The 115,343-nt window shown below is 41.1% G+C and carries 109 protein-coding genes, 1 tRNA gene, 4 pseudogenes and 2 other annotated features (2 of these 116 running past the window's edge); of the genes and pseudogenes, 85 read left to right on the top strand and 29 right to left on the bottom strand.

Features of this window, described 5'->3' with window-relative positions; translation table 11 throughout:
• From PGP85_RS01180 to PGP85_RS01190, 3 genes are all read left to right on the top strand, one after another.
• Nucleotides 1-135 carry the end of a phosphatase PAP2/LCP family protein gene (locus PGP85_RS01180; protein WP_270325594.1) on the top strand. The gene continues 1,440 nt to the left of window position 1, outside the view, so the window shows 135 of its 1,575 coding nt (coding positions 1,441-1,575); its start codon lies off the left edge, out of view; its stop codon occupies nt 133-135.
• A 137-nt stretch (nt 136-272) separates the two neighbouring features.
• Nucleotides 273-1,121 carry a sulfite exporter TauE/SafE family protein gene (locus tag PGP85_RS01185; RefSeq protein ID WP_270325595.1) on the top strand — a complete coding sequence of 283 codons (849 nt, stop codon included), beginning with the start codon at nt 273-275 and terminating at the stop codon, nt 1,119-1,121.
• Nucleotides 1,121-1,480 (top strand): DUF1634 domain-containing protein, encoded by a 360-nt coding sequence (locus PGP85_RS01190; protein WP_010741987.1) that lies wholly within the window; start codon nt 1,121-1,123, stop codon nt 1,478-1,480. Before PGP85_RS01185 ends, PGP85_RS01190 begins: the two co-directional genes overlap by 1 nt.
• A 51-nt stretch (nt 1,481-1,531) precedes the next feature.
• On the opposite strand, the gene PGP85_RS01195 is transcribed toward PGP85_RS01190, so the two are convergent.
• The 4 genes from PGP85_RS01195 to PGP85_RS01210 form a co-directional block, all read right to left on the bottom strand.
• Complete coding sequence (locus PGP85_RS01195) at nt 1,532-2,518, bottom strand: polyprenyl synthetase family protein (RefSeq protein ID WP_270325596.1); 987 nt, start codon at nt 2,516-2,518, stop codon at nt 1,532-1,534.
• Between the two features lie 20 nt (nt 2,519-2,538).
• On the bottom strand, nt 2,539-3,081 hold the full coding sequence (locus tag PGP85_RS01200; RefSeq protein ID WP_270325597.1) for a Gx transporter family protein: 543 nt from the start codon (nt 3,079-3,081) through the stop codon (nt 2,539-2,541).
• A gap of 11 nt (nt 3,082-3,092) precedes the next feature.
• Entirely contained in the window at nt 3,093-3,506 is a 414-nt protein-coding gene (locus tag PGP85_RS01205; RefSeq protein WP_270325598.1) for a NusG domain II-containing protein, read from the bottom strand.
• A 130-nt stretch (nt 3,507-3,636) separates the two neighbouring features.
• Nucleotides 3,637-5,601, bottom strand: coding sequence for an FAD-dependent oxidoreductase (locus PGP85_RS01210; RefSeq protein WP_270325599.1), 1,965 nt, complete (start codon nt 5,599-5,601; stop codon nt 3,637-3,639).
• 60 nt (nt 5,602-5,661) lie between these two features.
• On the opposite strand from PGP85_RS01210, the gene pplA reads away from it, so the two are divergent.
• The 4 genes from pplA to menA (PGP85_RS01230) all read left to right on the top strand — a co-directional run bounded on the left by pplA (nt 5,662) and on the right by menA (PGP85_RS01230) (nt 9,846).
• Nucleotides 5,662-6,561 carry an extracellular electron transfer flavoprotein PplA gene (pplA, locus tag PGP85_RS01215; RefSeq protein ID WP_270325600.1) on the top strand — a complete coding sequence of 300 codons (900 nt, stop codon included), beginning with the start codon at nt 5,662-5,664 and terminating at the stop codon, nt 6,559-6,561.
• A 186-nt stretch (nt 6,562-6,747) separates the two neighbouring features.
• A complete protein-coding gene (locus tag PGP85_RS01220; RefSeq protein ID WP_270325601.1) occupies nt 6,748-7,812 on the top strand; it encodes an FAD:protein FMN transferase in 1,065 nt (354 codons plus the stop codon).
• Between the two features lie 10 nt (nt 7,813-7,822).
• The gene (gene menA, locus PGP85_RS01225; RefSeq protein ID WP_270325602.1) at nt 7,823-8,773 is read left to right on the top strand and encodes a 1,4-dihydroxy-2-naphthoate polyprenyltransferase; all 951 of its coding nucleotides are present in this window, start codon (nt 7,823-7,825) and stop codon (nt 8,771-8,773) included.
• Nucleotides 8,774-8,859: 86 nt separating this feature from the next.
• Complete coding sequence (gene menA, locus PGP85_RS01230; protein WP_010741995.1) at nt 8,860-9,846, top strand: 1,4-dihydroxy-2-naphthoate polyprenyltransferase; 987 nt, start codon at nt 8,860-8,862, stop codon at nt 9,844-9,846.
• Nucleotides 9,847-9,888: 42 nt separating this feature from the next.
• Here the strand turns inward: menA (PGP85_RS01230) and PGP85_RS01235 are convergent, their stop codons facing one another.
• Nucleotides 9,889-11,319: a basic amino acid/polyamine antiporter gene (locus PGP85_RS01235; protein ID WP_010741996.1), complete on the bottom strand. Its 1,431-nt coding sequence runs from the start codon at nt 11,317-11,319 to the stop codon at nt 9,889-9,891.
• A gap of 378 nt (nt 11,320-11,697) precedes the next feature.
• On the opposite strand from PGP85_RS01235, the gene PGP85_RS01240 reads away from it, so the two are divergent.
• Together PGP85_RS01240 and PGP85_RS01245 are read left to right on the top strand one after the other, a co-directional pair.
• The gene (locus PGP85_RS01240; protein WP_010741997.1) at nt 11,698-12,234 is read left to right on the top strand and encodes a GNAT family N-acetyltransferase; all 537 of its coding nucleotides are present in this window, start codon (nt 11,698-11,700) and stop codon (nt 12,232-12,234) included.
• Nucleotides 12,231-14,036, top strand: coding sequence for a hypothetical protein (locus PGP85_RS01245; RefSeq protein ID WP_270325603.1), 1,806 nt, complete (start codon nt 12,231-12,233; stop codon nt 14,034-14,036). The genes PGP85_RS01240 and PGP85_RS01245 overlap by 4 nt, the downstream gene beginning before the upstream one ends.
• A 381-nt stretch (nt 14,037-14,417) precedes the next feature.
• Here the strand turns inward: PGP85_RS01245 and PGP85_RS01250 are convergent.
• Both PGP85_RS01250 and PGP85_RS01255 read right to left on the bottom strand, forming a co-directional pair.
• A pseudogene (locus tag PGP85_RS01250) lies at nt 14,418-14,612 on the bottom strand (hypothetical protein); the annotation flags it as partial.
• Between the two features lie 1,047 nt (nt 14,613-15,659).
• On the bottom strand, nt 15,660-16,739 hold the full coding sequence (locus PGP85_RS01255) for an iron-containing alcohol dehydrogenase family protein (RefSeq protein WP_270325604.1): 1,080 nt from the start codon (nt 16,737-16,739) through the stop codon (nt 15,660-15,662).
• A gap of 261 nt (nt 16,740-17,000) precedes the next feature.
• On the opposite strand from PGP85_RS01255, the gene PGP85_RS01260 reads away from it, so the two are divergent.
• From PGP85_RS01260 to PGP85_RS01275, 4 genes are all read left to right on the top strand, one after another.
• On the top strand, nt 17,001-18,452 hold the full coding sequence (locus tag PGP85_RS01260) for an ABC transporter substrate-binding protein/permease (protein WP_010742001.1): 1,452 nt from the start codon (nt 17,001-17,003) through the stop codon (nt 18,450-18,452).
• Nucleotides 18,445-19,167, top strand: coding sequence for an amino acid ABC transporter ATP-binding protein (locus PGP85_RS01265; protein WP_010742002.1), 723 nt, complete (start codon nt 18,445-18,447; stop codon nt 19,165-19,167). Before PGP85_RS01260 ends, PGP85_RS01265 begins: the two co-directional genes overlap by 8 nt.
• A 19-nt stretch (nt 19,168-19,186) precedes the next feature.
• A complete protein-coding gene (locus tag PGP85_RS01270) occupies nt 19,187-20,338 on the top strand; it encodes a pyridoxal phosphate-dependent aminotransferase (protein ID WP_010742003.1) in 1,152 nt (383 codons plus the stop codon).
• A 73-nt stretch (nt 20,339-20,411) separates the two neighbouring features.
• Complete coding sequence (locus tag PGP85_RS01275) at nt 20,412-21,263, top strand: AraC family transcriptional regulator (RefSeq protein ID WP_010742004.1); 852 nt, start codon at nt 20,412-20,414, stop codon at nt 21,261-21,263.
• 45 nt (nt 21,264-21,308) lie between these two features.
• On the opposite strand, the gene PGP85_RS01280 is transcribed toward PGP85_RS01275, so the two are convergent.
• Nucleotides 21,309-23,615, bottom strand: coding sequence for an HAD-IC family P-type ATPase (locus tag PGP85_RS01280; protein ID WP_270325605.1), 2,307 nt, complete (start codon nt 23,613-23,615; stop codon nt 21,309-21,311).
• Nucleotides 23,616-23,770: 155 nt separating this feature from the next.
• Here PGP85_RS01280 and PGP85_RS01285 point away from each other — a divergent pair, with 155 nt between their 5' ends.
• From PGP85_RS01285 to yjeM, 12 genes are all read left to right on the top strand, one after another.
• Nucleotides 23,771-25,279, top strand: a complete 1,509-nt coding sequence (locus PGP85_RS01285; protein ID WP_270325606.1) for a sensor histidine kinase — start codon at nt 23,771-23,773, stop codon at nt 25,277-25,279.
• 37 nt (nt 25,280-25,316) lie between these two features.
• Nucleotides 25,317-26,012 (top strand): response regulator transcription factor, encoded by a 696-nt coding sequence (locus tag PGP85_RS01290; RefSeq protein ID WP_010742007.1) that lies wholly within the window; start codon nt 25,317-25,319, stop codon nt 26,010-26,012.
• A 143-nt stretch (nt 26,013-26,155) separates the two neighbouring features.
• Nucleotides 26,156-26,722 (top strand): NUDIX hydrolase, encoded by a 567-nt coding sequence (locus tag PGP85_RS01295; protein ID WP_010742008.1) that lies wholly within the window; start codon nt 26,156-26,158, stop codon nt 26,720-26,722.
• 72 nt (nt 26,723-26,794) lie between these two features.
• Nucleotides 26,795-27,676, top strand: coding sequence for a LysR family transcriptional regulator (locus tag PGP85_RS01300; protein WP_010742009.1), 882 nt, complete (start codon nt 26,795-26,797; stop codon nt 27,674-27,676).
• Nucleotides 27,677-27,763: 87 nt separating this feature from the next.
• The gene (locus tag PGP85_RS01305) at nt 27,764-29,236 is read left to right on the top strand and encodes a UbiD family decarboxylase (RefSeq protein WP_010742010.1); all 1,473 of its coding nucleotides are present in this window, start codon (nt 27,764-27,766) and stop codon (nt 29,234-29,236) included.
• Between the two features lie 9 nt (nt 29,237-29,245).
• Nucleotides 29,246-29,815 carry a UbiX family flavin prenyltransferase gene (locus PGP85_RS01310; protein WP_010742011.1) on the top strand — a complete coding sequence of 190 codons (570 nt, stop codon included), beginning with the start codon at nt 29,246-29,248 and terminating at the stop codon, nt 29,813-29,815.
• A complete protein-coding gene (gene lpdD / locus PGP85_RS01315; protein ID WP_034709146.1) occupies nt 29,808-30,191 on the top strand; it encodes a prenylated flavin chaperone LpdD in 384 nt (127 codons plus the stop codon). Before PGP85_RS01310 ends, lpdD begins: the two co-directional genes overlap by 8 nt.
• Before the next feature lie 120 nt (nt 30,192-30,311).
• Nucleotides 30,312-30,515 (top strand): hypothetical protein, encoded by a 204-nt coding sequence (locus PGP85_RS01320; RefSeq protein WP_010742013.1) that lies wholly within the window; start codon nt 30,312-30,314, stop codon nt 30,513-30,515.
• Nucleotides 30,516-30,637: 122 nt separating this feature from the next.
• A complete protein-coding gene (locus PGP85_RS01325; RefSeq protein ID WP_270325607.1) occupies nt 30,638-31,111 on the top strand; it encodes a GyrI-like domain-containing protein in 474 nt (157 codons plus the stop codon).
• A gap of 258 nt (nt 31,112-31,369) precedes the next feature.
• Nucleotides 31,370-32,128 (top strand): ABC transporter ATP-binding protein, encoded by a 759-nt coding sequence (locus tag PGP85_RS01330; protein ID WP_010742015.1) that lies wholly within the window; start codon nt 31,370-31,372, stop codon nt 32,126-32,128.
• Nucleotides 32,121-33,716 carry an ABC transporter gene (locus PGP85_RS01335; protein ID WP_270325608.1) on the top strand — a complete coding sequence of 532 codons (1,596 nt, stop codon included), beginning with the start codon at nt 32,121-32,123 and terminating at the stop codon, nt 33,714-33,716. Before PGP85_RS01330 ends, PGP85_RS01335 begins: the two co-directional genes overlap by 8 nt.
• A gap of 637 nt (nt 33,717-34,353) precedes the next feature.
• The gene (gene yjeM, locus PGP85_RS01340; protein WP_010742017.1) at nt 34,354-35,844 is read left to right on the top strand and encodes a glutamate/gamma-aminobutyrate family transporter YjeM; all 1,491 of its coding nucleotides are present in this window, start codon (nt 34,354-34,356) and stop codon (nt 35,842-35,844) included.
• A 34-nt stretch (nt 35,845-35,878) separates the two neighbouring features.
• On the opposite strand, the gene PGP85_RS01345 is transcribed toward yjeM, so the two are convergent.
• Both PGP85_RS01345 and PGP85_RS01350 read right to left on the bottom strand, forming a co-directional pair.
• Nucleotides 35,879-38,131, bottom strand: coding sequence for an ABC transporter permease (locus tag PGP85_RS01345; protein WP_270325609.1), 2,253 nt, complete (start codon nt 38,129-38,131; stop codon nt 35,879-35,881).
• Nucleotides 38,131-38,832: an ABC transporter ATP-binding protein gene (locus tag PGP85_RS01350; protein ID WP_270325610.1), complete on the bottom strand. Its 702-nt coding sequence runs from the start codon at nt 38,830-38,832 to the stop codon at nt 38,131-38,133. The genes PGP85_RS01345 and PGP85_RS01350 overlap by 1 nt, the downstream gene beginning before the upstream one ends.
• A gap of 167 nt (nt 38,833-38,999) precedes the next feature.
• On the opposite strand from PGP85_RS01350, the gene PGP85_RS01355 reads away from it, so the two are divergent.
• The 4 genes from PGP85_RS01355 to PGP85_RS01370 all read left to right on the top strand — a co-directional run bounded on the left by PGP85_RS01355 (nt 39,000) and on the right by PGP85_RS01370 (nt 42,092).
• On the top strand, nt 39,000-39,626 hold the full coding sequence (locus PGP85_RS01355; RefSeq protein WP_270325611.1) for a TetR/AcrR family transcriptional regulator: 627 nt from the start codon (nt 39,000-39,002) through the stop codon (nt 39,624-39,626).
• A 239-nt stretch (nt 39,627-39,865) separates the two neighbouring features.
• On the top strand, nt 39,866-40,051 hold the full coding sequence (locus PGP85_RS01360; RefSeq protein ID WP_270326115.1) for a CPBP family intramembrane glutamic endopeptidase: 186 nt from the start codon (nt 39,866-39,868) through the stop codon (nt 40,049-40,051).
• A gap of 141 nt (nt 40,052-40,192) precedes the next feature.
• Nucleotides 40,193-40,765, top strand: a complete 573-nt coding sequence (locus PGP85_RS01365; protein ID WP_270326117.1) for a helix-turn-helix domain-containing protein — start codon at nt 40,193-40,195, stop codon at nt 40,763-40,765.
• Between the two features lie 196 nt (nt 40,766-40,961).
• Complete coding sequence (locus PGP85_RS01370) at nt 40,962-42,092, top strand: hypothetical protein (protein WP_270325612.1); 1,131 nt, start codon at nt 40,962-40,964, stop codon at nt 42,090-42,092.
• Nucleotides 42,093-42,135: 43 nt separating this feature from the next.
• Here the strand turns inward: PGP85_RS01370 and PGP85_RS01375 are convergent, their stop codons facing one another.
• Together PGP85_RS01375 and PGP85_RS01380 are read right to left on the bottom strand one after the other, a co-directional pair.
• On the bottom strand, nt 42,136-42,741 hold the full coding sequence (locus PGP85_RS01375) for a TMEM175 family protein (RefSeq protein WP_090406460.1): 606 nt from the start codon (nt 42,739-42,741) through the stop codon (nt 42,136-42,138).
• Between the two features lie 228 nt (nt 42,742-42,969).
• A complete protein-coding gene (locus PGP85_RS01380) occupies nt 42,970-43,269 on the bottom strand; it encodes a DUF2316 family protein (RefSeq protein WP_270325613.1) in 300 nt (99 codons plus the stop codon).
• 545 nt (nt 43,270-43,814) lie between these two features.
• Between PGP85_RS01380 and PGP85_RS01385 the strand changes: the two genes are divergently transcribed.
• From PGP85_RS01385 to PGP85_RS01430, 10 genes are all read left to right on the top strand, one after another.
• On the top strand, nt 43,815-46,262 hold the full coding sequence (locus tag PGP85_RS01385) for a coiled-coil domain-containing protein (RefSeq protein WP_270325614.1): 2,448 nt from the start codon (nt 43,815-43,817) through the stop codon (nt 46,260-46,262).
• Between the two features lie 412 nt (nt 46,263-46,674).
• On the top strand, nt 46,675-47,757 hold the full coding sequence (gene serC, locus PGP85_RS01390; RefSeq protein ID WP_270325615.1) for a 3-phosphoserine/phosphohydroxythreonine transaminase: 1,083 nt from the start codon (nt 46,675-46,677) through the stop codon (nt 47,755-47,757).
• Nucleotides 47,758-48,945 (top strand): 3-phosphoglycerate dehydrogenase family protein, encoded by a 1,188-nt coding sequence (locus PGP85_RS01395; RefSeq protein ID WP_270325616.1) that lies wholly within the window; start codon nt 47,758-47,760, stop codon nt 48,943-48,945.
• Nucleotides 48,945-50,171, top strand: coding sequence for a DUF1015 domain-containing protein (locus PGP85_RS01400; protein WP_270325617.1), 1,227 nt, complete (start codon nt 48,945-48,947; stop codon nt 50,169-50,171). The genes PGP85_RS01395 and PGP85_RS01400 overlap by 1 nt, the downstream gene beginning before the upstream one ends.
• 104 nt (nt 50,172-50,275) lie before the next feature.
• Nucleotides 50,276-50,611, top strand: coding sequence for a PadR family transcriptional regulator (locus PGP85_RS01405; RefSeq protein ID WP_010742029.1), 336 nt, complete (start codon nt 50,276-50,278; stop codon nt 50,609-50,611).
• Between the two features lie 3 nt (nt 50,612-50,614).
• Entirely contained in the window at nt 50,615-51,658 is a 1,044-nt protein-coding gene (locus tag PGP85_RS01410) for an HAAS signaling domain-containing protein (RefSeq protein WP_270325618.1), read from the top strand.
• A 111-nt stretch (nt 51,659-51,769) separates the two neighbouring features.
• Nucleotides 51,770-52,870: an SLC13 family permease gene (locus PGP85_RS01415; protein ID WP_270325619.1), complete on the top strand. Its 1,101-nt coding sequence runs from the start codon at nt 51,770-51,772 to the stop codon at nt 52,868-52,870.
• A 190-nt stretch (nt 52,871-53,060) separates the two neighbouring features.
• On the top strand, nt 53,061-54,215 hold the full coding sequence (locus PGP85_RS01420) for a trans-sulfuration enzyme family protein (RefSeq protein ID WP_270325620.1): 1,155 nt from the start codon (nt 53,061-53,063) through the stop codon (nt 54,213-54,215).
• A gap of 582 nt (nt 54,216-54,797) precedes the next feature.
• Nucleotides 54,798-55,256: a hypothetical protein gene (locus PGP85_RS01425; RefSeq protein WP_270325621.1), complete on the top strand. Its 459-nt coding sequence runs from the start codon at nt 54,798-54,800 to the stop codon at nt 55,254-55,256.
• Nucleotides 55,257-55,261: 5 nt separating this feature from the next.
• The gene (locus PGP85_RS01430) at nt 55,262-55,768 is read left to right on the top strand and encodes a prolyl-tRNA synthetase associated domain-containing protein (protein WP_270325622.1); all 507 of its coding nucleotides are present in this window, start codon (nt 55,262-55,264) and stop codon (nt 55,766-55,768) included.
• A 63-nt stretch (nt 55,769-55,831) separates the two neighbouring features.
• Here the strand turns inward: PGP85_RS01430 and PGP85_RS01435 are convergent, their stop codons facing one another.
• Together PGP85_RS01435 and PGP85_RS01440 are read right to left on the bottom strand one after the other, a co-directional pair.
• Complete coding sequence (locus PGP85_RS01435; protein ID WP_270325623.1) at nt 55,832-57,604, bottom strand: putative polysaccharide biosynthesis protein; 1,773 nt, start codon at nt 57,602-57,604, stop codon at nt 55,832-55,834.
• Between the two features lie 77 nt (nt 57,605-57,681).
• Nucleotides 57,682-58,377, bottom strand: a complete 696-nt coding sequence (locus tag PGP85_RS01440) for a TIGR00266 family protein (protein ID WP_270325624.1) — start codon at nt 58,375-58,377, stop codon at nt 57,682-57,684.
• A gap of 105 nt (nt 58,378-58,482) precedes the next feature.
• Here PGP85_RS01440 and PGP85_RS01445 point away from each other — a divergent pair, with 105 nt between their 5' ends.
• From PGP85_RS01445 to PGP85_RS01455, 3 genes are all read left to right on the top strand, one after another.
• On the top strand, nt 58,483-59,262 hold the full coding sequence (locus tag PGP85_RS01445; RefSeq protein WP_270325625.1) for an ABC transporter ATP-binding protein: 780 nt from the start codon (nt 58,483-58,485) through the stop codon (nt 59,260-59,262).
• 399 nt (nt 59,263-59,661) lie between these two features.
• Nucleotides 59,662-61,071 (top strand): LPXTG cell wall anchor domain-containing protein, encoded by a 1,410-nt coding sequence (locus PGP85_RS01450; RefSeq protein WP_270325626.1) that lies wholly within the window; start codon nt 59,662-59,664, stop codon nt 61,069-61,071.
• A 179-nt stretch (nt 61,072-61,250) separates the two neighbouring features.
• Nucleotides 61,251-62,714, top strand: a complete 1,464-nt coding sequence (locus tag PGP85_RS01455) for an LPXTG cell wall anchor domain-containing protein (RefSeq protein ID WP_270325627.1) — start codon at nt 61,251-61,253, stop codon at nt 62,712-62,714.
• A gap of 42 nt (nt 62,715-62,756) precedes the next feature.
• Here PGP85_RS01455 and PGP85_RS01460 read toward each other — a convergent pair whose 3' ends face one another.
• Both PGP85_RS01460 and ald read right to left on the bottom strand, forming a co-directional pair.
• Nucleotides 62,757-64,457 (bottom strand): M3 family oligoendopeptidase, encoded by a 1,701-nt coding sequence (locus tag PGP85_RS01460; protein WP_270325628.1) that lies wholly within the window; start codon nt 64,455-64,457, stop codon nt 62,757-62,759.
• Between the two features lie 91 nt (nt 64,458-64,548).
• Nucleotides 64,549-65,685: an alanine dehydrogenase gene (gene ald, locus PGP85_RS01465; RefSeq protein WP_251864993.1), complete on the bottom strand. Its 1,137-nt coding sequence runs from the start codon at nt 65,683-65,685 to the stop codon at nt 64,549-64,551.
• Nucleotides 65,686-65,981: 296 nt separating this feature from the next.
• Here ald and PGP85_RS01470 point away from each other — a divergent pair, with 296 nt between their 5' ends.
• Entirely contained in the window at nt 65,982-66,374 is a 393-nt protein-coding gene (locus PGP85_RS01470; RefSeq protein WP_270325629.1) for a hypothetical protein, read from the top strand.
• Between the two features lie 16 nt (nt 66,375-66,390).
• Here the strand turns inward: PGP85_RS01470 and PGP85_RS01475 are convergent, their stop codons facing one another.
• From PGP85_RS01475 to PGP85_RS01485, 3 genes are read right to left on the bottom strand one after another with little or no spacing between them, the layout of a single operon-like run.
• On the bottom strand, nt 66,391-66,717 hold the full coding sequence (locus PGP85_RS01475) for a hypothetical protein (RefSeq protein ID WP_270325631.1): 327 nt from the start codon (nt 66,715-66,717) through the stop codon (nt 66,391-66,393).
• 5 nt (nt 66,718-66,722) lie between these two features.
• Nucleotides 66,723-67,904, bottom strand: a complete 1,182-nt coding sequence (locus tag PGP85_RS01480; RefSeq protein ID WP_270325633.1) for a helix-turn-helix domain-containing protein — start codon at nt 67,902-67,904, stop codon at nt 66,723-66,725.
• Nucleotides 67,873-69,405 carry a helix-turn-helix domain containing protein gene (locus tag PGP85_RS01485; protein ID WP_270325635.1) on the bottom strand — a complete coding sequence of 511 codons (1,533 nt, stop codon included), beginning with the start codon at nt 69,403-69,405 and terminating at the stop codon, nt 67,873-67,875. Before PGP85_RS01485 ends, PGP85_RS01480 begins: the two co-directional genes overlap by 32 nt.
• Before the next feature lie 323 nt (nt 69,406-69,728).
• On the opposite strand from PGP85_RS01485, the gene PGP85_RS01490 reads away from it, so the two are divergent.
• Nucleotides 69,729-70,004, top strand: coding sequence for an HU family DNA-binding protein (locus PGP85_RS01490; RefSeq protein ID WP_010742045.1), 276 nt, complete (start codon nt 69,729-69,731; stop codon nt 70,002-70,004).
• Nucleotides 70,005-70,103: 99 nt separating this feature from the next.
• On the opposite strand, the gene PGP85_RS01495 is transcribed toward PGP85_RS01490, so the two are convergent.
• The 4 genes from PGP85_RS01495 to PGP85_RS01510 all read right to left on the bottom strand — a co-directional run bounded on the left by PGP85_RS01495 (nt 70,104) and on the right by PGP85_RS01510 (nt 72,908).
• On the bottom strand, nt 70,104-71,246 hold the full coding sequence (locus PGP85_RS01495) for a tyrosine-type recombinase/integrase (protein ID WP_028020498.1): 1,143 nt from the start codon (nt 71,244-71,246) through the stop codon (nt 70,104-70,106).
• Between the two features lie 110 nt (nt 71,247-71,356).
• Nucleotides 71,357-72,082, bottom strand: coding sequence for a potassium channel family protein (locus PGP85_RS01500; protein ID WP_028020497.1), 726 nt, complete (start codon nt 72,080-72,082; stop codon nt 71,357-71,359).
• A gap of 89 nt (nt 72,083-72,171) precedes the next feature.
• Nucleotides 72,172-72,576 (bottom strand): ImmA/IrrE family metallo-endopeptidase, encoded by a 405-nt coding sequence (locus PGP85_RS01505; protein ID WP_010743619.1) that lies wholly within the window; start codon nt 72,574-72,576, stop codon nt 72,172-72,174.
• A gap of 20 nt (nt 72,577-72,596) precedes the next feature.
• Nucleotides 72,597-72,908 (bottom strand): helix-turn-helix domain-containing protein, encoded by a 312-nt coding sequence (locus PGP85_RS01510; RefSeq protein WP_010743618.1) that lies wholly within the window; start codon nt 72,906-72,908, stop codon nt 72,597-72,599.
• 297 nt (nt 72,909-73,205) lie between these two features.
• Between PGP85_RS01510 and PGP85_RS01515 the strand changes: the two genes are divergently transcribed.
• The 4 genes and pseudogenes from PGP85_RS01515 (at nt 73,206) to PGP85_RS01530 (ending at nt 74,722) form a co-directional block, all read left to right on the top strand.
• A complete protein-coding gene (locus PGP85_RS01515; protein ID WP_010743617.1) occupies nt 73,206-73,388 on the top strand; it encodes a helix-turn-helix domain-containing protein in 183 nt (60 codons plus the stop codon).
• Nucleotides 73,389-73,400: 12 nt separating this feature from the next.
• A pseudogene (locus PGP85_RS01520) lies at nt 73,401-73,601 on the top strand (hypothetical protein); the annotation flags it as partial.
• Between the two features lie 184 nt (nt 73,602-73,785).
• Nucleotides 73,786-74,157: a DNA cytosine methyltransferase gene (locus PGP85_RS01525; protein WP_270325642.1), complete on the top strand. Its 372-nt coding sequence runs from the start codon at nt 73,786-73,788 to the stop codon at nt 74,155-74,157.
• A 25-nt stretch (nt 74,158-74,182) separates the two neighbouring features.
• Nucleotides 74,183-74,722 carry a hypothetical protein gene (locus tag PGP85_RS01530; protein WP_016180048.1) on the top strand — a complete coding sequence of 180 codons (540 nt, stop codon included), beginning with the start codon at nt 74,183-74,185 and terminating at the stop codon, nt 74,720-74,722.
• A 45-nt stretch (nt 74,723-74,767) separates the two neighbouring features.
• On the opposite strand, the gene PGP85_RS01535 is transcribed toward PGP85_RS01530, so the two are convergent.
• Nucleotides 74,768-75,286, bottom strand: coding sequence for an HdeD family acid-resistance protein (locus PGP85_RS01535; RefSeq protein WP_016178316.1), 519 nt, complete (start codon nt 75,284-75,286; stop codon nt 74,768-74,770).
• A 153-nt stretch (nt 75,287-75,439) separates the two neighbouring features.
• On the opposite strand from PGP85_RS01535, the gene PGP85_RS01540 reads away from it, so the two are divergent.
• The 11 genes from PGP85_RS01540 (at nt 75,440) to PGP85_RS01590 (ending at nt 83,212) form a co-directional block, all read left to right on the top strand.
• A complete protein-coding gene (locus tag PGP85_RS01540; RefSeq protein WP_270325644.1) occupies nt 75,440-75,949 on the top strand; it encodes a hypothetical protein in 510 nt (169 codons plus the stop codon).
• 8 nt (nt 75,950-75,957) lie between these two features.
• Nucleotides 75,958-76,344, top strand: a complete 387-nt coding sequence (locus PGP85_RS01545; protein ID WP_161349249.1) for a hypothetical protein — start codon at nt 75,958-75,960, stop codon at nt 76,342-76,344.
• A 1,075-nt stretch (nt 76,345-77,419) separates the two neighbouring features.
• Entirely contained in the window at nt 77,420-77,899 is a 480-nt protein-coding gene (locus PGP85_RS01550) for an RNA polymerase sigma factor sigma-70 region 4 domain-containing protein (protein ID WP_270325647.1), read from the top strand.
• 580 nt (nt 77,900-78,479) lie between these two features.
• Complete coding sequence (locus PGP85_RS01555) at nt 78,480-78,563, top strand: putative holin-like toxin (protein ID WP_219924597.1); 84 nt, start codon at nt 78,480-78,482, stop codon at nt 78,561-78,563.
• A gap of 189 nt (nt 78,564-78,752) precedes the next feature.
• A complete protein-coding gene (locus tag PGP85_RS01560) occupies nt 78,753-78,935 on the top strand; it encodes a hypothetical protein (protein WP_010743597.1) in 183 nt (60 codons plus the stop codon).
• 330 nt (nt 78,936-79,265) lie between these two features.
• A complete protein-coding gene (locus PGP85_RS01565; RefSeq protein WP_270325649.1) occupies nt 79,266-79,490 on the top strand; it encodes a hypothetical protein in 225 nt (74 codons plus the stop codon).
• A gap of 25 nt (nt 79,491-79,515) precedes the next feature.
• Nucleotides 79,516-79,692 carry a phBC6A51 family helix-turn-helix protein gene (locus tag PGP85_RS01570; protein ID WP_270325650.1) on the top strand — a complete coding sequence of 59 codons (177 nt, stop codon included), beginning with the start codon at nt 79,516-79,518 and terminating at the stop codon, nt 79,690-79,692.
• Between the two features lie 41 nt (nt 79,693-79,733).
• Nucleotides 79,734-80,393, top strand: a complete 660-nt coding sequence (locus PGP85_RS01575) for a hypothetical protein (RefSeq protein ID WP_270325652.1) — start codon at nt 79,734-79,736, stop codon at nt 80,391-80,393.
• A gap of 271 nt (nt 80,394-80,664) precedes the next feature.
• A tRNA-Ile gene (locus tag PGP85_RS01580) sits at nt 80,665-80,738 on the top strand.
• 123 nt (nt 80,739-80,861) lie between these two features.
• A complete protein-coding gene (gene bsh, locus PGP85_RS01585) occupies nt 80,862-81,836 on the top strand; it encodes a choloylglycine hydrolase (RefSeq protein ID WP_270325653.1) in 975 nt (324 codons plus the stop codon).
• Between the two features lie 800 nt (nt 81,837-82,636).
• Nucleotides 82,637-83,212, top strand: a complete 576-nt coding sequence (locus PGP85_RS01590; protein ID WP_333490232.1) for a GumC domain-containing protein — start codon at nt 82,637-82,639, stop codon at nt 83,210-83,212.
• A 289-nt stretch (nt 83,213-83,501) separates the two neighbouring features.
• Here the strand turns inward: PGP85_RS01590 and PGP85_RS01595 are convergent, their stop codons facing one another.
• Nucleotides 83,502-83,756, bottom strand: coding sequence for a hypothetical protein (locus tag PGP85_RS01595; RefSeq protein ID WP_010743567.1), 255 nt, complete (start codon nt 83,754-83,756; stop codon nt 83,502-83,504).
• A 388-nt stretch (nt 83,757-84,144) separates the two neighbouring features.
• Here PGP85_RS01595 and PGP85_RS01600 point away from each other — a divergent pair, with 388 nt between their 5' ends.
• From PGP85_RS01600 to PGP85_RS01625, 6 genes are all read left to right on the top strand, one after another.
• Nucleotides 84,145-85,056: a permease gene (locus tag PGP85_RS01600; RefSeq protein WP_270325656.1), complete on the top strand. Its 912-nt coding sequence runs from the start codon at nt 84,145-84,147 to the stop codon at nt 85,054-85,056.
• 131 nt (nt 85,057-85,187) lie between these two features.
• On the top strand, nt 85,188-86,024 hold the full coding sequence (locus tag PGP85_RS01605) for a TIGR03943 family putative permease subunit (protein ID WP_090408551.1): 837 nt from the start codon (nt 85,188-85,190) through the stop codon (nt 86,022-86,024).
• A gap of 176 nt (nt 86,025-86,200) precedes the next feature.
• Nucleotides 86,201-86,881 carry a response regulator transcription factor gene (locus PGP85_RS01610; protein ID WP_270325661.1) on the top strand — a complete coding sequence of 227 codons (681 nt, stop codon included), beginning with the start codon at nt 86,201-86,203 and terminating at the stop codon, nt 86,879-86,881.
• Nucleotides 86,878-87,867 carry a sensor histidine kinase gene (locus PGP85_RS01615; RefSeq protein WP_251864978.1) on the top strand — a complete coding sequence of 330 codons (990 nt, stop codon included), beginning with the start codon at nt 86,878-86,880 and terminating at the stop codon, nt 87,865-87,867. The genes PGP85_RS01610 and PGP85_RS01615 overlap by 4 nt, the downstream gene beginning before the upstream one ends.
• Nucleotides 87,868-88,011: 144 nt before the next feature.
• On the top strand, nt 88,012-88,773 hold the full coding sequence (locus tag PGP85_RS01620) for an ABC transporter ATP-binding protein (RefSeq protein ID WP_270325663.1): 762 nt from the start codon (nt 88,012-88,014) through the stop codon (nt 88,771-88,773).
• Between the two features lie 3 nt (nt 88,774-88,776).
• Nucleotides 88,777-90,765 carry an ABC transporter permease gene (locus PGP85_RS01625; protein WP_010742142.1) on the top strand — a complete coding sequence of 663 codons (1,989 nt, stop codon included), beginning with the start codon at nt 88,777-88,779 and terminating at the stop codon, nt 90,763-90,765.
• 32 nt (nt 90,766-90,797) lie between these two features.
• On the opposite strand, the gene PGP85_RS01630 is transcribed toward PGP85_RS01625, so the two are convergent.
• Nucleotides 90,798-91,958 (bottom strand): cation diffusion facilitator family transporter, encoded by a 1,161-nt coding sequence (locus tag PGP85_RS01630; RefSeq protein ID WP_010742141.1) that lies wholly within the window; start codon nt 91,956-91,958, stop codon nt 90,798-90,800.
• A gap of 234 nt (nt 91,959-92,192) precedes the next feature.
• On the opposite strand from PGP85_RS01630, the gene PGP85_RS01635 reads away from it, so the two are divergent.
• The 9 genes from PGP85_RS01635 (at nt 92,193) to PGP85_RS01675 (ending at nt 102,211) form a co-directional block, all read left to right on the top strand.
• Entirely contained in the window at nt 92,193-92,534 is a 342-nt protein-coding gene (locus tag PGP85_RS01635; protein WP_010742140.1) for a hypothetical protein, read from the top strand.
• 538 nt (nt 92,535-93,072) lie between these two features.
• Nucleotides 93,073-95,013, top strand: coding sequence for a glucosaminidase domain-containing protein (locus tag PGP85_RS01640; RefSeq protein WP_270325664.1), 1,941 nt, complete (start codon nt 93,073-93,075; stop codon nt 95,011-95,013).
• A gap of 242 nt (nt 95,014-95,255) precedes the next feature.
• The gene (locus PGP85_RS01645) at nt 95,256-95,834 is read left to right on the top strand and encodes a TetR/AcrR family transcriptional regulator (protein ID WP_090408542.1); all 579 of its coding nucleotides are present in this window, start codon (nt 95,256-95,258) and stop codon (nt 95,832-95,834) included.
• Between the two features lie 142 nt (nt 95,835-95,976).
• A complete protein-coding gene (locus PGP85_RS01650) occupies nt 95,977-97,317 on the top strand; it encodes an aldehyde dehydrogenase family protein (RefSeq protein ID WP_270325669.1) in 1,341 nt (446 codons plus the stop codon).
• Between the two features lie 9 nt (nt 97,318-97,326).
• A complete protein-coding gene (locus PGP85_RS01655) occupies nt 97,327-98,217 on the top strand; it encodes a phosphate acyltransferase (protein ID WP_270326118.1) in 891 nt (296 codons plus the stop codon).
• Between the two features lie 6 nt (nt 98,218-98,223).
• Complete coding sequence (gene buk / locus PGP85_RS01660) at nt 98,224-99,297, top strand: butyrate kinase (RefSeq protein ID WP_270325670.1); 1,074 nt, start codon at nt 98,224-98,226, stop codon at nt 99,295-99,297.
• A gap of 86 nt (nt 99,298-99,383) precedes the next feature.
• On the top strand, nt 99,384-100,502 hold the full coding sequence (locus PGP85_RS01665; RefSeq protein WP_010742134.1) for an NAD(P)-dependent alcohol dehydrogenase: 1,119 nt from the start codon (nt 99,384-99,386) through the stop codon (nt 100,500-100,502).
• 14 nt (nt 100,503-100,516) lie between these two features.
• Nucleotides 100,517-101,191 (top strand): hypothetical protein, encoded by a 675-nt coding sequence (locus tag PGP85_RS01670; RefSeq protein WP_270325672.1) that lies wholly within the window; start codon nt 100,517-100,519, stop codon nt 101,189-101,191.
• 183 nt (nt 101,192-101,374) lie between these two features.
• Nucleotides 101,375-102,211 carry a GNAT family N-acetyltransferase gene (locus tag PGP85_RS01675; protein WP_270325673.1) on the top strand — a complete coding sequence of 279 codons (837 nt, stop codon included), beginning with the start codon at nt 101,375-101,377 and terminating at the stop codon, nt 102,209-102,211.
• A 53-nt stretch (nt 102,212-102,264) separates the two neighbouring features.
• On the opposite strand, the gene PGP85_RS01680 is transcribed toward PGP85_RS01675, so the two are convergent.
• Nucleotides 102,265-102,699, bottom strand: a complete 435-nt coding sequence (locus PGP85_RS01680; protein WP_270325675.1) for an OsmC family protein — start codon at nt 102,697-102,699, stop codon at nt 102,265-102,267.
• A gap of 172 nt (nt 102,700-102,871) precedes the next feature.
• Here PGP85_RS01680 and PGP85_RS01685 point away from each other — a divergent pair, with 172 nt between their 5' ends.
• The gene (locus PGP85_RS01685; RefSeq protein ID WP_010742130.1) at nt 102,872-103,729 is read left to right on the top strand and encodes a formate/nitrite transporter family protein; all 858 of its coding nucleotides are present in this window, start codon (nt 102,872-102,874) and stop codon (nt 103,727-103,729) included.
• A gap of 75 nt (nt 103,730-103,804) precedes the next feature.
• Here the strand turns inward: PGP85_RS01685 and PGP85_RS01690 are convergent.
• Nucleotides 103,805-104,623 (bottom strand): annotated as a pseudogene (locus PGP85_RS01690) (SDR family NAD(P)-dependent oxidoreductase).
• 135 nt (nt 104,624-104,758) lie between these two features.
• Here PGP85_RS01690 and PGP85_RS01695 point away from each other — a divergent pair.
• The gene (locus tag PGP85_RS01695) at nt 104,759-105,274 is read left to right on the top strand and encodes a TetR/AcrR family transcriptional regulator (RefSeq protein ID WP_010742128.1); all 516 of its coding nucleotides are present in this window, start codon (nt 104,759-104,761) and stop codon (nt 105,272-105,274) included.
• 110 nt (nt 105,275-105,384) lie between these two features.
• Entirely contained in the window at nt 105,385-106,098 is a 714-nt protein-coding gene (locus PGP85_RS01700) for a nitroreductase family protein (protein WP_270325677.1), read from the top strand.
• A gap of 30 nt (nt 106,099-106,128) precedes the next feature.
• On the opposite strand, the gene PGP85_RS01705 is transcribed toward PGP85_RS01700, so the two are convergent.
• Nucleotides 106,129-107,088, bottom strand: coding sequence for a YncE family protein (locus tag PGP85_RS01705; protein WP_270325680.1), 960 nt, complete (start codon nt 107,086-107,088; stop codon nt 106,129-106,131).
• Nucleotides 107,089-107,218: 130 nt separating this feature from the next.
• Nucleotides 107,219-107,449: a binding site (T-box leader), on the top strand.
• A 434-nt stretch (nt 107,450-107,883) separates the two neighbouring features.
• Nucleotides 107,884-108,110, top strand: a binding site (T-box leader).
• Between the two features lie 266 nt (nt 108,111-108,376).
• Between PGP85_RS01705 and trpE the strand changes: the two genes are divergently transcribed.
• From trpE to PGP85_RS01745, 8 genes and pseudogenes are all read left to right on the top strand, one after another.
• Nucleotides 108,377-109,726: an anthranilate synthase component I gene (gene trpE, locus PGP85_RS01710; protein ID WP_270325681.1), complete on the top strand. Its 1,350-nt coding sequence runs from the start codon at nt 108,377-108,379 to the stop codon at nt 109,724-109,726.
• Nucleotides 109,723-110,253 carry an anthranilate synthase component II gene (locus PGP85_RS01715; protein ID WP_010742124.1) on the top strand — a complete coding sequence of 177 codons (531 nt, stop codon included), beginning with the start codon at nt 109,723-109,725 and terminating at the stop codon, nt 110,251-110,253. Before trpE ends, PGP85_RS01715 begins: the two co-directional genes overlap by 4 nt.
• Before the next feature lies 1 nt (nt 110,254).
• Nucleotides 110,255-111,267, top strand: a pseudogene (gene trpD / locus PGP85_RS01720) (anthranilate phosphoribosyltransferase).
• Nucleotides 111,268-112,026 (top strand): indole-3-glycerol phosphate synthase TrpC, encoded by a 759-nt coding sequence (gene trpC / locus PGP85_RS01725; RefSeq protein ID WP_270325683.1) that lies wholly within the window; start codon nt 111,268-111,270, stop codon nt 112,024-112,026.
• Entirely contained in the window at nt 112,023-112,625 is a 603-nt protein-coding gene (locus tag PGP85_RS01730; protein WP_270325684.1) for a phosphoribosylanthranilate isomerase, read from the top strand. Before trpC ends, PGP85_RS01730 begins: the two co-directional genes overlap by 4 nt.
• A 95-nt stretch (nt 112,626-112,720) precedes the next feature.
• On the top strand, nt 112,721-113,914 hold the full coding sequence (gene trpB, locus PGP85_RS01735; protein ID WP_270325685.1) for a tryptophan synthase subunit beta: 1,194 nt from the start codon (nt 112,721-112,723) through the stop codon (nt 113,912-113,914).
• Nucleotides 113,911-114,666 (top strand): tryptophan synthase subunit alpha, encoded by a 756-nt coding sequence (gene trpA / locus PGP85_RS01740; RefSeq protein WP_270325686.1) that lies wholly within the window; start codon nt 113,911-113,913, stop codon nt 114,664-114,666. The genes trpB and trpA overlap by 4 nt, the downstream gene beginning before the upstream one ends.
• A 70-nt stretch (nt 114,667-114,736) precedes the next feature.
• A protein-coding gene (locus PGP85_RS01745) for a C69 family dipeptidase (RefSeq protein ID WP_090403796.1) crosses the window boundary here: on the top strand, nt 114,737-115,343 show its 5' portion. 800 nt of this gene lie beyond the right edge of the window; only the first 607 of its 1,407 coding nucleotides appear in the window; its start codon is at nt 114,737-114,739; its stop codon lies beyond the right edge, outside the window.

A 115,343-nucleotide genomic window follows, 5' to 3' on the forward strand; every position in this document is an offset into this window, starting at 1 on the left:
CAGGTTCAAGGCGAAGGGTTCACTGGCGATGGAATAACCGGACAAGACGGGATATCTTATCAGCGAATTCCACAGGAAGAGGTGGATCGTGTAGAGACGATCCTGCATAAACAATTGAATGTAGCAAAAAATTAGCAGGTAATTGATGAGAACTGTTTATCAAAGCCGTCAATGTTTGATTAAATCATTCAGTGGAATAATTAATCCAACCGCTAAATAATCTGACTATTTACAAAGTTGCGCTATAATGGCAACAGAAAGGGCGGGAAGTTATGCTTAGTCAGATAGGGTTATTATTAGTGACCGGTGTATTGGCCGGTATTTTAGGATCGATCTTAGGGATCGGCGGAGGAATTATTTTGACGCCTTTTTTGACGTTGATTATGGGCCTGGATATCAAATATGCAATTGCCGCAAGTATTGTTTGCGTCATTGCGACGAGTTCAGGCGCGACGATCGCTTATTTGAAAGACGACATGCTGAATCTGCGTGTGGCGATGTTTTTGGAAATCGCGACGACAATCGGAGCGATTGTTGGGGCGCTGCTTTCAGGGGTGGTGCCGACCGGTTTTCTATTTATCTTATTCGGCGGATTTTTACTTTTTTCAGTCAGCAATATGATCCAAAAATTACGCGGGAAAGCGAATAAGCAAGTTAAAAAGGCAACAGAGGATTCGCTGGCAGATAAATTGAAACTGAATGGTTCTTACTATGATAAAGTTTTAGAGGAGCAGATCGATTATCAAGTCGAAAAAGTACCGGGTGGTTTTGCGATGATGTTTGGTGCAGGGATCGCCTCGGGGCTGCTGGGAATCGGTAGTGGGGTATTCAAAGTGACGGCAATGGACACAATCATGAAAATGCCGTTGAAGCCTTCAAGTGCCACCAGTAATTTAATGATGGGGGTCACCGCAGCGGCTTCTGCGACGGTCTACTTTTTCAGCGGAGCGATCTTACCGCAAATTGCGGCACCTCTAGCTTTAGGTGTTTTAGTCGGCGCAGCGATTGGCTCCCGGATTATGCAGCGCTTGAAACCAATTGTTATTCGACTGATTTTTATTCCGATTTTATTGTTTATGGGAATTCAAATGGTACTGCGCGGATTCGGGGTGATAATCTAATGGAAGACAAAGAAAAAGCAGAGATTCTGAAAATCGAACGGTCGATCGGCTATATTTTGCGGATTGGCGTGATTGTTTCGGCGACGATTATTCTGATTGGTATGATTTTATTGTTCTTTCAACCAAGCACAGCGCAAGCACCGAATAGTTTGCCGCTGATTTTTCAAGGCTTGATGCAATTGGACGGGCAAGCCTTCATCATGTTGGGACTTTTTTGTCTGATTCTAACGCCAGTCTTGCGAGTAGTCGTATCCATCTTCGCTTTTGCGAAAGAAAAAGACTATTTATATGTGGCGATCACGATCATCGTACTGGTTATTCTGATTATCGGTATGAGTCTGGGATTAGTCGAAAAATAATTTTATAAATAAAAAAAACGACCAAACAAATTGTTGGTCGTTTTTTTAGTATCAGCTTTTGCGTAATAAAATTTGACTCGTCAAGCGTTCAAGTTTTTCTTTTGTGTCAAAATAGTTATCCGGTAATTTGCGAATATCTTTGAGGGCCTGTTCGGTATATTCTGCCGCCAATTGCTGAGCGTAGGTCACGCCGCCTAATTGATGAACCAGTCGTTGAACTTGCCGGGTGTCTTCGTCAGTCATATTCTTTTTCTTTTCCAAGTAAGGCCGCAGCAGTTGATTGTCTTGATTAAGAGCATAAATCAAAGGGAGTGAATAGACTCCTTGCCGCACATCTTCTAAAACGGGTTTACCGAGCATCGCGGCATCGGCCTGATAATCCAGCAGATCATCCATTATTTGAAAAGCGATACCGATATTGTGTCCGATGGTCCCGGCTTTCTTTGCGAAACGTTCGCTATTGCCGCTTTCAAAAGCACCGACAAAACAACTCAAGGCGAACAGCTCCGCGGTCTTGCCTGAGATATTTTCCAAATACTCATCAATCGTTTGATCAAGTTTGTAGCGATCATCCATCTGACCGAGTTCGCCGTCTAAAATTTTCTCCATGCTGCGAGAATTCAGCTGCAGACTTTTTAATGAAGTCGCGTAATCGGATAATAACTTGAAACAGCAAATAAATAAGTAATCTCCCGCATAAACAGCGGTGTCATTGCCAAAAGCGGAACGAATCGTCGGCAGACCGCGGCGCAATTCAGATTCATCAACGATATCGTCATGAATCAAGGTAGCGGTATGCAGCATTTCGATGGAAGCCGCTAGCGAAGTGGCTCTTTTTTCGTCTTGATCGGCTCCGAATTGCGCGAATAATAGCTGATAGGCCGGGCGTAAAAGTTTTCCGCCAGCATGGATCATGTCCAAAACGGCCGACTCAACGTTTTTATTTTTTAATTTGACAACATTTTCCATTAATTGCAGTGTGGTAGTTAATTGTTTAGCAAGATCAGGATAGTCTTGCCACATAGGATGAAGTTTCATTTCGGATAGCCTCCTGATCCTTATTTAGATTTCTTTGTCAGTTCATAATCCAGCTGGAACTTTTGCAGCGCCCGTACATGAACCAGCAGGTAATTTCCTGCAATACCGATCACGATTCCCGCAAGAATGCCAAAGAAAGACATGACAGGCAAGTAGAGCATGACTGTCCAGGATTGCGCAATCCAGCTAGCGACTAAGAGTTGACCGACATTATGAAGAAAACCGCCGGCCGCGCTAATCCCTATGATGCTGACGCGCTTAGGCCCAAGGCTTTTAACTAAAAGCATTCCAAAATAGCTCAGCATTGAACCGCTCATACTATATAAAAATGTCGAGATGGTCCCGCCTAAAAGGGTCGTCAAAATCAGACGCATCCAAATTAAGCGAAAGCTGTCTCTTTTTGGCATCGTAAAGAGGGCCACGATCGTAATCAGATTGGCGAGTCCGAGTTTTGCACCTGGCGCAAAGGCGAAAGGCGATGGAAACATATTCTCGATTAAACCCAGGATAACCCCTTGGGCCACTAAGAGTGCTATGTAAATCAACTTTTGTGTTTTATTCATAATGAAAGCAGCTAATAAATGACACTGCCGGGTTCCCCTCCGTCTGAGGATTTTATTTCGATTAATAATTTATGCGGCAGACAAACAATCGTTTCGCCAGACTGATCGATCCATCCGCGTCGTACACAGATTTGATCGCCGCAATCCGCTTCCTTAATACGAATTCGTTTGCCTTTGACTTCGATTAAATTATAGTCGCCATCTACGTCTTCGTAGCGATAGGTATAGGCCTGAGAGCTGTCCGTGAGATCGAAGGTTTTGATTTTCTTCCCGTCGACTGAAAGAACCGCCTCTTGTGTAGGGCTAGTCGCACGATTGAGACTGAAGACCACAACTGGAGCAAAGGAGAGTAGAACTAGGATTAAAACGATAATGCCGTCCCATGGCCGCAGCAGGCTATTCTTTGCGAAATCCTTCAGTTTCAATACTTCCACTCCTTTTTCTTGATATCTAGCTAAGCGAACGAGTTAATGAAGCTTTCCTTATCATAACATAAAGAAAGTTCTAAAGAGGATAGGTAAGCCCCTTAGAACTTTCTTTTACTAGTGATAAAAATTAGTTCGAACTGTTTTTTCCGTAAATCGATCTTGGCGCTCCATACCACCATTTGCCAGCGGTACGCTGAATCCAAGGAATCACCCAGCGATCAAGTCCCAGAGCACGACCTGAACCGTTCATCAAAGCAAAAGCAACGGGTACGAACCAAATGTTCACCCAGTAGAACATGCCTGATAGACAGAAGGCGATAACTAAACCGATCGTAGCAGCATTGGCTAACCAAGTAAATAGGCCAAAAATCAAGGCCAACGCGATTCCGATTTCAACAAAGGTCATGAATTTTTGCATGAATAAAGCAACATCTTTATTCGGCATCATGAATTCCATGATTTTTGCGAACCAGTGAGGCATTTTTTCAAAGACCGGCATTGGATTTTCACCAAAGGTATAGTTGAAACCAAAATGTGTTGCTTGCGTAGCGGTAGCGGCTACAGCATCCGTTGCTCCGCCAGCAGCGCCAGTTGCCGCCGTCGTTGCTTCGGCTGCATGAGCCCCCGCCGCAGATGCACCCGTTGTGACTTGTTCTTGCAGCCAAGGGAAAGGGAAGACGACTTTATCAGTAAACCATGAGCCGCTGCCAAACCAAGAGCTTGGATTCAAATAACTGCCATCGCCAACCACTTTTTTCGAGGCTTCGATCAGCCACATTGAACCGTAGAAGACACGTAATGGAACGCTCCACAAAACGTTTCCGTAACGAGAAGAGTGTCCGCGTGTCACATTGCGATCGTTTTTGATATGGAAGAATTCGTGCATCATGTATTGGAACATATAATAGCCAGAACGCATATCAAAGAAGTATTTCAAATTGACGATGTGTTTCATCACGATTGCCATGAAGCCGGCCAAGTGAACTTTGTCCATTAAGTTGGCAACACCCCATTTAGAACCGATAGAAACCATAAATCCTTGGTAGTTGCTCTTGAACTCATGCTTTTGCGTATTTTTGATTTTTGCGACAATATTTGCTGCGGCAGTGTGAGCCGTTTGTTCCGCAGCTTGAACGATTTGCGGCGTTGGTTTGCCATCGCCATTTTCTTCGTAATGGACTAAATCACCAACAATGTAGATATCTTTGTCTTCGTAACCCTTAGCCTGCATGTATTCATTCGCGTACAGACGCTGACCGCGTGCAGATTCTAATCCGAAGTCGGCTGCATCAGTCGTACCCTTAACACCAGCAGTCCAAATCAACGTGTTCGTTGGAATTTGCGAACCGTCTTTTAAGACGATATGATCTGCGGTTACTTGTGTGATGGGAGATCCTTTTGTCAGCTGGATGCCTTTTTTCATCATGAAGCGTTCGGCTTTTTCGGCATCTTTGCGATCTAGCATATTCAAAATAGTCGGAAGGGCTTCCACGACCATTAAAGAAAACTCTTCAGGACGCAACTTATGTTCCTTCGCCAGAACATCTTTCCATTCCATCAATTCACCGATCATTTCGATTCCAGTGAAGCCAGAACCGCAGACGACAAAGGTCAGCATCGCACGGCGAATCGCTTCATCTGGTTCAAGCGCCGCCTTAGCTACGGTATCTTCGATATGTTTTCTGATCTTGATCGCATCTTCCATCGACCATAAGGTAAATCCGTGTTCCTTAACACCGGGAGTACCGAAATCGTTAGGTTCGCCGCCCATACCGATGATCAATTGATCAAAAGGATACTTTCCTAATTTGGTTTTGACGATTTTTTTCTCTTTATCGATGCCGATAACCGTATCCGTTACGAGTGAAACGTTTTTCTTTCGTGCAAATAGACGCTGTAGGTCATATTGCACAGCTTCGGGTTCAACCCGTCCACCAGCCACTTCGTGTAATTCGGTCATCATTGTATGGTAAGAGTGACGATCGATCAAGGTGATCTCAACGTCGTCTTTTTTTAACTTTTTGGCCATGAATTTCGTTGCTGCAACACCTGCATACCCTGCACCCACAACGACAATCTTCTGTTTCGCCATTTGATTTAGAATGATTCTTGTTTAATGAATCACAAAAAAAGAAAAAGGTGGAGTTAAATCATGAAAATGAAAAAAATAGTATCCGGGTTTGCGGTTGTGGCATTTTCAACAGTGGCTTTAGCAGCTTGTGGCGGAAATAATGACAAGGAAGCCTCATCAAGTTCTTCAGCGAGCTCTTCTGAAGCAGTCAAGCCAGCAGAAAAAGAAGCGGGCGGCGATTTAAAAGACGGCACTTATAAATTAGAAGAAAAGAATTACGATCACGGTTATCGGGTTGTTTTTGATATGACGGTTAAAGACGGAAAAATTACGAAATCAAATTATGATTACCTGAATGAAGATGGGAAATCTAAACAAAAAGATGCTGAATACGAAAAAAGCATGAAAGAAAAAACCAAAACTGGTCCAAAAGAATACATTCCAGCATTGAATAAATCATTAGAACAAACGCAAAATCCAGATGCAGTAGAAGTTGTTACGGGTGCAACGCATTCAAGTGAAAACTTCAAAAATTACTCACAACAATTAGTTCAAGCTGCTCAAGCAGGCGATACGAACACGATTGAAATCGACAACGGCGCAGCATTGAAAGACGGTACGTATAAATTAGAAGAAAAGAACTATTCTAACGGCTACCGCACAGTGTTTAGCTTGACTGTTGCTGGCGGAAAAATCACTGAATCTAACTTCGACATGATCGACAAAGATGGTAAATCTAAAAAAGATGACGCGGATTATGAAAAGAACATGAAGGCTAAAAGCGGTGTAGGTCCAAAAGAATACATTGAACAATTAAACAAAGGCTTAGTTGAAAAAGGTGCTCCTGCTGACGTTGAAGTTGTGACAGGTGCGACTCATTCTTCACACGCATTCCAAACGTATGCTGCACAATTAGTGAACGCAGCTGAAAAAGGAAACACTACTGCCATTCAAGTGGACAATATCGTAACTAAAAAATAATTCCGGTACATGACGGAATGTTTGAAGGGTTTGTGGCAGATCAGTCACAGACCCTTTTTGTCAAGGATGCGTTATTAGTCTGATCATACAGCAGGTCTACTATTTAAAAAATCGGCGTGGTAAAGTTGTCAGAAAAACGCTATGATAAGGTGAAAAAAATATTGAATAGATAAAGGAAGTAGTTACGTGAAGAAGCGCATACTAGTATTATTTTTTGGTTTAATTGCAATCATTTTAACGGCTTGCGGCAGCAGTCAACCGAAAATAAACGAAAAGCCTTATGAAGATAAACAGTTTTTAATGGGTACATATGTCCAAATTCGTATTTACGATGATGGCAAGAAGAGCGCGTTGAAGCCGGCCTTTAATCGAGTGAAGGAATTGGCTGATAAGATCACCGTTAACCAAGAGGGGTCAGAAATCGATGAAATCAATAAACAGGCAGGGATAAAACCCGTCAAAGTAACAAATGATATGTACTATTTATTGAAGGAAGCTTATAAATATAGTCAGGATTCCAAAGGCGGCTTCGATATGGCGATCGGTTCGATTACATCATTATGGCGAATTGGTTTTCCTGATGCCCGTAAACCGGCACAAAGTGAGATTGATCAGGCCTTGAAATTGGTGAATTATCATGACGTGGAATTTAATGACGCTGAAAAGACGGTCTATTTGAAACAAGCAGGGATGAAATTAGATTTGGGCGCGATTGCTAAAGGCTACATTACCGATGAAGTCGTGAAAGTCTTGAAAGAAAATGATGTAACGACCGCGATTATTGACCTTGGCGGAAATGTTTTTGTGATGGGACACAGTCCCCGCGGTGATCAAGATGAAGACTGGACTGTAGGAATTCAAGATCCAAATCAAGCACGTAACGTGGTGTTGGGAAGTGTTCCTGAGAGCAATATGTCGTTAGTAACTTCGGGGATTTATGAACGTTACTTGGAAGCAGATGGAAAGACGTATCATCATCTGTTTAATCCAAAGACCGGTTATCCCTTCGACAATGACATCGCCGGCGTAACGATCGTCTCTAAAAAATCGATCGATGGCGACGGACTGTCCACCGCAGTCTTTTCAATGGGAGTCAAAGACGGCTTGAAATATGTCGAAGAGTTGAAGGACACGGAGGCGATCTTTGTCACGCGTGACGATAAAGTGTATGTAACTTCTGGTTTGAAGGATCGTTTTGAATTGAACAAAGAAGCGGGTTACAAAATGGGCAACGATAAGGATTTGAAATAGGGAGCATGCCATGACAAGAAAAAGTTTTTTTGACTTAGTAGAGATCCGAACCAAGTTGGCGAGTCTATTTCCATTTGTGATCGCGGTATTGTTTACCAACACATATTTTCATTCCTTTCATTGGGGCAAGACCTTGTTCTTCTTTTTTGGAATGATCGCTTTTGACATGGCGACGACTGCAATCAACAATTATATGGATTTCCGCAAAGCACATTCTAAGGAATATAAGTATCAAGAAAATATCATCGGCAAAGATCAGCTGTCTGAAAAAACAGTCGTGATGATCATTTTCGGTCTGATCGGTTTCGCCGCCGTTGTTGGACTTACGTTAGCGATCCAAACGGGCTGGCTGCTGCTGGTTATGGGCTGTGCTTGTTGTTTCATCGGTGTATTCTATACATTTGGTCCAATCCCGTTATCACGTATGCCTTTAGGTGAAGTGTTCAGCGGTGTGACGATGGGCTTAGGGATATTTGCGATCACGATTTATTTGAACACGTACGATCAAAAGCTCTTTTATATGGATTTAGACTTTAATCGTTTTGCGATTACCGGCAGTACGACGGCTGCACTTGCGGTAGTTTGGGCATCGCTGCCGTTGATTGCGACGATTGCTAATATCATGCTGGCGAATAATATCTGTGATTTGGATCAGGATATCGCGAATCATCGGTATACCTTGCCTTTTTACCTAGGCAAAAAGAATGCCGTGATTTTATTCAATGGCTTGATGTACAGTTCGTATCTGGCAATTGCCATCGGTTGGATCGCTGGAATCTATCAATGGCCGATTTTATTAGTTTTCTTGAGTCTATTAAAAGTCTATCCGCAAACAAAAGCTTTTACGAAAGAGCAGATTAAGAGTAAAACGTTTGCGATGTCGATTAAGAATTTAGTCACATTCAATGGCTGTTACGCACTAGGGCTGTTGGTCACGTTGCTTTGGCAATCTTTCAGTTAATTAAAAGTCTCGCTGCCACCTAGATTTTTAGGTGGTGGTAGGATTTATGGACAGAAATAGGAAATTTTGCAGGTTGGGGGTTCAATATGGAAGACACTAAGCGGCTAAGGGCAGCGCAGAATAAAATGACCAAGGAAAATTTCTTTGAACTTGTGCAAATACGCACAAAATTTGCTGGGATATTTCCTTTTGTGATCGCCGTACTATTTACGAATACGTATTTCCACTCGTTTCATCCGGGGAAAACACTGGTCTTCTTTTTCGGAATGTTTGCCTTTGATTTAGCCATCACCGCCATCAATAATTATATGGATTTTCAAAAGGCGCACTCTGAAAAATATAAATATGAAGAGAATGTCATTGGTCGAGAAAACCTATCGGAGAAACAAATTCAGCGTCTGATTTTCGGACTGGTTGGTTTTTCAGCAATCGTGGGGATTGTCTTGGTTATTCAAACTGGCTGGCTGCTTTTGCCAATGGGGGCGGCGTGTTTCTTTGTCGGCATATTTTATACGTATGGTCCGATCCCGCTTTCTCGCATGCCGTTGGGGGAGATTTTCAGCGGAGTAACGGAAGGCTTAGGGATTTTTGCGATTACGATTTACTTGAATACCTACGACCAGCGGCTCTTTTTTATGGATTTGGATTTCAACCACTTTGCAGTGACAGGAGATACGATGGCTGTGATCGCGGTTATTTGGGCAGCATTGCCCTTGATGCTGACGATCGCGAATATCATGTTGGCAAATAATCTGTGTGACCTAGAGCAGGATGTTCAAAACCAGCGCTATACCTTGCCATTTTATATTGGGCGCGAGTGGGGTGTTCGGTTGTTTAACGGATTGATGTACAGCTGCTATGCGGCAATTATCATTGGCTGGATTGGCGGAATTTATCAATGGCCGATCTTACTAACGTTTATTAGTCTGCTAAAAGTTTTTCCGCAAACGCAGATTTTTACTAAAGAGCAGATCAAAAGCAAAACATTTCCAATGGCCGTTGAAAATCTGATCGTATTTAATAGCTGCTATGCAGTTGGACTTTTAGCTACGATGATTTTGCAACTTATATAATAGAAGAAAGGCGGCAGTGATCAAAAATCACTGCCGCCTTTCTTACCCTAATTGTATCAAAAAGACAATCAAACTAAGCAACCCAAAACTTGTAACGATCGCGAATAGAATTTTGTCTCGTTTCGTCGTGAAGACGGGGCGATGATAGGTGTGGCTGTTCCAAAACCAAAAGACAAAACCGAGCGCATAGATTCCGATACAGTAGAGCAAGTTCAGAATCCCTGATGAATACAACATATAGATCCCGTAAATAATTCCGCCAACGGCTAAAAATTGCTGACTCTTATGTTGTTTGCCTTTGGCGACCTGCCATAAGAAGGCGGCAGATAAAACATAAGGAACAAGAACCATCGTCGTTGCGGTATCAGTCACGGACTGAAAAGCGTCCATCGCCCAGCGAGATATCAAAAAGACGATCTGCATAATGACGCCATTAAGGACTAAGGCGTTTACCGGCGCATTTTGTTTGTTGGCCTTTCCTAAGAAAGCCGGAAACATCTTGTCTTGTGCAGCATCAAAAGAAATTTCCGCTGCTAAGATAGTCCAGGAAATCCAAGCACCCAAGACTGAAATGATCACACCAATATTGATCATTTGCCCGGCCCAAGCGCCAGTTGATGCTCGCAGAACCCCGCTTAATGAAGGGCTAGGCAAGTTTGCCAGCTGTTCTTGCGGCAACGAACCAAAGCTAAGCATGACGATCAATACATAGATCGCCAGTGTTACACTGTAGCCGATCAAGGTTGCCCGACCGACATCGCGGGCACGTTTTGCCCGACCAGATAGGACAACGGCACCTTCAATCCCGACGAAAACCCACATTGTTTGCAGCATTGCGTGGCGAATTTGGGTAGGAATGCTGCCTAATTTTTGCCCGTTCATCATCATATTTTTAGCGAAAACATCCATTGAAAAGGTCTGATACTTAAAATGAACAAATAAAAGAAAAATTGCTAATAAAATTGGAACCACTTTTGCACTTGTCGCAATCGTGTTTAAAATACTAGCCGTTCGAATGCCGCGAGCGACTAAGAAAATGACGCCCCAGATCATAAAGGTTCCTAAAAATAATCCGATCCGACCACCTGAACCACCAATCGCCGGAATAAACTTGCTTAATGCATCTAGAAATAAGATGACAAAAGAGACATTTCCGATAATATTACTCAGCCAATAGCCCCAAGCGGAGTTAAAGCCGATATAATCACCAAAACCATCTTTAGCATAATAATAAATTCCGCCGATGATCTCGGGCTCCTCTCTCGAAAGAGTTTGAAAAACTTTCGCGATAAAGAATACACCGATTCCGGTAATCAGCCAGGCTAATAATGAAGCGATAACACCGGCGGATTGCGAAATACTGCTGGGCAGATTAAAAACGCCGCCCCCCAGCATCGAGCCGATGACGATCATACTCAAGCCCAATAAACTCATTTCCTTTGTGTGATTATCGGGCGTTTGATTCTGTTCCATAAATACCCTCCTATAGAAACACTGTTTCTATTCAAGCATATTTCACTAAAAATAACCAGAAGGAAGAGGTGAAACTACGCGCTTTTAACTTAGAGAATCGCCACTTATTTTTAATCAAATTTTCCGTTTCCGTTATTCATTGATTGTTAGAAAAACTTGGTTAAAACAACCTGCTACCGATTGAGTTGTCTCGTTTTATCAAATTGAGTGATTCATCTGTTATTGTTGCCATCACTATGTCAACTAAGGTAGATATGAGTAGAAGCCTTGAATTAATAATAGGCGGATGATTATCTAAAGATTTGTTTGCGTCTTTTTTAGATAGGGTGTTTTTTTATTTAACAGAGTGATAGAATTGAACCAGCAAGGAGGTCCAAGATGATTGAAATTCGAGTAGCAACACGTGCAGATGCGTCTGCACTAGCAGCGATTTATGCACCATACGTTAAAGAAACCACCATTACGTTTGATTATGATGTACCTAGTGAAGCGGATTTTGTTCAGAAAATAGAGGAAACGGTTACTGCTTATCCTTATTTTGTGGCAGAGGATGATGGCGTAATTTTAGGTTACGCTTATGCCCACGCTTATAAAGAGCGGGCCGCCTATGATTGGGCAGTGGAGGTGAGCGTCTATGTTGATCGCGATAAACGCGGCAATGGCGCCGGAAAATTATTGTATCAGGCCTTAGAAGATGCCTTGAGAAAACAAAACATAGCGATTTTAACCGCATGTATTACTGGTGGAAATCAAGGAAGTATCCATTTCCACGAGAAGCTTGGCTATCAAAAAGTCGCTCAGTTTCCTAAAATCGGCTACAAATTTGAAAAATGGCTGGATGTCATTTGGCTGGAAAAATTCTTAACTGAGGTTGAAGGGGATCTGCCGCCTTTTATCCCTTTTTCTAAATTATGAAGCTAAAAGAACGGTTTCCGTTTATCGCAACGACCAAAGGAAAAGTTTTTGTCGGTTTTGTGGCCTTGGCTATAATTTTTAGACTCGTCATCGCGGCGGAAATGCCGGTCAAAATTTATATGCAGGCGGGGTATGACGATGCGCTTTCGATCAACCAAGCATTGACTATTCTTGCCGGAAAGTGGCTAGGGGCTTACAATGCCGGAACGCTGACCAAGGGATTATCCTTTACCTTCTTTTTGATTGCTAATCACTTTTCGCAGCTTTCTTATCCGTTGTTTTTGTGTCTATTCAACATTGGGGCGGCCTTTGCTATAGTCAGAGCATTGACTCCCTTGATCAGAAACAGCTATCTAAGTGGTTTGAGCTTTCTATTTCTCATTTTTTCCCCCGCGACGTTGGCTTCGGAATTTTCGCTGCGGGTTTACCGGAACAGTTTAGTTTTTGCGGCTGTACTATTTGTTTTAGCAGGAGTACTCGGCCTTTATTTACGCAGAAAAGATACGATTAAGCGGCGGCTTCCATGGTCAATTGTGCTGATGATCGCTTTTCCGTTCTTTTGGTTTTTGCGGGAGGATTCCATTTGGCTAGTGCCACTTTATCTGGTGGCGACGATTTGTACACTTTTTGGGATCATCGTACAGGATCGTCGGCTAGGGACAACTTTTAAAGAAAAATGTCGTAATTTTGGACGTTCATTGAAGGCGGCGAGTAAGAAGAAAATAGGTATGAATATTTTGCTGTTGCTCGCACCTGTGCTGTTAACGTTAGGAGAGTCATTGGTGATCTCCAAAATCAATGAGGAGCATTATGGGATCTTTACCACTAATGATCGTACGAAGACATCCTTTGCTAAGCTGACGGAAAATTTGATTCAAATCGACAACAGCAAGTATGATTCCCGATCAATTGCTGAAAACAGCGGTATCTGGGTCTCAAAGAAAACCTTAGCTCAGGCACAAAAGGTATCACCAACGCTGGCCAAATACCATGAGGGTATTAATTGGATGGTGAAGGATTCCATTTGGCCTGAATCTTGGCCAGTTGAAAATGGAGAGTTACCGGGAGATATGTTTGTCTGGGGGCTGAGAGAAATGTTCCAACGGGCAGGATTGTATAAAGACGGTCGGGAAAACGAAAAAGTTTTCAAAAAAATCAATCAGGAATTAGAAAAAGGCTTCGAGACTGGTCAATTGACTAAGAAAAAAATGCTGTTTGTTTCGAAGCAGAGTAATGGAAAAAAACTGGAAGATCTAGGGAAAGTACTCAATTATATGGGTGCCGGTGGCATCGAGACAATCCTTTATAAGAGCTATCGAACAGATTATGGCGGTTCAATCTTTGTCGCCAACCAACCTGCGCAGGTCATTCTGAATTTGATTAATGTCAAGTCAGTCTCGACTATCAAAAAAGGAATGGAAGCTGAAGCGAAGCGAACAAAACCTTTGGTGCGGATTATTAACGGCCTTATTTGGCTATATCGGATCCTATCGCCGATTCTCTTGCTTATCAGTTTAGGCGCCATATTGAAGTTTATTATGATCTATTTCAAAAAGAACGAGACGCGAACCATTTTGGCTGACTATTTGATTATTTTCCTAGGATTGTTGCTGACGTATACCGTCTATCTCTTCGGCGTTTCATGGTTTGCTACCTGGGCGCCGGGCGGAAAAGGCTTGTTCATGTTTTTCTACACAGGAGCAGGTGTTCCTTTGCTGCAAGTGGTCGAGATACTAGGCATCGCATTGGTCGTAAGAAATGTCAGAGGAAAATTATTCGAAAGCACAGCTGAAATAAATTAGATCCAGCTAACCATATTCTAATTAAATTCAATAAGAATTGTTACGTTCCTATACCAATGGTTTGCTATCCTTGCATTGTAAAAGTGAGGAGGGCCCTAATAGCACAATGAAACCAGAGAGGAACACTTCGAAAAACGAAGTAAAAACCACCGACTTTCTATTAGAAATGTTGGCGTTGTTCATTCTAATTTTCTTAACTATTTATGCCATTAGAACCGGGAAGATTTTTTAAAAAAGAAAATATGTATTAGCTGTTCGGTTATTAGAAAAAGCAAAGACCTTGATTTCAAGGGCTTTGCTTTTTTGATTTTATTCAAATCTACAATATTTCTCATAGCGGAATTTAATTACGATGTCAGGTTGTAGTGTGGAGTTAATTAATTATGGCTGAATCCCATATTTTGAGATTCCCAATTGAACTTCTCCAGAAGTCTTGTGTGTGGTGGTTCGTAAAGCTTCTTCCTCAGACATTCCATTTCGTACTTTCCAAGCGACAGGAGACATCCCATACTTATTAACAAAATCTGTTAATGATAAATTGTCAGCGTCTTGTTGAGCAGATGATTGTTGATTTTCAACAGCAGGTTCTGGCGTTTGTGGAGAGTAAGTTGGTGCGCTTCCGTTAGCAAAATCACTAGCCTCCTGTTCGGTTGCGCCTTTTTCAATCGCTTCTTGATATCTGGCATCCCTGATATTTGCATTATGGTCACCGTAGCCAGTTCCTTGTGGCATAGAAGGTTGGGTGCTGTTATTGACAGATGCATTATTACTGTCTGTTGTCGAAGAAGTGCTTGAATGCGTAGTATTAGTAAAGTTTGTATGTGTAAGAGTTAAACCAGCGGAATCAACGTACTTTTGTACAAGATCTTGCGACAAGTCACCATTAAATTGCATTAAAATTTTTTTCTTTTCATTCGTTGCAGTATATGAAAAAGCGATTGCTGACTCTTTACCTAAATCATCATAATAGGTTTTAGTTTTATTTAAATCTTTAGTATTGTCAAAAGAGAAAATTCGAGCATTCATATATTCATTTTCATCGTCCTTTTGAATACCGAAAATATAAGCCTCTTTAGCGGACATAGGAGCCATTCCAAAGTCATCTTTTGTCATAGATTTAGAGGCTTCTACAGTTAGCCCATCTATTTTGAATTTGTTAATAATTGCTTCTAAGTTTTCTGTTGCCTTTTTCTGTCTTGAACTGCTAGTTGTTAATTTTGCCCTTGTCGAATCCGTTGATTCTGCTTTTTTATTAGTTGAACAGGCGGAAAGGACAAGGACAGAGCATACCAATAATACGATGTTAAACTTTTTCATTGCTAATCTCCTTCAAAGTTTTTCAATAGCACATTTTTGTATCAATTTCCAAATAACCATTGGATCGATTCTCTATAGTGTTTATTATATCGGAAAAAAACTCCTGTCACGAAAAAAAGTTTATCTAACACATAGAGTAGAGTGATGTGTTATGAACAGAATTAGTAGACCTGCTATATGATTAGGGCAGAAAGATTATTAATAAATAAATGATATACCCTGATTGGCTTTTATCATTAGAAAAGAAAAAAATTTTTTCAAAAACAAAAAAAGAGAACTTGCGAATTCTGCAAGTTCTCTTCGTCATTAGCGGGTAAATTCTTCCAAGGTCTTCATTTTTTGAATCACTAGGTCTGGAGTGATCGTTTCTTTCATGAGATGGATCATCTCGCCGGGGGCGCACGCGCGCTCGGCGACGGCTTGGTAATCTTCTTCTGTTAAATGCATACCTAAATCAACGAGATTTGTTGGTAATTTTAATTGGTGGTAAAAAGGTAACAGATTTTTGATTTCAGTTAATTCATCTTCAATCATCAATTGAACTAGAATTCCGTAGGCGACTTTATTTCCGTGAAGTTGCTGGTGACTATCGGGTAAGACAGTCAGGGCATCGTGGATCGAATGCGCCCCAGCGGTACGTCCATATTCATCACCAAATCCGCCGACCATACCAGCCAATAAGATGTTCGTCTCAACGACATCGATAAAGGCTTGGTTCATTTCTTGCGTATCCATCGCCACTAAGGCTTCAGTACTCTTTTCTAAAAGAATCTCACGACATTTTTTTGCGGCAAATTCAGCGACTTGAACTTCGACCGGCTTTACCTCTAATTGAGAAATAATCGCGTGGGATTCGTACCATTTTGCTAAGGTATCCCCAATACCGGCGATCATCAATTCTCGTGGGGACTGCAAGATAATTGCTGGATCAATCAGCACTAGATCGCTGGCTTTTGGAAAGATATCGTAGCGAAGCATCACATCGGCTTCATCATAAATTACACTCAAAGGCGTATAAGCGGCACAAGTGGCAGCTAAAGTAGGCAAGATTAGGATTGGCAAATGTACCTTATAGGCAACGAACTTTCCTAGATCGGCGACTTTTCCGCCGCCCACAGCGATGATGCCGTCAAATTGTTCCTCCATGCATAAAGACGCAAATTTTTCAGCGGCAGAATCTGTACATTGACCGCCGTAATAATGAAAAGCTTTTGTTATTGATAACTCAGGAAAGTAAGTCTTTACAGCTGCCCAGGATTTTTCGCCGTGCAGAATGAGAACTTTTTTGATATTTCTTCTATTAAGGTGGGACTCCAATGATTTCCAAGCCTCTTTTTTTAGCTCGTATTCTTGCGGAGCGCCCCGTACAATCAATTGTTTTGTCATCGTAAAACTTCTTTCATTATTTTTTTAGATAATTCTTTTTTTATTATAACTAGTGTGGTAGTATAAGTGCAAGTTCTTTTTGAATAATTATTCTTTAATTGTTCCTGTACTTATATTATTATTCAAAAAGAAGTGTCGGTCGTGAATGTCGCCGAAAAGAGAAATTCGGTTTTAATGTCACAGCAAGACACATAAATGAGTGCCAGACTAGTTTTTCGCCAGAGAAATTAGTTCATTTAATAGTAAGAAGGAGTGGGATGGATGAAGAAAAAAATTGGAGCACTAGTAACAGTGCTGCTGATGTTGCTGAGTTTTTTACCAGCAAAAGCGCAAGGGGCAGAGAAAGATGAGATATACGAGCGCATTCAGCAGAGCGGTGAATTAGTTGTAGGGCTATCGGCAGATTATGCGCCTTATGAATTTCACGCGGATGTAGATGGAACCGATAAAATCGTTGGTTTTGATATATCGATCGCTAAAAAAATCGCTAAAGATATGGGCGTGAAGCTGAAAATCGAGGAATTAGGTTTTGATGCTTTACTAGGCGCCTTGAAGACCGGCAAGATCGACTTGGTTATTTCTGGTATGTCGATCACGGAAGAACGACTAAAGGAAGTCGATTTCTCTGATCCATATTTTGTCGTGCAGCAAAAAGTATTGGTTCGTAAAGGGGATAAAAATAAATACAAAACAACAGCAGATTTTAACGGCGTACCTGTTGGCGCCCAGAAACAAACAACACAAGAGGATCTAGTTAAAAATGAATTAACTGGTGCTGATCCGACGTCGTTGCAAAAAGTTCCAGACTTGATCAATAATTTATTGAATAAAAAAGTTGAGGCCGTGGTATTAGAGCAGCCAGTAGCTGAAGCTTATGTCCAACAAAGCGACAATGTTGAATTGGCGCCGGTGAAGTTTGAACAGGGTGAAAAGGTCACAGCTATTGCCATGTCAAAAAATACGCCGGAGTTGAAAAAGCATGTCAATGCGTCGATCAAAACGATCAATGACAAAGGTTTGTTGAAGGGCTATCAAAAGGAAGCCAATGAATTGATGTTCCAAGGCGAAAAATCCTTCTTGCAAAAATATGGCCCGTATTATTTAAACGGTGCGAAATATACAATTTTGCTGGCGTTTGTCGGGGTATTATTTGGTTTGATCTTCGGTAGTTTGCTAGCGCTGATGAAACTTAGCAAGAGCAAAATCTTGAAGGCCCTTGCCGTTATCTACATTGAATATGTTCGTGGTACGCCGCTTTTGGTACAAATTTTTATCGTTTATTTTGGGACTGGAGTTATCGGTTTAGATCTGTCGAAATTATTAGCAGGTTGTATTGCGGTCTCCTTGAATAGTGCTGCGTATGTCGCGGAAATTGTTCGGGCAGGGATCAATGCGGTGAACAAAGGTCAAATGGAAGCGGCTCGTTCGCTGGGGATGAACCAAAAAGAAGCGATGCGCTACATCGTCTTCCCACAGGCAATCAAAAATATTTTACCAGCCTTAGGGAACGAATTTGTAACGATCATCAAGGAATCATCTGTCGTTTCGGTTATCGGGGTGTCAGAATTGATTTTCCAAACAGGAGTAGTACAAGGAGCCAGCTTCAAGCCGTTCTTGCCATATGTTTTGGTATCGCTGATCTACTTCGTATTGACCTTCTGTATTTCCCGTCTATTAGGGTTAGTTGAAAGGAGAATGGGTCTGAATGATTAATGTAAAACAACTGTCAAAAAGTTTTGGCGATAATGAAGTGTTAAAATCGATTGATCTTGAGGTCAAAGATGGAGAAGTAGTTGTAATCATCGGACCTTCGGGAAGCGGGAAAAGTACGATTTTGCGCTGCTTGAATTTATTAGAGGAACCGACCTCCGGCGAGATCTTTTTCGAAGGGCAAAATATTACCGCCCCTGATAGCAATATCGATCAGATTCGTCAAAAGATGGGAATGGTATTCCAAAGCTTTAATTTGTTCCCGCATATGAGTGTTTTGGATAATTTGACCATCACACCAGTGAAAATAAAAAAAGAAGATGCGACGAAAGCCAAAGAGCAGGCCATGGCGTTGTTAGATCAAGTCGGTTTGAAGGAAAAAGCCGACAGCTTCCCGTCCAGTTTATCTGGCGGACAGCAGCAGCGGGTAGCAATCGCTCGGGCATTAGCGATGAACCCAGATGTAATGCTGTTTGATGAACCAACCTCAGCGTTGGACCCGGAAATGGTCGGTGAAGTACTGGCTGTTATGCAGGATTTGGCTAAAAAAGGGATGACGATGGTCGTTGTGACTCATGAAATGGGTTTTGCCAAAGAAGTGGCAGACCGTGTGATCTTCATGGCGGACGGAGTCATTCAAGAAGAAGGAACACCAGAGGAAATCTTTGATCATCCGCAAAATAGTCGGACGCAGGATTTCTTGAATAAGGTATTGTAAATTAACGAGGTGAGCAAGGATGGATAAAAGTAAAATAGCACGACGCTTCCAACAACCGGCAGAAAATTTGTTGATGAAGATCGCCGTTTTAGCAAAAGAAAAAGAAGATATTATTGATTTGTCGATTGGTGATCCCGATTTGATCACCAACCCGGCGATCATTGAGGCCGCTTATGAAGATGTCAGAAAGGGTGCGACGAATTATACGGCCCCTGATGGCAGCAAAGAATTTTTGACGACAATCGTTGATTTCTATCAAAAAAAATACGGTCTGAGTTTTCAAGTGAATCAAGTCCGTGGAACAGTCGGCGCTTTGCATGGGATGTATTTGGTAATGCAAGTGCTGCTTGATCCCGGGGATGAAGTGATCATTCACGAACCGTATTTTTCACCTTATCGTGAACAAGTCGTTTTATCTGGCGGCACACCTGTTTTTGTCCCGACCTATGAGGAAAACGATTTTCAATTAGCGGTTGCTGATTTAAAAGCGGCGGTTACGGATAAAACGAAAGCAATTATCATCAATTCTCCAAACAATCCAACCGGAGCGGTCTTCTCCGAGGAGACGTTGAAGCAGATTGCTGAAGTGGCGGTTGAAAATGATCTATTCATTATTTCGGATGAAATCTACGAAGATTTTGCCTTTAAAGAAAAATTTGTGCCAATGGCAAGTTTGGCTCCGGAAAATACGATCACCATCAGTGGCGTGTCAAAGGGCTTTGCGATGACGGGTTGGCGTTTAGGTTACATGATCGCACCAGCTTATATCAATCAAATTGCCGGGATGATCAACGAGAGTATTACTTACTCGGCCCCCACAGCTTCCCAACGCGGTGCAATCTATGCGTTGAATCATTATGAGGAGCTTGTTCCGCCGACAGTCGAGGTGTTCAAAGAACGTCTGGCTTATATTGAAAAAAGAGTCGCCGAAATTCCTTATTTATCCTTGCGTCCAGTAGCCGGCAGCATGTATGCTTTTATTAATATCAGTAAAAGCGGACTAGACTCAGTGACTTTCGTAGAAAAAGTGTTGGAACAGAGCGGTGTCTTGTTTGTTCCGGGCAAGGCTTTTGGCGCAACGGTAGGTGACGAGTATATTCGTTTAGCCGCGACACAGCCTATCGAGCTTTTATCAGAAGCTTTTGATCGACTGGCGAAGCTAACTTTTTAGCTCGCTAAAAGCGGCACGTTCTGCGAGGTTTTTCTTTGCTGGTCCTACTATAGTAGAAATAGGAGGAAAATGGATGGAATGGTTAGATCATTTAAATACGAGTATTGCTTATGTGGAGGAAAATTTGACGGGGAAAATCGAGCTGGAGCGCGCGGCGCAATTAGCGCAATGTTCTAGTTATCATTATCAGCGGATGTTCTCTTATATCGCTGATGTGACCTTGGGTGAATATATTCGCCGCCGCAAGATGAGTCTGGCGGGGGTGGATCTGCAACGAGGTGAAAAGGTCGTTGATGTCGCCGGCAAGTATGGGTATGATTCTCCCACTTCTTTTAATCGCGTGTTCAAAAGTATTCATGGAATGACACCGAAGGAAGCGAAGCAATCTGGTGCGAAATTGACCAGCTATCCAATGTTGACCTTCAAACTTACCGTAAAAGGAGTGCAGGCAATGGAATATCAATTAATCGATAAGGATGCTTTCCAAGTGACAGGTTTTGGTTTGAAACTTGCGCAGGATATGGAAGCAGCACAAAAAAGAATTCCAGAATTTTGGAACGAGGTCAGCTCTAGTGGGCAATTGGAACAATTGATTCCGCATATGGATCAAAACAATCCGGGCGTTATGGGGATCAGTTTGATGACCTCCGAGGTGCAGGATGCTTGGGAATATGTGATCGGGGTTGCTAGTAACGATACTACGGAAGAATTCGCGCAATACGAAATTCCGGCAGCAAAATGGGCGGTCTTCTCAGGAACTGGTCCGATGCCGGGTGCAATCCAAGAGCTGCAGCAGCAGGTCTTCACAGAATGGCTGCCGACGTCAGGCTTTGAATACGCTGAGCTGCCGGACATTGAGTTGTATTTGAACATGGAACCAGAAAATGCGCAGTTCCAAGTCTGGCTGCCAGTTCGAGCGAAATAAAGTAAAAGAAGCTGTGTCCACAGCTTCTTTTTTTGTGCCATCCGATTACAGGAAAGCTAGTTTCAAATTGTTGATTTTCCTCGCTAAAGGCGGCCACAGCAGAAGATTAACGATCATGAAGCCTATGAACCAGCCAAAGATAGGAAGGGTCAGCGAACCAATCGATAAAAAGCTATGGAATAAAACCACTGCACCAAAAGTACCGACAGTTGTTGTGACCACTAAAAAGAATCGCAGAGGATTTAAAGGCTGGCAGGATTTAAATACTGCATAGCAACTGATCCCGATCAATAAATAATACATAAGCGTTCGTGCATCCAAGGCAGATAAGAAGAATTGACCGAAAATCCAAACGAGGACCACATTCATTAGGACTAAAAGACCGCTAGGCAAGGCTCGTTTGATGGCGATAGGTAAAAAACGTCCTTGGATTTTCCGCTTGTCTGCTTCAAAGGATAGAAAGAAGGATGGGTAGCCTTCGATCGCTAAATCGATTAAAGTGATCTGTAATGGAATGAAAGGGAACGTTGATACTGTTAAGATACAGAACAATGAAACCAGCAGCGAATAGATCGTTTTGATAAAGAATACGCCGGATGAACGAGTAATATTATTCACGACTCTGCGGCCTTCAAAGATGATCGCTGGCAAGCTGCCGAAATTAGAATCGAGCAATACTACATCCGCGATTTGACGAGTGGCGTCATCTCCTTCAGCCATGGCGATGGAAATATCTGCTTCGCGTAAAGCCAAAATATCATTTACACCGTCTCCAGTCATTCCAACGGTTTGATCCTTTGATTTCAGCTCATGGATCAATAGTTTTTTCTGTTGCGGAGTGACCCGTCCGAAGATCGAATGGGTATGGGCCAGTTCCCGAATTTTGGCTTCCTCAGTATAGGCCGAAAGATCAATGGCTTTTTGATAATCAACAAACCCGGCTTTTTCAGCGATGGCTGCGACCGTTTTTGGATTGTCGCCTGAAATAATCTTCAAATCCACGCCTTGTTCGGTTAAAAAGTTCAAGGTTTCTTGCGCGTTTTCGCGGATCGGATCACTTAAGGTCAGAAAGGCGATCGGTGACAGATTCGTTGGCTGTTCCAAGTTCTCTGATGGAGAGAGAGCAATCAAAAGAATTCGCAACCCCGCCGCTTGATAATGCTGAATCAGTGATGGAATCTCCTCGGCAGGAAGTAAATTCTCCGGCGAACCTAGATAAAGGGTGGTACCATTTTCAAAGGCTACGGCGCCATATTTTCGTTCGGATGAAAAGGGCAGTACCTGTTTCGCAGATTCGTGAGCACCTGAACCAAAATAGGCGTTTAAAGCCTGCGCGGTAGGATTGCTGTCTTCCGTTGCTGCCAAATAGCTGGTCATCAGGTCGGGAAGAGTTTCTCGATAGGACTCGGCTAAAAGATATAGATTTTCCACCTGCATCTTGCCCTCTGTTAAGGTTCCCGTCTTATCTAGACAAAGGACATCCATGTGGGCCAAATTTTCAATCGCGTACATATTTTGTACAAGCACCTGTTTTTTCGCCAATTTTAACACGCCAGTAGTCAAAGCAATACTGATCAGCAGCACTAGACCTTTCGGCAGCATCCCTAAAAGCGCGGCGACAGACGCTACGACCGCTGTGTAAGTGGAGCTGTGACGTAAAAAGAAGGCTTCGATAAAAAGTAAGACACCAATGGGTAAAATGATCAGACTGGTAAATTTGGAAATTTTTTGGATGGATTGGATCAGCTCGGATTTTATCGGTTTGGCAGCTTTGGTTTCATTGATGATTTTCGCCGCATAATTATCAGCGCCTACTCGTTCCACTTGTGTAATCAGCTGTCCGCTAGTCAGGTAGCTACCTGACAAAAGCTCAGCGCCGGCTTTTTTGATAATCGTATCAGATTCGCCAGTCAGCAGTGATTCGTTGGCTTCAGCCAGACCAGCTAAAACCAACATATCGCTGGGAATCTGCTCGCCGGCTTTTAATAGAACGGTATCTCCTAAGACTAATTTATCCGGAGCAATCCGTTGTTTTTCCCCTTCTCGAATGACGGTAATGTCATTCTGGGCCAATAGAGTCAGGCGTTCGACCATCCTTTTTGCGCGAATCTCTTGGACGATGCCGATCGTGATGTTGAATAGGATGATCAAGATAAAGAACATATTGCTGTAGGCTTTGACTGCAAATAGGCAGGCCGCCAAAAGAAAGTTTAATAAGTTAAACAGTGTTAACGTGTTTTCGCGAATGATCGTGGCGGTGGACTTTGCCGGGTTCAGACGATGATCATTAGTTTGACCAGCCTCGCTCCGCTCTTGGACTTCTTTGGCGGTTAAGCCGGTAAATGAATGCATAAATCGTTTCCTCCAAAAATATAAAAGTGGTTGGGCGTTGCTTATAGTTAATTTTATGATAATCAAAGGAATCAAATAAACAGGGCGGAAGTGATAAACAATTTGTAAACTATTTATTAATACTTGCTTTATTTTTGCGAAAATGAGGCGTAGTCGTGTTAAATAAGAAGAGAGAAATGAATGAGATGAGGCGATCAGAGATGACGATTCGACAACGGCTTTATTTATCCAATTTACTAATGATCATCATGCCGATTGTTTTGACCGGGATCGTTTTAAGCGGATTGTTCTTTATTTTTTCTGATACCTTTGGCAGAAACTTTTTTCACCAATGGCAGGAAAATCGAATATACGCTAAGGAATATGATCAGATTGAAGAGTTAAAGACGAAATTTGATGCGAAGCCGCCAACTGAAAAACAGATGATCGCTGAGGTTGCTCGCATCGATCGCCAATTTCCTCGCGACTATATCAGCGTGCTGGTATACAGCAAGGAACAAAAATTGCTTCATCGCGAGAGACCCTATCAGGAAGACAAAATCGTCAAAAATATGCTGGCTGATCCGCAGCAGCACACGCTGGTAGTCAATAACGTTTTGGTAAATCGGCTTGAGGTTGGCGGCTTCCATCTGCTGCTGATCAATCAAAAATATCATATGAATCTAGAAGAAAGGCTCGTGGATAATAAGCAGAAGATTCTGTTTGTGATCGTTTTGACACTGGCTTGTGTGATCCTCTTTGTGCTGCTGACCAATTACCTATTGTCGCGCTTTATTTTCCGGCCGATCAATGACGCGTTAACGGTTCTTTTGAATGGTGCCCAGCAAATCCGGGACGGAAATTTGAGTTGGCGTACGAGCTATCATGAAGAAGACGAGTTTCTTCCGGTTGTGAACAGTTTTAATGAGATGGCTGAAAGGCTTGAGACGATGGTGACCGAACAGGAGAAAACGACCGAAAATCGCAAAGAGCTGATTGCTGGAATTTCTCATGATCTGCGCACACCGTTGACGGCGATCAAGGCCTATGTTGAAGGCTTAGATAAAGGTGTGGCTACAACGCCCGCCATGAAAGATAAATACTTGCGGACGATTGCGAGTAAAACTGACGAACTGACTCATTTAGTAGAGCAGCTGTTTCTTTTCTCCAAAATCGATTTGGGCGAGTACGCGCTGAAGATCAAAACGGTCAATATCGGAAAATATCTGGCGGATGTGATCGAGGGTGTGACAGACGAATACGCACAACGAGGATTGACGATCATTTTAGGAGCGCGTTCTTTTCAGACAAAGGCAGCGATTGATCCAGAGCAGCTGCGTAATGTGATCATGAATATTATCGAAAATACGTTGAAATATGGAAACCAAACCGAAAACCAACTAGTGATTGAGCAATATGAGGATTTGGATCAGGTGATACTGACATTCAGTGACAATGGTCCTGGGGTTCCAGCCGAGCAGTATGAAAAAATCTTCAATGTGTTTTATCGTGGGGATCAGGCGCGGACACAAACTGGGAAAGGCAGCGGATTAGGACTGGCGATTGCGCGACGCGTGGTTGAAAGTCAGAAAGGTACCATCGAAGCAGCACCTTCTCCAAGCGGCGGACTGCAAATACGCATTCAACTGCCGATTCGTTCCGCAGAAAATGAGGACAAAGAGTAAAGCTACTAAAAATATCCATGAATAATGAGGGGAAAAAATGAAGCATATTTTGATTATTGAAGATGATGAGGCGATTGCAGAGATTGAACGGGATTTTTTAACGATTCATGGCTTTGAATGTACCATCGTTCATGATGGGACAGCCGGTGTAAAAGAAGCGTTGTCGCAAGATTATGATTTGATTTTGCTGGATGTGATGCTGCCGAAAATGGATGGCATCGAAGTGCTGCGGCAGATTCGCAATGAGGTTTTGGTTCCGATTCTGTTAGTGACGGCCAAAAATGAAGAAATCGACAAATTACGGGGGCTGGGACTCGGTGCGGATGATTACATCAGCAAACCATTTTCGCCAACAGAACTCGTGGCTCGCGTTCGGGCAAATATTGCTCAATTTGAACGACTGAACAATCAGGAACCTCGCCTTTCGAAGGTTCGGCAGCTTGGAACCGGCGACATCGTGATTCAGCCGGACGCGATGAAGGTATTGGTTAAAGGAACCGAAGTGGTAATGAAGCATAAAGAGTTTGAGCTGCTGCTGTTTTTGATGCAGAATATTCAACGTGTCTTCAGTAAAGAGGAGCTCTATAAGAAGATTTGGGGGATGGAATCAGTTGGCGACATGCGGACGGTGACAGTCCATATCAATCGCCTGCGGGAAAAAATCGAAGACAATCCCTCTGAACCAGTTCATATTCAAACGGTTTGGGGTGCGGGGTATCGTTTTGTGCCTTAAAAAGTTAAGCGTATGAGAATAATCCGTGAAGGCTTGGTCAAATGAACCAAGTCTTTTTCTTTGCATAGAGGGACCGCCAGAATAATTTGGTATAATCGATGTGCATAGAAAAGTCAGAATAAGGAAAGATAAGAGGGGATAAGATGCAAGAAATCATTGAGGAAATTATGGCATACGAACCGTTTACGGAACAAGAAGCGGCGGATAAAAAACTATTTTTAGACAAGCTGCAATTTCAAGAAAATCTGCTGACGCGGGAAAATACGGACTATCATTTTTCTTCCTCCGCGTGGGTCATCAATCCCAGCTATGACAAAGTACTGATGGTCTATCATAATATTTATCAGTCCTATTCTTGGACGGGTGGCCATGCCGATGGTTGTGCTGACCTATTATTCGTAGCTAAAAAGGAATTGGAAGAAGAGACGGGAATCAAGGATTATCAATTGATCCACGAGGGCTTGTTCGCCTTTGATATTTTGCCAGTGCAGGAGCATTATAAGAAAGGGCAGCTTATTAAGGAGCACTATCATATCAATACGGCCTATCTTTTTATGGCAAAAGAGGACCAGATGCTGCATATCAAGGAGGATGAGAACAGCGACGTCAAATGGATCGATGTCGCCGAGTTGGATCAAGCGGTCACTGAAGAAGAGATGCGGCCTTATTACCATAAAATGATGGAAAAGGCACGTTTACTAAAAAAATAGAAACACACCGATCTTTGTAATATACTATTCCTGAATGGAATGGAAAAACAATGATGAACGAGGGGGGACATTATGGATCAGCAAAAATTGCAGCTTTTTCTCGATTTAACGGAAACGTTGAATTATACGGAAACGGCTGAGCGGAATTATATGACCCAAGGAAATGTTTCGAAAAAAATCAGTGCGTTGGAAAAAGAGCTGCAAGTTCCCTTATTTGATCGCAGCAATCGTCAGATTCAGCTGACCGAAGAAGGACGGCTGCTATTGCCGGATATCAAAAGAATCGTGAGGGCTTATCAGGTTTTAACGGATAGCCTGAGCGAATATCGTGAGAAAAAAGAGCGGGTGCTGACGATCCATACGATTCCCACCATGCCCAATTATCGAGGCTTCGATCTATTAACCAATTTTCTGAAGCAGCATCCTGAGATTCATCTGAATTTGAAGGAATCGGAAGCAATGGCGCTGGGAAATTTTGAGATCGAGAAAAATAGGGTCTACTTTTTTCGTTCCTTAAGGGAACAAACCGAAAAAAATTCTATTATTACTGAAAAGGATCGTTTTGTAGCGGTTTTGCCGAAGCGCCATCCGTTAGCCAAAAATGCGGTGATTGCTCTTAGTGATTTGGCAGACGAAAACTTTCTAATCTTAGGGCTGGCGGAAAGTCCTTATTATTCAGTCGAGGAGCTTTGTCGTGAAGCCGGCTTTGAACCGAAAATTACCTATCAAGGCACACGAATCGATTTGATTTTGCGTATGATTGAAGAAGGTTTAGGCGTTTCACTAATCATGGAAAAGTCGTTGGGAAACTCTTTGTCCGATCAATTAGTGACTCGAGAAATCGAACCGACCAATGAGAGTTTTCTGAATTTTTATTTATCCGAAGATGCAGACGCGCCAGCACCAAAAGAATTTTTCCAATTTCTGCAGAGCGAATATTCCAATATGGAATAGTTCCGCCTGAAAGCCGAATTGTATTGTGACATGGGTGAGCCTAAACTTAGCTTATCGAAATGATAACAATCCAAGGAGGCTTTTTTTATGTCTACACCTTATGATTTGCGAAAAGTTTTAGCTGAGCTGCAAGAAATGCCAGGAGAATACCATGAGACGAATCTGGAAGTCGATCCGCATGCGGAATTATCGGGAGTCTATCGTTATATCGGAGCGGGAGGAACCGTCAAGCGGCCAACGCAAGAAGGTCCGACGATGATGTTCAACAATGTCAAAGGCTTCCCCGATACGCGCGTATTGATTGGGATTATCGCCAGTCGTGATCGCGTCGGAAAAATTTTGCATCATGACCCAAAGCATTTGGGACGTTTATTGAAGGATTCAGTGCAAAATCCAGTCAAGCCGATCAAAGTCTCAAAAGCGGAAGCGCCTGCGCAAGAAGTCGTACATTTAGCGACCGATGAGGGCTTCGATATTCGCAAAATTTTGGCTGCGCCGACCAATACGGAATATGATGCGGGACCGTATATTACGATGGGTGTCGTTTTCGGTTCTGATCCTGATAAAACCATGAGCGATGTAACGATTCATCGCATGGTTTTAGAAGATGAAGACACAATCGGCATGTATATCATGCCAGGTGGTCGTCACATCGGCCATTTCCAAAAACAATACGAGACGTTGAACAAGCCGATGCCGATCACGATCAATATTGGGTTGGACCCAGCGATTTCTATTGGGACGACATTTGAGCCGCCGACCACACCGCTGGGCTACAACGAATTATGGGTGGCAGGTGCGTTGCGACAAGAACCGGTGCAATTAGTTGATGGCGTGGCCGTGGATGAAGTCGGCATCGCCCGGTCAGAATTTATTATTGAAGCGGAAATTTTGCCTTACGAAACGATTCAAGAGGATATCAACACCAACACAGGCAAAGCCATGCCGGAATTTCCCGGCTACAATGGCGATGCCAATCCAGCGGTTAACGTAGTAAAAGTCAAGGCCATTACTCACCGCAAGGATCGTCCGATCATGCAGACAACGATTGGTCCTTCAGAAGAGCATGTCTCGATGGCGGGGATTCCTACCGAGGCCAGTATTTTAGACTTAGTCGACAAGGCGATTCCGGGGAAAGTGACCAATGTTTACAATCCTCCTGCTGGCGGCGGAAAATTGATGTCGATCTTGCAGATTCATAAAGAAAATGAAGCAGATGAAGGGATTCAACGACAAGCAGCACTACTGGCTTTGTCAGCCTTCAAAGAATTAAAAACCGTGATTTTGGTGGATGATGATGTCGATATTTTTGATATGAACGATGTAATGTGGACGCTGAATACTCGTTTCCAGGGAGATCAGGATATTATCGTGCTGCCGGGGATGCGGAATCATCCGTTAGATCCGTCTGAACGGCCAGAATACAATCCAACCTCGATTCGCTTCCGCGGCATGAGCAGCAAAACGATTTTGGATGGGACTGTGCCCTTTGATTTGAAGGATGATTTTATTCGAGCAGAGTTTAAAGAAGTACCTGATTGGGAAAAATATTTGAAGTAGGTGAACCAGATGAAAAAGAGAATCGTCATAGGAATCAGCGGAGCCTCAGGAATCGTCTACGCGATCGATTTAATCAAACAATTGAAAGACGATCCTGCGATCGAGACTCACGGGATCATCAGCGATTGGGCAAAGCAGAACTTGAAATTAGAGTCTGATCTAACGCTAAATGAGCTGGAAGGCATGCTGGACTATCATTATAGTAATCGTGATTTGGGTGCGGCAGTCGCAAGCGGTTCGTTTTTAACAGATGGCATGGTGATCGTACCAGCCAGCATGAAAACTGTCGCCGGGATTTCAATTGGTTTTGGCGATAGCTTGATTTCGCGAGCGGCCGATGTGACCTTGAAGGAACAAAGAAAATTGATTCTAGTTCCGCGAGAGACGCCGTTAAATGCGATTCATTTAGAAAACCTGACAAAATTAGCTCGTTTAGGTGTTCAGATCGTCCCGCCGATTCCGGCCTTTTACAGCCAACCTAAAACGATCGACGATATTGTAGCCCATCAATCGATGAAGCTGATGGATGCATTAGGAATCGCAAACCATGTTTCAGGACGGTGGAAAGAAAATGACTAAAACCTTCACCAGCAAGCAGGCCGGCTATCAAATCACTTTGCGGGCTGAATGGATCGGAAATGACTTGATTCTGTGTCTCTTCGGAGGAGATACACCTCATATTGGGACGGTGACTACTTTTTCAAGTGAAAAACAGGTCCAGCGCTTTCCGAGCCATGACGGCCGCTTTCATAAAGACGATGTGCTAGCCGATCTGATTTTTGAAACGATCGCCCCAAAAATACCCGGAAATTGTGTCATTACGGCGGGAGTGCACGTGGACCATATTTCGAAGGAACAAATCGAAGCGGCTTTTTCGATGACCGATGAGCTTGCGGCAGCGCTTGCTCTTTGGCTCGATGGACATACCTTAACAAAAGCACCGCTATATAATTGATTGTAAACTGCCTAATTCTGTTAGGCAGTTTTTTTCTGAAAATTTCTTGCCAAAATGTGACATATGTCCTAATTGGTTTTGACGAGAGGTACTAGAATAAGGGTATAGGAGGTGATAAAGATGATGATCCTTATTCTATTGATCCTTAGTCTTGTCGTGTTGATGGGTGTTAGAAAACAAAGAAATGCCCAAGCAAAATTGCGCTATTGGGAGCGAATCAATGCGCTCGAAGCACAACGGAAACAGCAAATTCTAGCTAAGGCAATCAAAATGCAGCAAGCATCCAATTCTGATAATAATCAAGATTTGAAGAAGGCTAGTTAAGCTTAACTAGCCGATCTTCTGTAGTTGATCAGCAGTTAATTGCTATTATATTTTATTATACGCAATTTCATTCTTAGGCCGTTTCAGGTAAACTAATTGAAAACGCCGAAGGGTAAAAAATCATGATGAAGTACGAGCTGAGAGAACTGCCTAGTTTTTCTGTGATTGGTTTGGAGCAGGAACTGACGGAGCAAAAAAGCACAAATCTAGAACGCTGCCTGTCATTTTGGCCGACGTTTTATCGGCAGCTTAAAAGCAACGGATTGAGCCAGCAAAATGCTGCTTGGACAAAGTTTGCCTTTATGAAACGTCGGGAAGCCCGATTGATTTACTATTGTGCGGTTCCTTTCACATCGAAGGTGCCGGCAAACTTTGTTTTGGAAGAAATACCAGCCTGCAAGTATTTGGTGGTAGAACATCGAGGGGCAATGGCGCACATCTATTCTACTTATGCAGATATTTATCAAGGGCTCATACCGAAACTGGGTCTGTCATTGGAGCAGACCAATTTTTTGCATTTTGAAAAATATGACGAAAAATTTCATTGGAATCGCGAAAGCTCGGTCATCGAGATTTGGGTTCCGCTTAAAGCTTAAAACACTCAAATGAGTGTTTTTTTTTGGAGTTTATTGTCATAGCCAGTCTTTTCTCGTATAGTAATTACAAAGGTTGGCGCAATTCAGGACAAAATCATTTCCTTTTTGGAAGTGTTTACTACAATAGAAGAGAAGATGTCCGTTTTGTCTTTCACAAAGAATCAAAGTAAACCATTTTTAGTGATAATGAAAAATAATCAGTATAGCAGCAGGAAAAACTCATTTTTCAATCAAAAGATGACCTAGGGGGATGAAGCGATGATTGAGTTAACGGGAATTACGAAAGTTTATGGAGAGAAAAAGGCGTTGGATAATTTGAGCCTAACGATCAAGGAAGGCGAGATTTTTGGCTTCTTGGGACACAATGGCGCGGGAAAATCCACCACGATCAAGAGCTTAGTGAGTATCATTGAGCCTACAAGCGGCGAAATTTTATTTGATGGCAAGAATTTGAAGGCGGATCGTTTGGCGATCAAGAAAAAAATCGCGTATGTGCCGGATTCACCGGATATGTTTTTGCAATTGACGGCAAATGAATACTGGGATCTGATCTCGGCGGCCTATGAGTTAAAGGGACAAGACCATCGGCGGCAGGAGCTGATCGAATTGTTTGATCTGATTGGCCATGAGGATGAGACATTAGAAAGCTTCTCCCATGGGATGCGGCAAAAAACGATCATCATCGGGGCGCTGCTGCCTGATCCTGATATTTGGATCTTAGATGAACCCTTGCAGGGCTTGGACCCGCAAGCGGCCTTTGACTTGAAGGAAATGATCAAACGGCATGCGGAAAAAGGAAAAACAGTCATTTTTTCTACCCATGTGTTGGATACTGCGCAGCAATTATGCGATGAGTTAGCTATCTTAAAAAAGGGCGAATTGATTTACAATGGTTCGGTGGACAGCCTATTGCAGGATTATCCAAATGAATCTTTAGAAAGTGTCTACCTCAAGATGGCGGGCCGCCAAGCGGATGGCGATCTGATAACCGAGATTGAGGGGGATGCGCATGAATAGCGGGATCATCAAGCGATTGATTGCGGTAAATATGCTGTATGTCAATCCATCTTCTACGAATCAAATCCGCAAAAAAGGGCGTAAGGGGAAGCAGGTTATCCGCGGGATCATTCAGCAATACCTGTTATCCGGCGTGATTTTTCTAGCGATCTACGGAGTCACGATGGTGATGATCGACTTTGCCAAATTGCCTGGATTTTTCACCTATTATATGACCTTGTTTGCTTTGATCGGCTTTTCCCAATCCTTGTCGGCCATCTTTAATGTCTTTTTTGAAAGCAAGGATTTACAGGATTATCTGTCACTGCCGATCAAACAGAGCGAAGTGTTTATCGCGAAGTTTTTAGCGGTGGGAATGACGATCGTGCCATTTTTGCTGCCGCTATTGATTCTATTTTTCCTGACGGCCTTTAAGAGCGGCTATTCCATCGTGTTTGCGGTGATTGGCGCGATACTATTGTTCTTCATCTTCTTCATCTTGCTGTTCAGTCTTTGCAGCTTGATTGTTTTTGGGATGACGAAGACCAAGCTGTTTCGCCAACATAAAAAATTGTTTACCAGCTTGATGCTAGGATTTTCAATGGTCGTTTCTGTCGGCGGGATTTTGATGATTAATTTTTCTCAGAATACTGTCGATCACTCAGCAGGCATGGTTGATCGACAGGCATTTGCGATCTTCATGCCATTTTATCAAGTGATGCATGGATTGTTTACAGCAAGAGGACTGTTGACTTTAGTTGGCTTGCTCGTCCTAACCGGGCTGTTTTTACTAGCACTTAGATTTTTTGTTGTTCCTAGTTTATATGAACAATTCAGCGATGAAGGGTCCCATACGATTGCAACCACCCGAAAACGTAAACTCAATCAAACGCTGAAGAAGCAGTTGGAAAGCTATAATCATCAGCTGCTGAAAAATCCGAATCTGATCATGCAGGTTCTAACATCGTCATTGATCATGCCGATCGTGATGGTGGGAACTATGGTGACTACCACTCCAGTCAGTCTCAAAACATTGGAACCTAAATTTATGGGAGTCTTCTTCGTATGCGGCATCGTTTTTGCCTGTATTATGTTGAATCAAACCTCCTTTGTCAGCAACCTGATCTCATTGGATCGCGAGAATTTTTCTTTTATCCAATCGCTGCCTTTGTCCATAAGAAGATATTTGCGGCAAAAATTTTGGGTCGGATGCAAGATTCAAATGATGATCGCGGGCGGCGTCGGGCTGATCATCGGACTGGTTTTAAAGATGCCGCTATTCCTGCTTATTCCTTTTTTTGTTGGGATATTATGGGGAACATACTTGATGTCGCTGCATTTCTTCAGTCGTGATTACCGGCTGCTGAATGTGACCTGGACAAACGTCAGCCAGCTGTTCACACGCGGGGTAGGGAATTATGGCCTAATGCTGTGGATGTTCGGAACCTTATTTGTCGGGGCTATCTTGATCGCGTTATATGTTGTCGCGGTCCTGATGGACATCAATCCAATTTTATTAAACGGCGGTGTCGTGATCTGGCTGGCTATTCTGTCAGTCGCGTGGCTGCTGATTAATCGTAATAATTTTTGGCGGAAGTTAAACGACTAACTTATGAAACTAGAAAAGAGTCTCGGTCGAGATTCTTTTTTTTGCGACTAAAAACATTACAAAAATCAAAATAATAAAATTAGATTTTTCTCGTTTTACGATTGATTATTCATGTGTTTAAGATGGCAATAAGATAAAATAAATCAAATCTTATTGCCATAATAATGTGCTGTTTTCGCGGGTTTTCAAATAAGCACTCATTTAAATCGGTGATTAATCAAATATCGGTGACAATTTTTCTGTATTTTTTTAATTTTAAATAAAATTTATGAGATAAATAGGCAGCGCTTTCTAATTTTTTGAAAAGTATTTTGGGTTTGATATAACGTAGTTTTAAGCAATTGGTGAAATGAGATAAAAAAACAAGTGAAAATAGTACGTTTATTCTTTTCTTATTTTCGTTATTTTATCATTTAGTTTCGCTGGCGATAAAATGACCTTGGTCTATGATATTGTAAGACTTTTCAGAATATTCAAGGACTTTCGTGTTTCTTGCGCTCTGTGTTTTTTCATTGTACAGTACTATTTAGGGATTTCTTATATTTAAAGTGTTCTTGTTCAATTAATAACTTATTATAAGATCGAAGCACATTGAGTTAATTAATGCCCTAGATAAAATTGAATAGGAGTGGTTTCAATGTCCAAAGCAGAAAAAGGCATGACGCTTGGCGCTCTGGTCATGATGATCTTTACCTCAGTATTTGGGTTTGCCAACGGACCGGTAGCCTTTTACTTGATGGGGTATGGCTCAATCGTCTTTTATGTCGTTGCTGCAATACTATTTTTCATTCCTTTTGCCCTAATGATGGCTGAATTCGGTTCAACGATCAAAGGCGAAAACAGCGGGATGTATAAATGGTTGGAAGTCAGCGTAGGACCACGTTTCGCGTTTATCGGAACGTTCATGTGGTTTGCTTCATACGTTGTCTGGATGGTGTCAACATCATCAAAAGTTTGGATTCCTTTTACAACAGCATTTGCTGGGAGTGACCAAACACAAAAACTACATATGTTTGGTATGAACTCAACACAAATCGTTGGGATCTTAGCCTGTGTATGGATGATTATCGTGACTTTAGTCTCAATCAAAGGGGTTAAAGGAATCGTCAAAATCACTAGCTTAGGTGGTTTAGCGGTAACTAGTTTGAACGTTGTTCTTATTGTGATTTCAGGTATTATTTTGGTTGCTAACGGTGGGCATTTGGCTCAACCTTTCGACCACATTTTACATTCTCCAAATCCTAGTTACCAAAGTCCAATCGGTTTGTTAGGTTTCGCGGTATTCGCGATCTTCGCTTACGGCGGTCTTGAAGCTGTTGGTGGGATGGTTGATAAAACACGTAACCCAGAAAAAACGTTCCCTAAAGCGGTCGTACTTTCTGCCTTGATTATTTCAATCGGTTACGCATTAGGAATCTTCCTTTGGGGCGTAAGCACCAACTGGCAAGATGTTTTATCAGGCAACACAACAAACTTAGGAAATATCTCTTACGTAATGATGAACAATTTAGGGGTTGAATTTGGTAAAGGTATCGGCCTTAGCCAAGCAGCTGCTATCAGTATGGGTAACTGGTTTGCTCGTTACACTGGTTTAGGAATGTTCTTGGCGTATAGCGGCGCGTTCTTTACTTTAACGTATTCTCCATTGAAGACGTTGATCATGGGAACACCGAAAAAATTATGGCCTAAGAAATTTACTGAACTAAATGAAAACGGCATGCCAAGTACAGCAATGTGGGCACAATGTGGGATCGTTGTTGCAATCATCTTGATTGCTTCATTCGCTACACCAGACCCATCTGCGTTTTATAACATTTTGACTTTGATGGCGAACGTTTCAATGACATTACCATATTTGTTCTTGATCTATGCGTTCCCTAAATTCAAGAAAAAAGATGGCTTGGATCGTCCATTTGAAGTGTACAAATCTCATGGTATGACGATGGCTATCAGCGTTGTAGTCTTCCTATTAGTATTGGGTGCGAATGTCTTCACGATCTTCCAACCAATCATCGAAGGCGCCGGCGTTCGCGATACACTTTGGATGATCGCAGGTCCGGTCGGATTCTCAGCTGTTGGTATCATTCTTTACCAAAACTATATCCGTCGTTCAAAAGCTGAACAATAAAAAATTCTCCAGCGAATATTCGCTGGAGTTTTTTTTATTCTGCCGGCTTCAAAGCGACCGCGAAATCGATTCGATTGATTCGGACAGTTATATACCCTTGAACCAGCAGCATGCAGATAAACAGGACCAGACTGGCAATTGCCAGACTTTGGAAAGTGATATGAGGCAAGTATTGCTGCTGATCGGTCGAGACCATGGCCGTATAAGCCGTTAGAAAAAGTTTGCCAGCTGGTAGCCCCAGCAGCCAGCCAAGCGCTGTTAATAAGGCTGTTTCCAAAAAAGATAATAAAAAGATTTCCCGCTTCGTAAAGCCAAGAACTTTCAGAGTAGCGAACTCAATAAAACGTTCAGAAAAGATCAGCAAATGACAGTTCATCATAATAGTGATTCCCAAAACCAATGCCGCTAAGATCAATAAAGAAACAATCATTAAGATACCCTCGATCAACTTTTGCGAATCCTTGAACTGCTGCTGCTTTTCATTTTTGCTGGCAATCAGAGGCGAGGCGGCTAGCTGATCCTTTTCTCGTAGTAAAAGGCTCTGGGGTTCGAAGGCTTGCCCGATATCGTTCCAAGTATTTTCCGAGAAGAATAATCCTTGTGGTGCAGAAAGCGGAACAATTTTTTTAATATATACAGGAATAATCTGCTGCTGCAGTTTGATGTAAAGAGTATCCTTTGCCTTTACATTCAGGCTTTTTGCCAATGCTTCAGATAGACCGACCTGATTAGCAGTTAGATCCTCCAGATCGAGTTCGGGCAATTTCAGCTGGTCTCCATCTGAAACAATCGTGGCGATTACAGCCTGCTCTTTCGAATCCTGCAACAGTTTGACAGATTGCTGCTCCAGCCACTGATGATCAGTAGTTATGGTTTTAGCGACCGCGTTTTGCTCTTGGTGATCTAAGGACTTTTTAAAGCTGATTTTTTCTTCGTAACGATAAGTGTCATTAAAGATAGAATTTAAAGAGAAATCAATGGAATCTTTGATCCCAAGTGCGGCGATCAATAAAAGCATGCAGCCAAGCGCGCCGAAAACCCCAAGTATAGCCCGGCGAATGTTTCTTTGGATATCTCGCAGCGTCCATTGTAAAGCAAAAGGCAGGTAAGACCAGAGCTTCGTTTGTTCCAGCCAGACCCGTTTAAATCGTTGATTTGACTGCCTTTGCATGATTGTCGCCGGCAGTTGACCGATCAGCGGCAGTACAGGAATCAAAGTGATCAGCATACTGAATAAAGTGACGAGCGCGACAATGGCATAACCAAGCGTGGTCTGGACTTCCAACCATTTGGGAACCGAGAATTGATTGCCGATAGCTGATAATAAAGCAGGGGAGAGCAATTTTGGCCCTAAAACGCAGCCGCTAATCGACCCTAAAAAGGTCACGATCATGCCAAAGGATAAATAATGGAGCAAGATCGTTCGACGGCTGAACCCTTGTGCTTTCAGTGTGGCGATTTGCAGCTGCTGCTGTTTGACGAAGCGCCGCATCGTCGCTTCAAGTGTAATTAGTGTCAACAACAAGAATAGACTTGAAAAAAGAAAAGCCAATCGCTGAACCTGAGTGACTCGATCAAAGAAAATCGAGAGTCCGCTGCTATCGCTTGTATGACTCAATCGCAGATAATCAGCGTCCCAGATATCTGATAACTCTTTTTCCAGCCACGGCGTGTTGTTTTCTTTGTTTGTTTTCAATAAAAGCTGACGCGTCGGGTAGACCGGCAAGGAGTCAAATTGCGACTCTGACATGTAAGCATAGCCGGATCGTTTATGATTTGGCAGCGGCTGATCATCACTTTCTGTATGATAGATAAACTCTGGCTGACGAACGGTTCCTAAAATTTTATACTTTTGCTTCTCAATCATGAAAGACTCTCCAAGCTGATACTTATTTGCTTGAAAGAAATCTTCATCCAGCCATATCCCATCCTGATCCGACAGCTTGGCCCCGCGAATCACTTGCGGTCTGCTAAGACGAGAGTGGTTAAAGGTCAGGAAGGTCAAAGAAAGATCATCGTTTTGATAATGTCCGATCGAGCGTCGAGCGACTTTCTTAATGGGGGTCAGCTCTTTCGTTCGCTGCTCTTTTTGATCATTGAAAGTTGTGAGGGACAAGGTACTATCAGCCAAGTGACTGTTCTGTGAAAACTGTTTTCCAGTTGCGTCCATTTGCTGACTCAGATGGAAAATACCGGTAAAAATAAACAGACAGATAAAGCTCATTAGAAAAACCGAGAGGAAGCTGATCCAGTTTTTTCGCAGATCACGGAAGGTTTTACGAAACATTACCACTTCACCTCATCGATCTGTAAAGGATGCTTTTGACGAGTATCTTCAATGATTGCGCCATCCTTTAAGTAGAGTACCCGATCTCCGATTTGGGCGATCGAGGCGTTATGAGTGACCACGATGATTGTATGACCGTGGTTGACTGCCATGTCCTTCAGTAGGTGCAAGACCTGTTTTCCTGTTTCGCTGTCTAAAGCACCGGTGGGTTCATCGCACAAAATAAGCTGCGGATTTTTGCAAACGGCTCGAGCGATCGAAACACGTTGCTGCTCGCCGCCAGAAAGCTCCTGAGGAAAGTTCATTAAGCGATGAGAGAGCTGAACCTTCTCTAATACGTCCTTAGCATGAAATGGATTCTCAGCGATTTTTTGAGCAATCGCGACATTTTCTAGGGCTGTTAGGGTTGGGATCAGGTTATAAAATTGGAAAATGAAGCCGACGTTTTTACGCCGATAATCCGTTAGTTCGTTTTCTTTGTAGCTGTGAATCGGTTCCTGTTGAACAAATAATTCCCCGCTTGTTGGTTGATCCATCCCGCCTAAAAGGTTCAACAGCGTTGTTTTGCCGGAGCCGCTAGGGCCTAAAATGACGGTAAACTCGCCCTTATCCAACGAAAAGGAAACATCAGTTAACGCAGGTATTTCTGCTGTTGCTGTTCGATAACTCTTTTTTAACTTTGCTGCTTGAATGTATTTCATATGATCCCTCCAAATTGAACACTGTGTTGATTTTTTATGTTCCCTAGTTTAAGCTGAAAGCAGTAGTTGAACAACGAACAATAATCCAGCGAGTGTTCAAAAGTTAAACACTTCACGAGCAAGTGTTCAAAAATTCAACAAATCAAGTCAAATTGTTGGGAGAAAATATGTCGAATAAAACGGATCGAACAAAAATGCATATCATTCAGACCTTTTTTGAAATGATGAATGACATTGGTTTCGAAAAAATTACAGTAGCGAATCTATCGCAACGAGCAAAAATCAATCGCGGAACCTTCTATCATCATTTTCCAGATAAATACGCGGTCTTAGAAGAGGTAGAGGATGAGATCTATTCAAATTTTGAACAGGTCTTGAATGATCATGTCGGCTGGGCAGTGACGGAAAAAATCGATGTCTATGGTCGAGAACAAGTAGAAAAATTCTTCAATGAGGCTTGTTTGTTCGTAATGAAATTCCTGTATGAGCGAAAAGAGACCGCCCAAACATTGTTGGGGGAGCACGGGCGCCCGCAGTTTATTGAAAAACTGGAGCGCGCGTACATCTTTGCTGTGCAAAAAAAGATTCGCCTAAATTCCCATGAGTTTACCGAAGTAGAAAGACTGCAGCAGGAATTTATCTATTTCGGTGCGATCGCAATCGTCAAACGCTGGATACGAAACGGCGCGAAGGAGTCCCCTGAAGAAATGGCTCAGGTCATCTCGAAATGTATGACGACTCCGCCAATCGAGATTTTTGAAACGATTGAACGAGGTGGATCAACTACTAGGTAGGGAAATAAGTTACAAAGTGTTGACATAAAACTTGCAGGTCAATGGAGATTGAAATGAGGCAAAGGGTGCTTTTCAGAATGTGTGGATTACTAGTATTGCATTAACTGCTGAGGTTCGGGATCAAGCAGGACTGTTTTCGATTTTTAGAGCGGACGGATTTTACAAACCAATTGGCCTCTTGGCTATTTATGGAATCTGTTGTCTGTTATTTTTAAACATCCAATAATGGTTTATTTGGCATCTGGTATCTTGGCCACTTTGATTCGCCTGCCTCTCGAGTGGAAACGGATCTCATGCAAGAGCTGATTTGCAAGATGATTACAGGATTGCGCTATGGATTGGTTCTGGGATTGCTGCGTTGGAAAACAAAGAATTGCTATTCGACCATGTTGTTACATGGAGCGATGAATATTTTTGGTCGATGATTTTCTAATATAAAACGTTGTTAAATCAATAAATACAAGGTTGACAAAGACTTTTGACAAGTGGAAAAGGCCTAATGATAAAGAGTTTTGCTGGTGAGGATTGGTGAAAAACTTTATGGTGAGGATGAAGGAGCGGATGAAATGAATTTAAGCAAGCAGATTAAAAAATTACGAGAGACGGCGGGATTATCTCAAGAGGAATTATCGGAAAAGATCTACGTTTCGCGCCAAACAATCTCCAATTGGGAAAATGAACGGAGCTATCCAGATATTCATAATCTGTTATTGTTGAGTGTTCTTTTCGACGTGACTTTAGATGAACTTGTCAAAGGAGACGTGGAAACGATGAAAAAAGTGATCAAAAAAGATGAGATGGATAAGTACAGTTACATTATGATGGGGACGATTGGAGCAGCAGCGATTTCATTTGGCCCAGCTTGGAAGTTTCTAGGCGATAAAGGGCTAGTGATCCCTTTAGTTCTTTGGATGGTCGGTATGTGGGCAGCGATCAAAATCGAAAAAATCAAGAAAGAAAAGAATATCAAAACCTATAAAGAGATTGTCGCTTACATGGATGGGGACAATGTCGAAGAAAAGCGGCAGGAGCGCAGCTTAGGGAAGGATCTACTCTCAAAAACAATGATCGTTATTGTTTTTACCGCTGTAGTTTTAGTCGTGGTTTTAGCAAGTATGTGGATAAGCGGAATGTTTTAGGAAACAGGATTAAGTGTCTAGAAAGGTGATTAGATCAACCTTATAGGCACTTTTTTTTGTTAAATAAAGCGAACGAGTTTGCAAAATATTTAATTTTTTGGTAAAAAACCGGGTTCGTCTTTTAGGGTTCTTAGCGGTATGATGTTTTTGAGTCGTTTATGAAAGCGCGAACAAGAACGAGAGGACGGGAAATGTCATGAAGAAAAACGTACAGACCAAACCATTAAGCCAGGTACAATTGTTTGTTACAAAACGCAACACATTGGAGCAAAAGATCAGCAGCTATTACGAAAACACACAAAATGTTTCTGATGTGATCCAGTATGCTGTTGCGATCATGGTCAAGAACGCCTTAGTCCTCAGCGACTATTCAGAGTTTTTAATAGAATTGGTGCGGGAATTATTCTTGCATGCTGAACCAAGCGAAGTGCTGCGTAAAAATCTTTGCTATTTCAAGCCATATTTCAAAGGCGGCGAGTTTGATAAAGTGGTCAATCGCTTGTTTAAAAATAGAAGGGAATACCTTCAATTTTCCGAGGAAGCTCGTTCAATTTGTAAATATCTGCACGCAGAAGATGCACTAGCAAAGGAAGATGCTAAATATGGCTATCATCTTGTTTCAGTTTTTAAAGCGGCCAGCGGGAAGAAACATAGTTGGATATTAAGGAATATTGATCCGGCGATGTCGAAGGAAGAGGCGCGAGAAAAAACGCGGGCCTTACTAAAAGTATTAACGACATTGACGATATTTGAGCAGAATGGCAGCCGAAAATTTGCCCAGCTTGTGAAGTTTGACTATATAGAAAGTGCCGATGTCATGCATCATGAGGAATCGCAAGAATTATTGGAGGAGTCTGTCCAAAATTCAGAAGACGCGAAGGAAACACTTACTATCATGGTGCCTCACGGGTTTGATCCGAGAACGTTGAGTGATGCAGAAGCGATAGTCTTGATCCAGGCGCACTTACCTGAAGGGAAGACACTGGCAGATATAGAGGTCTTGTTTGTTGAGCGTCCGGCTGATTCGGCGGAAGCAGCAGATCCAGTATTTGATCCCCCAGTTATATCTAATGAAGTACAGCAGGAGTCCCATGAACCAGAATCCGCCTCAATAAAAGAAGATCGTGCGATTGGTGTTGCTGATCCGCCGGAAACAGAATCAACTCCCAAACGACCAACGAATAATCGTCCACTCAGCGGCCGACAGCTTTCAGCACTTAGTCTGATTAACAATCGCGAAAGAGAGCAAAGTCAACAGACGAGTAGCGGTAAGCGCAACAGCAAGAAAAAAGGCGGCAGTCAAAAGAACAAAAAACGAAAGAAATAAAAAAAACTTCCGCGTGTGTGCAGAAGGCTATTTGGCAGGGGGATTATTCCGCCGTTTCGCTAAAAATTTTATCACTATCGTCATTGGTCCAAAAAGCCATAACAATCAGTTCAATCAATGTCGCAATTAGGCCAATCGGCGGATAGAAGTAAATGCCGATAGCCGTTGCAAAAACGGTCAATGGAAAATAGATACTTCCCATATAAAAGTATGGTCCCATTTTCTTGATTTTTTGACTGATCTCAGTATTAGCCTCATGGTTCACGCGGTCAATGGTTCGGCTTAACCAGTAATAAGCCATACTCCACAAAGTAAAAATCAATAGATAGAAATATTCAGGCGCATGGTACAGCATGAATTCACCTGCCCAAGCTGTTGCGACAGGGATCATCGCCATAGTGAAAAGCCAAATGTTGTTGATCCAATAGATGCTTTTAGTTACTCGTTTGGTCAGGCTGAACATGTAATGATGATTGTACCAAGCCACCGCGATAAAGAAAAAGCTGACAGCATAAGCGAATAAATAAGGCAGATCCTCCAAAATTGCTGTCCAGTGAAAATCATGAGGGGTTTTAAACTCTAAAATCATAATAGTCATAATGATGGCTACGATAGCGTCAGAAAATGCCTCTACGCGTCCTTTGTTCATCTCTAAGACTCCTTCTTTCTTAATCAAAATAGTCTATTATTTTTAGCATGTTCAATGCGCTGGGGCAAACAAAGACACTTAAAAACACAGACTTGATTTTTTTTAATCAGGTCTGTGTTTTTTTGTTCGTTTAAATGAAAAAAATTCTACATTACGAGGATTATTTTTCTAGCAATAAATGAGGTAAGTCTTCATTCTTCATTTTAAAGTTAATCGTGTTAAAAACGATTAGCCAAGTTTCTTTTTGTCGATCCGGCGGCTGTTTAAAAACCAATGGCGATGATAATCTCCGACTAATGCGGTGAAGGGAACAGCAGGTTTTCCTTGTGCTGAAAGTTCGGCCTCCAAATAGTTTTTCAGAACCCAAGGATCTTCGATGCGGCTAACATTCAAATTCAAGGTATCTTCGATTATTGCCGGAGTGGTGTTTAGATCAACAGCGATTTGTTCGATGCTGAGTCCGGTCTGTTCGAAATTTTCTTGGAACTCTCTTTTTGTATCGCTGATTTGTTGAGGATTTAATGACATGGTATCCGCTTCTTTCTTGAAAAATGAATAGTTGTAACTTTAACTATCAACAGCATACGCTGTTCTGATTTAGTTGTCAAATAAATAGTTGTAATTTAAACTATCTGCGAAAAACGAAAACGTATCTGCTTTCAGCCCGTAAGATTTTAATCGTAAAGAGCAATGGACATTTGAATCTAACTGAACGGGGGCTTGAATGCCTCAAACTAGTCATTTTCGTCATAAATAAAAAAATAACTGATTGAATTAGGTTTTAGCTTGTTTAACAGCATTTTATAGATTTATAAGAACAAAACAAATCGAAAGCAAACGCTTTTACTTGCAATACACAAATATATGGTTAATATATGACAATAGTAAAGTTATTTCAAATAGAAAATAAGCCATAAATAAGAGTGTTCTTGTGAAAAGTTCTCATTATGTAATTCACAATGTGGGAATTTATTATTGCAGTATTTATTTTGCTATTTGACTTGTTGCTTCTTTTTTAGAGTGAACATAGAGAAGATGAAAGCCAATTCCAACTAGGGGTGAGTATAGAGTATATGAATAGAAAAAGGAAAAGCCTAGCTGTTTTTACCATAGCAGCGTTGAGTTTATCTATTGCGAGTCCCTTGACGCAGGTATTTGCAGCAGAGAATACGATTGTTTTTAAGGACAAAGGGAAATACGAGGCGGCATTAGCGGAGTATAAAAAGAATCAAGCTGATTTCCTAGAAAAAAGTAAACAGTATCAAGAAAAAGTTGATGCTAATAAGCAGATTCAGCAAGAGAATGAACAAGCGACAAGTGCTTTTCAGGCCGAGCTGAAGAAGTTTAACGAAGATATGGCGTTGTATAATACTCAGATGGCAGATTATGAAGCGAAATTAGCGCAGCATAATGAAGCCTTAGATCAGCAAAAGCAACTATTGAGTGATTATCAAGAAAAGATGGCGAAATACCGGGAAGAGCTGGCGAATTATCAAAAGCTATTGTCTGAGTATCATCAGCATCTGGACGAAGTAATCGCGGGAAATAACCAGATGGATGAAAAGTATAAAGAGGCCTTAAAGCAATATCAGGCTGCACTGGCGATTTACGAGGAACAATTGAAAGAGTATTCTGAAGCCGTTGCAAATCGTGATGAGGTTATCCAATCCAATCAAGACGCGACCAACAACTACCAAGCAGAACAACAGGCCTATCAAGAAAAATTAAATACATACAAGGAACAATTACAAACCTATAATGATGAATTAGCCGAACGACAAAAAGTGGTGGAATCCAACGAGAGTTTACACGAAGCGTTCAATACGGCCTATACAAAATACCAAGCAGATCTGGCTACTTATCATAGTCAAAAGACCGATTATGATCAGAAGATGGCGACAATAAATGATCATTTATTGGCCGGTCATTATACAATGCCAAGCTCTTGGGATAATTCCTTCAACCTTTATTCGCTGTTTACCAATTACACGGGTATGCAAGCCTACCTTGAGTATGGCTTATCTACCAGTGGAGACGACATGGTCAAATTGATGGACACATATCGTTCTAAAAATGCGATACCAGAAGGAACATTAAAAGATAAGTTAACGAATTCGATACCGGTTTTTACAGAGACCTATACGTTTTATAAGAATTTGCCAATTACTTCGTCCGTGCCAATCTATTTTCAAACGGTGCCGTCCGTTACGAATGGGGCAAAGGGACCCAATGGATTTAGTCAAAATCTGAGAGGACAAGGGTTCGATTTCAGTTTTACAAGTTCATTTGAGGGGGATCCGGAACAAGCAAAGAATGCGACGACCAGCAACATTCCAGAAAGCTTGCGGACACCGACGGAACAAGATATTTTAAATGCGATTCCGCCGCTCTTTACTTCTAAGCAATCATTTAATGCATCGAATAGTGATCAGGTAGCTATTCAGATTACACCTGAACTAGTTGATAAATGGAAAACAGCTTTGAAAAGGACAAAAGAACTGAGTGACAGTGAATTCAATCAGGCGTTCGATCTCTATGTTCAAGCGTTTAAAACATTTAATGCTTCTAACCGCGGTCCGCAGGCACTGAAAAATCTGCAGGATCAAGTAGTTAGTGTGAATGCAATCGAGCGAGATGCCGTTGATTTGATAAGCGGCAAAAAGGTTGATCTTGGTGAAAATAATCGCGAGTTTTTGAACGATCTGACGAATACGGCAGTTTCCTCTGATCAATTAGCCAATAAATATGGATACTTGACGCTATTAACTAAAATGGCTGGAGCGACCGTATTTGGCTATTATCATGAGCTTACGGCGAAACCGGGTGAAGTCATTAAAGTAGCGACGAATGATGTCTATTATCCAGGCTATTGGGGCTTGAGTTTGAATTCAACAAAGGCGACGCCAGTGTATCCGGTACTGCCTATAGAACCGACACCGCCAACGGAACCAGAGTATCAAAAGGTTCCCGATGAGCCTGTGCCGCCGGTTGTTCCTGAGCCGCCTAAACCATTAGTGCTGCAAGAAGTACCAAACGTTCCTGCGATGCCGGTCATGCCGATTGCTCCGACACCGCCAGAGCATGAAACCGTGCCTGAGAATCCGAACTTAGTACCGCCGGTTATGCCTGAGGAGCCAGTCTTGCCCGAAATACCAGTGGTGCCTGAACTTCCGGTCATGCCGAAGATACCCGTGCAGCCAGAGCTGAAGCCGCTGCTTCCAGTAGGCGAACCTCCAGTACCGCCGATTCCGCCAGAATATCAGACGGCAACCGACATTGTGGAGCAGCCTAAAACACCGAAACCCGAATCGCCGATTACTGAAAAAGTGGTCTTAGTAAATAATAAACATACCACTCAAACGAACGGTTATACAGAGAGTTATAACCCTCAAAAAAGTGGAACGGTGAAAGAGTATCCGAAAACAGGGTCTAAACAAAGTGCCCTATCAACTGTAGGCTATACTGTTTTAGGAAGTGTTGCTGCTCTTTACCTTTGGGTGTTGAAACGTTCACGGAAATAGTTTTGTTCATTAATAATGACAAGCGTTAAACGTCCGTATGAACCTGTAAACCATGAATAAGAATTGAACAGAGTATCCGCCAATCGAATCATTGGATGGCGGATACTCTGTTTTTTATGCTTTTGAGCGGGAGCGTCAGTTATGAGATGCTTTTTAGCCAGAAATGGATTGCTTGTTTTCATTTTATGTAAGCAAACATGAAATTTTCTGACAAAATTCAAATTACAGTGAAATTAATTTAGAATTAGGCTTTTATCATTTAAGGACATCTGTTATAATTGTCATCACATCTTGATGCAGGAAATCTTTGTCTGATTACTATAGAAGTTTGTTTCTTAACAGTGGATCAGGAAGAGATTTACGGCTTAAAGATGGAAATAATTCCATAACTATGAAAAAGGAGAGAATGAGTATGACGATTTACAATTTTTCTGCAGGTCCCGCAGTATTACCGAAAGCTGTGTTGGAGATCGCACAGTCCGAGATGCTTGATTACAAAAATAGCGGTATGTCGGTGATGGAGCTGAGTCATCGTTCCTCCTTGTTTGAAGAAATCATCCAAGCTGCTGAAAGCTTATTAAGAGAATTAATGGCGATCCCTGACAATTACAAGGTCTTGTTTTTACAAGGCGGAGCAAGTTTGCAATTCAGCATGGTGCCGTTGAACTTGGCTCAAGGCAAAAAAGCGTTGTATGTCAGTACCGGTTCGTGGTCGAAAAAGGCTATCAGTGCCGCAAAAGCACTTGATAATGTCGAAGTAGAAGTGATCGCTTCTAGTGAAGATAAAAATTTCACCTATATTCCAGAATTGCCGGAAACGGTGGATCAAAATGCCGCTTACGTGCATATTACAACGAACAATACGATAGAAGGAACAGCGTTTGCGAAGATTCCAAACTTCGGCAAAGTTCCTGTGGTAGCAGATATGTCTTCAAACATTTTAGCCAATGACTATAAAGTAGAGGACTTTGGCGTGATCTACGCTGGTGCACAGAAAAATATCGGTCCGGCTGGATTGACGGTCGTGATCATTCGTGAAGATTTGCTCAATCAAGAAGCAGTTTTTGCGCCGATGTTAGATTATGCGTTGCAGGCGAAGAATGATTCCTTGTATAACACACCGCCTACCTATGCGATCTACATCGCGAAGCTAGTCTTTGAATGGGTGAAAGCCCAAGGCGGCGTAGCTGGAATTACCGAAAAGGATCAGCAAAAATCCCAACTATTATATGACACGATCGAAAAATCGAAGTTGTTCACGAGCCCAGTGAGAAAAGATAGCCGTTCAATCACCAATATCCCATTTGTGACTGGTGACGATGCCTTAGACAAAGCCTTCAACCAAGCGGCTTTAGCAGAAGGCTTCGAGAATCTGAAGGGTCACCGCTCAGTTGGCGGCATGCGTGCGAGTCTTTACAATGCGTTCCCAATAGAAGGTGTCGAGGCGTTAGTGGCCTTCATGGCGAAATTTGAAAAGGAAAATGGAGGGAATTAGATGTTTCAGATTAAAACATTCAACGCGATCGCTCCTGAGGGAATGGCGCGTTTTGATAAAGAAAACTACCGCATCAACGAAAGCGAAGAACCAGATGGCATTATTTTGCGCAGCCAAAAGCTGCATGACTATGCCTTTCCTGAATCTGTTTTAGGAGTAGCGCGGGCAGGTGCCGGAACGAACAATATTCCAGTTAAAGAGTGTACCGAAAAAGGCATCGTGGTTTTCAACACACCGGGAGCCAATGCGAATGCGGTGAAGGAATTAGTGATCGCGAGCTTATTATTAGCGGTTCGTCCGATGGTTCAAGGGATTGATTGGGTGCAAACATTGGAAGGTGCCGATGTCGATGAACAGGCTGAGGCGCAAAAAGCACAATTCGCCGGAACGGAACTTGAAGGCAAGAAACTAGGAGTCATTGGTTTAGGTTCAATCGGAGCGATGGTAGCCAACGATGCCTACCGTTTAGGAATGGAAGTTACGGGTTACGACCCGTATGTTTCAGTCGATACGGCCTGGAGCATTTCTCGTCGGGTAAAACGGGCGAAGGACTTGAAAGAGGTTTTGACCAACTGTGATTTCGTGACTGTCCACGTGCCGTTAACTGAAAATACCCGTCATTTGATCAGCACCGAAGAATTGATGCAAATGAAGCAAACAGCACACTTAATGAACTTCGCGCGCGGCGAAATCGTTGATACAGATGCTGTAGTGAAAGCTGTAAACGAAGAACGCATTGCTGGTTTTACAACCGACTTTGCGGAAGAAAAATTATTGCATAATGATAAAATCACGGTGCTGCCGCATTTAGGGGCATCAACCGAAGAAGCGGAAGTTAACTGTGCCAAGATGGCAGCCCGCGGATTGAAACGGTTCTTAGAAACCGGCGTCATTAAACGGTCAGTCAATTTTCCAAATGTCGAGATGGCATTTGATTCTCCATACCGTATTACGATCATCAATCGCAATGTACCGAACATGCTAGGATTGATCGCATCTGAGATTGCTTCATTAGAAGTCAATATCGATAACATGCTGAATCGCGGGAAAGACGATCATGCCTATACACTGGTGGACGTTTCAGAAACAGATCCGGCTAAAATAGCGGCGATTACAGAAAAACTAAGCCAGAACGAAGGCATTGTCCGCGTCCGTGCAATCAAACGGGATGAGGAGAGTGAATTTTAATGGTTCAAGTTCATCCATTCAAAGGTATTCGTCCAGCTGAAGAGTTGGCCGATCAGGTAGCGGCTTTGCCCTACGATGTTGTTAATTCACAAGAGGCTAAAGACTTAGCGGCGGATAATCCGTACAGCTATTTCCATATCGACAAGGCAGAGATCGACTTGCCAGCTGATCTGTCACCTTACGATGAAAAGGTTTATCAAAAAGCCGCCGACAATTTAGCGGCATTCTTAGAAAAAGGCTGGTTGTTCAAAGAATCAGAAGCGTATTTCTATCTCTATGAATTAGTGATGAATGGCCGCAGCCAGACAGGGATCGTGGCTTGTACATCGATCAGCGACTATATCGATGAAAAAATCAAGAAGCACGAGTTTACCCGACACGAAAAAGAAATCGATCGGATGAATCACATCCGCACCTGTGACGCGAATACTAGTCCGATTTTCCTAAGCTATCGACCGCAAACAGAAATTCAAACGATCATCAAGGATTGGCAGCAGGAGCATGCGCCGGTCTATGATTTCACCAGTTATCATGAGGTGACGCATCGTGTGTGGGTGATCGATCAAGCGGAAACGAACGAAAAATTGACGAAACTATTTACTGATGTTGACGCGCTGTACATTGCGGATGGTCATCATCGGACAGAATCAGCGGTCAAGATCGGTTTGGAAAAACGCCAATCCGGCGAACAAAATCCAGAAACAGAACAGTTCTTGTCGATTATTTTCCCTGAGGATGAGTTAGCGATCTGGGAATACAATCGAGTGCTGAAATCAGCACCGCCAGCGGACTTTATGGATCGTTTGGCTGAGAACTACCAAGTCACCAAAACAGGTGTTAAAAAGCCTGAGCAAGCCGGCGACTGCCAATTATATGATGGTGAAGCTTGGTATACCTTAAGCATCAAACCGGAAAAGGTTCCGAATGATCCCGTCGAGAAATTAGATGTGGCCCTGCTGCAAAAATTTGTCTTAGAGGACATCTTTGGAATCGCGGATATTCGGACCGACAAACGAATTGATTTTGTCGGTGGGATTCGCGGAACAGAAGAGCTGGAAAAATTAGTCGATTCAGGCGACTGGAAATTAGCCTTTTCAATGTATCCAACGCAAATGACGGATCTTCTCGCTGTCGCGGATGCGAAAAAAATCATGCCGCCGAAATCAACCTGGTTTGAGCCAAAACTATTAAGCGGTTTGTTCTTACACGATTTAGAAACGAAATAATACGGAAACTCTCGAATCTTTTCGAGAGTTTTTTATATTTAAAATATTATGTTATTGACTATAATGTGTGTCGCACAGTATAATAATATTGAAGAGGTGATCCTATGCCAGATAAGGATATCGTACAGAATTATGTTACAGAATTAAAAAGAGGAAATTTGGTTTTGGCTGTATTAGGCAGTCTGAATACGCCTCATTACGGCTACGCGCTTTTGCAGACTTTGCAGGAGAAGGGAATGGATATCGAGGCCAATACGCTTTATCCATTGCTGAGAAGATTAGAAAAGCAGGAGCTGCTGGTCAGTGATTGGGATACGACCGAAAGCAGGCCGCGCAAATATTACACGATCAGCAAAACGGGAAAAGCAGTTCGGACAAAATTGTTTGAAGAGTGGAAGGAAATGCAAAAGAGTTTAATTGGTATTTATTCGGAGGGGTGAACTATGGAAAATGTAATCGAACGTTACATCGCTGCGGTGGTAGGGCAGCTGACGGAAAACGAACGAAAAGAAGTGGCACAAGAATTACGTGGCAATATTTACGATATGCTATCGGACCAGCCAAGTGCCGCAGAAATTGAACAGGTTCTGCAAGCGATGGGCTCGCCGGCAAAACTGGCGGAACAATATCGGCAAAATCCGCGTTACTTAATTTCGCCGCAGGTCTACGAGGATTATCTTCGCTTGTTAAAATTATTGGTTCCGATAATCGGGATCATTACGCTAATCGTGGGGGCTGTTACTGGCGGGCTCGAAGCCTTCCAGCAAAATGGGGCGCAGGTAGGAAGCGTCCTTCAAGTCATGTTTCAATCTGGGATCGAGAGCGGTGTGTCTGGGGTCTTGCAGACGCTAGTTTGGACGACTATTGGTTTTGTGATTGCTGAACGCACCGGAGCCTTTGATAAAAAGAAAACGGAAGAGTGGACCATCGATGATCTGCCGCCCGTGACCACAGAAAAAGCGATTCCGATCTCTGATGCGGTGGCGGAAATCATCGCAGTATTAGTCTTCAGCGCCTTTTTACTGTTTGGAGCATTAAACGCTTTTCCACAAGTTTTTTCTAAAACTGGTAATGCGATCGTCAATATGCCATTATTCAGTAATGATTTCGTTCGGTTTTTGATACCAGTGCTGATCATTGGAACAGTATTGACATTGATCGTTAGTGTTCTGAAACTGATAGATCGCCGCTGGAGCAATCGTGTCTGTTTTTGGTCGATTATTGACAACGCTGTTTCCGCGGTCATGTGGGTCCTGTTATTGCTAAGTAACAACATTTTCAGCCAAGAGCTGGTCGACTTATTACAGGAACAGACCTGGTCTAACGGGGATGTGCTGCACTATATTTCGACAGGGGATACAGCTTCGATCCGCTTGATCATCAGTGTGATCATCGTGGTCGTAGCCATCATCCAAATCGGGATCGTGGTCTATTACCGAAGCAAGCGCAATATCTCCCAACGCTGGATTAACCAAGAACGTGCGTAGTGAAGAAAAAAATGATGTCAATCGGTTCTCGATTTGAGGGCCGATTTTTTGCGCAAATTTCGGGCGATGGAGTATGCTAATAAAGTCTAATCTATCGAAGAGGGTGGGAAAATGGAGCGAGTGACGAATTATTTTAAAAACAATCGATTATTGAGTGGTTCTTTGGTTCTAGCGCTGATTAGCTGTTTGATCGGTCGTTTTTCCGCCGATTTTATCGATTATAAAGTGATCTTCAGTTTATTTGGCCTAATGCTTCTGATTCAAGGCTTTGAACAGGTTGGCCTCTTGCAGTACTTGGCGCAAAAACTGCTGCACTTTTCTAAAAACAGCCGGCAGTTGGTTCAGCTGATGATTCTTTTATCGCTGATCGGCTCAATGTTTCTAACGAATGATGTGGCGATATTGACATTGTTGCCGATCTATTTGAAGCTCTTATCAGTACTGCCAAAATTTAAGGGTCGATTTTTAGGCAGTGTTTTAATTATCGTTGCAGCGAACTTAGGCAGCAGCTTCTTTCCATTCGGGAATCCGCAGAATTTATATTTATATGATTATTATCATGTACCACTCCCTCAGTTTTTGACATGGATGTCGCTAGTGTTATTAGTCAGTCTAATTTCATTAGCGCTTTTGACACTGTTCGTCGCTAAGGACTCATTGACGGAAATTGACCTTGAAAATAGTCCGTTTGAGCGAAAAGAAACACTGCTGTTATCAGGTTTAATGATTGTCATGATTTTGGTAGTGCTGGATGTATTGCCGTATCAGTGGGTGATTCCTGCGGTGGCGTTGATCGTGGCGAGTTATCGTAGAGAATTGTTTAAAGACGTTGATTACGGACTATTAATGACTTTTGTCTGCTTTTTTATCATTGTTGGAAATATCGGGGAAGCGCAATTTATTAAAGAATTTTTGCAGAGACTGAATGGCAAACAGATTTATTTGGCAGGTTTAGGCCTGAGCCAAGTGATCTCAAATGTACCAGCGGCTTTCTTGATCGCGCCTTTTACAACCAACCAGCAGGCAGTCATCTTAGGCGTGAATATCGGCGGGTTAGGGACTTTGCTGGCTTCATTAGCAAATTTGATTGGTTACAACTTGTTCCAGATTTACTATCCCAAAGAGACAAAGCGCTTTTTCGGTCTATTCAGTGCAGTTAATTTTGGCCTTTTGTTTTTCCTAGGCGGTCTCTTTTATTTTTTCATCCATTAGAAAGCTCCTAGAATTCCTAAAAATAAGCTAAGTTTCTTATGGGAATTCATCCAAAAACAATGAAAACGCTTCAAACGGTGTTAAGCTAGTCTTGTGAGAAATGACCGAAGAACTTTGACCGTGTAACAGATAATGAAGCGGCAAAGTGACTCTTCGAAAAAGCACTTGCAGGAACTTAGGAGGATTTGTGATGAAAGACAAGACAAAATTAATCCACGGCTATCATGCCTTTGATGAAGAAACCGGCGCTTCATCGATTCCGATCTATCAATGTTCAACTTTTAAACAGGCATCCATCAAGGATGGACAGGCCTATACGTACTCGCGTTTCGGCAATCCAACGCGAACAGCTTTAGAGGAAGCCGTCGCCGCTTTAGAAAACGGCAAATATGGAACGGCATTTGCTTCTGGTATGGGAGCAATCTCGGCGGTTCTGCTGAGTTTCAATCAAGGCGATCATTTGGTGATGTGCAAGAGCATTTACGGCGGCACCTTCCAATTGGTTAACGAGGTTATGAATCGCTTCGGGATCGAAGTGACGTTTGTCGATGAGACCAATCTTGCGGAATGGGAGCATGCGATTCGGCCCAATACACGAGGACTTTATTTAGAAACACCATCGAATCCTTTATTATCAGTGACGGATATTGTGGGAGTAGTCGCAATCGCAAAAGAGCACCATTTAGTGACCATGATCGATAATACCTTCATGACACCGCAATTCCAGAAACCATTGGCATTAGGAGTCGATGTGGTGATTCACAGCGCTACTAAATTTATCAATGGACATAGCGATGTAGTAGCGGGGTTAGTTATAACTAATGACGAAGAGTGGCACAAGCAAATCAAGCTTCAGCAAAAAGTTTTAGGCGGCATTTTAGGTGTTGAAGACTGCTGGTTGACGATGCGCGGGCTTAAGACGATGGGCTTGCGGATGGAGCAGAGTGCACGCAGTGCGGAAAAAATCAGTCAGATGCTGGAAGACCATCCGGTTGTAAAAAAGGTTCATTATCCCGGGCTGCCTAGCCATCCCGAATATGATATTCACAAACGTCAGGCGACTTCCGGTGGAGCAGTTTTATCTTTTGAATTAGCCAGCCAAGAAGCGGTGTATACGTTTGCGGACGCTTTGCAGATTCCGATCGCAGCCGTAAGTCTCGGCGGAGTAGAGTCGATTTTATCTTATCCAGTCACCATGAGCCACGCTTGCGTACCAAAAGAAGAACGAGAAAAACAAGGCATAACAGAAGGTTTGCTGCGTCTATCCGTGGGAATCGAAGACACCGAAGATCTAATCGCAGACCTAGAACAAGCATTAGCCAAAGTTCGAATAACCGTAAAATAAACACATTGGGAATTTCCTTCCCAATGTGTTTTTCCTGTTTTAGGAGAGATGAATACCTTAACTCGAAGGAGTTGCGAATCCAAGTTTTCGCAGTACATATAAATAAAGGGGAAAGCACAATCATTCCTCCAACAACTAGTGACGCGTTTTAGTTGGATCGTATACGCAGTGAAAATCGAACTCATTTTTCCGTCTTTTTAGAAAAATGAATACCTTAAGCTGAAGGAGTTGCGAGTCCAAGTTTTCGCAGTATATATTGAATAAAGCAAATCCGGATTCATTCTACGAAAAATGAATAGTTTAGTTTAATTGGATCGTATACGCAGTGAAAATCAAACTCATTTTTCTGTCTTTTTAGAAAAATGAATACCTTAAGTTGAAGGAGTTGCGAGTCCAAGTTTTCGCAGTATATATTGAATAAAGCAAATCCGGATTCATTTCACTAGTAACTAGTGATGCGTTTTAGTTGGATCGTATACGTAGTGAAAAACGAACTCATTTTTCTGTCTTTTTAGAAAAATGAATACCTTAAGTTGAACGAGTTCGGTATAATAGTATCATCTCTTGGAGGAAGTGAAAGTCATGATCGAAAATTTATTACGTCCAGAAGTGCTGCTGTCAAACGTGATCGTTTGTTTGGTGACTGTTTTGATTACTCGTTGGGTACTTAATCGAAAGCCGAAGCCGGAACGGCCAGCGGAAGTGGTTCAGAGCCCGAAGCAAACGGCAGATGGGACAGTCATTCTTGAGACATCGCTGGCAACCTTGCAATCGTATAAAAATAATTTAAATAAATTTGGCTATGTCTATTTTCAAGAAACGACACCGATCGTGATTGAACAATTGAAGGCGGAAGCGAGCAGTTTGATTGTCTCGGAGACCAATCAGCCGATCCATGAGCTGCTGCAGAAAAACTATGAAAAGTTAGCGGATTTTCAGCAAAAAGAAGTAGCGGATACGAAGAAATTGGAGCTGGATGTGTTGAATCACGTCAATAAAACCATCATTACTTGGCGCAATCTGCTGAAGGAAAGCAGGTGAGTTTGATGGCTAAAGCGACGGATACTGAAGTTTATCAGCTGTTAGAAAAATGGCAGATTCCTTATGAGCGTGTGGATCATCAAGCTGTTTATACAGTGGCGGAGATCGATTTTTCGATCGACGGCAGCGATGTGAAAAACCTGTTGATGAAAAGCAAGAAGACTAAAAACTATTATTTTGTGATCTGTCCGGGTAAAAAGCAGCTGGATATTAAAGGACTAGCAAAAGCCTTGGGCGAACGTCATTTATCTTTTGCTTCAGAAGCGGAGCTTTTTGAATTGCTTGGCTTGGAAAGAGGTTCGGTTACACCGCTGGCTCTGCCGCATGATACTGGAAGGCAAATTACGGTGATCATTGATGAGACGATCGATCAAACGAAAAAGATCGGTTTTCATCCGAATACGAATACTGCGACGCTCGTGATCGCCTTTAGTGATTTTAGGAAATTTTTAGCCAATCTGGCAATCGAACCAAAATATCTATCAATTCCAGTAAAACAGCCCGAAGCGTAAACTTCGAGCTGTTTTTTTAAATAAAAAAAGCCGTGCAGAGTTATCTGCACGACTTAAATAGGTTTAACGCATCCGTAATCGACGGCGAATGCCATCCACCCGAGGGCCTAATAATTTATCGGCCATCCGCGTCTTCAACGCTAAGATCATGTAAGTCAATCCGCCAAAGGCCGCGACGATCAGAATAATGATCATGGATTGCATTTTCGAATCTGAGCTTAAAACTAATTCACAGCCGTATTTCACGACAAAGGCGACCACACCCATTGCCAGCGACATCAATGTAACTTTTCCAATAGAGGTCATCGTTTCTCTAAACGGAAATTGCGTGATGACATGGATTCGATCCAATAAGAACATATTTGCGACTAGGAATCCCACAAATGTAGCGATCAGCGGGCCGTAAGCCTCAAACATAAAGGTCAGTGGAAATTGTGAAACAGCCTTAACGAAGATCCCGATACCTAAAAACCAGACAGCTTGCATGTTGCCATCTAATCCTTGCAGCATCGTGGAACAGACCATGAAGAGTCCCATCATGATACCGACCACACAGGAAGCGGCCAATAGTTGCGCGCCCAGCGGATTCGGCCAGTAGAATAGGGTATTCAAGGGATAAGCCAAGATGAACATTCCGACAGTCGCCGGCATCATTACGAAGAACAATAATTGGATATTATTCGTTACTAGTTTGGCTAATCCTTTGTGATCCTTTTTCGTAAAACGTTCCGTGATCAGTGGCAAACCGGCCGTTGCCATCGCTGTCCCAAGTGCGATCACCACCATCGTCAATTTATCCGGATTGGCGGAGATTAAAGCAAACAGGTCGGCATTTTTAGCCGCGGAATAATTCGTTACGATCGACATGATTTTTTCAAAGGAATATTGATCAATCAGCTTGAAAATACTGATTGCACTGCCGACAATAATGAACGGGATCGCTTGCTGGATCATTTGCAGGACTAATTGACGCCCGGAGAAGGTAATCTCATTATTGCTTTCTCTGATCAATTCACGAAAGGCTGTCCGTTCTTTCAAAAGCGAGAACAATAGAACTCCCATCGCGAAGGCGACACCAATGAAGGCAGCGAACGTTGAATGTACAACAGCTGTCTTGTAACTGCCGTTGTTGATCTGCATGATAATGAAAGCAGAAGCTAACATGTAGCAGACTCGGGCGATTTGCTCGACAATTTGAGAGATCGCGTAAGGCTTCATATTGTTGTTTCCTTGGAAGAAGCCGCGGATTACACTCATAGCCGGGAAAATCAGCAGCACGACACTTAAGGAGCGCATGACTGGAACTAGGTCAGCGTTGCCTTGAGACAGGTATGGTGCGCCCACAAACATAATAGCGGCACAAATCACACCGCCGATGGTCATCAGCCGCATGGTATAGAACAATAGTTTTTTACTCAACCCGTATTCATTCATGGAATTATAACGGGCTGTTTGTTTAGCTACCGCCGCTGGAATCCCCGCGGTAGAAATCATAAGAAAGAGCGCGTAAACGTTATAGCCCTTAGTGTACAAATAATTGGCCTCTAAGCCATGGGGCTGCATCCAAGCAATCCAAGGGATCACGTAAACGGCACCTAGTAAACGGGAGAAGATATTCCCGACCGTCAGCCAAGCTGTGCTTTGCACCATTTTCTCTTGAGCTGTGGCCTGTTTTTTGGGTTCAGCAGGGGCGTCTGTTATCGGCTCTGCTTCAGGCGCCTGCGCTGTATTCCTTTTGTGATCTTTTTTAGGCGGCGGTGCCGCTTCTGTATGATAACGAGCGACGCGGGATCTTGAACCCTGCAACTCGTTTTCGTAGCTATTTTTTTCAGTCATATAAACCAGCTTTCTGCAACAGTATCCTCCATATTTTACCTGTTCTTCCAGGGAGTTACAATCCTGTCAGTAAATCTTTAAGAATTAGGGATAAAGGTATTGATATGACTGGCGAAGCTTTCAAGGTTCCGCGTTTGAATGTAGACAGATCCGCGTCCGTGGAATTCATTGACCACGCCTTCGCCGGTCTTGAAGCCGAAGGTACCTGAGGCGACCTTGATGTTGTAATCCAACGAGCTGGTCCAAGCGATCACATGCTGATTATCAATAATCACCGGTGCACTGCCGTCTAATTCGATTTTCTCAACATCGCCAAAAGCAGAAACTAAGATTTGCCCGCTGCCGGTCGTTTCCATGACGAAAAAGCCGCCGGTTCCGCCTAATAGGGCACCAGAAAGTTTTTGTCGTTTCATTTGGTAGTTGACGTTTTCTTCGCTGGCAAGGAAAGCGCCAGTATTCAAACGCCAGTGTTCTGTACCGACATCGAGAGCAAAGATTTTCCCCGGTACCGCTGGAGCGATGGGGATCATGGCATTAGCAGAGTGGGCAGTGGCTGTACTGATGAAGAAGCTTTCGCCGCTAGTCACCGAGCGGCCCAAAGCACTTAATGCACCGCCAAGACCTTTCTTGCCATTGGTATTCATTTGGCCTTCTAATTCTATTTCCCCGATCTCATAAACCATTGCACCTGGTTCGATCCGTAATTGTTCTCCGCGCTGCAGTGTCACCTTTGCGATAGGGGCAAAAGTGCTTTCAGATAATTCGTAATTCATAGTAAAACTCCCTTCAAAGACATTTGCTAAAATTATAACATTTCCCATATCTTTTCTGTGAGATTTTGATAAGATTATTAAAAGGGAAAAGATGGAGGAGAAGGTATGGAAATACTAGCATTTGAGCACGTTCAATTCGTTCGTCAGCAAACGGTTCTATTAGAAGATATTAATTGGCAGATCAAAGCAGGCGAGGATTGGGCCGTCTTAGGGTTGAACGGTGCCGGAAAAAGCTTGATGCTGAACATGATTTCAGGCAATTTATGGCCTTCTAGCGGAAAGCTGACGGTCTTGGGTGAGTTATTTGGTCAAACGTCGATTCCTGATCTAACGAAACGAATCGGCTGGGTGAGTCAGTCCTTACAAGAACGAATTCATCGAGAAGAACAGGCTGAATATATCGTTTTGTCAGGGAAGTTCGCCAGTATCGGTATTTATCAGAAGTTTTCAGTGGAAGAACTGGAAGAGGCTAAACAAGTTTTGCGTTCCTTAGGAGCCAAAAAGCTGATTGGCAAGGTGTATCAAGTATTGTCTCAGGGAGAAAAACAAATCGTTTTGATCGCTCGGGCATTAATGGCCAAACCAGAGCTGTTGATCTTGGACGAGCCGTGTAATGGATTGGATTTATTTGCTCGTGAGGATTTATTGGCACGAATCAAAAAAATGAAACAAGCGGCGGATGCGCCAAGCTTATTGTACGTGACTCATCATACCGAAGAAATTTTACCATTATTGATTCACGTGCTGATGATTCGCGATGGCAAAATTTTTAAACAAGGCCAACGAGAAGAGCTTTTGAAAGTAGGCATACTGAATGAGTTCTATCAACGGCCGATCGAAATTCATGGAATGAGTGATGATCGGATGATGGTGATTCCTAAATAAAAGGACTCTCGCTTTGAGAGTCTTTTTTAACGTTTGAATTATGCAAATAAAAATATCGCAAGGGAAATAAGTGGTAATTATGTCCGTCTAAACGTATTTAGTAGCGGGGGTGAAACATGTTCTTATTTTCGACTTGAAATATCTATTCAAAAAAATAGCGATACATTTCCTGATAGTTGAAATTTTAGATTTAAATCACCGATCTTTATTTTTTCGTTCGATTTTATTTTTATGTTATTTAACAATTAATTTATCGATTTATTTCTTTTATATGTGTTGTTAAAAATCACTATTTAAATGGTAAATAATATGGATATGGGAGTTTCTGGTGTACATGCGGATTTCTATTTCGTATGTTATAATAAGAGACGGTGTTTATCATAAAAAGGAGGATGTTGTATGTTTAGAAAAAGTGTTTATTTGTTTTCTGTAGCGATATTAGGGTTATCGCTAGTGCCCAGCAGCGCATGGGCTGACGAGGCAATCGAATCGGCTGCACCTGCTATAACAACTGAGTTGGTTGAAAGCCCTGTCAATAGTGTGGAACAACCGGTCGCTAAGCCTGAAGAAACAGTGGTGGAAACACCGACCGAACAGCAAGCTTCGATTGGGGAAGAAGCAGCTGAACTTCCAGCTACCGAAAATCAGGAAAGCAATACTGAAGAGATCGAAGTCCCAGCTGAACCAGTCGCAGCACCAGAAGAACCAGCGGCCGCGGAGCCAAAAACAATTGAGCCAGAAAAAAAGGTTGAACCATTTGCCGCACCGCAGCAAAAAGCAGCACGGGCAGCGATACCGTTTTTAAAGGATGACAATGACGGGAAAATCGTCGACCACGAAAAAGCGATTACAGATGAAGAGGCTAAAATTTCTGCCGAATACAATTTCATGCCTAATTTTGATCAGCTAGATGACATTGTGGTGCAATCGAGTGCCGGCTACACAGAGCGAACGAGCTACTTCGTTTTTGATTTGAAAAATGCGGCAAAAAACTCAATTACCGTCATCTATAAAAATGTTGGTACCTACAATGGAAAAGTAATTGATATGAAGGTGACGGTCAAGGATTGGACTGTCTTTACTGGAAGTGTCTACGCACAATTGTCAATTAGCAAAAGAAATGGAATTACCATGAATGGAATCAGCGATGTTCGCTTGAACTATTCGTTTCTTGATAATTTAACCGCTAAAGCGGCAAATGTGTCGGGCTTTTTCAATTTTACTGATATCGACTTGAAGCAAAGTATCGATTTATTTGACCATAACAACGTACAGAATTTTTACGTTACTAAGGGCAACGAACTATACGTCAAAACGCATAACGGTTTTATCAGAGTCGGCGAGATTAATGGAGACAGGACCAATGATCTAAACATGGATCATTGGCTGACCTATACTTACAAAAATATTTCTAACTTTGATGTCCGCTATAATCAAGATTACGATTCTGGTGCCGTCTTTAATTACACGTACCAAGCACCGATCGTCATTGAAGAAACGGCGGTCGTCCCTGAGATAAAAGAGCCAGAAGTCGTTGAAGAAACGCCGATCGAAGAAGAAACTGCAACCGACGAAGTTGTCCCGGTCAAAACTGAGACCGCAACGGTAAGTCTTGCTGCTAAAGCGGAAGCTGCAAAGGTTGAAGTAGCAAAAACAGAAGTGAAAAAGGTCGAGGTTAAAAAAGCAGAACCTTTGAAACAAGCCGTGCTGCCGCAAACAAATGATAAAGTAAGCTCAATTTTTATCACACTTGGCGGTGCCTGCCTATTCCTTTTCACCGCATTATTCTTGAATAAGAAGAAAGTATAGAAATAGCGGCTCCTCGGAAAAAACCGAGGAGCCTTTTTATCTGTCGATCTAGCTAGGCCTTCAAAACAAATAAAATGATTATTATGAAGATTAAATATTATTATCGTAGAAAAAAATCAGCAAATTAGATAATAAATGTTATAATAATTATTGATATTTATCATAAAGGAGGCTGTTTTATGGCTAAAAAAAGCATTTATTTATTTTCGGTGGCACTCTTAGGCGGTTCAATGATTCCAAATGTAGTCTGGGGTGAAGAAGTCACTGAATCAGAAGCGGCGAATATAACGACCGAGTTAGTTGAACGAGCCAATAATGTTTCGGAAAGTCCTGCTGAGGAAGTGGCGGCTTCGCCAATTGGAGAGCAAGAAATTGCCGCTGAGCAGGCAGAACCAACCGCAGTTTCAACGGATTCAATTGAATCAGAAAATTCAGCAGTGCAGATAGAAGAGGTGACCGACTCTGAAGTTACAGAGACGTCGTCTGTCTCACCTGAATCAACCGAAACAACAGCGATAATTGAACCAGATAAAACGACAGAAGCCCCCCCGACTGTACAGGAAAAGCAGCCTGAACCTGCTGCAACGGGGGAATCAAGCGAAACAAGAGCTTCGGCACCAGCCTTGAAAGAAGAAAATGACGGCAAGATCGTGGATCACCAGAAGACGATTACTGATGAAAATACACAGCTTCCTAATGACTATGCCTTCATGCCGAACTTTGCAAATGTGCAGGGTATCGTGATCGGCGGTACGAATAATTATGTGAATGACGGCTACACCTTCACCTTTGATCTGGATACAGAAAAGCCAAACACGATCACCGTCACCTATAAAAATGTCGGCAGCTACCAAGGAAAAGTCATCGACATGAGAATCACTGTCAAAGGCTGGACGGCTCTTGCTGGCAAACAAATCCTGCAGATCAATAAAGACAACGGGATCACAATGAGCGGGATTCGCGACGTGCTGCTGAATTACTCTTTCCTAGATAATTTAACCGCCAATCCAGTCAAGCTGTCGGGCTTTTTCAATTTTACCGATATCGACTTGGAACAAAGCATCGATCTTTTTGATGCGAATAATATCCAGAATTTCTATGTAACAAAGTCCAATCAGCTTTATTATAAAAAGCATGATGGTTACATTAAAATCGGCGAGATCAATAATAATAAAATCAATAATCTGAATATGCACTATTGGCTGACCTACATCTATAAAAATGTTTCCGGATTTGATGTACGTTACAATCAGGAGTATGAAACGAATGCGGTTTTTAACTATTCCTTTAAGCTGCCAGTGACAATCGGCGAAATTCCACCGGGCATCGTTGATCCGACTATTCCAATTGATGTAGAAGTACCCGAGGAGTCGGTAGTAAATGAGCGTTCACAGGATCAATCAGCAAACCCAACTGCCAAAACTGGCTCATGGGTGGCGACGGTTTTGGCAAAAACTGAAGTCAATCAGCTAAGTGAAAAAGCGACCCAATCTGTTGGTTCAACGAAATCAACAGCAGTACCTCAGATAGCACAAGCGGAGTTGCCAAAAACCAACGAGCAGTCCAGTTCATATTTGGCGATTCTCGGCGGAGCATGCATTTCCTTGTTCACGGCCATCTTTTTGAATAAGAAAAAAGGATAAAACAAGAACCTGCTGAAAAATTTCAGCAGGTTCTTTTGACGATTAATTCAGTTCTGTTTCAGGGATCGCAGTTAGATACTGATCGACCGCAGCTAATAGGGCGGTCATTTTCGCGTGGTCAAATGGCGATGATAGATGACCTAATTGAACGGTCTCCAAAAAGGTCTTACTGCCGCCGATGCGACAAATCGCTAGGTAATCTTCCCATGTGGTCGGGTCCTGTTCAACGATACTACGCTGCCAGAACTGCAAAGCACAAACTTGTGCCAAGGTATAGTCGATGTAATAGAAGGGAACTTCAAAAATATGCCCTTGACGATACCAATAGATCCCGCGGGCTAATGCTTCCGAAGATTGATAGTCGCGTTCTGGACAATACCGTTTCTCTAACTCTCGCCAGCAATTCTTCCGGTCAGCCGCCGACCATTCTGGATGCAGATAGATCTCTTCTTGGAAATGATCGACTAAAGCGCCATAAGGCAAGAATTGCAGAGCACTGCTTAAATGAGCGAATTTGTATTTCTCGCTGTCCGTACCGAAAAATTTGCTCATCCACGGCCACGTTAGAAATTCCATACTCATCGAGTGGATTTCAGCGGTGTCAGATGTTGGAAAAACCAATTCGGGTTCGGTGATCCAACGGGACAAATAGCTTTGGAAAGCATGACCGGTTTCATGGGTCAAGACATCGACATCATCGGAGGTTCCATTGAAATTAGCAAAGATGAAGGGCATCTGCACCTCATCGATAAACTCGCAGTAACCACCGCTTTGCTTGCCGGGGCGGCCATCCAGGTCCATCAATTCTTGCTGGATCATTTGGTCAAAAAAGTTTCCCGTTTCGTCCGACAGTTCATGATACATCGCTTGGGCTTTTTGAACTAAGTCGTTTCTATTTCCTTGTGGTCGCGGATTGCCTGTTGGATAGACCAGCGGCAGATCATAATGGAAGAGTGTGTCAATCCCAAGGCGTTCTTGTTGGCGTTTGTATAGTTTTTGATTGATCGGGACGACTTCTTCTACAATAAACTGACGGAAAGCATGAAGCTGTTGGCGGTCATAGCTCCAACGATTCATTAACCGATCGCCGTACTCCACGTAATTCGCGAAGCCTAATTTTTGTGCCTGCTGATGACGCAGTGAGACTAATTGATCAAAGATCTCATCAATTTCTTGTTCATGAGTCACGAAGAAGCTCTCATAAACCGCGTGGGCGGCTTTGCGGGTCTCACGATTGGGCTCTGTAAAGAAGGCCGACAGTTCTGACAACGTGCGTTTTTTGCCTTCAAACTCTAATTCAGCCGAAGCGATCACTTGGATATACTGGCTGACCATTTCGTTTTCCTGCTGCTTTAATTCAATCACCGAATCATCTAAAAGCCGCAATTGATCCTCCGCAAAAAGAAACAGCGTCGCCGGAAAGTCTGCTTCCAGTTGAGTTCGAAAAGGGGAGGACAGCAAGCTTTCATAAAAATGATTGTGGATCTGATTGACCAGCGGTTCATGATGGTCCCAAAAATCATTCTCGTCACGATAAAAGTTGTCACTAGTATCAATGGAGTGACGGATATAGGCTAATTTCATGTTTTTGGCCATGTCACCGCGCAAACGGTTCAGCTCCTGCAAAGCCGTTTTGGCATCCGAATAGCTGTTTGCTTCGGAAAAATGTTTATTTGCTGTATTGAACGTCGTTTCATACTGATTAAGATCAGGACGTTCATAAGTAAAATCAGAAAATATCATATGAGACCTCCATTTATTCATAAGCTAACTAAAGCTAACTAAGTATAACAAAAAAAACCTGCCAGCAGGAGGCTGGCAGGTTTAATCATTCTTACGAATTCATCATTAATTCTTCGTTTAGCAATTCATCCAGCTGCGTATAGTCCATCGCTAAATCTTTTGCGACAGCTTCAATCGTCAACTTGCCGTTGTAAGTGTTCACACCGCGGCGAAGCGCTAAATTATTTTTCAAGATTTCTTCTAACGGGTTGTTAGCCAATAAGTTGGCATACGCCATTGTACTATTACTCAATGCATAAGTCGCTGTTTGCGGCACAGCACCAGGCATATTCGCAACCGCGTAATGAACAACACCTTCTTTGACATAAGTTGGATCGTCATGGGTAGTCACGCGGTCTTCAGTTTCGAAGATCCCGCCTTGGTCGATGGCAACATCGACGATGACAGAATGATCAGGGATATTTGCGACCATTTCTTTGGTAACTAAAGTTGGTGCTTTATGGCCTGGAATTAAAACAGCCCCGATAACTAAATCAGCCGTTTTCAAGCATTCTTGAATATTGAAGCTGTTTGACATCATGGTTTGGATACTATTGCCGAAGATAATGTCTAATTCCTTCAAGCGGGGAACGCTGACATCTAAAATAGTTACGTTCGCTCCTAAACCTAAAGCCAATTTTGCGGCATTCAATCCAACAACACCGCCGCCGATTACGACAACATTGCCGCGACGTACGCCAGGAACACCAGAAAGCAGGATTCCTTTACCGCCGTTGACACGTTCTAGATAGTTGGCGCCGATTTGCGCCGCCATCCGGCCGGCAATTTCACTCATTGGTGCAAGTAATGGCAATGTATTATCTGCCGGTTGTACATTTTCATAGGCAATGGCATTCACACCACTGTTTACTAAAGCTTCTGTTAACGGTCTGTTTGCTGCTAAGTGTAAATAGGTGAATAATAATAATCCTTTACGGAAATACTGATACTCTTCGGGAAGCGGCTCTTTTACTTTCATGACCATTTCAGCAGCCCAAACATCTGCGGCATTGTCGATAATTGTTGCACCTGCTGCAGCATACTCTTCGTCTGAAATTGCGGAACCTTTGCCGGCATCTTTTTCTACTAATACTTGATGACCACGATTGGTTAGATCAAATACTCCAGATGGGGGAAGGGCAACACGGTTTTCATTGTTCTTGATTTCTTTCGGAATTCCAATAATCATTTGACACACTCCTTCTTAACGATTCGTATACGAAGTGGATTCGCTTACAAAATAATTGTACAGGAATATAGAACAATTTCAACTAAGAATTTGCAAAGGATTTAACGCATGTGAATTATTGTGACCAAATGAAATCCTTTACATATTTTAATAGTCGCCCGATTCTGCTTAGCGTGCTCTTATTGATGAGGGCTGCCGAATAAAAAATTATTATTTAGATAATAAGAAATAAAATATTTGCGAAAATGGAGATTACTAGGGATAATAAGAAAAGGATATTAAGGAGCGAAGTCACTATGCCGGAAAAACAACGGATTGATCTATTAAAAGAGCAAGTCAGCTTCCTGGAAGCACGCTTGACTCGTTATGAGGAATTACTTAACGGTCCCATGCTAAAGCGAATCGTATTTGGCGGGGGACGCAGAGCTAAACTTAGCATTGTCGAAATTGTGATCGGCCTGATCGTGTTACTATATACACTTTTTAGAGTGCAGTTAAGCGTTATTTTCGCTGTAATTGTGATCTTATCACTGTTTATCATTCTTTTTTCTGCGATTCAATTGAATGTAATTCGTAAAAAGAATGGAAAAGACAAATATCGGCGGATGATTGCCAGCTTAACAGCAGAGAAGGCCTCGATGGATAAAGAGTTGGCGCGTTTAACAGCAGAAAAAGAAGGACTTGAGTAATTGCTCAAGTCCTTCTTTATTGTATTGCCAGCAGATTGTTTCGTTCGTTTGTATGATCGACCATCAACTGGATTTTGTTCAGAGAATGAATGCTGGGACAGAGCTCGACAGCAATGATCGGTGTTTGGCAATTGGGTACGTTAAAGGTAGACGTACTGATCACTACATCGTGTTCTTCAAAAACTTCTAAGTAGCTCTTATTATGTAATTGAGTGACATTTACTTGATGAATCACGTAATTCCCTCGAATTGAAAAGCGTAAAAGTTCGATTAATAAACTCTCCTGCATTTTTGAGTCGGTTGAAACAATCAACAAATTGACAGGCTTTTCCGATTGCTTCATGCCGTTCAAACAACTTGGACAGTGGCGATGATTTGATAGATATAATTATCGATAAATTCCGTAGAGTTGAATAGATGATAGTCGTCTGTGAAATCAATCACTAGTTTACGCAGCTGATGAACACAATGAGCGTGAAAAACCTCCAATAAACGCAAACAATCCTTTTTCCGATCCTGTACCACACTGATGAATTCCTTTGTTGTTGCATGAAACAGGTGCTGATTGATTAATATAGTCGCTAACTGGTCCTTTTGCAGGTCGCTTAAAGGTTCGTTCAGCATTTTACTCAATTTTTCCGTCAGTTCATAATGTGTTTCATAATGATAAGCCAAGGAATGATTTGCTTCTAAAACCCGATCTCGCTGTTCTTCTCCTAGTAAAAACAAATCTGAGTAGAGCAGCCAGAAACTGTCCTTCATCACGTCTTCGGAATAGAGTATCAGCAATTCATTGCGCAAATAAGGGCCGAAATTGTTGATGGTGTTTTGATCAGGCGGAATTATACTAGTAGAAACCAAGGTACGGGAAGATACTCGATGCCCTCTGGAAACACGAACAAGACTGATAAAGAAGGAAAGCGTCAGGCGATTATATTGGGCCAAAGAGACTGTAAGGTTATTGTTCTTAATCATTGAACGAGTAATCGCGTCGCCGAAATGGAAAAATTCGGAACTAAAGCGCGTATTTTCCCGTTCAATTTTCTTTTCCGAAAAATACAGGAAGTACAAATGACGAATCGCCGTTTCATTCCCGGTTAATCGAAAGGGGCGGCGGTGAATCGTTAACTTCCATTTTGCTAAGGCCTCCTGTAAATCCTTCATCGCCGCTTGGATAGTTGTCAGGCTGCAAAATAGAGCTTTCGAAAGGTCCAATAAAGAAAGGCAATCTTCAAAGAAAATCGCCTCCAAAATTTTGAAAGCCACGGAGTTTCTGATTAAGGTTGAAAAAAGCACATCGATCGTGGCATTGTCTTTAAGTTCCAAACGGTATAAACCATTTTCCCGCACGATTTTATAGTAATCACTTTGGGCATTGATTGCGCGAATGTCATTTAAGAAAGCTGGTGTTGTACATTCTGTTATCTTAGATAATTCATCACTCGAGCGAGGATGTTGAGAATAATAAAGTGTTTCAATTAAGAGCAGTTGACGCTGGCTATCTCGCTTTAGCAGATGGCGTAAGTTCATTATATAGTTCCTTTCGTGACGGAAGAGGTTCATAGTCATTTATAAATTGTTGGATGCGATCGAAATCCTTTGATGTCGGATAAGTATTGATCGCGATCAATGGGCAAGCCGGTACCAAATTGTTCATAGTAACATTTGTGACGACCAAATCGTAATTGCGTGTTAAGTTGACAAGTTGTTCTTGAAAAAGATAAGGACTCTCAAAATACTCATATTGAACCGAACCCTTAATATAAGCCGGAAAAACAGAGTGCCAAAAGCGTTCATGAGATGTAGAGGTATCCGATAGTAAAAGAACTCTGATCGGACGGTCTGCATCGACCAAGCGCTGTAATAAGTCCGGAATTATAGTGATCAGGCTGCTGATATACATCGAAATAAGTAACTCCTGCTTTCGCGGAATTAGAAATTCACTCACAATTTTACTCAATTTTCTTATTTCTCGGCCGTACTTTTTCCCAATTAATTTCAACATTGCTTTGTCTGTCTCTTGAATAATTTCAATCGAACATTCTTTATGATTGTAGCAGAATAGGCGATTGCCCAGCTGCCGCAAGGTATCCAGCCTCTCAGTCTGAGAAAGCGGCGTAACTAACAGACTATTGACCTTGTCTATTAAAAAATGATGGGCTTCATAAAAATGTGCCAACTGTCTATTTTTTTTATGAACGAGGGTCTGCTGCTGGCGAGTCAAAATCAATTGGTGAGAATAGAGCGGCCACAAGCATTCACGTAAGTAGGCCGTATTGAAGGGCAGTTCGCTTTCTCGGCGGATTAGGTAGCCCAAGTGAGTGAGCTGATCTAGTTCAGGAATGATCAATCCGCATTTTGAAGAAATACCTTTCATCTTATGTCCATGTTTTCGACGCTGCAGGCCAATCAAAAAACTATGCATCAGTTGAAAATGCACATTCATGTTATTCGTAATATGATTGTCGGCTAAAATTCGACGAATCAACTGGTCGACAGCGTCAATCAGGTTTTTTGAAAAGCCGTAATTTGAAAATTGTATTCGTGACTCTTTAAAGAAGAGATAGTAAAATTGACGAATTGAAGCTTCATCCCCGACCATTTGCAGCGGGCGATGGTTAACGCCAATGTCCCATTTAAGCAATTCGCTTTTAATCGCAATCAGATAGCGCTGCATGTTGGAAAAGCTGCAATTCAAATCTTTCGCAGCAAACTGAATCTTTTCATTCTTTTCAAAAAAGAGACTTTCAATAATATCATATTCCAGACTGCTGCGTAAAACGTAGGCGTAGATCGTATCGATCGTCGCGTGAAAATCAAACTCAATGGAGTAAAGACCTTTATTTTTAATAATTCTGATAGGTAGATTCTCTTCATTTAGAAAACGGATGTCATTAAGCAATATAGGTCGTGAGCAATCCAATATCTCCATTAATTCTTCAGAAGTCACAAAATCTTTTTCATAGTAAAGTTTTTCAACGATGATTATCCGTCTCAATGATTCTTGTCTCATTAACCCTCTTAAACTCATAAATAAAACTCCCTGAATATTTTTTTATTTAATATAATGTCAAAAGAGTGGTTAAACAAGCCTAAAAGGCCTAATTATCCGTTATATTTGTTATTTAACTAACTATCAATAAGAATTATTATAATTTAGGATACCAATTTAATAAGGGCAAATACAAAATATTTTAAAAAACTTTGAATAAATTTTTTATTTTTTAATATATAATTAAAAAAAAAGAAAAAACCGAAAAAGAGAGAAAAAGAGCGTTAACTGTTGCCTTTCTCCGCAAGAACGAATAGAATTATCTTTGGAATACATTAAAAAGATAGTGGAGGCTATACATTATGATCAATAAACAAAGTTTAGTTGAACAAGTAGCAGAAAAAACTGGATTAACAAAGAAAGACGCAACATCAGCTGTAGATGCTTTATTTGACGGCATTCAATCATCATTAAAAGATGGCGAAAAAGTCCAAGTCATCGGTTTTGGTAACTTTGAAGTACGTGAACGTGCTGCTCGTAAAGGCCGTAACCCTCAAACAGGTGAAGAAATCACCATCGCAGCAAGCAAATCACCAGCATTTAAAGCCGGTAAACAATTAAAAGACGCTGTAAAATAGTATCGACATTAAACCTGTTGGGGCTGTAAGGCTCTAGCAGGTTTTTGTTTTGATGCAAGGTTAAAAGGGGCAGAAAAGGGGCAAAAATAAAAAGAATGGCTATAAACCATTCTCTTCTAATTGACTGATTAAATCAGTTTTCATTTTATCAGTAATGTGAGTATAGATTTTATTTGTAACGTCGGCATCCTCATGGCCTACTCGATCCATAATAGCCTTCAAAGGAGTATTTTGTTCGGCTAGTAATGACACGTGGGTATGTCTTAGTATGTGAGAGGTTAAACGCTTGTTAATTCCACTTTTTTTACCTGCAGCAGCAAAAGAACGATTGAATGAACTATTTTGCATAGGCGTACCTGTTCGGGTCACAAAAACGAATCCATCATTATTAAAATCAGATTCGGATAACAGGTCTAGTTTATTTTCCTCAAAAGTACGTTTTACTAGCTCAACCGTCCGTTGGGTCAATTGAACATCTCTATTTGATTTCTGGGTCTTAGTTGGTCCTATCGCTTTTTGTTTGTAACCTTTGCTGTAGTCGATTGTACCTCTAATGTGAACGATATTATTATCCAAGTCAAAATTTCCTTCTCTTAATGCGACTGCTTCGCCAAAGCGAACTCCTGTTAAATACATAAATTCAGCTAATCGACCGACACGAAAGGTTGACCGACTTTTATAAAGTTGATCTAGGATCAATTTTACTTCATTTTTTTCAAGGTACTTATCCTCAATACGTTCTATATCTTCTAGGGTTTTCGCTTTAGGGATAATCTCTACGTTTTCAACAGGGTTTTTATAAGCGTAGCCGAGTTTAATCGCATATTTAAATACTAAGTTAAGATTCGACTTGATATGGGCGATATAAGTCTGAGAATAGTCGAGAGAGGCAAAGAAGTTTTGCAACAATCTTGTATCAATATTTGAAATCAGAATGTCTTCGTTTATATTCTTGAAAATAATTTTTCGAATGGCTACATACGTGTTCTTTGAGTTAGGTCTCAAAGATTTAAAATAATTATTTTCCCATTCAGTATAAACTTGCTGGAAGGGGACTTTCTCGATTTTCTTTTTAGCCAGTTCATTTTCTATTTTATCATTCAGGATACTTAGCGCTTTATTCCATGCTTGTTTTGATTGGCTATTTAGTACCACTGATTTTTTCCGAGTCTTTTCAGTATACGGGTCTTTGTAGCGTTCAATAAACTTGAAACGCCCATCTTTCAATGGTTCTACCCACATTGTCATTTCCTCCTATCATTTGGTATAATAGGCACAACAAAAGAAGCCTATGCCTATAGGCGCTTTATTTTTGCACGATCATACTCTTGCCGGGGCGGGATCGTGTTTTTTTAATCCTTCTTTATTTCATCTTCTAACGACTCTATTTTTTTCATCAATAAATCCATTTTTTTGTGTAAACTTTCGATTTCATCGTCTTTAGTATCCTTGCCTGCATTGAAATATTCAGTGATTGTGGAAGTGAGCATACCTATAAAACCAATCCCTAGAAACATTAATAGAATAGCAGCTATACGTCCTAATGGTGTATTTGGAGATATATCGCCATACCCAACAGTTGTAGTTGTAACTACGGCCCACCAAATTGAGTCGACAAAAGCGACACTTTCTGCTATAGAATACATAGTGGCTGAAATCAGTATCAGAACCACACTGACATACAAAGCATTTCTAAAATTATTAGTTTTAAGAAAACCATCTATCCTATTAGTCAATTTTCCGGTAATCCCAACTAGTCTACTAAGTTTAAATAGTCTTGTTACCCTTGCTATCCGAAAAACTCGTGCAAGCCTGAAGAATGAAAAAATAGAGTTGAAGGGAATAATTGCAATAAGATCAAACATGTTTTTCAAGAAAAACTGTTTTTTATTTTCAGCCTTAATTAGTCTCGAAAAATAATCATAAGCAAATACTATTAATATAGCGGAGTCTATTGTTTTAAATGGATTTTTCGAAATGCTGATGATGTTAGAAAAATCCAGTACTACTAAGACAATCGAAAAAACAGCTAACACAATGATAGTAAAATCATAGATATTCTTTTTTGTAAATCTCAAATAGATCACCCTATTCTGATATAATATCAATATTTCATCAATCTTAGTAATAGGGTTGAGTTGAAGTCCGTGTGCCAGCACGGGCTTTTTTATCCTAAATTTCTCATTGATTCACGTACATATCTTTCTAAACTCCAAGGAATTTTATAATACTCCATGAATTTAACAGCATTTAGTTGTTCTTTATCAAAATCGTATTCGTTAGACCAAATAAATAATAGTATCTCTATAGCAATTCGATTGGCTTCAAATTCTAACTTTCGCCGACTATATCCAGTAGCATTATAATATGCAGATAATTCTTCATGTTTTTTGATACAGTGAGCTAGTTCGTGAGATACTTCAAAGTCAGAATTTTCATTAAGGAGCTCATTGTTTAAAAAAATCGTTTTCTCCTCAGCAAAATAAAAACCACTTCTTTTCATATCTACAAAGCACAGTTCTAAACCCAAATTCTCTACGAGGTTCAATAAGTGATTATTAATTTCATGCATAAATTATTAATCACTTCACTTTATTTGTTTTCCGCAGCCCGCTTTGCAGCTAATACAGATTTTAAAAACTCTACTTCTTCATCCGAAACAGGTTCGCCATCGAATGCAAATACACCATGCTTTTCTGCTAAAGAAGTCTTTTCTTCGCGTCCTAACAAATAGTCGACGGAGACTCCAAAATAGTCAGCTAGACGGGGCAATTCATCAGCGTTAGGAGTGTTTGTTTTCCATTTGGCTAAATATCCATTTGAATAGCCGAATCTCATTTCTAACTGCCTTATAGAAATCTTCTTTTTCTTGGCAAGCTCTTTTATGATTTCATAAGTATTCATTGATTTTGCAACCTTTCTGAATGCTCACAAAAAAAGTTTAGAAAAATACGCAGAATAAACTTGAAAAATTCTGAATGATAGTCTATACTTATTTTTGTAAACAAGTTCGTTAATAAAAAAGACAACAAAAAATAAAACTGATTAAAGTAAGCTGACCGGCAAGAAAGCTATAAATCAATATTTTATGTCTTATTTAACTATGCCTCTAGTATAGAGTAATACTCAGCGCAAGTCAATATAGTTTAAAAAATAGTTTTCGAACTTGTTTACATTTCAACATAGAAAGGAGCAGCGTAGATGGCTAATGCACAGGAGACAAGACAAAAAATATTGGATCATTTCAAAGCGAATGGTTGGAGCATACCAGATGTTGCTAGCGCTTTGAATATTACTGAGCAGTACCTACGAAAAATATTGAACAATCCAGAAGACCATTGGAAGCAGATCACGGATATCATATCACGATACAAAATCAGATAGGAGGTTGAAATCATGAAGAAGCCGACGTTAGCAGAGTTAATCGAATCCGCAGAAAAGAATATGAAACCAGACGACTGGTATCGTCAGGGCTTAATCCTAAAAATGTTTCACGGGATGTCGAAGACAACTCTCGTTGAGTACTGCAAAGAGATGGAAGCCATCGACGAATTCAAAGAAGGAATTCTCAGGCCAGGACATTCAACAACTTTCATGAAAAGTATCAACGCTATTTAGACAAACGCCCAGGTTTAGAGGCTGCTGTCGTAAAGATGTTGCTTGAAAAGAAGTTAAGCAAAGAAATTCGAGACGAATTAAAAATGGATTTTAAAGTGATCGCATTTTGTCGGAGAAAATACAATTTGAATCCGAAAATACGTACGAAAAGAGTTAGGAGAACATGCGAGATATACGAGAGTTCCTTGTAGAGAATGATGAAGTGAGTTGTGTTTACGATGTCACACAACCTAGTGTCTTATCAGTGATAGGGAAGACTGGAATAAAACGAGCAACGGTGATCAAAGATTTTGCATACACTATTACTACGCGACAAGATCGAACACCAGCACAAATAATTGATTGCGGGGCTGGGCGCTTCCGTTATCTAACTGAATTAGAGTGCTGGAGGCTTCAAGGTTATTCAGACGCTGACTATTTTGCGGCAGCATCAACAGTCGAAAGAAATGGGCGTTTTAGAATGCCAATGTACAAACAAGCTGGTAATAGCATACCGGTAAATATTTTTGAAAGTATTTTTGAAATACTACTTTAACGGAGGATATCAAGGAGGTAGGATTTTGAAAAAATATCCTAGATTAGACAAATACTACGATGAATTAATCAAAATGGAAGATGAAGAACCAGAACGATTCTATGATCAGCGTTCGTATTCTTTGATGTGCACGTTGGAATGTATTTCTAACTACGAGTTTATTAAGGACTTTTGTTTAAAGAATAATTTCAAAAGCGTGTTTGATATTGGTTGCTGTTTCGGTTATCAATCAGAGGTTTTTTATGAATCGGGTATTCAATATCGAGGATTGGACGACACCATATCTAAATACCTTTGGAATAGCGAACTATATGAGTATCAAGTAGGACGTTTTCCTTGTGACGTTAAATCGAGAAAAGGCGAGTTAGGCATTTCCGTTTTATGTTTAGGTTGGAATTGCTATTTGTATGAAGGTGCAAAAACTTTGGATGAACAATTTGAATCCTTGGTTAATCAATTTGAGTATTCGTTGATTTATATGCAGCAGAATTTGGTCCCTTTGATCTCAAGACATTTCTCAAAAGTCGAACACTTGGAAGACAATTTTTATTTTTTTAAAAGGTAAGCTAACCACACCTATCATATAAAAATAGAGGCAGAAGCCTCTATTTTAAAACGCATATGCGATAAGAGAAATTCCAATCATCATTAAATAAAAACCAACTAAGAATGCTAATGTAAATGCTGAAACAATTGGATTAAATAAGAGCATAATTCCTACAATTATCCCAATAATATTTACTATCAGAATAAACCAATAGTAACTTGATCCATTGACCTTGTAAATATCTGCTCCTACAAGCCCCATAATTGAATCTACAATAAACCAAATAGCAAAAATATAAGGTAGGGCTAGTAAACCTGCATTAGTATTGAAGAGTAAAAATACACCAATTAGCAGGTCAAATATACCGAGAATCATTAGTAGGGTTGATTTTTGATTAGTGAATTCATGAAGTTTACGTCTAAAAAACAGTTCAAAAATTCCCTTTAAAACTGCAGCAATGGCAAAAACGTAGACAACTGCTTTTAAACTACTATCTGGATTATTAAATGATACTAAAGAAGCTATAACAAAAAGTAATCCAATTAAAAAATATTCCCAACTAAATCCAATTTTTCTTACCATGCTTATCACCTCCTTATGATAAATAATAGTATAACCTTATGAATAAAATAATGAAAATAAAACGTAAATAATACGCTAATTCAGCCTATCAAGTAAGAATCTATGTGATCATTAATCAACTTTTTGATCACATAGAAATTTAGGAGGTATGAAATGAATAAGCAAGAAGTGATAAAGAAAATTAATCTCGAAATGTTTGCTCATCCGACTTGGAAACCAGAAGATGCTGATGCTCCAAAGCCTGATTTCAAAGATGGATACAACGCAGCCTCTAAAGCAAATATCAAAATAATTAATCAACTAGACGAACCGACAAAAGTGATTGCTCATTTGGCCGAAAAATGGCACGAAGACATTGGTCCTGTTCTCTGGTGGGATTTCCCAGTCGAAGAACCACCATATTGTGGCACACCACTAGATGACGATTTTCCAAAGTATAAGAGACATTTTACTGAACTTCATATTCCAGACGAGGTCGAGGAAGAGCCGAAGTGGGTGGTTAAGATAGAAGACAATGGGTCAGCGTACTTTGTTGACTTTTTCGATGAATTACAGCCTCATCTCGTCTACGGTTTAAGCGGCGAAGTAATGAGATTTGATAGCGAAGATAAAGCGAATGCGATTTTTACATTGATTGAATGTGGCACAGTTGAGAAAGTGTAGGTGTGAGAATGAGTGAAGTAGTGATTGATCCACAGGAGTATTACGTGTGGCTTGCATGTGAAAACGGATGGAATCGAGCAGTTGGCTTCAAAGCAAAAATAGCTGGTATAGATTGTTCCGTCGTCATGGTGCCGATTGATCCTATCGAGATAGTTTTTAGTGATCTCAACTCGGGATCAAGGATATTATCATTACCAATTTCGATACTTGATATGATCATGTGTGATACAAAAGAAAAAATGCTCGTATTGATGAAGGAGAATGCAGGTTTAGCAGCGAAAAAGATTGAGTATAGCGGAATAGACTTAGTACGTGAAGAATCAAGAAAAGCCAAAGGTTCGTTTGAAAAGAAGTCTGGTCCAATGCCGGACTTTGAGAAAACTTCTGTTTGCTAAGATTCGGTAACTGAAGCCATAGTAAAAAAGACTGCCGCGGTATGAAACGGCAGTCAATGAACTATGGGTAGCTGATTAGAATAGTTCAAAGGTATTTTACACCTAAAACAAAAATAAAAAAAGACAGCCGACCACTGGCTGCCTTGGAAAAGAACTCCCGTCTAGTTTCCGCTAGACAAAATAATTTTACCACAAAAACAGACCGCTGGGGATTGGTCAGCGGCCATGAGCTGATTGAAATATGCTTTTAACCCGATTAAAAAGGAGGGGCCAGCTCATCACTATTGTACACCTAGTAGCGTAAGAAAAAAAGACCGCTAGGCAGTCAGTTAGCGGTCAATGAGCCGATTGCGAAAGTTGTTTGTAGTCAACAAAAGAAAATATCAGCTCTTCATAATTGTATCATAAAAAGGACCGCTTTTTCATATGGCAGTCCCTAAGCTAGTGTAGTATTCTTGGATTATTTATGGATTTTTCTAGCTCAAATATATTGTACACCTATGTGAATCAAAGTGAAATAACAAAAAAATAAATTAAGAAGCCTAGGTTTTATGAATTTGAAAGGTATAATGCCTGGTTTTCGTTAGACAAAATAGACCACTAAAAAAGCGGTCTACGAGCTAGATGAAATAGGTTTTGACGTTAACGAAAATTAGAAAGGAAAGAACTAGCTCATTTAGATGATACCATAGAAAAAGACCACTGAATAGTTATATCAGTGGTCCCTGAGTTAGGTAGTTGTGCTTATAATAAGTGGGTTGTTTTTTTATTTAACCTAACTCGTTGGGCTAGTGCAGTATCAAAATTGTCGGTCTCAAACTTCAAGAAAATTACTAGCCCAATTCTTATTTTACACAGAGATAAGTAAGAAAAAAAGGCCGCTGAGTAAAAAAACAGCGGCTTGTGAACTAGAAAAATTCGGGTAATATGGAAAAATTAGAAACCAGCTCACACTAAAAGTTTATCAAATTCATTTTTCCGTTTCAAGATCGTACAAAAAAACGCTGGGAAAGTTCCCAACGCCTCTTTATGAATAAAAACTGACAAGATAATTATACCATAAGGAGTGGCGATTGTGAGATTTCAATGGTTAAAGGATTATCAAGATTTGGAAGAACAGTTACTCTACTTAAAGTGGAATCTGAATAAAAGTAAACTTGAATTGATTCGGTGGACAACTGGTGATTTATCGAAAGTACGTATAGAAAAAAACTCTCGATCGTCATTGCTCGAAGAGAATATTACTCAAATTGAAAATGAGATTGAATTGTTAGAAGAACAACAAAAGGAAATGTTGGTCATTATTCAATCTTTCAAAGGAGTCGAAAATGAAATTGTTCGTATGAAGTACATTGAGGGATTAACTTTGGAAGAAATAGTGGAAGAAACCGGATATAGCAATTCTTACATAAGAAAAAAGCATGCGGAAATCAGAAGTAAGCTTCAATTTATTGATGATTACGAGGCTCGCCATTTAGATAGAAAAGCAAAAAAAGAAGAGCTTGAATACTACGATGAAAAAAGGAGAAAAACTCAGCAACTTTCCCTTTTTTGAAAATTTCAACATTCACTAAATGTGCACTCATTTTGTGTATGGAAGTATTGAAATAGGCATGATATTTTATTAGCATAGAAAATTTTGAAAGGAGGAAGCTCCTCTTCGTTTCAATTTTTTCGATCGTTTGCAAGACGATAAATACCAGACGGCACAAAAAATAAATAATGAATGGAGTTGAAAAGTTTCATTTCCGTTGAAAGTTCGCTGTGCTGTCTATTGTTATCAAATAATTTTTATTAAAATTTATAGATTTCGAATATGTTCTTTTGTATAATATTTAACGTAGAGAAGTTAAGATGAGTAGCTCCATTTTTATGACTCTGCGCAAGTTAAAAAAAAATGATATACCTTGAGAATGATTTTTTAAACAATTTAAAAAAAGATCTTACTCATCTTAACAACTCTACAGGGCGTGCATACAGCACGTTATTTTTTGCTGTTAAATTAAAACATACTAGCATGATTATTAGTCTTTTTGTATAATATTTGCGTAGAAAAGTGAAAAGATGGTGGCTAATCTCTTGAATAAAGGGGTGATGCCTATGGTTCATAGCTTTATCCCTAGAAGGGAGTAGGCATGTCTGTTTATCAAGCATTGTCACTGATGATCGCATTTGCGACGTTAGTGTTGCTGATTACAGATCACAAGAACAAAAAATAACCATCTAACACTTTGGCGAGGATAGATGGTTTAACAAAAAAAACTATTCATTTAAGCCACCGTCTTTTTAACGGTTCTACATGGGGCGTGTTACCAGCACGTCCTTTTTCTATGTCTATTATAGCATGGGAAAATAGAAAATCAATTGAGATCGCTTCGGCGGTCTTTTTATTTTGAGGAGGAATGAGAATGCTACAAGAAGCTATTATCAAGGGTGAAACAGCATATTTGAAAAACTTGACTCGAAGAAAAGATGTCTCAGTTGAAGAAATCGTTGAGGCTAAAGAATCATTGAACAATAAAGTTAGGGGAATGAAATTAGATCGTGCAGTTGAAATGATTGCCGACCCAGAAGGAACGTACAGAATCTAGCAGTCTCCTCGTGAGGCTGTTTTATTTTGCTCACAAAAATAGACCACTACCGGGTAATAGTGGTCAGGAATTAAATGAAAAAGATGTTAAAGGGTTGTTAGACAAGTATAACATCATAGCGTTTACATAGCAATACAAAAAAGAGCCACTGTTTCCGCAGCAGCCCTTTAGTGTAACAAGTAACTATAAATATATCATCCTTGGCCATGTATTTCAACACACAAAAATAGACCGCTGTTTCCGCAGCGATCTATCTGTGAAACGTAAACAATTTATACATAAAGCATACAATAATAACGCTTACATTGCAACGCAGAAAGGGATAGAGCAATGAAAATTTACTGGTACGTGTCATTAAACAATAAATACCCGCTGCCAATGAAAGGACAGCATAAACGTGTAGTGATGTCTGTTCAAATGAAGGCAAAGTATTCGATTGTAGAAATGATCAGAGAGGCAACGCCAGTAGAGATTGATTATTGCAAGCTAGTCTATTGTGAGAACGGATATTGGAAAGATGAGCATATCCAAAAAAATATCAAGAAATACGTTTAGTTTGTTTTAGTTTGGAGGTGATTTTATGAAACTTACTAATAGGCATAATAAGGCTATAGAATTGCTGTTCGAAGGCTCTTTAAAGCGGATTGAAATCGCTGAAGAACTAAAGATAAGCGAACAGACACTTTACAATTGGTTAAAAGACGAAGATTTCACTCATGCTTATGATGAATATGTAAAAACTATCATACAGGCGTAGCACTAGATAATCAAAACTGGATTGAATGCACTGGTTGGAAAATGACTACGATCATTGCTAATCACGATCAACGATGGGTGATGGCCGGATGTCCTTATTTTTATGCGTACCGTTTAAAAACTGGAGCATCTAGCTCAACATCGTCGAATACAGCGACAACAACACCTGCAACTGGAAATAAAAACGGTATCGCGATTGACAACGTGTCGAAAGATCAAGCGGTTAAAATGGTGCAACGCATTCAAACACGATATGCATGGACTTTATTGCGCGATCAAGTAAAACGAGTGTTGCAGCCGAATAAAGTATATACACTAATTATTGCATGTGATAGCAAATGGAAATATGAACATGCCATCAACCGCTTGAAACAAGAGCTAAAGACATATTTACCTGGTTACATTCAAGATAATATCGCTGTTCCTGATGGTGACAAGCCAATCATTCATATTGAAGCTCGCAATTTGACGGATGCGCAAAGCAAAAAGATGGAAGATCATATGCGCAACTTCCTGAAAGATGTATTGTTGGATAAACAAACGTATGCAGAAGCTAATAGTTATGGTACTTGGGATGTGCGCGTAAGAGGTGAAGGCTTTAACGATCATGACGCGCCAATTGTGTTGAAGGAGATTCAAGAAATGGGTAAAGCAAATGACGTGAAGATTGACCCGAGCCATATTAAAGGATTCAAGTATTAAAAAATATTGACCCCGATGGAGTGTGTATGATAGTTTTATAGTATCGAAGGTAGCACCTCGATATACCGTAATGACTGACCGATACTAGCTTCTCGGTCAGTCTTTTCATTTTTGAAGCTAAATAGTTGCTCTAAAACTAGTATACGAATACTATCTAAATAGGGATTCCTGATACAGTATCATTGATAGTAATTTAAGAGACTGTGGGGAAGTTCAGGAATCCCTAGTTTATATTCTAACGCTTTGTATGCGTTTGCACAAATAATTCCTTGTACCTTTAGCTCAGTTGGTCAGAGCAGACGGGTCATAACCGTCCGGTCGTAGGTTCGAGTCCTATGGGGTACATAATATTGTCAATTTATAAAAAACGAAAACGTTTTTTTGTATGCGATGTGCTTTTCTTTTGATATACGAAATTATTAGGAGTAATATGGGGTTAAATGAACTATTATTTAGGGGGAATAACTTATGTGTACGTCCATCACTTATGTTACAAATGATCATTATTTTGGAAGGAATTTTGATTATGAAATATCTTACAATGAAGTAGTCACTGTTACTCCAAGAAATTATAAATTAGTTTTTCGAAAGGTAAATAATTTGGATAAGCATTATGCAATGATTGGTATTGCCGCAGGTATAAGTGACTATCCTCTTTATTATGATGGTACCAATGAAAAGGGTTTGAGTATGGCTGGATTAAATTTTTCTGGGTATGCTGATTATAAAGAAATACAAGAAGGAAAAGATAATGTATCTCCTTTTGAATTTATTCCTTGGATTTTAGGACAATGTGCAACAGTAGATGAAGCTAAAGATTTATTAATGAATATCAATTTAGCAAACATCAATTATAGTGAAGAACTTCCACTATCTCCTTTACACTGGCTATTAGCTGATAAAGAAAAGTCTATTGTGATAGAAAGTATGAAAGATGGGCTTCATATATATGATAATCCTGTAGGAGTCCTTACAAATAACCCTTCATTTGATTATCAATTATTTAATTTAAACAATTATCGTGTATTGTCGAGTGAAACACCTAATAATAATTTTTCAGATCAAATTAGTTTGAACGCTTATAGTCGTGGGATGGGAGGAATAGGTTTGCCTGGAGATTTATCTTCTGTTTCTCGTTTTGTTAAAGCGACATTTACTAAACTAAACTCATTATCAGGAGATTCAGAATCAGAAAGTATTAGCCAGTTTTTCCATATCTTAGGTTCAGTAGAACAACAAAAAGGTTTATGTGATGTTGGTGACGGAAAATACGAATATACTATTTATTCTTCTTGTTGTAATGTAGATAAAGGAATTTATTATTATCGTACGTATGAAGATAGTCAAATCACAGCCATAGATATGAATAAAGAAGATTTAAATGGTGAGGAATTAATTAAATATCCGATAATGAAAAAACAACAAATAAAATATGCTAATTAATTATTTGGGTATTTTTATTAAAAAGCCGAGAATACTTGTGACTTCAGTCTTGAGAGGTTCAATAAAATGTACTATTAACTAATTAATTGTAAAAGCTGATGAATCATTTCCTCAATATTTTTACACCCTTAAACAACGGAGCTCCTCTGGGAGCTTCTTTTTTACACTATGATTTTCCCGCGATTAACACGGTAGCTATATATTGCGATCTTTCGATTATTCCAGCAGAATTTCTGCTTATTCTTATGAAGAAGCAAAATAGAGAATAAGGTTTTAATGCTCATTGGAGCCTTTCTGTTCTGGCGAAAAAATATTAGGTTTCCTTCGTCATCAGGCTTAGCAGTAGTCAGTGGAATAAGGGTACTGCCCATTTGTGTATATATTTCCTTTGTATTCCTCATGAAAAGGATTCGCAGTTAATCGTTGCAGTAATTCGTCTGCTTTCATTTCATACCTTCTTCCGTTGGAATCTACTTGATTCAAATTCTAGAATGATACTTGTCTTGCCGACAACTGAATATCTTCTTACAATATCAGTTCCTGATTTTTAAACACGATTTAATTATAGTATGCAGGCTTATATTGAAATTTAATTATAAATAAACAATGTTATTGAGAAACAATAGATAAAACGTTAATATATAAAAGTTGCAATGTCGCTTTTATATATGAAAGGAGAAAATTGAATAATGAAAAGGAAAAAATATGTAGTCGTAACACTCATCATTGTAATAGCTTTTATTGGTTTAGCCGGTAAAAATTATGCAGACAGTATTTAAAACTGGGGTGGGGAACAGAATATTTCTACCATCAATGATAACTTAGATAAGTTGAATGATTCATTATCAGATAAAGAACAGAAAATCATACAATTATCCAATAAATCAGCAAGTACAGAGGGCCAATTAACTCAATTTCAAAAAGATATTGATAGTTACAAGCAACAGTTAGAAGCTTTGAAAAATGAAAAAAATCAATTAGCTGGAGAAAAAACTAGTTTAGAATCTCAATTAAATAGTAAAAATGGAGAACTTCAATCTAAACAGCAAGAAATCGCAGATAAATTAAAGGAAATTGAGCAGAAAAACCAAGAGATCAATCAGAAAAACCAAGAATTTAATACTAAATTGCAGGATGCACAAAATAAAGCTAATGATTTACAAAATACCATTAATTCACTAAATAACCAGATTAACACTTTAAACAGTGAAAAAAATTCTTTGCAAGCAGAACTGGATTCTACTAAACAACAATTAGCAAGTGCAAACAAAGAAAATTCTAATTTAAAAGCTTATATTGATAAATTAAACAAGGCTAAACAAGATGTAAAAGATACAGCTAACAAGTCTCAACAAATAGTTGATCAACATCAATAAAAGAGAAAAGATTTCTAGCCCACGATAAGTTATTTTTCCATTGCACATGAAACCGTTTCATTGTATACTATTCATATCCTAAAAACATTTTTTTCATTACTTCAGAACGCTCGAACGACCGGGCGTTCTATTTTTTTGAGTAAATCTATCTTGTCAAATGTAACCGCTCGCTGTATACTTTAGTCACCAACAACCCTAAAACACTTTTTCATAATCCTTGGAGCCCTGGACTAATCGGGAGCTCCTTTTTTTTATTGTTTTATGTTGGTAAATTAAAAAGCCCGAAAAATCAGGCTTTTACCATATCAAATTCCATCATAATTTTTGTTTTTCCGATCACAGCGTACTTTTTTACAATGAATTGTTTTCTCTTATTATAATCGCCAGCCACTACAACATTCATGCCATCTTCTACGTCAGCTAGAAAATTCAAAGAGTGACCAGCAATCAAGCAACTAACATCATCTAACTTAAAGAAGACAAGGGGACATTCCGACATCTTTAAAATTTTAATTTTGATAACTGTTCCTGTTATTGACTGCATGCGATCACTCCATTCTAAATTGATAAACTTATTATACGAATGTACGTTCGTATTTTCGAGCGAACAAAAGATTAAGAATGAAAGGGGCAGAAAAGGGGCAAAAAATCCTAACTAGTTCGTTCTAGCTCGTTTTTTTATCGTAATTTAATCGTTGTTAAACGTTGATTTCAAGCGTTTTTTGACCAGTTTGAACAAGCGGTAAAACAGCCATAATAAAAGACGCTGTAAAATAACAAATAAAAGCCCGCTCTTGATGAGCGGGCTTTTTTGCGTTTAGGGGAAAAAACTATAAAAAAAGTCTTAAAAAAAGTTTGTGAATCGAAATTTTCTTGTGTCTTTTGATAAAAAAGAGTATATCTTAAAACAGTGCAAAATTGGAGGGAATCCTATGTTTAATTTTCTACCACATTCGGTATTGCAAATGAGTACAATTTTTTTATCGATTGTCATTGAAGCGATTCCGTTCGTTCTATTAGGCTGTATCATTTCTGGTGCATTGCAAGTTTTTTTGACACCAGAGCGTGTGCAAAAAATATTGCCTAAAAATAAATTTTTAGCTATTTTAGTAGGTTCTTTTATAGGATTCTTTTTTCCTTCCTGTGAATGCGGTATTATTCCGATTGTCACTCAATTCATGCGGAAAGGGGTACCGGAGCATACAGCGTTTGCTTTTATGGTAACGGCACCGATTATTAATCCGATCGTATTATTCTCTACATATATCGCTTTTGGCAACAGTATGAAGTTCGCTTTATTGAGAGCAGTAGGAAGCTTTATCGTAGCTTTGCTGATCGGTTCATGGATCGCCTATTTCAATCGAACACCGATTTTAAAGGCAGAGCTGCACGAGCATGATCATGGGGAGCATCAGCACCATCATCACGAAACAGCTGAAAAGGAATCCTTTGGTCAGAAGGTTTGGTCCGTCTTGGTTCATAGCATTGATGAATTCTTTGACACAGGTCGTTATTTGATTATTGGAGCGTTGATTGCGAGCGGGATGCAAGTCTTTTTACCGACACAATTTATGCTGCAGCTGACCTCTTCGAAAATCATCGGTATTTTAGTCATGTTAGTCTTGGCTTTCACGATGTCACTTTGTTCAGAAGCAGATGCTTTTGTCGGCTCGTCGTTATTGAGTCTGTTTGGTACCAATGCGATTGTGGCATTTTTAGTGTTTGGCCCTATGGTCGACATCAAAAACCTGATGATGATGAAACGCAGTTTTCATGGGAAATTTATTTTACAGCTGATCGCTTTGATCAGTGTGATCGTCACAGTCTACGCATTAGTGATATAAATTGAAATCCAAATCGAATTTATTTTTTTTTTTCAGAAAAATAATTACCAAAAATGGACTAAGGGAGCCAATTCAATCTTTCGCAGTTGTAACAAAAGAAGAGTAAGAAGAACCACAAAGGAGAGAACCTCATGATACGTTTTCTGATTTTATCTGGTTATTTCGAATTAATGATGTATCTGCAAGTTTCTGGCAGATTGGATCAATATATCAATGTACATTATCGTTATCTGGTTTTTCTGACAATGGGCTTGTCGCTGTTGTTGGCCTTGGTTCAATTGCGGATTTGGGCAGCGGGGGAGAAGCACGAGGGACATGTTCACCACGACGGACATGATCATGGTATGTCGAAGCCGTATCAACGCGGGATCGTCTATCTGCTGCTGATCTTACCTTTGGTTGTCGGGATGCTATTTCCAACGATCAGTTTAGATACGACCATTGTTGAGGCGAAGGGCTTTAGTTTCCCCATTAGTAAAGAATCGGTGGGCGACCCAGAGATGAATACCCAGTATTTAAAGCCCGATACTAGTATTTACTACAATAAAAACGATTATAACGATCAAATGTCGAAGCTTATGAAAAAATATGAGACGGATCAAAAGCTAGAGATTACGAACGATAATTATTTGGAAGTAATGGAATTGATCTATAATTATCCGAACTCTTTTGTCGGCAAGAATATTTCTTTCAACGGTTTCGTTTATGAAGCGAATAAGAACAATCAAAAATATGATTTTCTATTCCGCTTTGGGATCATTCATTGTGTTGCTGATTCGGGTGTATTTGGCTTAATGACTAAGCTGCCGGAAAATCTAGCGGTGAAAAATAATCAATGGCTGCATGTCGAAGGGACGATCACGCTGGACTTCTTTGAACCGTTCCATCGTCAGATTCCTTCCGTAGCGGTGGCTAAGGCGCAGCCTGTCAGTGCACCGAAAAATCAATATGTCTATCGCGCTTTCTAATACGAGAAGCCTTCTGCTAAGCAGAGGGCTTTTTTTTCACATTTACACCAGTCTACGTGTCGATAAATAAGGTATTTCAGTTTATTTTTTAAGAAAATGTCCGCGCAATTCTTAGATAGCCGCCGAAATTCTAAAAATTTCTAGTATAATAAGAAGAAAAAGTAGAAGGAACTATAATGACGAATAAAATTTTTCTAGTAGAAGATGACACGACGATTGTTTCCGTAATTCAACAACATTTGAATCAGTGGGGAATGAACTGCTATGTAGCGAAAGATTTTCAGCAGGTGTTTGCTGAGTATCAAGCGGTGCAGCCGGATCTGGTAATTTTGGATATTTCCCTGCCATTTTTCAACGGCTTCTATTGGTGCCAAGAGATTCGCAAGGTCTCTGAAGTTCCGATTATTTTTCTCTCCTCGGCAAAGGATCAAATGAATCAAGTAATGGCCTTAAACATGGGTGCCGATGAATTTATTGAGAAACCATTTGGACTGACGGTTTTATTAGCAAAAATTCAAGCGATGCTGCGGCGCAGTTATCAATACGGACAGCAATTAAGCTACGACTTCGGTGAATATCAGTTTGTGCCGGCGATCAATCAAATCCAATCGGCGAATGATCATTTGCCGCTGACACCGAATGAATCCCGAATCTTAAGCGTACTATTTGCGACGCAAGGCCAAATCGTTCCGCGGGAGCAAATTATTGAGACCTTATGGCAAAGCGATGATTTCATTGATAACAATACCTTGGCGGTTAATTTGACGCGTTTACGCAAAAAACTGAAGGACTTCGGTATCGACAGTTTGATCCAAACGGTCAAAAACAAAGGCTATTTAATTGAGGAGAAGCGATGAGACGGCTTAAATATTTCCTTTATGAACGTCGGATTATTTACGGTATGTATCTGGTATTCTGGTTCTTGATTTTCTTGACGTTCTATCTCTATGAATTTCCTTTTGCGCCTTTTTGGGATGGCTGGCTATTCACGATGTTCATGCTGCTCGTGTATTCGCTGGTTTCTTTTTACCGCTATTGCCAGAAACAGAAGCAATTGGAATTGTTGGCGACAGAAGATCTGCAATTAAGCAGTCTGATTTTTTTACCTAAAGCTGAAACCTTGAGTGAAAAGACGTATCAAGAAGTATTGCGTTTAGTTTTAGAAACAAAAAATCGGCAGCAAGAAGATTTGCAGCAAAAGCAGCGAGATATGCTGGACGATTTTGGACTATGGCTCCATCAAATCAAAACACCGGTAGCTGCTTTAGACTTATTGATTCAATCAGGACAGCTTGATCCGCGAACGATGAAGAATGAACTATTCAAAATCAATGAATACCTGCAAATGATTCTAAATTATATGCGTCAAAATCTTAATCAGGCAGATTTAGTTTTTCAACAATTATCGATTGAAAAAATCATCAAAATGGTTGTAAAAAAATACGCGACTTTTTTCTCGCAAAAAAATCTAAGTTTACAGCTGGAAAATCTTGATGGAACGGTCTATTCGGATCAGAAATGGCTGATTTTCATTTTGGAGCAAATCATTTTTAATGCAATCAAATATACGGAAGATGGCACAATCAGCATTTCTTTTGTTGAAAATTGTTTGACGATTCAAGATACGGGGATGGGGATACGAGCGGAGGATCTGCCGCGCGTTTTTGAAAAGGGCTATACTGGAATGAATGGACGTGAACAGCAAAGAGCCAGCGGCCTGGGCCTCTATCTTAGTCAACAAGCCGCGAGTAAATTAGGGTGTCAGTTATATATTGAATCTCGAGTCAATGAAGGAACTACGGTTACAATCGTTTTTCCTGAAGAAATCTCAGCTTTTGAATAAATCCAAACTTTCATAATTGTAAGTTTGGATTTATTTTCGTAAGTAGTCTTTTTACAGGCAGGATTCTATGATGAAGTAGAAGGGTTGATCAGTATCAATAGGTTGGCCGAATACTTATTTCAAAACGAACTAGGAGGAATCACAATGAATGAACTATTAAAAGTTGAGGGAATAAAAAAGGTCTATCAGACCCAGTTCAAGGGTATGCCTGTAGAAGCTTTGCGAAACATTGATTTATCCGTTGAAAAGGGTGATTACGTCGCGATTATGGGAGAATCGGGTTCTGGAAAGAGTACTCTGTTGAATCTGATCGCTACATTAGATAAACCATCTTCCGGTACAATTTTATTAGACGGGATGGATCTGAATACGATCAAGGAAAAGAACGCGGCTGCTTTCCGCCGAGACCATTTAGGCTTTGTCTTCCAAGATTTCAACTTATTGGATACTTTTTCGGTTAAGGACAATATTCTGCTGCCATTGGTATTGTCTCGAACACCCGTCAAAGAATTGATGAGCGAACTTAAACCAGTGGTGAAGGCTTTAGGGATCGAGAAATTATTGGAGAAATATCCGTATGAACTATCGGGAGGGCAAAAACAGCGGGTAGCCGTAGCAAGAGCAATCATCACCAATCCGGAATTATTATTGGCAGATGAGCCTACAGGTGCTTTAGATTCAAAAACATCGGAACAGCTCCTGCAAATTTTTCAACGATTGAATGATAATGGACAAACGATTTTAATGGTTACGCATAGTTCAATCGCCGCCAGCCATGCCAAACGGGTCATGTTCATCAAGGATGGACAGGTTTATCATCAGTTATATCGCGGAAATAAGGATAACCATGAGTTTCTCGAAACGATTAACGAAACATTGACAGCCTTGCTATCAAAGGAGGCGTAGCAGATGTTTTACGGAAAATTAGCTTTTACCAATTTAAGAAAAAATCATCGCGGCTATCTGCCTTTTCTAATATCGATGCTGTTTCTCGTAGCAATCAATACGATGACACAGGTTATAGTCAATAATGAAGGGATGCAAAATCTACCCAATAGTGCCTCCGCACGGGCGATGTTCGGTCTAGGGCATATTATTATCATGATTTTCACCGTGATCTTTTCGTTTTATACGAACAGCTTTTTGTTAAAGCAGCGCAAAAAAGAATTGGGCTTATACAATATTCTTGGTTTAGGCAAGCGCGAACTCTATCAATTAATGATTTGGGAAACTTTGCTTAGCTTTTTGATCGTGATTAGTTCCGGCTTGATTACCGGCCTCGTTTTATCAAAATTGGCCTTTTTAGTATTGCAACGCTTGATCAGTGTTGGAAACGATTTTGTCTTTCAGCTGTCGCTTTCCAGTCTGGGATTTGTGACACTGCTATTCGTAGGAATTTTTTTCCTACTATTATTAATCAATTGCTGGCAAATCAAACGAACGAATCCTATCACACTCTTGCATGGAAGTAAAAAAGGGGAGCAGGAACCAAAAGCTCGATGGATCATCGCTATTTTAGGCCTCATTTTTTTGGGAAGCGGCTATGTAATTGCCGTGACGATCGACTCTCCGCTGAACGCGTTGTCGCTATTCTTCATTGCGATTGTTCTGGTAATTCTTGGCACCTATTGTTTGTTCATCGCGGGAAGTATCGCTTTGTTAAAACTCTTAAAACGGAATAAACGCTTCTATTATCAAACGAACCATTTCATCTCAGTATCTAGTATGATGTATCGCATGAAACAAAATGCGGCGGGGTTGGCCAGCATTTGTATTCTCTCAACCATGGTATTGGTGACGGTAGCGACCACAGCAAGTCTTTATTTTGGACAAAAGGATGTTGAGCGCACGCGCTATCCACGTGACGTAATGATCTCAACGAAACAACATCCCGACCAAGTGAAAGAAGTCATTGATGCAGTAAGCGCTGAAAAACAAGCACCGCTCTCTGAGCAAGTTTATTTAACCTCAACTCAAAGTATTCTTTTTGATCCTGAAAATGACATTTATCAGATTGCTGATGCAGATACTTACTATAACTCGAGATCCACAACGATCACCCTGATGAATTTTATAACGGCACAGGAGTATCAAAAACATACGAATGAAACAGTAAGTTTGAAAGACGATGAAATTTATTTTTATCCTGTCAGTGGTGATCTAAAAGCGAACCAGTTGAAATTCGCAGATCAGGCATTTAAGATAAAAAAACGAATCACTAAGTTTCCTGGAATCAATCAGCAGGTAGGTTTGACCGATTCCTTTTTAATTGTTATGCCGAATCAAGAAGTTCTTGATCAGTCTCTCGCGAAATGGTTTCCTAAAAAAGCAGACGCTTCAAAGAAACTTCCAGAATATAACTTTATGTTTAACGCGGATTTGAAGAATAAAGAAAAGAATTTAGATTTTGTTCAAACGTTAAGAGAACGAATCTTCCAACAAGCGGGTGAGGGACAATTTACGTTTGATGATAAATACTCTTTTGTTTCCGAAAATAAAGTATTTACCGGCGGATTCTTTTTCTTAGGAATCATTTTCGGAGCTACGTTTATTTTGGCAACCGCCTTGATCATTTATTACAAACAAATCTCTGAAGGAATGGATGACCGGGAACGGTTTGAGATTTTGCAAAAGGTAGGGATGAGTCATCGCGAGATCAAGAAGGTGATCAGCAGTCAGGTTCTGATGGTTTTCTCATTCCCATTAGTTATCGCTGTGATCCATTTAGCCTTTGCCTTCCCGCTGATTCGAAAACTGCTCATTTTATTCGGATTAGTGAACTGGCAGCTGTTCTTGCTTATTTGCGGCATTGTGACGATCGTCTTTGCGATTCTCTATTTCATCGTCTATCGTTTAACTGCTCGCAGCTACTACCAATTAGTTGAACGGAAAGCCTGAAAAAGCCTTGGTCGCGAGACCAAGGCTTTTTCTTATAGCAAATAGGTTCGATCAAAAGTAATCACTAGTTTAGCCAGTTCGCTTTGACTGATAAAGTGTTGACTGATCTGATCGTGCAACTGTGTATTTTTAACCTTTTTCAGCTGTTCGGGCACAACTAAATCAAAATAAATCGTTTCTGGTGTCGTCGTTTTATCCACGCGCAGATCATGGAACCGCAGCTGCGGATGAATGTCTTTTAACGTCTTCTTCAACTCCGGAGCGATCCGTTTAAAATCTGGATCATCAAGCGGATAGGGGTCTAAATGACAGACCAGATCGACGCCTAGACTTTCTTTGACCTCATACTCAATTGAGTCGATCACCTCGTGGGCATGTGGCAGACTCCAATCTTGATCCACCTCAATATGAACAGAGGCAAAGATACTGTTTGGTCCATAGCTATGAATCAGCAGATCATGGTAGCCGATAATATCTGGATAATGATCGAGATGTTTTCGAATCGCCAAGACTTCTGCTTCAGGGGGACGGACACCCATCAAATCGTTGATAAAGCCCAGAATCATTTTGATCCCCGAATAAATAATGTAAAGAGCAATCAAGAAACCGATGTATCCATCAATTCGCCAGCCGCTGAACCATTCAACGATTGCCGAAACCAAAACGGCGATCGTTGTATAAACATCATTAATACTGTCCTGCGCTGTTGCCTTCAAGGTATCAGAATTAATCTCGCGACTCAGTTTCTGATACATATGAGATTGCCAAAATTTCATTAATATAGAAAGGATCAACACAATATAGACGATCGGAGAAAGCAAGACGCTGCTTGGATGCATAATTTTGACAAAGGAACTGTCTAAAAAACGGACACCAACATAAGTGACTAAAATAGAAATGACGAAGCCGCTAATGTATTCGAAACGTTCGTGTCCATAGGGGTGATCTTCATCGGCGGGTTTACCCGCGATTTTGAACCCTGCAAGGGTTATTACCGACGAAGCAGTATCTGACAAGTTATTCATGGCATCTGCCATAATCGAGACACTGCCGGAAAGTGAGCCGATAAAAAATTTGGCAAGGAATAGAATGAGGTTTGAAATCAACCCCAGAATTCCTGCCAAAATTCCAACGCTGGTCCGCTTGTTTCCTTTCCAGCGTTCGGTAATCTTATTTATTAAAATAGTTAGCATAAAAATCATCCTTATCAATCAATTAGTACTAGTATAACTGAAATTTTATACAATAAGAAGTTAAATCCACTGACAAAGAATAAAACGGTAAACTTTAATTAATTAGGGTTTACTTTTAACTTTAGAAACCCAAACATATTTTTTAATAAAAAATTTGCGGATATCTCAGCCATTTAAAATGAAAACACTTTATAATAACTATATGTAGAGGGATTCAAAAATGGAGGTATCATTATGGAGAATCAAGTGGATATATCATTATGGGAGATTCAAACGAGCAATGTAGTTACAGCCTTAGAAGATTTTATTGAAGATTGGAAAGTCTCAAGAAATAGTGATCTCGAAGAATATTTGCGCAGCTATCCAGGATATTTCAAGAGTGATGAACCAACACGTGAAGCGATTCGTCTAGTGTTAGGTTATGCCAAGGAATTAATGGATGGAAAACGGGATACCGTGGGCTTCTATGAAAATAAAATCTGGCAGACGGAAAATGGCGAAAGTGTGCGAATGACCCATTTCCATGAACGATCAATTTCAAAATTGATGCAAAAAATTGTCAAAGAACAGGCGTAATATTGAGCAGATCTAAATGATCACCGTTTGGATGAGGTTCAATTTGATAAGATAACCGCTTTACTAAGAATTTTTTCGAAAGTTTTATAGTAGAGAAGCGGATGAGACGACGCTGTTTGCATTCGCTTATGATAAAAAAAATCTGGAAATATCAGTTTGTCGCTGATATTTCCAGATTTTTTTGCTTTTATGCGTATGTTTTATAAATAAAAGTATTCAATTAGGTTAATAAAAACCATTCACATTTTAAATATGCTATTAAATAATTGATTTCATACTAGAAGGAGGAAACTATAAAATGAAATTTGCTGAGTCTATTACTAATTTTTATGTCCCGATATCGTTGATTTGACAGCAGTTTAAAACGAAAATGCTGAGCGAAAAAGCAATTAATTTTATCGATTTCTGATAATCTTGAAGATTTTATGAACTATGGTCGACTCTTTTGATATGCTTTCGAATTAATGATATTATAGTAAGTAATTAAGGAAAATAATTATATATAGAAATATATTTAAATCGGAAATGAGGTATAGATGTGAAGTACAATAAAATTGTAAGTTTATTAGCGTTGGGAACGTTATTTGGTCCAACTCTTTTATCTTCACAACAAGTTTTTGCTGAAGAAAGCAGTACTGTTGCTAGCAACTCTGCTACGACTTCATCAAGCCAACAAACGACTGAAAGTTCAAGTACGGGAGGTACGGAAAGTTCAAAACCAGAGACTCCTGAACCAGTGAAACAATATAATCTATTAAAGGATAGAACACCTATTGCAAATAATATCCCTGTTAATTTGGGTAATGGCAACTCGATCAGATTCCGATACTCAGCAGAACAAGGCTTAATTGCTAATTCAGTAGTTCTTTACTCTGTTTCATTAGCTAAGGGCTTCGAGTTAAAGGAAGTTAAACTTGTCAATAATGCAACACAAGTCCCAATTTCAGCAAATGCTAACATTAATGGACAGTTTTCAATGCCGGATGCCGACGTTTCGGTTCAAGTTGAAGTGGCTCCAGTGAAAACGGAAGAGAAACCAACACCATCGACACCTAAACCTGAAGAAAAACCTAATGGAAATACTGGAACGAACAATTCTGGAAATCAAAACACGGGAAATACGAATACGAACCAACCCGCGAATAATTCAAACAATGCAGCGGCGCAACAGCCGGCCGACAATAATTCGGCGGCTCGTCAACCAGAAGCGGATGCTTCAGCAGCACCAGCCGATGTTCGTGTGCCTTCAAATCAAAATGCGCCTACCTTCAGTAATGAAGTTCAAACCGCGATCGTTCAGGAAGCTTACCGTCATCTTGGTAAACCATATGTATGGGGTGCTAAGGGACCAAACGCTTTTGACTGTTCTGGATTAGCATACGTGGTTTATGCGAATGCGACAGGCCATAATATCGGTGGTTGGACCGGAGACCAGCAATATGCAGGTACTCAAATTCCAGTCAGCGAAGCACAGCCTGGCGACTTATTATTCTGGGGAGCACCAACGAGTGTAACTACTCACGTTGCAATTTATATCGGCAACGGACAATATATTCATGCGCCGCAACCAGGTGATGTCGTGAAAATCGGCAGCATCAGTGATTTCGCGCCAACCTTTGCTGTTCGCGTGAATATTGCCGGTTTACCAAAAGCAACCGGTTCTTTATCGAATGCCTTTGGTGAATATAGTACGGATCAGCCATTTATTTTCAACAAAAATCAAACGACTGATCAATTTATCAAAAAAATCGGGGAAACTTCTCGTGAGATTGGACAAAAGAACGGCATTTATTCTTCAGTAATGATTGCCCAAGCTATTTTAGAAAGTGGTTCAGGAAATAGCTCGTTAGCCAGCGAACCAAATTACAATCTATTTGGAATCAAAGGTAAGTTCAAAGATCAAGGTGTGTCTTTCCAAACGTTAGAACAAGATAAAGAAGGCTCTAGTTATCAAATAACTTCTGAATTTAGAAAATATCCTTCATATAAAGAATCGTTGGAAGATTATGCGAAGCTGCTTAAAAAAGGAATTTCGGGCAACGCTGATTTCTACAAAGATACTTGGAAAGATCAAACGGAATCTTATAAAGATGCAACCGATCATTTACAGGGACGTTACGCCACTGATAAGCAATATGCTGAGAAATTGAATGCAATTATCAAAGCCTATGACTTAACGGAATTTGACCACGCGAAAGAAAAAACGACTGGACCAGAAATCAAAGCAACAAAAACAGCGTTTGATGCGAACGATCGAATCCAATCGAAGTTGATTGCAAGTCTTATCAACAGCCCGCGTATCCCGCAAGTTATGTCAACGAAGCAATTCGTCAATCTTTTCCGCGGAGAAAGCTTGATTGCATTAGCGGCAACAGCTTTGAATCCGAAGAAAGCTTCAACGGAAGCCTTGCCGACTGCTGCCTCAATTTACGTTACCTTGAGCAACGGATTATTGGCAGTCATTCCACCAATGAAATAAGACTATCTAACAATCAAATGCTGTCGAGTGATTTACTCGGCAGCATTTTTTTCTTTTAAAAAGGGAGAAATTGTGTGAAAATGTAATCGTATTCTTTTTTATCTAGTTGCTTTATGTAAGAGTGAAGTAAGAACTAATTTCACAAGTTAATAGATTTCGTGAAATTTATGAGGAAACTAAAAAATTTCAAAAATAAGTCAGAATCTATCTGATCTTGTTTTTTTATACTGGGAGAGATGACAATGAAACGGAAGCAAGACAGCTTATTAACGAAGCAGCGATTATTGGAAACCGCCTTTCAAAATTTCTATGAAGTAGGGTTTGAAAATACTTCTTTAGACAAAATATCAAAAGATGCAAATGTCAGCCGCGGAGCTGCTTACTGGCACTTCAAAAATAAATCGGAAATTTTTGGGGAAGTTGTTCGTATGACGATCGAAAAAATCAAAGACGAAAAAAGAGAAATCATGCTTTCCGAAAGTTTGGAATTTAAAGAAAAAGTCGTACAAATACTGATTGTACCGTCACATAATCAAATAGGATTCAAGTTCATGCAGCAGTCGTTGAAAACGTTAGAGGTTTATCCAGAATTTTCCGAGCTGTTGGAGAATTTTCGCGAAACCCGGGCTCGACTGTATAATTTCTTTCTAACGGGACTGAGAAATGAAGGATTAACTGAGAATGATGCGGCGGCTATTTCAAGTATGCTATACAATTATTTTGAAGGAATGTATGGATCTGGTACACCAGATGAGGTGACAAAAAATTACACACCGGAGGCCATCAAACGCAGTATTACGATTATTTTTAAGAACGCTTAAAAAAAAGAAGAACTTGTTTGCAGCAACATTTTGCGAACAAGTTCTTTTTTTCACTAAATTGACAGCGCTTACATAACTTGAGTATATTGAGGTTGTTAGAAACATACACTAGTGTATGTAAAAATGAAAGGAGCTTGAGAAAATGACAATTGAGGAAATGGTACAGCAGGCACGTGTCGCAATGGAGAAAATCAGCGGGTATGATCAGGCGCAAGTAGATGAGATGCTTTATGTAATTTCAAAGGCAGTTTTTGATCAAGCAGAACCATTGGCTGTATTGGCGATTGAAGAGACAAGATTGGGACGGTTGGATCATAAGATCGGTAAAAACCAAGGAATGGCGACCAATATTTTTGCTAGTTTGAAAAATAAACCATCTGTAGGTGTAATCAAAGAGATTCCTGAGGAAGGCTTGATTGAAATTGCGCATCCGCGCGGAGTGATCGGTTCAGTAACTCCGACGACTAATCCGACCATTACCCCATTAGGCAACGGCTTGATGGCACTAAAAGGGAAGAATGCCATGATCGTATCCCCTCATCCGCGTTCAAAAAAGACCACGAAGGAAACGATTGAACTGATGCGTGAAGCACTTGTCAGTGTTGGAGCACCAAGAGATTTGCTGCAGGTGATTGAAGAGCCGAGTATCGAATTGTCACAAGAGCTAATGAAATCTGTCGACTTGATCGTTGCTACCGGTGGTCCAGGCTTGGTGAAATCGGCTTATTCTAGCGGTCATCCAGCTTATGGCGTAGGACCAGGAAATGTTCAGGCGATTTTGGATCGTGATTTTGATGTCGAAGCTGCGGCTGAATTATCCGTTATCGGACGTTCATTTGATAATGGAATCGTTTGTGCTTGCCAACAAAGTTTGATCTATCCAATTGAGAAAGAAACCGAAGTACTTGAAGCTTTACGAGGAAAACAAGCAGCAGTCATTACTGATCAAGCTGAATTGGCTAAGTTGCGCGACACACTCTTTATTGATGGAAAAGCAAATCCAGCGATGATCGGACAAGATCCTAAAGTGATTGCGGATGAAGCAGGCGTAGAGATCCCTGCGGATAGCCAAATCATTGCGGTAAAAGTAGATGCAGTCGGCAAGGCTGAATTATTCTGCAAAGAAAAAATGGCACCTGTTTTAGCACTGAAAAGCTATGACTCTTTTGAAGAGGCAGTCGCTTTTGCAAGAGAAAACTTACTATTAGAAGGTTCAGGACATTCAGCTGGTCTGTTTAGTCATACTAAAGAGCATCAAGTATACGCCGGAAAAGTATTACCGGTCAGTCGTTTAGTGATCAATCAGCCAACAATCGATGCGGGAGGTTCACCGGCAAACGGATTGAATCCGACTGTTTCTCTTGGCTGCGGTTCTTGGGGAAACAATATCATTTCCGAGAATTTGACCTATACACACTTGATCAATATCTCGCGAATTGCGATGCCGATTCCGCCAAAACATGACGGCAATCCATGGGATTAGGTGAAAATGATGCAAAAATTTGATGAATTGCTGACAAATTTTTCCAGTGATGAAAAAATCCGAATCGGAGTCGTTTGCGCCAATGATGAAGTTACCATTCAAGCGGTCTTTAATGAAAAGGTCAGAGACTTTTTGGAGCCGATTTTGATTGGCGACAAGGAAAAAATAACGGGAATTCTAGCAAAATTCAATTTTTCTGCTCGAATTGTTGCCGCAGATACAGAAGAAGCGTGCGCTTCAATCGGTGTAGAGATGGTTCAGAAAAAGGAGATCGACTTTTTGATGAAGGGGCATATTCAAACTCGGACCTTCTTAAAAGCAGTGGTTGACCGTGAAAATGGAATCGCCAAAAGTGGGCTGTTGAGCCATGTGGCGTTAAATGAGATACCTGCTTACCACAAATTATTACTGACAACCGATGGCGGTATGGTGACCGCCCCAAGTAAGGCGGATAAGAAAATTCTGATTCAGCACGGTATCGAAGTAATGAATAAAATCGGAATCGCAAAGCCAAAGGTCGGGTTGTTAGCGGCGGCGGAAAAAGTCAATCCAAAAATTTCTTCTAGTGTAGAGGCAGAAGAAATTATGCAGGAAATCCAAGCTGAAGCACCAGATAGCTGCTGGATCGATGGTCCGATCTCATTGGATCTTTCATTAAGCAAAGAAGTCGCGGCAATCAAGCATTATGATAGTCCAGTTGCCGGAGACACCGATATCGTCGTAGGGCCAGACATCACGACAATGAATGTTTTAGGAAAAAGTTTAACAATTTTGGCCGGTGCGAAGATGGCCGGATTGATCATGGGGGCCAGCGTACCGATCGTTATGGTGTCTCGCGGGTCAACTGAAGAAGAAAAAGCATACTCGATTCTAGTCGCTATGTATTGCAGCAAGAGGTGATCGCAGATGAAAATTTTAGCAATTAATCCCGGATCGACTTCGACCAAGGTTTCCTATTATGTGGATGGAGAAATCGTCAAAGAACAGGGGATTTCTCACTCAACAGAAGAGATTCGGAAATTTCAGAATGTTGTTGATCAAATGGAGTTTCGCCGAGATATCCTATTGGCGTTTATGAAAGAGGAAGGAATCGACCCTAAGGAACTAGACGCCGTTGCGGGACGGGGCGGAAGCTTGCCGCCGGTTTCATCGGGAGCTTATGAAGTGAACGCTGAGATGATCGATTATTTAAAAAATGTGACTCAGATCGAACATCCTTCGAATTTGGGCGCTATTTTGGCTAATGAAATTAAAGAACAAGGCAACGAAAAAACGATTGCTTTGATTTATGATCCCGTCTCGGTGGATGAACTTGAAGACGTGGCGCGGATTTCAGGCTTAAAAGGAATTGAGCGAAAGAGTATTGGTCATGCCTTAAACATGCGGGCGGTGGCAATGAAGGTTGCACGAGAAGAAGGTCTAGATTATCACAATTCAGTATTGATCGTTGCCCATTTAGGCGGCGGAAATACGATCAGTATTCATCAGAATGGTAAAATGATCGACCTGATCTCGGATGATGAAGGCCCATTTTCAACGGAGCGGACAGGCGGTTTGCCGTTGAAATACTTGATGCCGCTGTGTTACGAACGTTCTTTAAAAGAAATGCTGCGACTTTACAAACGGGAAGGCGGTTTGAAATCTTACGCGGGAACGAGCGATGCCAGAAAAATCGAAGAGCGGGTCTTGGCTGGCGATGAAGAGTTAAAAACAGTTTACGACGGTTATATTTATCAGATTGCTAAAGGCATCGGGAGCCTTGCAACGGTAACCAACGGCGTTGTCGATCGAATTGCCTTGACTGGTGGCGTGGCTTATTCGCAAATGGTTGTTGAAGAATTACAAAAACGAGTCGGATTTATCGCGCCGATCATCGCCGTGCCGGGGGAACACGAGATGATCGCTCTATCAAAAGGGGCAGAGCGTGTGGTATTAGGGGAAGAAGAGTTGAAGCAATTTTGCCAGTCCGACTTTGCGTAGAACAGGTTCGTACGCTGAAAAGAAATAACTGAAATAAAACTAGATATAAAAAGGATAGTAATTAAACAGAGGAAGGGGCAACACGAATGAAAATCAAAGCGGCATTAGTAAAGGAAAAAGGGGCACCATATGAAATCTCCGAATTAGAGTTAGCGGAAGTCGGATCTAAGGATGTATTAGTAAAAATCGTGGCATCAGGCTTGTGCCGGTCAGATTACGGAGAAAGAAACGGCAACAGTATCAACTTTCCCAATGTTTTAGGACACGAGGGGGCTGGAATAGTTGAACAAGTTGGTAACGCTGTAACCTCGGTCGAAGCAGGAGATCATGTAATCTTGTCTTACGCTTATTGCGGGGAGTGCAAACATTGTGTCGAAGGACATCCATCTTCTTGTGAAAAATGGTTCACCGTGAATAACCTTGGAAAAAATCCACGAGGAGAATTCATTTTGCATACTGAAGACGGAACCGAGGTCAACAACTTCTTTAATCAATCTTCTTTCTCAACGTATAGTTTGACGGAAGAATCAAATGTTGTAAAAGTGGATAAGGATGTTGATCTGCGCTTGTTGGGGCCATTAGGTTGCGGACTTGGTACAGGAAGCGGCGCGGTGTTGAGCGTATTGCAGCCGAAAGTGGGCGAAGGGATCGCAGTTTTTGGAACAGGCGCGGTCGGATTCTCAGCTGTCATGGCGGCTAAAATCGCTGGTTGTTATCCGATCGTTGCGATCGATATCAATGATCAACGCTTGGCAAAAGCGAAAGAACTAGGTGCGAGTCACATCTTTAACAGCAAAGAAAATGATCCAGAAAAATTTATCAAGGATTTGACCGACGGAAGGGGCTTGGATTATGTGATCGACTCAACAGGCGTCGGACCGGTCATGACCAAAGCTTTGCATTCCGTTAGTAATTCGGGAACCTTCGTGCCTTTGGCGGTAACTCAGAAGAGCTTTGAAGTGAATACCTTCTTCGATTTAGTTTTCGGCAATAAAAAGGTTCGCGGTGTATTGATCGGAGATACAATCGCTAAATACCATTTGCCAAACTTGATCGAATTCTACAAACGCGGCGAGTTTCCATTCGATCAATTTGTAAAATACTATGATTTTGAAAACATCAACCAGGCAGAAGCAGATTCTATCAGCGGCGAGGTTATCAAGGCAGTTGTAGTGATGGACAAAGATTACCAGCCGCCTAAGTGATAGGAGGAGATAAAATGAAAAAAGGGGACATTGTTTGGGCGCTCTTACTAGCTGGATTACTCATGCTGTTTGTAATTCCCGCTACCAGAGATTCCATCTTGGCGGCAAGCGGCGCCCATCCTTACATCGGCGGCTTCATTCAATTTGCGATCTTAGCAACTATGGGGGATCTGTTTGGCAAGCGAATCGCTTCGGGCGAGTATCAGTTTTCGTCACAAGTCTTGCTGCGGGCAGTCGTTTGGGGAATCATCGGCTGTATGGTGACATTGGTATTCCCAGTCTTTATGGGCGGTGCAGGTCTGGCGCAAGCAGGAAAACTATTGCCATTTGCGGGTGTTTCCGTTGTCCAAGCTTTCTGCGGCAGCAGTATTATGAATTTGACTTTTGCTCCAGCGATGAATACCTTCCATCGGATCATGGAGCTGTGGATCGAAACTTCGGCAGCCAAAGAACCGGTGAGTTTAAAAGGATTGATCGGAAAAATTGATTGGGTAGCCTTTGTAACCTTCAATTGGCTGAAAGTTGGAATTTGTTTTTGGATTCCGGTTCACACGATCGTCTTTCTGCTGCCGGAAAATGTACGAGTGGTAGTAGCGGCCTTCAGTTCGATCGCTTTGGGAATCATTCTTTCCTTTGCTTCGAAAAAGGGCAGTACCCCGGCGAAAATAACAGAGGAAGAAGCGGTTTAATAAAATAGGTTGAAAGGTTGTTCTAATCACTTAGGACAACCTTTTTAATGGTGAGAAGCTTCTCATTAAACGGTGAGATAAAACGGTTACATGATATGCTGATAATAGACGATTAGAGTAAAAGCAGTAAGAATTGTTGGGTATACGGCTCAGCTTTTTTTTTGCAAAGAAAGGAGTAGTGACATGTACGAAATCAAGGATTTATCTGGTGTAGAATTCTCTAAGGTCGCCGCCTGTATGAGAGATGCCTTTTCTGATTACTATGTAAAAATGGAATTGGGGGATGAGGCTCTTTACCATCGCTTCCACAGTGAAAATGTCCGCTATGATTTATCTTGCGGCGCCTTTGTTGAGGATGAATTGATAGCCGTTTTATTGAATGCGGTGGGCGATTATAATGGAGAAAAGGTCGCTTTTGATGCGGCAACAGGTGTCGTTCCGGCACATCGCCGCAAAGGACTTTATTCGAAAATGATGGATTTTTGTATGGACTTATTAAAGCAGCACAATTTTGCTTATTATGGGTTGGAAGTGATCCAGACCAATGAACCGGCAGTCGCGACGTATCGAAAAATGGGCTTAGACGTCATTAAAGAATATGCGTGCTTTAGAGGAAATGCGAAAGAATCGGCAAAAGGAACTGAAGAATTCCAAGAATTGCCGATCAAAGAATTTCCGTTAGAAAAATTAGTACCATTGATGCATGATGCGCCCTCATTTGAAAATCGCACAGAGATTCTTCAATTTTTCCCTGATGATTATCTGATTATGTTTACCGGAACCCCAGACCGATGCGAGGCGTTCGTTATTTACCAAAAAGATAATGGGCACGTGAAGCAATGGGGAAGACGTGAAGGAAAATTGCCAGAATTAGGCCAGCTGATGGTCAATCTAAGCGGACGTTATCAGGATGTTCGACTGCATAATATTAATTTTACCGATCAGGAGTTGATCGCACATTTAGAAGAATTGGGCTTTGATCATTTTTGTGATCAGTACGAAATGAAAATGGATTGGTAAAACTGACGAACCCGTTAAAAGAAGAGAATTTCTTTTAGCGGGTTCTTTTTAAGCTATGGATTGATATGAAGCTCCATCTCTGGTGCATTGACAATCGTATCTTTGACCGGGCAGGTTTTTTCGATAAAGGCCACGAGGTCTTGAATTTCCTCATCCGTATTGTCGGCATCGATATAATAATTGGTGATGATTTTTGAGAAACCGACTTTGATATCTGTTTTGCCTTTCAGCCGATCAGAATCGATTTCACCAAAGATTTCTACCCGCATCGACTTTAATTTGATCTGCTTTGCTTGATAAAAGAACCGAACCACCATCATTTTACAGGCACCTAGTGAGCAAAGCAGTGCTTCTAACGGATTCATCGCTTCATTGGTTCCGCCAACATTTTCTGGTTCGTCGATCATAAACTCAAATCCGCGAGCGGAGCATTTCAGCTGCAATCCGCCTAAAGATTCAACCTCTGCTTTTAAAACTTGTTTGACCATTAAAATCCCTCCAGCTTCTTTTCTCTAATCATACGGTTTTTGCTCAAAAAATTAAATAACTTGTGCAATTTTTCTCAATATTTCATTTTTTTCCATATTTTCATTGAAAATAATATGGAAATCTTGTATGATACCCTTACATTATGGCTTCGGCCAAGAAGGAAGGAACCTTATGAAATCGGATTTATTTATGGAAATTGAAGAAACACCTGCGACTGAAAGCGAAAAGCATGTGAAAACTAACTCAACATTAATGTCACAGTTGGAATATTCAATTAGTAAAAAAATTGATTTGTTTAACTCGAGTTTGCCTCGTTATGCAGTACGTTCAATGTTTGCTTGTTTATTTTTAGCTTTAGGAACGGCTATTGCTTTTTATATCGCCATTCGCATGCAAGAAGCGATTCCTGGTTTGGAAAAAATGGCTTATGCCTTTATGTTTAGCTGGTCATTAGTAATGATCCTCTTCATGAATGCAGAATTAGGGACATCGAATATGTTATACACCACGATCGGTGTGTATAAGAAAAAAATGTCTGTATCGTTTGCTTTGAAATTATTGTTTACCTGTATCTTGTTTAACTTGATCGGCGGAGTGCTTTGCGGCTACTTGTTATCATTAACAGCACCGTTTGGCCACTTAGAGGCTGATAATTATATGTTCACCGGAATCGCGTCTAAACTGACCAAATCTACGAGTCAGATTCTAGTGGAAGGCATGTTCGCAAATATCGTCGTGAATACGGCTGTGTTGGTAAGTCTGCGAATGAAGGATGATGCAGCGAAGGTTATGGCGATCATCTTTATCATTTTCATCTTCGCCTTCTTAGGCTATGAGCACGTGATTGCCAACTTCCCAGCTTTTTCTCTAGCGTACTTTGCTTCTCATGGAACGATCGCTGAAATGACTGCAGGAAATGTGGCTCATAATTTATTCTTTACTTTAATCGGAAACTTTATCGGTGGTGGCTTGGTCATGGGTCTTGGGTACTCGTGGTTGAATAATACCGATTCTAAATATGTTGACTAAAAAAAGTCACATCTATAAACAAAAATCCGCGAAAATCTAAATTGATTTTCGCGGATTTTTTTATTTGAAAAGCACTTATTTTTTTAAAACACTTTTTACAAACTGATTCATGCCAAAACGTGTGATTCGTGGATGATTTCTTGTTATCCAAACCATCATCCGATCGCTAAGGGAATAGTAATAACGAAATTTTGGTCGAGTATCGGTTGCGGCCTGATAGAATACTTCGGCGAGGTCTTTAGAAGTAGCTGACAAGTTGATATTACCTAACAGGTTTCCGATCCCGTCTACTAATTTTCCATAAGGGGAGTCGGGTTTTAAGTTGTCTTTGACATTTTTCATGGCGATCTCACTCCAGGCCGATTGCGTTCCGCCGGGTTGTACAATGACAGATCGGATGCCGAATTGTTTCACTTCTGTATCCAGCACGTCTGACCATTGCTGCAGGGCTGCTTTTGAAGCATGATAATGCGCTCCAAGCGGTACATAGCCATTTCCGCCGGTTGAACTAATATTAACGATTCGACCAGATTTTTATTTTCTCATCGTTGGCAAGACTAATTGTGCCAGATTGACTGCGGCAAAGTAGTTCACTTTAAATTGGTATAAGGCGTTGGCATAACTTATTTCCTCCGTGGGTCCAAATTCTCCATAGCCTGCGTTGTTAATGAGGACATCGATTCGACCAAATTTTTGCAGTGCAAATTGAACAAAAGCTTCATTGGAGGCAACCTCAGAAACATCCAGCTTGAATGCCAAGATATTATTATCAACAGGAATTTTTTCTACTCTTCGTGCCCCAGCAACGACAGAATAGCCCTTCTCAGCAAATAGTTTGGCTGCTTCAAAGCCCATTCCGTTAGATGCACCAGTGATTAAAGCTACTTTTTTCATACTATATTTCTCCCTCCAGAGGGTTACATTTGTAACTATCTTGGAGAGATTATATAATCTAAAAGAGCATAGGACAAGTGATCTGATATCATAGGTTACACATCGATCAATTTGTAACGATCAAGGAGGCTGCTCATGGCAAAAACAAATTATTCGATTTCATTGCAAGAAGACAGCAAAAATTTCATCACCGAAGCCACATTGCAATTACTTGATTCTAAATCGTTTAACAAATTGACAGTTATGGAGGTTGTTAAGCGGGCAGGTGTTTCTCGGATGGCCTTTTACAGAAATTTTGAGTCGATCGAAGATGTATTAAAACAGTATTATTGTCCAAAATTTGAGGCCTTTTTTGATAAAATAAAGAAGACCCACGGGGAAGAAGAGCTGGTGATTCTTACAGAATTTTTTTCAGTCATGAAAAGTGATTTGATAAAAGCAATCAACCATGATTATGACAGTATCTTTTTTGATATCCTCAGTCAGCAGACAGAGTTGTTTATCCAGCCGCAAAACAGATCAGAGTATTATCAGATGAAGTTTATTATTGCCGGAACATTTACCGTCTGGAAAGTATGGTTAACGGAAGAAGATGAGACCTCATTGGCGGAAATGTGGGCTTTGCTGAGCAATCTGACAAAAAAATATTAGATGAGACAATTAAAGACCATTTAAAAGAGATCCTTCGCCTACTTTTTATTGCGATTCTTTGCAATGGCGCCTATAGTTAAAATAGTGAATGTGAATGAGGAGGTAGTTGTATGGAGCTGTATTCAAGTATTTTTACGCGCAAGTCGACTCGTAATTTTACTTCAACACCATTGCCGGACAGTAAACTCAAAGAAATTGAGGCCTTTATCGAGACGGTTAAGCCGTTGATACCCGCTGCGAAAATCACTTATAAATTAGTGGGGCTAGAAGGGGTCAAGGGAATGGGCGTTCCAAAGGCGCCGCATTATTTTCTGATCTATGGTGAAGAGCAGCAATTGAGAAATACCTGTGCGGGTTTCTTATTTCAGCATGCAGAGTTGTTTCTTTATTCTCAAGGCTATGCGACTCGTTGGGTCGGAATGATCAAGCCGAAAGAATCGGATGCTGATTTTATTATTGGGATGGCTTTTGGTGAACCCAAAGAACCCGCCATCCGATCGCTAGCTGATTTTGATCGCAAACCTATGAAGGAGATATCCGAAGGAAAAGATTCGCGTATTGAGGCGGCACGTTTGGCTCCCTCTGGTTTGAATGGACAGCCATGGTATTTTATCGCGAAAAATGGCGCGATCTTTGTTTATCGTCAGAAAAAGATCAATGGACTGCCGGGGATGATGTACAAGCTGACCGATTTGGATGTAGGAAGCGCGCTCTGTCATTTGGCTGTGGCAACTGAGGAAAGCGGCAAAGAATTTGAATTTTTACTGAGTAAAGGAGCTCCAGCGGCACCGGATGGTTTTGTCTACTTAGGTACAGTGAAATAGAAAAAGCCTACCAAATTTTTTTTTGGTGGGTTATTTTGTGAGCAGTTTTGTCAGGTCCAAGGTCACAGTTTCTTTCATGACATAAGGAGTCTTCTTGCAATAGGCGGCCGCTCCACTTTCAAATAAGGCAAAAAGCTGATTGCCTTCCACATAAATCTGTTCTAAATAAGGCGGCGTGTCGATAATTTTCATCGTTTCAGCCAGATCAGAAAAATCAGCGGTATTTTGAATATCGAAAACAAAGATTTTTCCGGGTTGTTTGCCCCAAGACTGCGACAGCAGCAGTAAATTATTGTAGATGGTCACGCCTTGAATTTTTTGCGGAATCGCCAAAGTATCATAAGGAGATTTGACTAGTGTATTCTCAACAGCGACCTCCAAATTTCCTTGATCATCGATCGGATAGCAGCAGAATTTTCCAAGCTCATTCAAAGTAAATAAAGCAACGTACAGATAACCTTGATCGTAAGTTAAAGCGGATGCCCGCGGCAATTCTTTTAGGGTGACTTTTTGCTGATAGGTTATAGGGACAGAATCATCCATATAGTTTTCGAGCTCAGTAAGCTGAATCGCCGCCACAGCAGCGTATTTTCCTGCAGTGTTGCTGATCCAGATTTTCCGATGGATCGGATCATAGGCTAACCCGCCTGCGTGGGGCAGATCAGGCAAGATGACCGTTTTTATTTTGACACCGGTGATTCGATCCAACACGTAAATGACAGAATGATGTTGATGGTCATGACAATAGGCAGAGATGAGCAGATAGTTTTCCGTTAACGTCAGTCCTTGAGGTGTCATGTCCGAACAATTTTCTTTTTGATTTTTCAAATTGAGGGATGTTGCTTTCTTTAGGCCTGGAACGGGATAAGCCAATTCCACGGCGGTATCAAAGAATTCGGGAAACGCCTGTAAGACATTTTTGCGATTGAAAAAAGAACCCGTTAAAAAATGGCGCAACCAATTGATTAATTTAAAAAAAAGATTTTTCACCGATTTCGCCTCCAATACCCTTATTTTAACAAGTTCCGTGAATTACGAACAGTCAAAGGGTTGGGAGAAAATGATTTTTTTGGCTAAAAAATATTGACAAGTCGAAAAAATGCGAGTAGTATTCAAAAAAATAAGTGTCTGACAAAAGAGAAGTAACATAAAAGAACCTTTTCAGAGAGCTGATGGTGCTGCGAATCAGTAGGGGGAATTATGCGAATGGACTTTTGGACGAAGTTTTGAAAGAGTAGTAGGAACTTCCGGGAACTCCCGTTATAGAGTAAGGTCGTTGTTGGACGACTGAATGAGAAATGCCTTGTTTGGCATACCATTGAGGTGGCACCGTGGATTATCCGCCCTCAAACCAAAGCTTTTTTTGGTTTGAGGGCTTTTTTTGCGAGTTCCACTTGGTATTTTTAATACCTTAGTGGAATCGTATGCGTAGTGAAAACAAAGTTATTTTTTCTTCTGAGAAAAATAATTACTACAAAATGAACTAGCTGTTCAGTTTTTCTTCACGCTTTAGCGTGATTAGAAAAATGATATGTGTACGAAAATAGAGGATTTTACGTTAGGAAAATCCAAACCCAACTTGTGAAGTAACTGCGAGTTTTTAATGCCTTAGAGGAATCGTATGCGTTGTTAAAACAAGATTATTTTTCTCAAAATAATTACTACAAAATGAACTAGCTGTTCAGTTTTTCTTCACGCTTCAGCATGATTAGAAAAATCCAAACCTAACTTGTGAGGTAACTGCGAGTTCAGATGCTCATTTAATTTATTAAAACAATATTTAAAACCAAATCATAAACAAGAGAAGTAGCTAGGATAGAAAAAATCACAGAAAGTTTCGGTTGATGAGAAGAAACATTTTTTCCTTAGTGAATGGACTTGTTGGAGCGTTCTTGAATCACAGTAGGGAACGACGGGAGCTCCCGTTATAGAGTGCGATCGTTGTTGGACGATTAGAGTTGCTGTTTTCGAACAGTAAAAAGAGGTGGTACCGTGCTATTTGCGCCCTCAAACCAGAGTTTCTTTGGTTTGGGGGCTTTTTTGTCAGTTTTTCTTCATGCTTCAGCATGATTAGAAAAATGATATGTGTACGAAAATAAAGAGTTTTACGTTAGGAAAATCTAAACCTAACTTGTGAGTTAACTACGAGTTCCACTTGGTATTTTTAATACCTTAGAGGAATCGTACGAATAATGAAAACAAAATGAACCAGCTAATCAGTTTTCTTAACGCTAAAGAATTTTCTGAATCATCAAATCTATTTCTAAGGAGTCTTACCATGAAAAAAATAAAAGCGATCACCAATAAAAATTTAAATCCCCTAACTATCTATTACAGCTTGGAAGCTCGCGGAACGTGTCTATTTGAGCGAAGGTCTGAGACACAGGATTATTCGATCATCGCTTTTGATCCGGTCAAGCTACTGAGTTTTCAAAATGGGAACTTTTGCGATGGCGTGGAGAGTTATCCATGTGAAGACCCACTAAAGGAATTAGAAAAACATGTGCTGACAGCTGAAGCGGAACTAGCAGACTTGCCGTTTCAGGGCGGAGCTATTGGTTATGTGGGCTATGATGTGGCGGCTTGTTACGAAAACATCGGCGAGATTCCTCAAGATGAGCTGAATCTTCCTGACCTGCAATTTTATCTATATGAATCCTATGTGCTCTATGACAAACGAAATCAAATGTGCAAATTGGTGGTTGGAAATAGTTACAGCAATGACACGGAAGAACAGTTAAATAGACGTTTAGAGGAATTAGAGCGAAGACTTCAACAGGAAATAAACCTGCCTGATTTAGAAATGGAGCCGTTGCACTTTACGAGTAATTTCTCTCAAAAGGAATTTGAAACGATCGTGAGGCAGGCGAAAGAAAGAATTGTTACGGGGGATCTGTTCCAAGTAGTCCCTTCCCAGCGTTTGTCGGCAGAGTTTTCAATCGATCCTTTTGCTTATTTTAGACAGTTGAGAAAAAGCAATCCTTCAGCGTATCTTTACTATTTGGATTTTCCAGAGGTTCAAGTGATCGGCAGTTCGCCGGAAAGTCTAGTCACCGTTGAAGGGGAGCGAGTGACGACTAATCCGATTGCGGGGACTAGAAAGCGTGGAGAGAATTCACAGGAAGATGAAGCGTTGGCAGATGAGCTGCAAAATGATCCGAAGGAAATCGCGGAACATCGAATGCTGGTTGATCTTGGGAGAAATGATCTAGGCAAGGTTGCTGTTCGCGGGTCTGTGACTGTGCCGACATACTTGACCATTGAACGTTATCGTTTTGTGATGCATCTAGTTTCTGTAGTGACAGGGAAGTTAAAGCCTAATTTGACGGCGATGGATGCGTTGAAGGCGACACTGCCAGCTGGAACGGTCAGCGGTGCGCCCAAGATTCGGGCGATGACCCGCATCTATCAATGGGAAATAGTCAAACGTTCGATCTATGCGGGAGCTGTCGGATTTCTCGACCAAAAAGATCAGGCTGATTTTGCGATTGCGATCCGCACGATGGTCATTAAGGATCAGCGAGCACATGTGCAAGCGGGGGCGGGAATCGTCTACGACTCGGAGCCAACGAGTGAATATTTTGAAACATTACAAAAAGCCAAAGCGCTGATGGAGGTAGGACAATGATTTTATTAGTCGATAATTATGATTCATTTACCTATAATCTGGTTCAGCTTTTACCAGAGGATCTGCAAATTTTACGAAACGACGATCCAGAATTGTTCTCAACGGCGGAAAAGGCCTCGGCAATCGTACTTTCGCCGGGACCGGGACGACCAGAAGAAGCAGGAAAGATGGAAATGCTGATTCGTCGTTTTTATCGCAGGAAACCGATCTTAGGAATTTGCCTTGGTCATCAGGCGATTGGTGAAGTTTTCGGTGGAAAAATTGTCAGTGCCCCTACCATCATGCACGGCAAACAATCACGCCTGCAAGGTCAGACGGATCGCCAAGTGATGCGTTACCACTCGCTGGTAATTGATCCAAAAGAATTGCCGCAGGATTTGGAAGTAACTGATCAGGCAGAAGGCTGTATCATGGCAATTCGTCACAAACGCTATCCAGTATTTGGCCTGCAATTCCATCCAGAATCAATCGGAACAGAAGATGGCGCCAGCTACCTCACTCAATTTTTACAGAAAGCAGGGATTTAACATGCAGGAATTATTTGAAAAAGTTTATCGTGGAAAAGATTTGACCATCAATGAAATGCAGCAGCTGGGCAAAGCGATCTTTGAACAAGAATTGACGGATAGCCAAATCAGCGGCTTATTAGTTGGATTAAAAGTTAAAGGCGTTGCGGCAGCGGAGTTGACAGGCTTGGCTCAAGTCATGCAGGGGAAAGGGACGCCGATGTTATCAGCGCCGGCTGGCGTGATGGACAATTGCGGTACAGGCGGTGATCACTCGCATAGCTTTAATGTCAGTACGACTTCAGCGTTTGTTTTAGCAGGCGGCGGGATTCCCATGGCGAAGCATGGAAATCGCAGCATTTCCAGCAAATCCGGCAGTGCTGACGTGTTAGAAGCATTAGGGATTTCATTGACGGTCAGTCCTGGGAAAATTGATTATTTATTGAAGGAAGCTGGAATCGCGTTTCTTTTTGCACCAACATTGCATCCTGCCATGGGTGCGGTGATGCATATTCGCAAGGAGCTAGCGACACCGACGATTTTCAACTTATTGGGTCCAATCATTACCCTTATCCTTTAGAACATCAATTGATGGGGACTTATGCGGGTGATTCCCTAGTCGAATCGGCGAAAACATTGGGGCAGTTAGGACGGAAACGAGCGATCGTGGTTCATGGACACGGTGGTATGGACGAAGCGAACCTAGCTGGCACAACTCATTGCGCGATTTATCAAAATGATGTAGTTGAAGAATTTTCTTTTGATCCAGAAGAAGTTGGCTTCAAAAAGGTTCCATTAGCCGGAATCGTTGGTGGATCGGCTGAGAAAAATAAAGAGATACTACTTTCTGTCTTAAAAGGCGTGCCATCTGCTTACTATGAAACTGTTTTGCTAAATGCTGGATTAGGTTTTCTAGCCAACGGTCGAGTGAAAACCTTGGCTGACGGGATTACTGAGGCAGAACAATCAATTCTTTCCGGGGCTGCCTACGATCGGCTGCAACAGTTGATAACTAAACAACAGGAGGTGGCCTAAATGGACTTTTTGACAAAAATCTTGCGAGAAAAGAAAAAAGAGGTTGAAAACCTAACAGCTGTACAGGAAGTTCGTACGAAGCGGCGTCCTTCCTTTTATCAAATGCTGAAAGAACACCCTGAAAGGATGCATGTGATCGGTGAAATCAAACGTGCCTCTCCCTCAAAAGGAACGATTAATGAAGACGTAGATATCTTGCAGCAGGCCGAAAGTTATGAGCAAGCCGGAGTCAGTGCGATTTCGATATTGACCGATCCAGTGTTTTTTAAGGGTAGAATCAATGATCTGGCTGCGATTGCACAGGTCGTTGAAGTTCCGCTTTTATGCAAAGATTTTATCATCGATGAACGGCAGTTGGACCGAGCGAAAAAAGCCGGAGCGAGTATCGTGTTGCTGATTGTCGCCGCCTTATCTTCTTCGCGCTTGGCAAAACTTTATCAAGGAGCGCAAGATCGTGGACTGGAAGTACTTGTTGAGGTGCATGATGCAGAGGAGTTGAGCAAGGCTCAAGCGCTTGGTGCAAAAATCATCGGTATCAATAATCGGAATTTGAAAACATTTGATGTTTCGATCCAAACTAGTTTGGATTTGGCCCAGCTGGAAGGGGACACGCTCTATATCAGTGAATCCGGCTTTAGGACAGGCGGGGATGTTGAAAAAATCAAACAGGCTTATCAGGGGATTCTTGTCGGGGAGACGTTGATGAGAGCGGAGGACCCTGCAGAAAAAATCACCGAATTGCGGGTGAGTCGAGAATGACGCAAATCAAAATATGTGGTCTGAAAAACCGACAAGCGATCGAAGCAGCGGTAATGGCTGGCGCGGATTATCTTGGTTTTGTTTTTGCTGAAAGTCCTCGACAGGTGCGACCAGAAAAGGTTCGCGATTTGACAAAAGATTTGCCGCAGGAAATTAAAAAAGTCGGTGTTTTTGTTTCACCGCAGAAAGAAGAGGTTGAAGAAATCGCCGCTATCGCTGACTTGGATATGATTCAAATTCACGGGAAATCAGATTTAACAGAGCTTTCTCGACCAATCATTCGAGCCTTCAGCATCAAAGATCAGGAGTCGATTTATTTCTTTCAGTATCCGCATTTTTTATTAGATGCACCGCCAGCAAAACTGATGGGCGGAAACGGACAGACCTTTGACTGGCAACTGGTTGATCAGCGACATCTGCCCAAAAAGAGGCTCTGGTTAGCAGGTGGATTAACGGCTGAAAATGTCGGAGAAGCGATCCAATTCTTTCAACCGCGGGTAGTAGATGTTTCCAGCGGGGTCGAAACTGACGGCGAAAAAGACTTAGCAAAAATCGTCGCCTTTTGCCAAGCGGTAAAAGCAGCAGATGCCAAGAAATAGCAGATATACGGAGTGAAGATCATTCCTTTTTTATCAGTGATTTTTAAATTTATAAATAAATGAATGTAAGAAAAGAAAATTTAAGGAGTGATTTCATGTATCAAGAACCGAATCAGGAAGGTTTCTACGGAGAATATGGCGGGAAGTTTGTTCCCGAAACATTAATGTATGCGATCCAAGAATTGGAAGCGACTTACGAGGAATCAAAGCAAGATCCAGAATTTCAAAAAGAGTTGACGTACTATCTGAAGCAATATGTAGGTCGGGAAAATCCACTTTATTTTGCGGAACGTTTGACCAATGATTTAGGCGGAGCCAAAATTTATTTGAAGCGCGAGGACTTGAATCACACTGGCGCACATAAAATTAATAATGCTTTAGGACAAGTATTGTTAGCTAAAAAGATGGGCAAACGCAAAGTTGTCGCTGAAACTGGCGCGGGTCAACATGGCGTGGCAACGGCCACCGCGGCTGCGTTATTCGGAATGGAATGTACAATCTTTATGGGTGAAGTCGATGTGAAGCGTCAGGCCCTGAATGTCTTTCGAATGGAGCTTTTAGGGGCAAAAGTGGAAAGTGTGACTTCCGGCAGCAAGACCTTGAAGGATGCCGTGAATGAGGCTTTACGCTACTGGGTCGCAACGGTTGAGGACACCCATTATGTGATGGGTTCGGTTTTAGGGCCGCATCCATTTCCTGAGATCGTTCGAGACTATCAAAGCGTGATCGGTATCGAGACACGTAAACAAATTCTGGAAGCAGAAAGACGATTGCCTGATTTGGTAATGGCCTGTGTCGGCGGCGGAAGCAATGCGATGGGGATGTTTTATCCGTTTATCGAAGACGAAGACGTTCGATTAATGGGGGTTGAAGCATCAGGACATGGATTAGATACCGATGAGCATGCGGCCTCGATCAATAAGGGGAGTGTAGGTGTTCTGCATGGTGCAAAAATGCACTTGCTGCAAGATGATGATGGTCAAGTGTTAGAAGCCTTCTCGATTTCTGCTGGCTTGGACTATCCTGGAATCGGTCCAGAACATTCATTTCTACATGATAATGGCCGGGCGGAATATGCGGCGATCAATGACGATGAAGCGGTTGAAGCATTTCATTATCTTTCTCAATTAGAAGGGATTATTCCAGCGTTGGAAAGCTCTCACGCCTTAGCACAAGTTATGAAGGTGGCGCCGACGATGGAAAAGGATCAAATCATCGTCATGAATCTTTCCGGTCGCGGGGACAAAGATGTTCAGCAAATCAAAGAACGAATGGAGGCAGCAAAATGAAACCATTGACGCAAACCTTAAAAAACAAAGCGGAAACAGAAAAATTATTCGTGCCTTATATTATGGCGGGCGCACAAGGCTTAGATAAATTAGCAGAAGAAATCGCGATGCTGGCCGAACAGGGGGCTGCTGCGATTGAGCTAGGTGTCCCTTTTTCCGATCCAGTCGCAGATGGGCCAACGATACAAGCAGCGGGATTGCGAGCGTTTGCCCAACAAGTTACCTTGAAAAAATTGATCGCAACATTGCATGAAATCCATTCAGAGGTGCCGTTGATCTTGATGGGCTACAGTAATTCTTTCTTCCATTATGGGGTCAAGGAGCTGGTGCATGATTTGCAGGGGACGGCCGTTCAAGGTTTGATTATTCCAGATTTGCCTTATGAGCATCGCAATTTGGTAACACCAGATTTAGGTGAGATGGCCTTGTTGACCTTAGTCTCCTTAACGAGTCCCACGGAACGGATCGAGGAGTTGACTGCAGAGGCGGAAGGTTTCATTTACGCAGTAACAGTCAATGGAATAACCGGAACGGATCAAAATTTCCGTCAGGATCTGATGGAGCATTTAGCGAAGGTTAAGTCAGCCAGCAAAATTCCGGTATTGGCGGGCTTTGGCATCTCAACGAGCGAGCAGGTCAAAAACTTCCAACAGGTCTGCGATGGTGTGGTGATCGGTTCGAAAATTGTCCGTTCACTAGAAGAACAGGGAACAGCAGAAACTGGAAAATTAGTAGCCGAAATCTTCCAATAGGGTTTCATTTGGTGTTTAATTTTTTTAGCGTTATACTTGAGATACCATGAAAAGGGAGAGTGTTTCAAGTATGACAAAAAGAGTAAAAGGTTCATGTACCACTGTACTAGTCGGAAAGAAAGCATCAATCGATGGCTCAACTATTATTTCAAGGAACGATGATGGGCATGAAGCTCTAGACCCACAACGTTTTGTGGTCGTTCAACCAGAAGACCAGCCAAGAAACTATCAAGCAGTAATCAGCGGTGTGAAAGTTGAATTGCCTGACAATCCAATGCGTTACACATCAATGCCAAATTCTATTTTAACCAATGGTATCTGGCCAGCTGCGGGGATCAACAGCGAAAATATCGCGATGTCTGCAACTGAAACAATCACAACTAATCCACGGATTCAAGGAATCGATCCTTATGTGGAAGGCGGGATTGGTGAAGAAGATCTTGTTACTTTAGTTTTACCTTATATTCACAGTGCCAAAGAAGGCGTTGAACGTTTAGGCGCATTGCTAAAACAATACGGAACTTACGAACCAAATGGGATCGCTTTTTCTGATCAAGATGACGTTTGGTGGTTGGAAACAATCGGCGGCCATCATTGGGCAGCAGTACGTATCCCAGATGATGCCTACGTAGTTGCACCAAACCGCATGAATATCGACGACTTTGATTTTGATTCTG

Source organism: Enterococcus malodoratus (assembly GCF_027659535.1).
Taxonomy (GTDB): Bacteria; Bacillota; Bacilli; order Lactobacillales; family Enterococcaceae; genus Enterococcus_A; species Enterococcus_A malodoratus.

Coding starts and splice junctions, on each gene's coding strand:
- buk (WP_270325670.1), top strand. CDS start 98,224: ATGAAAATTTTAGCAATTAATCCCGGATCGACTTCGACCAAGGTTTCC.
- PGP85_RS01695 (WP_010742128.1), top strand. CDS start 104,759: ATGGCAAAAACAAATTATTCGATTTCATTGCAAGAAGACAGCAAAAAT.
- PGP85_RS01670 (WP_270325672.1), top strand. CDS start 100,517: ATGAAAAAAGGGGACATTGTTTGGGCGCTCTTACTAGCTGGATTACTC.
- PGP85_RS01395 (WP_270325616.1), top strand. CDS start 47,758: ATGTTTCAGATTAAAACATTCAACGCGATCGCTCCTGAGGGAATGGCG.
- PGP85_RS01280 (WP_270325605.1), bottom strand. CDS start 23,615: ATGCATTCATTTACCGGCTTAACCGCCAAAGAAGTCCAAGAGCGGAGC.
- PGP85_RS01310 (WP_010742011.1), top strand. CDS start 29,246: ATGAAAAAGAGAATCGTCATAGGAATCAGCGGAGCCTCAGGAATCGTC.
- PGP85_RS01490 (WP_010742045.1), top strand. CDS start 69,729: ATGATCAATAAACAAAGTTTAGTTGAACAAGTAGCAGAAAAAACTGGA.
- pplA (WP_270325600.1), top strand. CDS start 5,662: ATGAAAATGAAAAAAATAGTATCCGGGTTTGCGGTTGTGGCATTTTCA.
- PGP85_RS01565 (WP_270325649.1), top strand. CDS start 79,266: ATGAAAATTTACTGGTACGTGTCATTAAACAATAAATACCCGCTGCCA.
- PGP85_RS01495 (WP_028020498.1), bottom strand. CDS start 71,246: ATGTGGGTAGAACCATTGAAAGATGGGCGTTTCAAGTTTATTGAACGC.
- PGP85_RS01355 (WP_270325611.1), top strand. CDS start 39,000: ATGTCGAATAAAACGGATCGAACAAAAATGCATATCATTCAGACCTTT.
- yjeM (WP_010742017.1), top strand. CDS start 34,354: ATGTCCAAAGCAGAAAAAGGCATGACGCTTGGCGCTCTGGTCATGATG.
- PGP85_RS01275 (WP_010742004.1), top strand. CDS start 20,412: ATGGAATGGTTAGATCATTTAAATACGAGTATTGCTTATGTGGAGGAA.
- PGP85_RS01655 (WP_270326118.1), top strand. CDS start 97,327: ATGCAAAAATTTGATGAATTGCTGACAAATTTTTCCAGTGATGAAAAA.
- PGP85_RS01685 (WP_010742130.1), top strand. CDS start 102,872: ATGAAATCGGATTTATTTATGGAAATTGAAGAAACACCTGCGACTGAA.
- PGP85_RS01410 (WP_270325618.1), top strand. CDS start 50,615: ATGGAAAATGTAATCGAACGTTACATCGCTGCGGTGGTAGGGCAGCTG.
- PGP85_RS01335 (WP_270325608.1), top strand. CDS start 32,121: ATGAATAGCGGGATCATCAAGCGATTGATTGCGGTAAATATGCTGTAT.
- menA (WP_010741995.1), top strand. CDS start 8,860: ATGGAAGACACTAAGCGGCTAAGGGCAGCGCAGAATAAAATGACCAAG.
- PGP85_RS01635 (WP_010742140.1), top strand. CDS start 92,193: ATGGAGAATCAAGTGGATATATCATTATGGGAGATTCAAACGAGCAAT.
- PGP85_RS01650 (WP_270325669.1), top strand. CDS start 95,977: ATGACAATTGAGGAAATGGTACAGCAGGCACGTGTCGCAATGGAGAAA.
- PGP85_RS01365 (WP_270326117.1), top strand. CDS start 40,193: ATGAATTTAAGCAAGCAGATTAAAAAATTACGAGAGACGGCGGGATTA.
- PGP85_RS01615 (WP_251864978.1), top strand. CDS start 86,878: ATGAGACGGCTTAAATATTTCCTTTATGAACGTCGGATTATTTACGGT.
- PGP85_RS01435 (WP_270325623.1), bottom strand. CDS start 57,604: ATGACTGAAAAAAATAGCTACGAAAACGAGTTGCAGGGTTCAAGATCC.
- PGP85_RS01300 (WP_010742009.1), top strand. CDS start 26,795: ATGGATCAGCAAAAATTGCAGCTTTTTCTCGATTTAACGGAAACGTTG.
- PGP85_RS01325 (WP_270325607.1), top strand. CDS start 30,638: ATGATGAAGTACGAGCTGAGAGAACTGCCTAGTTTTTCTGTGATTGGT.
- PGP85_RS01450 (WP_270325626.1), top strand. CDS start 59,662: ATGTTTAGAAAAAGTGTTTATTTGTTTTCTGTAGCGATATTAGGGTTA.
- PGP85_RS01645 (WP_090408542.1), top strand. CDS start 95,256: ATGAAACGGAAGCAAGACAGCTTATTAACGAAGCAGCGATTATTGGAA.
- PGP85_RS01210 (WP_270325599.1), bottom strand. CDS start 5,601: ATGGCGAAACAGAAGATTGTCGTTGTGGGTGCAGGGTATGCAGGTGTT.
- PGP85_RS01255 (WP_270325604.1), bottom strand. CDS start 16,739: ATGACAAAACAATTGATTGTACGGGGCGCTCCGCAAGAATACGAGCTA.
- bsh (WP_270325653.1), top strand. CDS start 80,862: ATGTGTACGTCCATCACTTATGTTACAAATGATCATTATTTTGGAAGG.
- PGP85_RS01385 (WP_270325614.1), top strand. CDS start 43,815: ATGAATAGAAAAAGGAAAAGCCTAGCTGTTTTTACCATAGCAGCGTTG.
- PGP85_RS01345 (WP_270325609.1), bottom strand. CDS start 38,131: ATGTTTCGTAAAACCTTCCGTGATCTGCGAAAAAACTGGATCAGCTTC.
- PGP85_RS01675 (WP_270325673.1), top strand. CDS start 101,375: ATGTACGAAATCAAGGATTTATCTGGTGTAGAATTCTCTAAGGTCGCC.
- PGP85_RS01235 (WP_010741996.1), bottom strand. CDS start 11,319: ATGGAACAGAATCAAACGCCCGATAATCACACAAAGGAAATGAGTTTA.
- PGP85_RS01475 (WP_270325631.1), bottom strand. CDS start 66,717: ATGAAGCAATCGGAAAAGCCTGTCAATTTGTTGATTGTTTCAACCGAC.
- PGP85_RS01295 (WP_010742008.1), top strand. CDS start 26,156: ATGCAAGAAATCATTGAGGAAATTATGGCATACGAACCGTTTACGGAA.
- PGP85_RS01445 (WP_270325625.1), top strand. CDS start 58,483: ATGGAAATACTAGCATTTGAGCACGTTCAATTCGTTCGTCAGCAAACG.
- PGP85_RS01415 (WP_270325619.1), top strand. CDS start 51,770: ATGGAGCGAGTGACGAATTATTTTAAAAACAATCGATTATTGAGTGGT.
- ald (WP_251864993.1), bottom strand. CDS start 65,685: ATGATTATTGGAATTCCGAAAGAAATCAAGAACAATGAAAACCGTGTT.
- trpA (WP_270325686.1), top strand. CDS start 113,911: ATGAAACCATTGACGCAAACCTTAAAAAACAAAGCGGAAACAGAAAAA.
- PGP85_RS01680 (WP_270325675.1), bottom strand. CDS start 102,699: ATGGTCAAACAAGTTTTAAAAGCAGAGGTTGAATCTTTAGGCGGATTG.
- PGP85_RS01420 (WP_270325620.1), top strand. CDS start 53,061: ATGAAAGACAAGACAAAATTAATCCACGGCTATCATGCCTTTGATGAA.
- PGP85_RS01555 (WP_219924597.1), top strand. CDS start 78,480: ATGTCTGTTTATCAAGCATTGTCACTGATGATCGCATTTGCGACGTTA.
- PGP85_RS01595 (WP_010743567.1), bottom strand. CDS start 83,756: ATGCAGTCAATAACAGGAACAGTTATCAAAATTAAAATTTTAAAGATG.
- PGP85_RS01560 (WP_010743597.1), top strand. CDS start 78,753: ATGCTACAAGAAGCTATTATCAAGGGTGAAACAGCATATTTGAAAAAC.
- serC (WP_270325615.1), top strand. CDS start 46,675: ATGACGATTTACAATTTTTCTGCAGGTCCCGCAGTATTACCGAAAGCT.
- PGP85_RS01630 (WP_010742141.1), bottom strand. CDS start 91,958: ATGCTAACTATTTTAATAAATAAGATTACCGAACGCTGGAAAGGAAAC.
- PGP85_RS01455 (WP_270325627.1), top strand. CDS start 61,251: ATGGCTAAAAAAAGCATTTATTTATTTTCGGTGGCACTCTTAGGCGGT.
- PGP85_RS01370 (WP_270325612.1), top strand. CDS start 40,962: ATGAAGAAAAACGTACAGACCAAACCATTAAGCCAGGTACAATTGTTT.
- menA (WP_270325602.1), top strand. CDS start 7,823: ATGACAAGAAAAAGTTTTTTTGACTTAGTAGAGATCCGAACCAAGTTG.
- PGP85_RS01715 (WP_010742124.1), top strand. CDS start 109,723: ATGATTTTATTAGTCGATAATTATGATTCATTTACCTATAATCTGGTT.
- PGP85_RS01430 (WP_270325622.1), top strand. CDS start 55,262: ATGGCTAAAGCGACGGATACTGAAGTTTATCAGCTGTTAGAAAAATGG.
- PGP85_RS01350 (WP_270325610.1), bottom strand. CDS start 38,832: ATGAAATACATTCAAGCAGCAAAGTTAAAAAAGAGTTATCGAACAGCA.
- PGP85_RS01515 (WP_010743617.1), top strand. CDS start 73,206: ATGGCTAATGCACAGGAGACAAGACAAAAAATATTGGATCATTTCAAA.
- lpdD (WP_034709146.1), top strand. CDS start 29,808: ATGACTAAAACCTTCACCAGCAAGCAGGCCGGCTATCAAATCACTTTG.
- PGP85_RS01620 (WP_270325663.1), top strand. CDS start 88,012: ATGAATGAACTATTAAAAGTTGAGGGAATAAAAAAGGTCTATCAGACC.
- PGP85_RS01460 (WP_270325628.1), bottom strand. CDS start 64,457: ATGATATTTTCTGATTTTACTTATGAACGTCCTGATCTTAATCAGTAT.
- PGP85_RS01525 (WP_270325642.1), top strand. CDS start 73,786: ATGCGAGATATACGAGAGTTCCTTGTAGAGAATGATGAAGTGAGTTGT.
- PGP85_RS01470 (WP_270325629.1), top strand. CDS start 65,982: ATGCCGGAAAAACAACGGATTGATCTATTAAAAGAGCAAGTCAGCTTC.
- PGP85_RS01400 (WP_270325617.1), top strand. CDS start 48,945: ATGGTTCAAGTTCATCCATTCAAAGGTATTCGTCCAGCTGAAGAGTTG.
- PGP85_RS01570 (WP_270325650.1), top strand. CDS start 79,516: ATGAAACTTACTAATAGGCATAATAAGGCTATAGAATTGCTGTTCGAA.
- PGP85_RS01505 (WP_010743619.1), bottom strand. CDS start 72,576: ATGCATGAAATTAATAATCACTTATTGAACCTCGTAGAGAATTTGGGT.
- PGP85_RS01200 (WP_270325597.1), bottom strand. CDS start 3,081: ATGAATAAAACACAAAAGTTGATTTACATAGCACTCTTAGTGGCCCAA.
- PGP85_RS01240 (WP_010741997.1), top strand. CDS start 11,698: ATGATTGAAATTCGAGTAGCAACACGTGCAGATGCGTCTGCACTAGCA.
- trpE (WP_270325681.1), top strand. CDS start 108,377: ATGAAAAAAATAAAAGCGATCACCAATAAAAATTTAAATCCCCTAACT.
- PGP85_RS01700 (WP_270325677.1), top strand. CDS start 105,385: ATGGAGCTGTATTCAAGTATTTTTACGCGCAAGTCGACTCGTAATTTT.
- PGP85_RS01260 (WP_010742001.1), top strand. CDS start 17,001: ATGAAGAAAAAAATTGGAGCACTAGTAACAGTGCTGCTGATGTTGCTG.
- PGP85_RS01265 (WP_010742002.1), top strand. CDS start 18,445: ATGATTAATGTAAAACAACTGTCAAAAAGTTTTGGCGATAATGAAGTG.
- PGP85_RS01665 (WP_010742134.1), top strand. CDS start 99,384: ATGAAAATCAAAGCGGCATTAGTAAAGGAAAAAGGGGCACCATATGAA.
- PGP85_RS01405 (WP_010742029.1), top strand. CDS start 50,276: ATGCCAGATAAGGATATCGTACAGAATTATGTTACAGAATTAAAAAGA.
- PGP85_RS01330 (WP_010742015.1), top strand. CDS start 31,370: ATGATTGAGTTAACGGGAATTACGAAAGTTTATGGAGAGAAAAAGGCG.
- PGP85_RS01425 (WP_270325621.1), top strand. CDS start 54,798: ATGATCGAAAATTTATTACGTCCAGAAGTGCTGCTGTCAAACGTGATC.
- PGP85_RS01480 (WP_270325633.1), bottom strand. CDS start 67,904: ATGAACTTACGCCATCTGCTAAAGCGAGATAGCCAGCGTCAACTGCTC.
- PGP85_RS01730 (WP_270325684.1), top strand. CDS start 112,023: ATGACGCAAATCAAAATATGTGGTCTGAAAAACCGACAAGCGATCGAA.
- PGP85_RS01485 (WP_270325635.1), bottom strand. CDS start 69,405: ATGAGTTTAAGAGGGTTAATGAGACAAGAATCATTGAGACGGATAATC.
- PGP85_RS01185 (WP_270325595.1), top strand. CDS start 273: ATGCTTAGTCAGATAGGGTTATTATTAGTGACCGGTGTATTGGCCGGT.
- PGP85_RS01535 (WP_016178316.1), bottom strand. CDS start 75,286: ATGGTAAGAAAAATTGGATTTAGTTGGGAATATTTTTTAATTGGATTA.
- PGP85_RS01305 (WP_010742010.1), top strand. CDS start 27,764: ATGTCTACACCTTATGATTTGCGAAAAGTTTTAGCTGAGCTGCAAGAA.
- PGP85_RS01245 (WP_270325603.1), top strand. CDS start 12,231: ATGAAGCTAAAAGAACGGTTTCCGTTTATCGCAACGACCAAAGGAAAA.
- PGP85_RS01575 (WP_270325652.1), top strand. CDS start 79,734: ATGACTACGATCATTGCTAATCACGATCAACGATGGGTGATGGCCGGA.
- trpC (WP_270325683.1), top strand. CDS start 111,268: ATGGACTTTTTGACAAAAATCTTGCGAGAAAAGAAAAAAGAGGTTGAA.
- PGP85_RS01380 (WP_270325613.1), bottom strand. CDS start 43,269: ATGTCATTAAATCCTCAACAAATCAGCGATACAAAAAGAGAGTTCCAA.
- trpB (WP_270325685.1), top strand. CDS start 112,721: ATGTATCAAGAACCGAATCAGGAAGGTTTCTACGGAGAATATGGCGGG.
- PGP85_RS01540 (WP_270325644.1), top strand. CDS start 75,440: ATGAATAAGCAAGAAGTGATAAAGAAAATTAATCTCGAAATGTTTGCT.
- PGP85_RS01290 (WP_010742007.1), top strand. CDS start 25,317: ATGAAGCATATTTTGATTATTGAAGATGATGAGGCGATTGCAGAGATT.
- PGP85_RS01545 (WP_161349249.1), top strand. CDS start 75,958: ATGAGTGAAGTAGTGATTGATCCACAGGAGTATTACGTGTGGCTTGCA.
- PGP85_RS01610 (WP_270325661.1), top strand. CDS start 86,201: ATGACGAATAAAATTTTTCTAGTAGAAGATGACACGACGATTGTTTCC.
- PGP85_RS01190 (WP_010741987.1), top strand. CDS start 1,121: ATGGAAGACAAAGAAAAAGCAGAGATTCTGAAAATCGAACGGTCGATC.
- PGP85_RS01600 (WP_270325656.1), top strand. CDS start 84,145: ATGTTTAATTTTCTACCACATTCGGTATTGCAAATGAGTACAATTTTT.
- PGP85_RS01440 (WP_270325624.1), bottom strand. CDS start 58,377: ATGAATTACGAATTATCTGAAAGCACTTTTGCCCCTATCGCAAAGGTG.
- PGP85_RS01320 (WP_010742013.1), top strand. CDS start 30,312: ATGATGATCCTTATTCTATTGATCCTTAGTCTTGTCGTGTTGATGGGT.
- PGP85_RS01605 (WP_090408551.1), top strand. CDS start 85,188: ATGATACGTTTTCTGATTTTATCTGGTTATTTCGAATTAATGATGTAT.
- PGP85_RS01625 (WP_010742142.1), top strand. CDS start 88,777: ATGTTTTACGGAAAATTAGCTTTTACCAATTTAAGAAAAAATCATCGC.
- PGP85_RS01375 (WP_090406460.1), bottom strand. CDS start 42,741: ATGAACAAAGGACGCGTAGAGGCATTTTCTGACGCTATCGTAGCCATC.
- PGP85_RS01195 (WP_270325596.1), bottom strand. CDS start 2,518: ATGAAACTTCATCCTATGTGGCAAGACTATCCTGATCTTGCTAAACAA.
- PGP85_RS01270 (WP_010742003.1), top strand. CDS start 19,187: ATGGATAAAAGTAAAATAGCACGACGCTTCCAACAACCGGCAGAAAAT.
- PGP85_RS01510 (WP_010743618.1), bottom strand. CDS start 72,908: ATGAATACTTATGAAATCATAAAAGAGCTTGCCAAGAAAAAGAAGATT.